Origin of the sequence: Pustulibacterium marinum (assembly GCF_900116665.1) — a bacterium.
GTDB lineage: Bacteria > Bacteroidota > Bacteroidia > Flavobacteriales > Flavobacteriaceae > Pustulibacterium > Pustulibacterium marinum.
Genome location: NZ_FPBK01000003.1, coordinates 146,977 through 262,319 on the forward strand (window position 1 = coordinate 146,977; position 115,343 = coordinate 262,319).

The following is a 115,343-nucleotide window of genomic DNA, read 5'->3' on the forward strand; positions in this document are numbered from 1 at the left end:
TCAATACCGCACCCTATGTATTGCCATTGTTTTTTCAGATTGGATTTGGATTATCGGCCTTTAATGCTGGTTTGTTATACATGGCTAGTATGGTAGGAAATTTGGCTATGAAACCTGCCACCATATGGATTACTCGTAAATTCAACTTTAAAGCAGTACTCATTGTAAACGGATTATTACTAGCCTTGGCAGTATTTTTACAATCGTTCTTACAACCAGATACTCCCTATTGGTTAATGGCAACTTTGTTGTTTTTTTCCGGTCTAACGCGTTCAATGCAATTTAGTAGTATGAATGCACTTGCCTATGCTGACATTGATGCGGAAGAAATGAGCAATGCTAATACACTAAACAGTACTTTACGACAAGTAGCTTTGGCAGCTGGAATTTCAATTGGTGCTTTACTTTTGCATCTTTCAGCTAATTACCACGGAAATGGCTCTAATTATCAAGTGGAAGACTTTCAGTTAACGCTACAAATTATTGCCATTATTGGTGTGCTCGCTATCTACGACTTCTTCACCATCAAAAAAACAGATGCACTAAATGTGCGCAACAAAAAAGCATAACATGAAAAACACCAAACATACCGCATTAATTGTTGGAGCAAACGGAATACAAAAGCAATTTAAAAAATGAAATTAGCAACTATTAGCTGGACGTTTGGTCTGGATGATTTAGACGAATTATTTAGTAAAGTAAAAGAAATTGGTTACACAGGATTACAGTTTTGTGGTGACTTTAAAAAATACAATGCCAAGGATGTAGTAGCAAAATCAAAAGCATATGGCATAGAATTAACCAGTTATGATCCGCTTAGTTGTAAACCTGATACCGATGAAGATGCTACTCTAAAAAACTCAGTAGCTTTCTATAAAAAAGTAATTGACTATGCTATTGAGTTGGACGTTCCTATGAGCACATTACAAGGTTTATCTTTCTGGACAAAAAATCAAGCTAGCTACGAGGCTGCCATGCAACAAATTGGCGAAGCTGTAAAACAGTTAAGTGAATATGCCAAAGGAAAGGATATTCTACTTTCTTACGAAGCTTGTTGCCATTACGAAGTACCACAAGGACAAACCGCTGCAGAACTTCTAGAAATTTATGAGGCTGCAGGAAGTCCTAGCAACGTAAAACTTGTCTTAGACAGTTTTCATATGAACATTACAGAGAAAGATTTGATATCGCCTATTCACAAAATTGGTGGTGATCTATTGTATAGTTACCACGTTTCAGATTCAGGAAGAGGCGGAATTGGTACTGGACATATTGATTATTTAGCTCAATTCAATGCACTAAAAGAAGTTGGTTTTGACGATTTATTGTGTTTTGAAATCGTAATTGCTGAATGTCGACCTTATAAATTACCCATGACAGATGCTCAAATGGAAGAATTTGTAAAACAATCCAAGTACAGCTTAAACATTTGGAAAACCATGATGAACGCATAACAAACTAAGAACAAATATGAACTCAAGAAGAAAATTTTTAACCAAATCGGCTTTGGCTTCTGCAGCCATTGCCGCCACTCCTTTAAGTGGATTTGCAAACGAGAAAGTTAGTTTTGAAACCAATACTCAACCACAAGGCTTGCCAAGAGCTGATGTAAAATTCCCATCAAAATATGGACTAGGAGGCGTTGCGCTAGGCAATGGTTTTCACGAAAATAGCAATGCTCGCATTACCGAAACTTTACAAGCCGCTTGGGATAGTAGTGTACGCTATTTTGATACATCTCCCTGGTACGGATTGGGATTAAGTGAACGTAGATTAGGACATTTTTTGTTTGAACAACCAAGAGACGAGTTTGTACTTTCTACTAAAGTGGGTCGTCTTATGGAACCCAATGATTCATTTACTCCAAATCCTGAATTGTTATGGAAAGGTCGTTTGAATTTCAAACATAAGTATGATTACACGGCATCGGGAGTTCGTAAATCGGTTGAAGACAGTTTACAGCGTATGGGACTTTCGTCTATTGATATTGTTTATGTACACGATTTATCTCCAGACAATGGCGACCTAGGTAAAAACTGGACAGAACAATTAGATATTGCCAAAAAAGGTGCTTTTCCTGAACTCACTAAAATGCGCGAAGAAGGCATTATCAAAGCTTGGGGAATGGGCGTAAATACTCCAGAGCCAATTTTAAAATGTTTAGAAGTTGCCGATCCCGATTTGATGTTAGTTGCTATTCAATATTCATTGGTTGAACATGAAAATGCAATGAACAAAGTGTTTCCGGCAATGGACAAAAACAATGTAAAAGCAGTTATCGGCGGACCATTAAATGCTGGATTTTTAGCAAACAGAGATCGTTTTAATTATGGAAATGATAAGCCTAAAAATCTTTTCAAAAAGCGCGAGCACATAAATGCTATTCTTAAAAACTACGACATAGATTTAGCTACAGTTGCCTTGAATTTCTGTGCGGCGCACCCAACAGTTGCTTCGGTAATTCCGGGAGCTAGCAAGGCTTCTCAGGTAACAGCGAATGTAAAATCATTCAATACAAAAGTTCCTGCAGATCTTTGGGATGAATTGAAAGAGGAGAAATTAATTGCTCCAAATGCGCCTGTACAATAATGGCTTTAACATCAGCTTAACGTTTCAACAATTGTAGGTACAACAATTGTTGTTACTTTTATTGCTTTAATTAGACAAAATGAAACCCAAACACCTTTTCCTATATCTTTTAGGTATTGCACTATTGCTTTTTGGCAACCGTGATCTGTGGGATGAACTGCAAGAATCATGGGAAAAAGAAAAAAAGCAAAAAGCACTAGCTGAAGCAAATAAAGATGTAGAGAAGCGATTTGAAACCCAGCGTTTGCAATACGATTCTATTTCCAAAACATGGAAAAATCCAACCTATTATTTTCAAATAGTGAATTTGGGCAACCTGAACTTCAAAGCACTTAAAAAGAAAGGGCATACTACTGTTGAAATTGATGATGACGAAAATGCCTCAGACAGCTTATAAACACTACATAGCACAAACTCGATTTTTATTTCACTGCCACATCAAAGTGAAAATACCGGCTACCTATCCGGAAGCTTTGTTAAACGATTGTTTTGCCATGCTAGAAGCTATCGATCTTCAGTACAATTCGTATCAAGAAGATTCACTTTTTCATCAAATTAATACCAACGCAGGTCAATGGGTTTCCGTAGATGAAGTGACTATTTCATTACTGAAACAAACTATAAAAATTTCAGAATTAACGCATGGTAGTTACGATATTACTGCCATGCCGTTGATTCGTTTGTGGGGATTTTATAAAGAAAATATAGCTCAAATACCAACTAAAGAAGCGATACAAAATTGCTTAACTCAGGTAGATTTCTCTAAGATTCAAATTGACGGAAATCGAGTTAAGATTGAAGAACATCAGGAATTGATTACAGGTTCTTTTATCAAAGCTTATGCAGTTGATCAGGTGATTGCAATGCTAAAAGCACAAGGAGTTACCGATGCTATCATCAACGCTGGTGGAAGTACTATTTATGCATTAACGGATGCTTTTCATGAAAAATGGAACATACATATTCCACATCCTAAAAAGGAAACGAATTTGGCTAAGATTCCACTTTCTAACCGTTGCTTTTCACTTTCGGCCTGTAAACATCAGTTTATAGCAATTGAAGGCAAAAAATACAGTCATATTCTTAATACGAATACAGGTTATCCTGCTGCCAATTTACAAGTGGGATTGTTATCGGATTCGGCCTGTTTGGGCGATATGTTGTCCACTGCCCTATTCGGAATTGAAGCTAAAAACTTTCAGGAAACCATCCAACGATTACAAAAAGTATTCAATTTTGAAGCGTATTTGATAGATGAAAATCAACATCTACATCAGCATAATTTTAAAAGCTTGTTGCCATGTTAATGCATATTCCGTCTTTAAAATCAAAAACTAAGAAAACTTCCATTACTACGTTGGAAGCTTCTCCGTTTTTGTATATGCCATTACAAGCTTATAAAACCCCTCTAAAACCACTAGTAAATGTGGGCGATTTGGTGTTGAAAAACGAAAAAATAGCCAAAAGTAACGGAGTGTTTGCTGGGAGTTTACACAGTCCGGTTTCTGGAAAAATTATAGCTATTGAAACCGAAAGTGAGTTTCCGCACATCAAAATTGAAAATGATTTTTTGGATACTTGTATTGAAATAAATTCAACTTCTGTTGAACATTTAACTGAAGAAGAAATCCTTGAAACCATCAAAAATTTCGGAATTGAAGGTAGTGGCGGCGCAAAATTCCCAACGCATACCAAATACAATACACAACAAAAAAACATATCACACTTCATAATCAACGGTGCTGAATGCGAACCTTATTTAAGCGCTGATTATGCTGTAATGCAACAAGAAACCGAAGCGCTTTTAAAAGCAATTCAGTTAGTTCAAAAAGTGATCAAAGCAGAAAAAATTACTTTTGGAATTGAAAAGCAACATAAAGAATTACAATCACATTTGTTGAAAAATGCGAAAAAGCTCAACATTTCAATTCAAATCAAACTTTTACCAAATACGTATCCACAAGGAGGCGAATTACAACTGATAAAAGCGGTAACTGGAAAAGAACTTCCCAAAGGAAGTATTCCGGCGGAACATGGAATTACAGTGAGCAACGTAGGGACACTTTGGGCTATTTATGAAGCTTTTTACAATGAGCAACCCTACATTGAGCGTATCATTACTATTTCTGGAGAAAAAGCTATCAATAGAGGAAATTTTAAAGTGGCAATTGGTACTCCAGTTTCTCATATTTTAGAAGAAATTGGTCTGCCATGGAATACTGAAAACCAAACTGTGATACTTGGTGGGCCTATGATGGGAAAAGCCATTTATCAACCTGAAACACCTATCAACAAAGGAAGCGGAGGTGTTTTAATACTTCCCAACCCAACAAACAAACGCTATAATTGTATTCAATGTGGGTATTGTACCGATGTTTGTCCCCAACATTTAATGCCCATGGAATTTGCGCGTTACAACACTGAAAAGAACATTCAAAAACTATACGAATTCAACCTCAACGATTGCATAGAATGTGGAGCTTGTGCATACATTTGCCCAAGTGATGTGCCACTCATGAAAAGTATTGTAGAAGGTAAAAATCTGTTACACAACGCATGAGTTTGAATCCATACATAAAACCAAAATTTGAAACCACAACTACCGTTATGGTAGATGTAATCATTGCATTGCTCCCGCTCAGCATACTTTCCTATATCGCATATGGAATGCAAGCCATACAATTACAGCTTTTAGCTATTGGAGTTGCTTTGGTCACAGAGTTAATTTCGGCTGTATTAGTTACCAAAAATTATCGAAGCATTTTGGATGGATCGGCAGTAGTTACTGCATTGCTAATGTGCTTTACGATTTCTCCAATTACGCCATGGTATATTGTGGCATTTGGAGCAGCTTCGGCAATTCTATTCGGAAAAATTGTCTGGGGAGGTTTGGGTAAAAACCGATTTAATCCTGCTTTGGTGGGACGTGAATTTATGGCTACTTTTTTTCCTGTAATTATGACTTCTGCAGGAATTTGGGCTACTACATCGTATATTCAAACTCCGGCAACCCATCTTTTTCCGGGTTTGACTAGTGACTATTTGAATAGTTACTTGAGTGGTTTGGTGTATAAAACCAGCGGTGCTATGGGCGAATATTCTATCGTTGCTATTGCTATTGGCGGATTGTATTTATTGATACGAAATAGAATTTCATGGCATATTCCGTTTGCATTGCTCGCTGTGTTTTTTGCCTGTTTTTGGTTTGTTCCAGATGGAGATGATCTTAAATTTTCTTTAGCTGGCGTACTTTTAGGTACTATTTTTATGGCTACAGATATGCCATCGAGCCCTACAAATACCAATGGTAAACTCTATTATGGTGGCATGATTGGTTTAGTCACTTTTCTGTTGCTTTTGGGAAAAGTGAGTTATGAATATATGTCCTTTTCAATTTTAATATTGAACGGATTCAGTAGATTTATATCACTAGTTTTCAAACCAAAAGTTTGGGGACAACCTCTAGATTGGCAATCACGTATAGAACAAATTTTTCTATTAACATTAGCCATCCTAGGTGTAACGTTGGCCGTTATTTCACTCGATTATTACCATATGATTCCGTACTTGGTGTACGTGTACATTGTTTACATCATATTCAAATTTAATTTTTCATTTTTAAAAAATATATCCAATCCTATATAATAGCAAATCCATGAAAAAAATATTCCTACTCATTACCACTGTTTTTATTTTTTCCTGTGAAGAAAAACCGGCAGAAAAGATAACCTATTCTGGAAATCACCGAGAAGCCATTATCAACAACATTCTTACACGAAGATCTATCCGAAAATATACAGACCAACAAGTGAGTAAATCACAATTAGATATTGTGATGAAAAGTGCTTTATTTGCGCCTAGCGCGTTGAACAAACAACCGTGGGAAGTACGCGTGATTCAGAATCAAGAATTGTTAACCGAAATCAACAATCGCTTTTTGAATTATGCAGAAGGAAAAGAATTTCAAGGAAGTGCAGCCCATTACCGCGAACCCGGATTTAGCATTTTTCACGGTGCGCCAACCCTTATTGTTATTGCCAGAGACAAAAGCAGTAACATTAGTTATTTAGATTGTGGTATCATTCTTCAGAATATTCTATTAAGTGCTCATGCGATTGATTTAGGAACTTGTCCGTTAGGAACTTTAGTACCTATTTTAAATCTGGAAGAAAACAAAGATATTATAGAACTGTTGAACATCCCGGAAGGATATGAAGTAGCTATTAATGTTGCCTTAGGTTACCCAGATGAACAACCTGTAGCGCCAAAACGCTATGCCGAAAAGATTAAAATTATAGAATAATTTACGGCATATAAAAACCCAATACTTCGAAATACATCGAACGTATTGGGTCGGCTTAAAACTTGATTGAAGTTATTTTACAAAGCTTCGAATAGCAGTTGTAAATCAGTCGTTATAACAATTTCTACATCTTCCACTGGAGCTTCTAATACTTTAAAATCTTTCTTTTTTAGTTTCGCTTTTTCACCATTCATTTTTGCCAACAAAGGTTTACAAACATTTTGTACACGCTCAGCAATAGGCATTATTTTCTGTAATGTTGGATTGGGTTGTAATGTTTTTAAATCATCATAAAGTGTTGCCCATTTTTGCAAATAGATTTTTACCGCTTTTCTATTTTCTTCATTATGTTTTTGGATAAAAGCAGCTACTGCATGCTTAAAGGCTACGGCATCACTCGCATCAACAACACAAGCATCTGCAAATAACGTATAGGGATTGTAGGTTTTATATTCTGTACCACCCATGTTACGTGTATAACCTTTCAAAGGTTCGCAAATGGCAGTCATATTTTGTAATGGCATTATATTTCTACCGTTAGCCATGTTACGTAAAATAACATCTCTATAGCTTAAATGTGTAATACCTAATAGTTCTAAATCTAGATTGAACTGAACCAATCTTTTTCTTAGATTATCATAATCGTTCACATCCTGTGAAGACCATAAACGCTCTGCAATGGCTGCTGTTCTTGGCCAAATTCTAGAATCTACTGTCAAAGGAGTAGCCAACTCTGCCCACATGGTAGCTTCGCCTCCTAAAATATTTTTAGCTTGCTGCGGTGTTAAAGGGTTGTCTTTTTCTAAAGGATCATTCAAATAATGTCCTTTCATCGAGTTGTTCAAATCGATATAGTAACCATTAGACAAAATAGTTTGTGAACCTTGTTGTGCCGATTGAATCATGGCTTCTTTTCCTCTCCAGGATTGGATTACTACATCTTTTGGTAATTCCGGTTGAAAAATCTCATCCCACCCCATCATGATCTTTCCGTATTTTTTGAGGATTTTTTGAAGTTTGATATTGAAATAACTTTGCAATTGATGCTTGTCTTTCAAATCATGTTCCTTCATGAATTTCTGGATATCTTCATTGGCAGCCCATTGTTTTCCTTCGTTTTCATCTCCCCCAATGTGGAAATAAGGATCTGGGAATAAAGGAGCCATTTCAGCTATTACTTTTTCTAAAACCTCGTATGTTTCATCAATGGTAGGATCTAAAGTAGGATCAAAAACACCAGCATAGCGTTCTATAGTGTAAACCGTATCCTTTTTACTAGAAATTTGAGGATACGCTACAGACATAGCCGTTGCGTGCCCTGGAACATCAATTTCTGGAATTACTCTAATTCCGCGTTCTACAGCATAAGCAACTACATCTTTTATTTGTTCTTGTGTAAACCAAAAACCATCGCTTCCTTTTTCCGTCAATTCCGGTAATGATTTTATTTCAACTCTCCATCCTTGGTCATCTGCTAAATGCCAATGAAATACGTTCATTTTAGCGGCAGCCAAAGCATCTATATTTCGTTTTACTACGTCAACAGGCATGAAATGGCGCGAAACGTCCATCATCAAACCTCTCCATGGAAAACGCGGTTCATCTTCAATTTTCACGGTTTGGAAAAAATATTCAGTCTCTGAAAAAGAAACCAGTTGTAATAAGGTTTCCAAACCTCTTAGCGCTCCAATATCCGTAGTACTTTTGAGTATGATTTTTCCTTCTGAAACATCTAAAGAATAAGACTCGTCTTCTCCCAATTTTACAACTCCCGGACGTTCTATGGAAATTTGCAAAATTGCATTTGGATACTCGTTCTTCTTTGTTGCAAAGCCCTGATCTATAAAAACTCCAGTTTTATCTGCCAATCTTCTTAAAAACCTAGATGCTCCACCATAAATTCTACTATGATAATCACCTTGAATATTTACTTTGAAATCTTCGTTCAAAATACAGGAACCCGTAACAGTTTTTACTTTTGCCGGCCACGGAATGATGTTGTAAACTTCATTTGCTTCTTGCGCATTTCCTATAAAAATTGCTGTTGTCACAAAAACTAAGGTGAGTATTTTTTTTAGCATCTTTTGGATAGTTTGAAAAAAAGTTAGTTTAAAATTAACTGGCTATGAACCATTTACTCAAAGAATATTGATGATTTCGTCATATTAATTTTGAACTAATATAACTACAGAATTTTTTTTTCTACTAAATTTTATCTGAATAACAACATTTTTCACATCAGTAACATCTACTACCCGACAAATGAAAAAACAGGATTTTTACTCAAAATTTTTTGTTGTTTTTTTAATAATTCCTCCTTAACATTGCTATGAAATCAACCTAGAAATTTTAATTCTCCGCGTCTGTTTTTCGGAATTTCTATCGAATTAAAATTTTATTTTTCAACCAAATAACTCTTAAAATACCATTATGAACCTCTCAACCTTAGACTACATTGTAATTTTTTCCTTTTTTGCATTAACACTGCTTGTAGGGTTTGCCGTTTCAAAACAATCCGGTAAAAATTCTTCGGAATATTTCCTATCTGGCCGAAGTATGCCATGGTGGCTTTTAGGTATTTCTATGGTAGCAACCACTTTTGCGGTAGACACTCCGTTACTAGTAACCGACTTTGTTAGAAACGTTGGAGTTTCCGGAAACTGGGGTTGGTGGGTTTTTCTTTTAACAGGAATGCTCACGGTGTTTGTTTATGCAAAATTATGGAGAAGATCTGATGTAGCTACTGATATTGAGTTTTATGAATTACGCTACTCCGGAAAAGCAGCTAAGTTCTTAAGAGCTTTTAGAGCGCTTTATTTAGGATTGATCTTTAACATTCTTGTGATGTCTGTTGTAACCTTGGCAGCCATCAAAATTGGAGAAGTAATGCTGGGCGTTCCAAAGTATGTAACCGTAGGTGTTGCTGGTTTGGTTACCTTGGTTTTTAGTTCTGTAGGAGGTTTTAAAGGGGTAATTTACACTGATTTTATTCTGTTTGTAATTTCCATGATTGGCGCAGTTTGGGCTGCCGTTTATATCGTAAATCTGGATCAAGTTGGTGGATTAACAGAATTGGTGACCAATCCGGCTGTTATAGAGAAGATGAGTATTTTACCAGATTTCAGCAATACGGAATTAATGATGACATTACTTGTAATTCCGCTGGCTGTTCAATGGTGGAGTGCTTGGTATCCTGGAGCAGAACCTGGTGGTGGAGGTTACGTAGCACAACGTATGTTGGCTGCTAAAAACGAAAGTCACGCAATTGGTGCTACTTTCCTTTTCAATATTTTACACTACGCTATGCGTCCTTGGCCATGGATTTTGGTTGCCTTGGCGTCTATTGTAGTTTTTCCAGACTTGCAAAGTTTACACACAGCTTTCCCCGCTATTTCACAAGATAAATTAGCACATGATTTAGCTTATCCTGCAATGTTAACATTTTTACCTTCCGGATTATTAGGCTTGGTTATGGCTTCTATGATTGCAGCCTATATGTCAACGGTTTCTACTCACTTAAACTGGGGATCATCGTACATCGTAAATGATTTCTATATTCAACATATCAATAAAGATGCAACGGAAAAAGAAAAAGTAAATGTAGGTAGATTAAGTGCCGTTGTTATGATGGTTTTTAGTTCCATCCTAGCTTTCTTTTTTACCAATGCTCAACAAGTTTTTAATGTGATAATCATGTTTGGTGCAGGAACCGGACTTATATTCATATTACGTTGGTTCTGGTGGAGAATTAATGCATGGAGTGAAATTGCTGCTATGTTTGTTTCTGGCTTTGTTTCTATCTTTTTCACCTTTGTTTACTTTCCGGATAGTATTCCTAGTTATTGGCAATTTCCTATTGTTGTTGCCATTACAACTTTAACTTGGATTGCCGTAACATTTTTAACGAAACCAGAAAAGAAAGAAACTTTATATAGCTTTTACAACCAAGTACAACCTGGTGGAAGTGGTTGGAAAAAAGTATTGGAAGATGCGGATAAAGATGGTGTTGAAATTGTTGGACGAAATAAAAAATCTAGTATTCCAAACGGAATATTAGCCATGATATTAGGCTGTTTATTGATTTACAGCTTGTTATTTAGTGTAGGAAATCTGGTGTATATGAATTTCACCACCGGACTTATCCTCCTAGGAGCATCAATAATCTTTGCGGTATTATTGATTCAGTTATGGAAACGAATTAAGAACGACGTTCTTTAATTCAGGTTTACTGTTATATGTTTGTTTTTTTATGAAGATTAGTTGAATTTCAACTAATCTTCATTGTTTTCAGAGGTTTCGTTTAATATTTTACTCTTCACATCGTTGATGTAACTTCTTCCTATGGTATAGCGAATTCCGGAAATCTCTACACTATTTCCTTCCACCGTTTCTACCTTATCCATATTTATGGTATAGGATCTGTGAATTCTTATGAATTTTTCAGAAGGTAATTCATCTGTAAAACTTCCTAGGGTTTGGTGTACTATATATTTATTGGCAGATGTAATGATTTTGATGTAATCTTTCAAGCTTTCAACTACCAAAATGTCATCTAAATATACTTTTACCATTTTCTTCTTATCTATCTTCACGAATAGAAATGGATTTTCGGAAGACGATGTGTTTCCACTTGAGACTGATGACGATACCGAACGTAAAGCTTTATTTACCGTCATTACAAACCTGTTAAACGGAACAGGTTTTACCAGATAATCTAGTACTTCAAGTTCATAACTTTCTACTGCATATTCTTCATGAGCCGTGGTTATGGCTACCATTGGCGGCTTGTCTAAGCTACGTAGAAAACTCAATCCGTCTAGTAAAGGCATATTTATATCTAGGAAAATAAGATCAACCTCATTACCTCTTAAAAAATTTAATGCTTCAATGGCATTATGAAATACCTGAACCAACTCTATACTATTTAGCTGCTCTATGTAACTTTTTAAAATATTGGCAGCGAGGGGTTCGTCGTCAATAATAATACTTTTTAGTGTACTCATGATACTTTTATTTTTAACTCTACAACATAGAGGTCGTTCTTTTTATAAATTTTTAAATCGTAATGCTGTTTTTCATATCCTAGTGCCAAACGTTTCTTTACATTTCGGATACCTATTCCCCCTTTATGCTTTACGATATGTGTATTTATAGGTTCTTTTGGTAATGTGTTGGTCACTTTAAAATAGAGAAAGTCATCAACCACGTTAAAGTCGATATTTATTTGAACATTTCCAACATTTTTATTAGCTCCATGCTTAAAACAATTTTCAATAAACGTTAAAAGCAGCATGGGCGAAATTTCTTTGTCTTGAATATCTCCTGAGATATTCATGTTAATATCCAAAGAATCTCCATATCGAATTCGTTCCAAATCTAAATAATTCTGAAGCGCCATGATTTCGTTGGTAAGTGTTTGTTTTGGTTGCTTTGTTTCGTACAACATATAGCGCATCAATTCAGATAATTTTAAAATAATCTGTGGAGCTTTGTCTGATTTTTCAATGGATAACGAATAGATATTATTCAATGTATTGAAGAAAAAATGCGGGGAAATTTGCGTTCGTAAAAAGCGAAGTTCCGTTTCCAATTGAGTCTGCTCCAAATTAGTCAATCGCTTACGCTCTCTTAACCAGTCAATTGTAATTTTTATAGAAGTCACAAAAGAAATCACATACACTTCTCCCAGCATGGTAGTCATAGCGTAGTTAAAAGTAAGAATAGTGGTTCCAGGACCTTCAGGCCAAACATTATGACTCACAAAAAAGTAGGTCATATAATATTTTGCGACCACTACAAAAAGTAAGGCTATCAAAACCCCGAAACAAAAAAGAAATATCTTTCTGGTATAAATAAATTTCGGAATCAAATAATAGATAATGAAATAACAAACTACAATGTGTAGTGGAAATTCAACAAAATTTCCCTTTAATGAAAATACTAAATCATTATAGTAACTTGCCCAACGTAATGTATTGAACATAAAATAACACAACCAAAACAGTACATGGTGTTTTACAGTGATTTGATAGGTTGGCTTTTCGTTTGTTTGAAATAATTCACGGATTCTTTTAGACTTTTCTTCAGGCATGTTTGGGGATAGTTGGGTTGTTGTTGTTTAGCTGTTCAGTAACGTTATTGGTCTAATATTGTTTTGATGATTCTCAAATTTATAAATATTTATAACATCACTATAACTTTAATTTAAGTTAATATTTGATTAATATGTAAATGATATGAAAAAAATATTCCTAACCACTACCCTTGCAGCCATTGCTAGCTTACAATCTTGTAAACACGAAACTCCTGAAACAAAAGATACTACTCCCGTTGCAGATGTAACAACATTTGTAGATCCACTAATTGGAACCGGCGGTCACGGACACACTTACCCTGGTGCAACTGTTCCTTTTGGAATGATTCAACTAAGTCCTGATAATGGTACTAACGGCTGGGATTGGTGTTCCGGTTACAATGTACACGATTCTATTGTGGTTGGTTTTAGTCATTTACACTTAAGTGGAACCGGCATTGGCGATTTGGCAGACATCCTTTTCATGCCTACCAATAAGAAAGTAGATCTTACTACAAAAATAAAAACAAGGGACGACTATCCATACAAGTCAAAATATACCCACGCTGAAGAAACTGCTACTCCGGGTTTTTACAGTTTGTATTTAGAAGATCCAAAGATCGAAGTAAAGCTTACCACATCCGATCGTGTGGGTTATCATCAATATACTTTTGCAGAAGGTAGCGAACAAAATGTAGTGGTAGATCTTGGTTTTGCTATCAACTGGGATGCTCCAGTTTCTACTAAAATTCAGATGGAAGATGCACACACCATTTCAGGATATCGTTTCTCAAAAGGTTGGGCTCCAAATCAAAAAGTATTTTTTGTAGCCAAGTTTTCAAAACCTATTACTTCTTATGATCTGTATAGCAATTTTGAACTCTTAAATGACACAAAAAGTACCGAGGGAGAAAAAACCTCAGCTGAGTTCTTTTTTGATGCACAAGATTCTCAAACATTAGAAGTCAAAGTAGCTGTTTCTTCAGTAAGTATAGAAAACGCTAAGAAAAATCTAGCTTCAGATGCAGATGGATTTAATTTTGATACGGTAAAAGATACGGCTCAAAAAACGTGGCAGGAAGCACTTTCAAGCATTCAAGTAGAAACTCCGGTAGATTCATTGAAAACTATTTTCTATACAGCTTTGTATCACACACAAGAAGCTCCCGTTACTTTTAGTGATGTCAATGGAGAATTTCGTTTGCAAAATGATAGCATTGCCAAAGGAGATTACACAGCTTATTCTTCTCTATCTCTTTGGGATACGTTCCGTGCGGAGAACCCACTTCTAACTATTTTAGAGCCGGAAAAAGTTTCGGACATTATCAATTCTTTACTAGCCTATTATGACGAAAATGGCACCTTACCTGTTTGGACGCTATACGGAAATGAAACGTATACCATGACAGGAAATCATGCTATTCCAGTAATTGCCGATGCTTTACTAAAAGGAATTGAAGGGTTTGATAAAGAACGTGCGTATGAAGCTATGACAACAACCATGAACTTAAATGAAACGAGTAGAGGTGTCAAATATTTCAACGAATATGGATATGTTCCTTACGATCTTTTAGATGAAAACGTAACCATTACCCTAGAGTTTTCATATGACGAATGGTGTATTGCTCAAGTAGCTAAAGCTCTAGGGAAAGATGCGGATTATAAAAAGTATTCTGAACTTTCTAAAGGATACGCTAAGATTTTTGATAAAGAAACCGGATTTATGAGAGGACTTTCCAAAGACGGAAAAACATTTCATGCTCCATTCGACCCAAAATTATCCATCCACAGAAAAGGAACTGATTATACCGAAGGAAATGCTTGGCAACATAGTTGGTTTGTACCTCATGACGTAGAAGGTCTTATTGCACTTCATGGTGGAAATGATGCTTTCAACACAAAATTAGAAGCTCTTTTTAATGAATCTTCAGAAATTAATGGAGAACATTCTTCGCCAGATATTTCAGGTTTAATTGGCCAATATGCTCATGGTAACGAACCTAGCCACCACATTGCATATATGTTTAACAAATCTGGTGAACCATGGAGAACACAATATTACGTACACAGAATTCTTTCTGAGCAATACGATACAACGTCGGCTGGTTTAAGTGGTAATGAAGACTGCGGACAAATGTCGGCATGGTATGTATTAAGCTCTATTGGTATTTACCCAATGAATCCTGCTTCTGGCGAGTATGAAATTGGAAGTCCGGTTTTTGAAAAATCAACCATTAATTTACCGAATGGAAAAGAATTTACTATTGAAGCCAAAAATGTTTCAAGTGATAATTTCTACATCCAATCGGCTACCTTGAACGGAAAGCCGTTAAATAAAACATCAATTTCTCATAAAACACTTACCGCTGGTGGTACTCTTGTATTAGAAATGGGTAACCAACCAAATAAAGAATGGGCTACGGCTAAATAAAAAATAAAGATAATCACCTAAGCAACCTAACTAATTCATGACCTTAGCCACTATAGACATTGCCATTATCATAGGTTACATCCTAGTCATTGTGCTTTTGGGATATCTTGTTTCAACCCGTAAAAATAAGGATATGGATTCTTATTTTCTTGGCGGAAAAACAATCCCTTGGTATATTCTTGGTGTTTCTAATGCCTCTGGAATGTTTGATATTACGGGTACCATGTGGATGGTTGCCATTGGTTTTATCTACGGATTAAAAAGTGTATGGATACCTTGGCTTTGGCCGGTATGGAATCAGATATTTTTAATGATCTTCTTAGCTGTCTGGCTAAGAAGATCTAATGTACTCACCGGTGCAGAATGGCTTAAAACACGATTTGGCGAAGGAAAAGGAGCCATTTTATCTCATTTAGTTGTGGTTATTTTTGCTATTGTAAGTGTGATTGGTTTCATCGCTTATGGCTTTGTAGGGATTGGCAAATTTGCAACTTCTTTCTTCCCCTGGGATCTTTCTTTTGCTATCGGATCTTCTGTAATTCCCTCTACGCACACGTATGCGATGGTAATTATGATACTTACTGCCATCTATGTTGTAAAAGGTGGAATGTATAGTGTGGTCATGACCGAAGTAATTCAGTTTATTGTAATGACCATTGCTTGTATTTTGGTAGGTTTTGTAGCATTGAACGCAGTAACTCCAGAACAAATAAGCCAATTTACACCCAGTGGTTGGGACGAATTATTTTTCGGTTGGAAGTTGGATTTAGACTGGAGTAATTACATTGTTGCAGTAAATGATAAAATATCAGCAGACGGTTACGAATACATGTCCATATTAATGATGCTAATGCTTTTCAAAGGAGTTCTAGTAAGTATTGCAGGCCCGCTGCCGAGTTATGACATGCAACGTATTTTGGCGGCAAAAACTCCGAAAGAAGCTGCTAAAATGAGTGGAATTGTTTCGTTGGTTTTATTCATTCCGCGCTATTTTATGATTTTCGGATTGGTCGTTTTGTCATTAGTCTATCTTTCAGATGATCTTAATAATACCAACGGGACCATCGATTTTGAAATGATCTTACCTTACACCGTCAATAATTTCATCCCGATTGGTTTAAAAGGTTTATTATTAGCAGGACTAATTTCAGCATTCATGTCTACATATGCTGCGAATGTAAATGCAGGCCCCGCATACATTGTAAATGATATTTATAAAAGATTCATTAATAAAAATGCTTCTCAGAAAAAATTAATGACTATGAGTTACCTTTCATCACTTTTTGTAGTGATTTTGGGTATCACTTTAGGCTTGTTTATTGGTTCTATAGATACCATTTTAAAGTGGATTACCGCCGCACTTTTTGGTGGTTATACCGCTGCGAATCTCCTTAAATGGATTTGGTGGCGTTTTAATGGTTATGGTTATTTCTACGGAATGATTACCGGTTTGGTAGTTTCTATGGGAATTCCGGTTTTCTTTCCAAATGCTTCGGCTATCAATACATTCCCAATTCTTTTTGTGCTTTCATTAGCAGCATCTGTCATTGCAAGTTTGGTGACTCCTGCTTGTAAAAAAGAAGTACTTATGGACTTCTATGAAAAAGTTCGTCCTTGGGGATTTTGGAAACCTGTTTATCAATGGCACAAAGAAATAAATCCAGATTTTAAATCAAATACTGACTTTTTAAGAGATATGTTGAACTGCGGCGTGGGTGCTATTTGGCAACTTTCGTTCATTCTCATTCCTATTTATTTGCTTATTGGTCAATACACTAATCTTGCTATTAGTATTATTGTCATGGTAGCAACCTCAGCAATTCTTAAATTTAACTGGCTAGACAAATTAAAAAATGAACCACAATAATATGCAACCCATTCCTTGGCAAGATAAACCGCAAAACTGTAACGACGTTATGTGGAGAAATGCTGCAAATCCAATTATAGACCGTTACGCAATTCCAACTTCCAACAGTATTTTCAATAGTGCTGTAGTTCCTTTTGAAGATGGTTTTGCAGGTGTTTTTAGGTGTGATAACAAAGCTGTGCAAATGAACATTTTTGCAGGGTTTAGTAAAGATGGCGTTCATTGGGATATTAACCATGAACCTATTTCATTTCTTGCCGGAAATACAGAAATGATAGATTCTGATTACAAATATGATCCGCGAGTAACTTTTATTGAAGACAGGTATTGGATTACTTGGTGTAACGGTTACCACGGACCAACTATTGGAATTGGATATACGTTTGATTTTAAAGAGTTTTTTCAGTGTGAAAATGCATTTCTTCCGTTTAACCGAAACGGGGTTTTATTCCCGGAAAAAATCAACGGAAAATATGCCATGTTAAGTCGTCCAAGCGATAATGGCCACACTCCTTTTGGAGACATTTATATTAGCTACAGTCCAGATATGAAATACTGGGGCGAACACAGATGTGTTATGAAAGTTGCTCCGTTTACCGATAGTGCTTGGCAATGTACCAAAATTGGTGCAGGCCCAATACCTATTGCTATTGACGAAGGTTGGCTGATGTTTTATCATGGCGTTATCAATACTTGTAATGGTTTTAGATATGCTATGGGAGCTGCCATTTTAGATAAAGAAAATCCAGATAAAGTTTTGTACCGTTCCCAACCTTATCTTTTGGGTCCGGCTGCGCCATATGAATTGGCTGGTGATGTTCCCAATGTAGTTTTCCCTTGTGCGGCGCTTCATGATGCCAAAGAAGATAAAGTTACCGTATATTATGGTGCGGCAGATACCGTGGTGGCCATGGCTCACGGAAAGCTAAGCGAAGTGATTGATTTTATAAAAACGAACAGCCTGTAATTCATGATATTTTCATTCAAAAATCTATTCAAAATTTCCATTCTATTCTGTGCTTCAATAGTTGCTGCACAAATTACGCCTGCACCAAAAAGCTACGTAGCGTACAAAACTTCTGCACCTATTTCCATTGATGGAAAAGCAAATGAGACAGATTGGAAAAATGCTTCTTTCACAGCTAATTTTACAGATATTGAAGGCGATAAAACTCCTAAATATCAAACCAACGTAAAAATATTATGGGATGATGAAAACCTGTATTTCTATGCTGAATTGAAAGAACCTCATGTTTGGGGAACCTTAAAACAACGAGATACGGTTATATTCCACAACAATGATTTTGAGATTTTCATAGATCCTGATGGTGATTCTCATAATTACATGGAGTTTGAAATAAACGCTTTAAACACTATTTGGGATTTGTTTTTGGTTAAACCCTACCGTGATGCTGCACCCGTTTTAGATGGTTGGGATATTCACGGAATTAAAACTGAGGTTTCCATTAACGGGACACTAAATAACCCAAAAGATACGGACGAAGGTTGGAGTGTAGAAATTGCAATGCCTTGGAAATCTATCTACGAAGCGGGAAATAAAAAAGTACCAGCAAACGATTTTTGGCGCATCAATTTTTCTCGTGTAAACTGGGATCATGTAATTATAAACGGAAAATACCAACGTAAAAAAGACAAAAACGGAAAACGCCTTCCAGAGTATAACTGGGTTTGGTCTCCGCAATATGTAATTGCTATGCACGAACCAGAAAAATGGGGTTATGTGTATTTTTCAGATCATAAAACTTCTGAACCTTTTCAGTTTGAAATTCCAAAAGATGAACAACTAAAATGGTTATTATTTGATTTGTACCGAGCGCAGAAAAGTTATCAGAATAAGAACAAAAAATGGGCTGCAAACATCTCAGAAATTGGTCAAAAATCGTATCAAATAGATGGAAAAATGGTAACTCCTGTTTTAGAAAATTACAACAGCGGTTGGACAATTTCAGTTAAAAGTCCGTTCACCAATGCAACCTACCAAATTAAAGAAGATAGTAAACTTACTACTATAAAATAAACCAACACCCCATGAAGAAAACCAAATATATTTATCTATTGTTGATTTTAATTCTTGCAAGTTGCCAAACGCAGGAAACAAAAAAAGAAACCTTAGAAGAAGCTCCTCAAAAAGAAAATAATGAGTTCAAATTTTGGGCTTGGACACATGCCAATAATGAACGAACCGACGAATCTTACATAGAAGAATACAAAAAATACAAGGATAATGGTATCGATGCCATTTTCATCAACACCAATGCGGACCCAAAACTCCTTTCTCGCTTGGCTCCTATTGCCAAAAAAGAAGGCCTAGAAGTTCACGCATGGATGTTCACCATGAATCGCCCCGGTGATACGGTTGCGCTTAAACATCCTGATTGGTACATGGTAAGCAGAAGCGGAAAATCTTGTTTTGATGCCAGACCGTATGTAGACTATTATCAGTGGCTTTCTCCTAGCCATCCAGATGCGCGCCAACACATTTGGAGTTTGGTAGAAGGCTTGGCAGAAGTAGAGGATGTTGCAAGTGTACATTTAGATTATATTCGCTATCCTGACGTTTACCTTCCTGTAGCATTGTTACCAAAATATGGCATTACACAAGATGAAGAATTGCCTGATTATGATTTCGATTATTCGGATGCTAGTGTGAATGCTTTCAAAGAAAAATTTGGAAGAGATCCTCGTGAAATGGAAAACCCTGCAATTGATATTGAATGGAAACAATTCCGTTTAAATGAAATACGAAATGTTGTAAATCATGCTTACAAAATTGCACATGAACACGGTAAGATTTTAACAGCAGCAGTGTTCCCTTATCCTGAAATGGCAGATCATATGGTGCGTCAGCGTTGGGACAAATGGAAAATAGATGTTGTAACCCCAATGATTTACAATAGCTTTTATAATGAAGGTGTTGACTGGGTTGGTTTTGCTACTGCCCAAGGCGTATCCGACCTTCAAGGAACTGGAACAGAATTACATACTGGAATTTATGTACCAGAACTTTCTCCTGAAGAATTAGAAAAAGCGATTCAAACCTCCAAAGACAATGGAGCAAAAGGAGTATCGTTCTTTGACGGCAACGCTCTGAACCCTGAAAAATTAACAATAGTTAAAAAAATGAAAGCAGCATTAAATTAATTCAAAATAAAAAAGCTTTCCTTATTTTTAGAACATACAATAAACAAACAAATTACCATGAAACGTAGAGATTTTATAAAGTCGAACTCATTAATGCTAGCAGGTGTTACTGTGGCACCTCATATTCTTAATGCTTCTATTTTAGGAGATAATTTCACTTCAAAAAGGCCACCTTTAAAAGAGCGTAATTTTACAAGTAAAGCAGTAGAAAGAACCATTAAAGAGGTGAAAAAAACGATTAAAAATCCTGAATTATCATGGTTATTCGAAAACTGTTTTCCAAATACATTAGACACTACTGTTGAGTACAAAGAGATCAATGGAAAACCAGATACTTTTGTCATTACAGGAGATATCCACGCCATGTGGTTACGTGACAGTAGTGCACAGGTTTGGCCTTATCTTTCATTGACAGATGAAGATGATGAATTAAAAGATCTTATTGCGGGTGTAATTAACAGACAAACTGAGTGTATTCTTATAGATCCGTATGCCAATGCTTTTAACGACGGCCCAACAGGAAGCGAATGGGAAAGTGACAACACAGACATGAAACCCGAATTGCATGAACGCAAATGGGAAATAGATTCGCTTTGTTACCCAATTCGTTTGGCATATCATTACTGGAAAACAACAGGAGATACATCCGTTTTTGATAGTAAGTGGCAAGAAGCCATGAAACTTGTTGTAAAAACATTTAAAGAGCAACAACGTAAAGAAGATAAAGGTCCGTATTCTTTCATGCGAAAAACAGAACATGATACCGATACTATGCCAGGTAGAGGTTACGGAAACCCAATAAAACCGGTAGGCTTAATTGCTTCTGGGTTTAGACCTTCAGACGATGCTTGTACCTTCTTATTCTTAATTCCATCTAACTTTTTTGCAGTTACATCATTAAACCAATTAGATGAAATTTTTACGGAAGTTGTAAAAGACCACACATTTGCTAAAGCATGTAAAGCATTAGCCGATGAAGTAAATGATGCATTGAAAGAATATGCAATTGTTTCGCATGGTAAATACGGAAATATTTTCCCTTTTGAAACTGATGGTTACGGAAACAATCTATTCATGGATGACGCTAATGTACCAAGTTTACTGGCTTTACCGTATTTGGGTGCTATGCCAGCCGACGATCCTATCTACAAAAACACTAGAGATTTTGTTTGGAGTTTAGATAATCCGTGGTTTTTTAAAGGAACCGCAGCCGAAGGTATTGGTGGTCCGCACAAAGGAGTAGACCTTATTTGGCCAATGAGTATTACCATGAAAGCTTTAACCAGTACGGACGATGCTGAAGTTAAAGATTGTATTGAAACCTTAATCGCTACACATGGCGGAACAGGATTTATGCATGAAGTATTTCATAAAGACGATCCGAAAATTTTTGAAAGACCATGGTTTGCTTGGGCAAATACATTATTCGGAGAATTGATTTTAAAAACGTATCAAGAAAGACCTCACATACTTAAAGAAATATAAATTCCATCTTAGAAACGATATCATGATCAACAGAAGAAAATTTATAGGAAAAGCAGCTTTAGGAACCATTGCCGTTGGAAGCACCTCCCTTCTAGCCTGTGAAACCTCAGCACAACCAACCGAAAAAACAACTAAAAGTACCAATAAAAAAGTAACAAAACCATCCATTATTTCTACTTGGAATCATGGATTAGCAGCCAACGAAGAAGCTTTAAAAATACTTGAAAAAGGTGGATACAGTTTAGACGCTGTGGAACAAGGAGTCCGTATTACAGAAGCAGACCCAAAAGTATCAAGCGTGGGTTACGGTGGCTGGCCAGATAGAGAAGGAAACGTTACCTTGGATGCTTGTATTATGGATCATAACAGCAGAGCTGGTTCGGTAGCATTTCTTCAAAATATTATGCACCCAATTTCTGTGGCACGTAAAGTGATGGAAGAAACACCGCACGTAATGTTGGTAGGTGCTGGAGCAAAACAATTCGCTTTGGAAAAAGGTTTTAAAGAACAAGATCTTCTTACTGACGATGCGAAAAAAGCCTATAAAGAATGGCTTGAAAAATCAGAATACAAACCTGTCATCAACATAGAAAATCACGACACCATAAGCATGATTGCCATGGATGAAGAAGGCCGACTTTCTGCTGCGTGTACCACAAGTGGGGCTGCCTGGAAAATACATGGCCGTGTAGGTGATTCCCCAATTATTGGTAGCGGATTATTTCTGGATAGTGATGTTGGCGCTGCCGCTGCAACGGGATTGGGAGAAGCTATTATTAGAACTTCCGGAAGCGCTATGGTGGTTGAGTTAATGCGTCAAGGAAGATCTCCACAAGAAGCTTGTAAAGAAATTGTAGAACGCATCTACGAAAAACACAGAAACCAACCAGAATTTGATTATTTACAAGTTGGTTTTATTGCCATGAATAAGTATGGTGAAACGGGTGGCTATTGTTTAAGAAAAGGATTTAACTACGCTACTTTTGATAAAGAAAACGGAAATAAACTCACGGATGCTGAATTCAAAATTTAATTTTTCTTCTATTGCTAAAGTTGCTTTAGGAATTACTCTTTTTGGCGCTTTTGCAGCATGTAAACAGGAAGCTCAACTTGATGCGAAACAGCTAACTTTTACGGTTCAGGACATCAATATTGTACCAAAACCTAATGCTGTAAAATTAAATGAAGGTGCTTTTTTGTTTACCGATAAAACACAAGTATACATTGCTGAAAAGGAATGGCTTCCACTTGCTGAAATTTTACAACAACCATTTCATTCCGCAGCTGGAATTACTATAAATACGGCTTCTTCCCTGTCGGAAGAAAACTATATTTCTATTAAAAAAGATACATCTTTGGCTCCAGAACATTACGAGCTTCAGGTAACTTCAAATCATATCAACATCAAAGCTTCCGATTACAATGGTGCTTTGTACGGTTTGGAAAGTATCTTGCAATTGTTACCTCCACAAATTGAAAGTACTTCGGTAGTTTCAAAAGTAACCTGGGCTATTCCAAACGTCCAAATCACAGATGGACCAAGATTTTCTTGGCGCGGTGTGATGTTAGACGTTTCTCGTCATTTCTTCAAAAAAGAATATGTAAAAGAAGTTATAGATGAACTGGCTTTTCATAAAATGAATACACTTCATTTACACTTGGTAGACGATCAAGGTTGGCGAATTGAAATTAAAAAATATCCAAAACTAACAGAAGTTGGTGCCTTTCGAGTAGATCAAGAAGGTGTAAATTGGCGCTCTCGGCGCACTCCAGAATTGGGAGAAAAAGCTACTTATGGTGGTTATTACACTCAAGAAGATCTCAAAGAAATTGTAGCTTACGCTCAGAAAAAAGGAATTGAAGTGATTCCTGAAATAGAAATGCCTGCGCATGTAATGAGTGCCATTGCCGCGTATCCAGAACTTTCTTGTACCGGAGAACCCATTATGGTTCCATCAGGAAGTATTTGGCCTATCACAGATATTTATTGCGCCGGCAAAGACAGTACGTTTGAATTTTTAGAAGATGTACTTGATGAAGTTATGACCATTTTCCCTTCGAAATATATTCATGTTGGTGGTGACGAAGCTACCAAAACCGAATGGAAAAAATGTCCGCATTGTCAAGAACGTATCAAAACTGAAAAACTTTCTGATGTTGACGAACTACAAAGTTATTTTATGAAACGTATTGAAAAATACATTGTTTCAAAAAATAAGCAAATGATTGGTTGGGATGAAATTCTAGAAGGCGGTCTTGCTCCTGAAGCCACAGTGATGAGCTGGCGCGGTTTCAAAGGTGGTTGGGAAGCTAGTGAACAAGGTCACGACGTGATTATGACACCTGTTTCGCACTGCTATTTTGATTACTATCAAGGTCCGCAAGATAGCGAACCAGAGGCTTTCAATGCCTACACTCCTTTGAGTCAAGTATATACTTTTGATCCGGTGGTAGACAGCATGAGCACCGAGCAAGCCAGTCACATTTTGGGCGGACAAGCAAATTTGTGGTCAGAATATATTCCAACAACAACTCATAGTGAATATATGTTGTATCCTAGACTTTCTGCAATGTCAGAAGCTTTATGGAGTGAAAAGGAGCAAAAGAATTGGCCTGATTTTTCCAGAAGAGTTCAGGTTCAAATGCAACGTTATGCTTTTGGAGACATCAATTATGCAAAAAGCGCCTACAGTATTATGGCAAACGACAGCGCTGCTATTGCTCAAAAAGCGATTGTTGTAAAGTTAACTACCGAATTTCCTAATGCAGATATTCGATATACGCTAGACGGAAGTGAAGTAGATAAGGCTGCTAAAAAATATACTGATAGCATTATGATTACCAAAAGTGGTACTCTAAAAGCTGCGGTTTTCAAAGACGGAGAACCCTACGGTGCTGAATTTAAAAAACACTATCAGTTGCACAAAGCTTTAGGAAAAAACATCACTTTTACAAAACAACCTTACCGAGCTTATCGCGGAAGCGGACCTTTTACTTTGGTAAATGGTTTGGGTGGAAGTCTCGATTTTCATGATGGAAAATGGCAAGCTTGGCTAGATAGTGATATGGAGGCCATCATTGATCTTGGCGAACAAACATTAATTCACAATGTACAGGTGAGCGCTTTGGAAAGTCAAGGTTCAGGAATCAATTTTCCGACTGCTGTAACGGTTTGGGTTTCCAAAGATGGTAAACATTTTACGGATGAAACACAGTTGAAACGTCCCTTTACAAAAAATGCAAACAGAAGCAAATATGTTTTTGATCTAGAACTGAAAAAACAAGAAGTTCAATACCTGAAAATTGTAGCCAATAATTATAAAACCGGTTTGGGTGGCGGATCGTTTATCTTCCTAGATGAAATTGTAGTGGAATAATTTAATATGTAAAGATCGTTTGCTATTATAAACAATTAGCAAACGATCTTTTTTATTATTCAACCTGAATGACCTCATAGCTCCATCCATTTTTTAATTTATAGGCCGGAATAATACTGGGACTAAAAGCAGCTGCAACAGTACTCAGAGCTCCGGGAAATAGTAAGGCTAAGTATGAGCTATCTTGCATAAACGCACTAAAAAATAAGCCAGTAAATAAAAAAGCGGCAGCGGAATAGTACAACGTACCGTCAATAATAATACTCAGTAATAAGGGATGCCGTTTAATCTTTTTTATCTTGCTAACAGGAATCACAACACCTTTAATTTTTAAAACATCTGCATCTTGAAAATGTAAACGTCCTGTATATTTATCACCGTCAATAGTTTTAAGTCTAACTCTTCTATTTTCTTTGATAATTTTTTCAGTACCATTTTTTAAATTAACAATCTTCAACGCATATTGTTGCGCGTTTCCAAGAGCTATTCCTCCTAAAAAAAGGAACATACATACCATTAATTTCATGAGTCCGTTTTATGATTTAGCTAAGAGATGCTGAATTTCTAAAAACGTTGCATTAATTAATTGTTAACTCATCTTCTAACGGTATTATTTCTATTATTGAAGGAGGCGGAGGTGGCAATACATCGCTATCCAACATTTGAAATACAAAATGGGTTTTGGTCTTAAGTTCTTTTATCTGATTATCATCTAACTCATTTAAGGATTTTTGAAAGATTTCTTGTGCCGCAGTATCACTGTAATGAATATATGCCTTCATCAATTCTATCAAAATATCTTGTTTTTCTTCAGATTTTAGATGATCCCACTTAATGGTAAATATGATATCTCCACGCTTTATCAGTTCATGATTATTCTTTAATTCAATTACAGTAGAATCAATCAACTCATCAAAATTCACCACTTGGTAATTGAGCAATATTTCATTTTTACTCTTACAATTAACCGTTATATCTATGGGAGGAAAACAGTTTGGTGGCAAATTGTACGAATGGTTAGGACATAAATGATCATACCACAGCATGAGATCTAAACTTTCATGATCTGTAAAATGGAATGCTGTTGAAATAATAGCTCTTCCACTACAGATATCCCTATCTACTTGCAGCGCTATACTCCGAAATTGTTCTTCTTGATCTAACGAAAAATCATAAGTAGCTTCCGCTGGCATATCTGATTGTAACAATTGCAATTCTTGTGCAGTAAAAGGTAATTTCTTCACAATTTCTTCCTCTTTCGGAGAAGTATTTTTACAACCAAAAAGAAATAGTAGCCCCACTAGTAATGGTAGTTTCATAAGTCCATTTTTATGCAACTACTGAAAACAATTATAATGCCGAAAAGTTTTACTTTGCAACAGGTTTATTTCATTTTAAAAATATTCTGACAATCATTTTATGGCAAAAATGAACACTCCAAACAGTAATGGTTCCGAAAATCCAACAACCTAGATAAATGGCTAAAACCGGTAAACCACAATTAATTCCATCAGGACTTGGTTCGGGTATGAGAAGTTTTGGTAACAAAAATAAATATCCTACCCAAAACAACAGCGGCACCAACCATAGCAGACGCTGCCATCCCATTTTACCAAGTAAAAGGTAAACTCCTGATTGCAAAACCGAAACAATTGCGATGATGAGTAGTAACATATTCTTGAAACAAATTATTTTCTAATTCTTAAGGCCAAATAAAAGCATCAATCTTCATTTGATATCCTGAATATTGATGAGCATCAACAATTTCTATAGCAGGAAGTTCTTGCTGAAGCTCTTCAAAACTTTGTTTACTTTCTTTTCTCACGGCATAAATAGGATGATCGAAAGTAGAGGTTGGTAATGGTATTATTTGATATTTCTTTCTTACTTCTTCACTCAACATATTAGAAGCATTCTGATCTTCATTTTTCAACCGAAATGTCACCTGATAATCATTAAATGCTAAATTCTTATTCTCTGAAATATGAATTTTGAAAAGTTCTTGAGATTGTAATTGTTTTGTTAGATTTTTAGCAGTCTCTTTGTCGTAGATAGCATAATGTTCATGAATCAATCGTTTAGATTTTTTGAACAAAGTTTCCCAGGCACTTTCAGAATAATTGAAGTAACTAATTTCTTCGCTTCTGGAAGATTTCATGAATTTGCTTTTAGTATTGATAAAAATTGTTTCCTCTAAACTATTCCCTTTGATAATCTGAAGAACATAATCAAATTGATTTTGAGTACCTTCACTTAAACCTTCATCTGTACATTTCCAGTTATCCTGAAGTTCCTGTAAAAGTGGTAAACTATCTATCAAATAAAAATTTGAATTCCGGTGTCCTGCATAATGCTCTTCATTAAGCGTTAATATATACGTTGGCATTTCAAAGTGTGTATCTATCTGTTCAGGCAAATAACCTGTTTCACCAGAAGGTGTTACAAAAATGTGATAACCTTCTTTTTCAAAATTAATTCCATTTAATACCAGATCTTGACTTTTCGCAGTTGGAATAACAAATAGAACAGCAGCCATAAGAAATAAAACTCTACTCATAATAACTAACTTATAGGTTTAAAAACTTAATATTACGAATTTTCATTTAATTAAAAGAAAAAACCTACAAAAAGAATTACCTAAATGATAGTTTACACCTAAAACGTTGTACCCTAGTAGTTCTATTATTTCCGAAATTCAAATATTTTTTTAAATCATAAATGGGCTCAAATACTATAGAAAAACAACAAAATAACATAGGACAAAACCTAAATTTAAAAGTACCTTTACGTCCAATTAACCAAGAAAGAATTCAACTAAAATGTTTAAAAAATTATGGATTGTAGCCCTTTTTACCGTATCGGCTACTTTTGCAAATCAACCTATTGAACAACCAACACCAAAACAAGGAGATGTATTTGTAATCAACGCTCCAGAACATTACGGAAATTACCAACACATTGATCTTCCTAGCTCAAGAACGCTTATAAAAAGAGCGCCGCAAACAGATTTTAAACGTTTGTACGGAGTAAAAGTTTTAGTAACTGAAGTGACTCAGGAAAACGGTGAAACTATTGTTACGCTACAAAGACAAGATGGTAAAAAGTTCTTTAACCTATACAAAACTATTACTGCAAACGCAACAGAAGCTTTAGCAAACGGAGAGCTGTCTATTGCAAAATAATCTTATAAAAAAGTCCTGAACGTGTTCAGGACTTTTTGTTTATAACTTCCCTCCTAACTCTCTTTTGATTTTTGAATATCTGCGTATTTTCATCCTTTCAAAAATTCAATATGAAAGTTTTCTTCTCAACCATTCTATTTTTTTGCTGCATTCTTATTGCTCAAGCCCAACTAAAAATTGCTAGTTGGAATATTGAAAATATGGGGAGAACAAAATCTACAGAAGAGATTGCATTTATGGCTGCTCAACTAAAAGATTTTGATGTGGTAGCCATTCAAGAAGTTGTAGCGGGTTATGGTGGTCCGCAAGCCATTGCAAAATTAAACGATGCCCTCAATAGAACCGGAAGTAAATGGAGCTATGTATTGAGTGATCCCACCAAAAGTGATCCGTATTCAAAAGAGCGTTATGCTTTTCTTTTTAAAACTGCTGCCGTAAAACTCGAAGGAAAACCACATTTAGATTCCTTTTATGCGGAAGAAATAGAGCGCGAACCTTTTATGGCTACGTTTTGTTATCAAGATGAAATGGTTACGCTGGTTTCTCTGCACGCTATTCCAAAAAGTAAACAACCAGAAACTGAATTAAAATACTTAAAATTCTTTCCGAAAAATTATCCTGATGATCGCCTTGTCTTTTTAGGTGACTTTAATTGTCCGCAATCGCATACGGTTTTTCGTCCTCTGAAAACCATGGGATTTCAACAAGCGTTGGTCAATCAAAAAACATCTTTAAAGCGCAAATGTACCACTACTTGTTTGGCGAATGAATATGATAACTTTTTCATTCAGAAAGATATTGTACTCAAATCTGTTGGTGTAATTCGTTTTTATGAATCTTTTACCGATTTTTCAGAAGCTCACTATATATCCGATCATATTCCCATTTGGATTGAAATTGAATTGTAAGCTTACTGTTTACCGTAACATTTTACAGCGATAATTTTTATCTTTACCAACTCTAAAAGTATTTCAGTTCATGACAGAAGCAATCATAGCATTGGTATCCACAGCTATTGGAGCCGTTATAGGTTTTCTTATCAGTAAAAATATTGCAAAGGCAAAAAGCGAATCGGAAAAGCAAGCATTGACATCAAAAATAGAAAATTTTGATGCACAACAATTGGCGCTAAAAGAACAGTGGAATTTGCAACTAGCACAGGTTCAAAAGCAGTTAGACATGGTGCAAGAAGAAGCGTATGAACTTCGTCATGAAAAAGAAGCTTTGGCCGTTCAGCTTTCTAAAAAAGAATCCGATTTTCAACATTTGCAAGAGCGTTCTTTAGAGCAAAAACAAGAGCTGGAAAAACTTCAGGAGAAATTCACCAAAGAATTTGAAAACCTAGCTAACAAAATTCTCGAAGAAAAAAGTTCAAAATTCACGGAACAGAATAAAGAAAATATCAAGAATATTTTAGGTCCGTTACAAGAGAAAATTCAACTTTTTGAAAAGAAAGTAGACTATTCTAACGAAGAAAATTTGAAACGTCATTATAGCATGACGGAGCAATTACGAAATTTAAAAGAACTGAATCAACAAATTACCAAAGAAGCATCGAACCTTACACGCGCCTTAAAAGGTGATACCAAAATGCAAGGTAATTGGGGCGAATTGGTGTTGGAACGCGTTTTGGAAAAATCTGGTTTAGAAAAAGGAAGTGAATACACAGTACAAAATAGTTTTACCACTGAAGAAGGAAAACGTGTTTTACCCGATGTAATTATTCATTTGCCAGACAATAAAAAAATGATTGTGGATTCAAAGGTTTCTTTAATAGCCTACGAACGTTATGTAAATGAGGAAGATGAAAATTTGCGTCCAGCACTTTTAAAAGAACATTTGAATTCTGTTCGCAAGCACGTAGAACAGTTGAGCGCCAAGAGTTATCATGAATTGTACAAAATAGAAAGTCCAGATTTTGTATTGCTATTCATTCCACTTGAACCGGCATTTGCCGCGGCTTCTCAATTAGATTCTAATTTATATAGTTGGGCTTTTGAAAAGAACATTGTCATTGTAACACCTTCTACTCTATTGGCTACGTTACGTACTATTGACAGTATGTGGCAAAATGAAAAACAACATAAAAATGCCATGGATATTGCTATTCAAGCAGGAAGATTGTATGACCAATTCAAGGGGTTATTGGATGATTTTGAAAAAGTTGGTAAGCAATTACAAACTGTTCAGAATAGTTATACAGGTGCGATGACCAAACTTACAGGACGTGGAAATTTACTAGGACGTGTTGAAAAATTGAAAAAACTGGGCGCCAAAGCAAGTAAACAAATAGATCAAAAATGGATCAACAGATCTGGAGATGAAGAAACTTTAGATCTTTAAAAAAACAAAAGCCGTTTCATACGAAACGGCTTTTGTTTTTTTATTTTCTTTTTCTTCCTATACTAATTACGCTGATTTAACTACTTTCTCAATTGGAGTGTCACCAGCACTTATTTCAATTACCTTTCTAATGGTATTCGGTTCTTTCAAACTATTTAAGATAACATCGGCAACATCTTCTCTAGAAATTTCTTTCTCTAAACTATCTACAATAGACTTTAATCCCACGGTACCCTCTCCAGGTTCATCCGTTAAGGTTACAGGACGTACAATTGTATATTGAAGCTTGCTATCCTTCAAAGTTTTATCGGCAAAATGCTTTGCAATATAATACGGTTTAATCCCCGTTGCATCCCATTTAGAGCGTTCATCGGCATAGGCAGCGCTTACCATTACGTAGCGTGTAATACCAGTTTTTTCTGCTGCAATCATAGTTTTTACAGCTCCATCCAAGTCTATTTCAAGCGTTTTATCATCTCCTGTTTTACCACCAGAACCGGCTGTAAAAACAATAGCATCGTAACCTTTGATATCTTTAGAAAGCGTCTCCACACTATCTTCCAAAGAAGCCACGACTGTAGGTATATTTAAATTTTCAAAAAATGGAATTTGTTCTGATTTTCTAATAAAAGCAGTGGGTTCGTATTCTGACGACTCACTCATTTTTTTAGAAACAATTTGCCCTATTTTACCATGAGCACCTATAATTAAAACTTTCATGTGAACTATTTTTTCTTGAAGTAACAAATTTTGAAATACTATAGCTGTTAACAATCCGTTAACCTGTTTCATTATTGAGAGTATGATGAAAAGTTATATAGTTTTTTGTAATTTCATCAAATCAAAAGAACCCGAACACCTAAAAACTATGCAAACAACTTTTAAAAAAGTTTCTGAAAGTGCTGTCACTTTTTCAGAACTAATGCTTCCTTCTTCTTCCAATTTCAACGGTAAAGTTCATGGAGGATATATTTTATCTTTAATGGACCAAATTGCATTTGCCTGCGCTAGTAAACACAGCGGCACATATTGCGTAACAGCATCCGTAGATACCGTGAATTTTTTAGCACCAATTGAGGTTGGTGAATTGGTTACCATGAAAGCCTGTGTAAACTTTGTGGGAACTACTAGCATGGTAGTAGGTATACGAGTAGATTCTGAAAACATTCAAACCGGAAAAGTGAAGCATTGTAACTCTTCTTATTTTACTATGGTAGCAAGAAGTGCTGACGGAAAAAGCGTGAATGTTCCCGGTCTTGTACTTACGACTAAAAATGATGTAAGGCGCTATACAAGATCTATGCAATTGAAAGAATTGTCAAAGCAGCATAAAGAAATTACAAAGAATTTTAAGTTTGATATGATTGAAGCAGTGGAGAAATTGAAAAATGAAAGAGTGAAAATTGATCTTCTGTAAATCATTTTTTTTCAGAAAACTACTTGCAAACATTTGATTTAAAAATAGAAGTATCCTATTTTTGATAATTAAACAAACCGCTATGAACCAAGAATTATATAAGAAACTGTTAGAATTGTCGCCAGACTATAAAATGAATTATTTACCGAGCATTTCGGTAGATTGTGTTGTTTTTGGATTTCATAAAGCAAGTTTAAAAGTTTTGTTGACCAGACTTAAAGGTTACGAAGATTGGATGTTACCGGGCGGATATTTGCAAAAAGATGAAGATCTTGAAAAAAGTGCCAGTAGAATTTTGGAAGAGCGTACCGGCGCCAAAGATATATTTTTAACCCAATTCAAATCGTTTGGAAAAGTAAACAGATCTGAAATGGCATTTGATGAGTGGCCAGATGATTTGTGGCATAAACAGCGTTTTCTATCCATAGCCTATTATGCACTTATAGATTTTGAACAAGTAACTCCATCTATTGATTTCTACTCAAATGCTTGTGAATGGAAAGATATTGATGAGCTTCCAGGTATGATCATGGATCATAGAGAGATTTTGGATAAAGCTTTATTACAATTAAGAAGAGACTTAAATTATAAACCAGTTGGTTTGAATTTACTTCCAGAAAAATTTACAATGCCAGAACTTCAAAAACTATATGAAGTAATTCTTGGAAAAGAACTAAACAGAGGTAATTTTTACCGAAAGATGAAGCGTTATGACATTCTCACAAAATTAGACGAAACCAGAAAAGGTGGAGCACACAAAGCACCCGATTTATATTCTTTCAACTTAGATACTTATAAAAAAGCCTTGGAAAGTGGTTTTCAGGAAAGCTGGTAACCACATTTATATAAAGAACATAATAAAAAAAAGGAACTCAGTTGAGTTCCTTTTTTTATTTGAATCACAAGGTTAAAATTGCACCAACGTTTATAGATGATTTTGTATTAAGAATTGTAAACGGAATTGCGTCTGCCTTATCAGGATTTATAAACCCGAAGAATTCTTGATAATCAATAAATAATGATACTTTTTCTGCAACTCTAAAACTATAACCAAGACCATAGTTAATACCAAAATCATTATTTGCTAATGCTTCTTTGATATCATATTCATTGCCATTGGTATCTTCATACACCGCATTAGTTAGAAATGCAATCGTTGTCCCAAAATTAAAATACCAATTATTTTTATTCCCAAAATGAAGTGAAGCATTCAATGGAATAGTTATGTATTGCAACTTATCTTTACCATCATAAGAGTCTTTCACTCCCATGTTTTCATACGTAATTCCAGATCTTGCACTCCATTTTTCACTAAAAAAATATTCGCCAATCACGCCAAAATTGGGTGCTAATCTTGATTTGTAAGAAACATCAGATTCAAATTCAAAATAGTTAGATAAATTAAGTCCAACCTTGGGAGCTAAGGTAAAATCTCCTTTGGAATTTTGTGCATATATTGAACTGGTAAATACACATAAAATAAAGAGAAAAGTAAGTTTTTTCATGATCAGATTGTTTATTTATGATCGGCAACAAATCTAACGTTATAAAATAAAAAAACCTCCTTTTCAGGAGGTTTTTTTATACTATATGAAAGTGTTCTTATTTACTTAAATACATTTTTCTACGAGAATATAAGTTATAAAACTCATCATCTTTTAAGCTATCAATAAATAAGATACTTTCTCCTGTACTCTTCATTTCTGGCCCTAAGTTTTTATTTACATTCGGGAATTTATTGAAAGAGAATACCGGTTGCTTAATTGCGTATCCTTCTAATTGTGGGTTAAAATCAAAGTCTTTCACTTTCTTCTCGCCAAGCATCACTTTAGTAGCAAAGTTTACATAAGGCTCTTTGTATGCTTTTGCAATAAATGGTACTGTACGAGATGCTCTTGGGTTTGCTTCAATAATATATACTACATCATCTTTCACTGCAAACTGAATATTGATTAAACCAACTGTATTTAATTCTAAAGCAATTTTACGTGTATGATCTTTGATCTGTTGTAAAACCAAATCTCCTAGATTAAATGGAGGTAATGTTGCATTTGAGTCTCCAGAGTGAACTCCACAAGGCTCAATATGCTCCATAATACCAATGATGTAAACATCTTCTCCGTCACAAATTGCATCTGCTTCTGCTTCAATAGCTCCATCTAAATAATGGTCTAGCAACAATTTGTTATTTGGAATTTTACGAAGTAAATCTACAACGTGCTCTTCCAATTCTTTCTTGTTGATCACAATTTTCATTCCCTGACCTCCTAATACATACGATGGCCTTACCAATAATGGGAAATCTAAATCGTCTGCCAAAGCCAAAGCTTCATCAGCCGTTTCTGCTACACCAAATTTTGGGTAAGGAATATTATTGTCAGCTAACAATTTTGAGAAACTACCTCTATCTTCCGCTAAATCTAACGCATCGAAGCTGGTTCCTAAAATCTTAATTCCGTATTTATCTAATTTTTCAGCAAGCTTTAATGCTGTTTGTCCACCTAACTGAACAATTACACCTTCTGGTTTTTCATGACGAATAATATCATAAATATGTTCCCAGAAAACTGGTTCAAAATATAATTTATCTGCCGTATCAAAATCAGTAGAAACGGTTTCAGGATTACAGTTGATCATGATAGTTTCGTAACCACACTCAGCAGCTGCTAAAACACCGTGTACACAACAATAATCAAACTCGATTCCTTGTCCAATTCGGTTTGGTCCAGAGCCTAAAACAACAATTTTTTTCTTATCGGTTACTACACTTTCGTTTGAAGTGTACGTATTTCCGTCTACATCTGTGATTTCACTTTCGAAAGTAGAGTAATAATATGGTGTCATAGCTTGGAACTCAGCCGCACACGTATCAACCAATTTATAAACTCTGTTGATGCCCATCTCATCACGCTTGCTGTATACTTGGCTTTCCAAACATCCTAGCATATGCGCAATTTGGCGGTCACCATAACCTTTTTGTTTTGCTTCAAGAAGTAACTCCTTTGGCAGTGAATCGATCTTAAATGTAGCAATCTCTTTTTGTAAATGATATAACTCTTCATATTGCTTTAAGAACCACATATCTATTTTTGTGATTTCGTGAATTCTACTCAATGGAATTCCTAATTGAATAGCATCATAAATCACAAATACGCGATCCCAACTTGCATATGTTAGTTTCTCTATAATTTGATCATAGTTGGTATAACCTTTACCATCTGCTCCTAAACCGTTACGCTTAATTTCTAACGACTGAGTTGCTTTGTGTAATGCCTCTTGGAAAGAACGACCAATTCCCATTACTTCACCAACAGATTTCATTTGAAGTCCTAAAGTTCTATCAGATCCTTCGAACTTATCAAAGTTCCATCTTGGTATTTTAACAATTACGTAGTCTAAAGTAGGCTCAAATAAAGCAGACGTAGATTTTGTAATTTGATTATCCAATTCATCTAAACTATAACCAATAGCTAATTTTGAAGCGATTTTTGCAATAGGATAACCTGTTGCTTTTGAAGCCAAAGCAGATGAACGAGATACACGTGGGTTAATTTCAATAGCGATAATATCTTCTTGATCATCTGGACTTACTGCAAACTGAACGTTACATCCACCAGCGAAATCACCAATACTACGCATCATTTTGATAGCCATGTCACGCATTTTCTGGAAAGTTTTATCAGAAAGTGTCATAGCTGGAGCCACTGTGATAGAATCTCCTGTGTGAATTCCCATTGGATCCATGTTTTCAATGGTACAAATAATAACTACGTTATCATTTTTATCACGCAACAATTCTAATTCATACTCCTTCCATCCCATCATGGCTTTATCAATCATTACCTCATGAATAGGAGAAATCTCCAATCCTCTAGATAATAATTCTTCAAAGTCATCTTCATTATATACAATCGCAGCACCAGCTCCACCTAAAGTAAAAGATGCTCTAATACATAATGGGAAACCAAATTTCTGTGCAATTTCTTTACCTTTTAAGAAAGAAGTTGCTGTAGCTTGAGGTGCCATAGCTACCCCAATTTTTTCCATCAATAAACGGAACTTATCTCTATCTTCAGTAATATTAATGGCATCGATATCAACACCAATGATTTCTACATTATTCTCTTCCCAAATACCTTTTTCGTCGGCTTCAATACAAAGGTTCAAGGCTGTTTGCCCACCCATTGTAGGTAAAACCGCATCAATATTAGGGTGCTTTTCAAGAATTTCTCTAATTGATTTGGTGGTAAGTGGCTTTAAATATACATGATCTGCCATAGAAGGGTCTGTCATGATAGTTGCCGGATTACTGTTGATAAGGATGGTTTCTATACCATCTTCTCTTAAAGAACGAAGTGCCTGAGAACCGGAATAGTCAAACTCACATGCTTGACCAATGATGATTGGGCCCGATCCTATTAGCAAAATAGATTTTAGATCTTTTCTCTTTGGCATTGTATTATAGTTGTGAAGGTTATATACTTACGAATTAAAAAGGTACAAAAAAAGGTGTTACTTCCATAAAGTAACACCTCATATATGATAGTAAAACTACATCATTATTTTTTATGTCTTGGCTCTGAAGAAACACTTAATTTCTTTCTCCCCTTAGCTCTTCTGCTGGCAAGCACTTTTCTACCATTGGCAGAAGCCATTCTTTCTCTAAAACCGTGCTTGTTTCTTCTTTTTCTTTTCGATGGTTGAAATGTTCTTTTCATCTTAAAATATCTTTAAATGCCTTATTCTCTATTAAATTAAAATGCTTACCTGCTTTTTCAAAAAGCTGGGCGCAAAGATACAAATAGTTTTAAGTTAAGCAAACCTATTTACAAAAATATTTTTGATTGTTTTTAGTATCTTTGCACTCCAAAATTAACACCTTATTATGTATAATAAAAATTTAAAGTTAATAATTGCAGCTTTAATTATTGCCTGGGCAGTTTTTGAATTCGTCAAAGGACATATAGGAAACGGAATTGCGCTCATTTTACTTTCATTAATATTTATATTTTTCTATTTCAGAAATGAGTTTATTCTTATGGCCTTTTTAAGAATGCGTAAGCAAGATTTTGAAGGAACCAGTAAATGGCTAAACAAGATAAAGAACCCAGAAACTGCTTTAATACCAAAGCAACAAGGATATTATAACTACTTACATGGTATCATGGCATCTCAGACAAATCTTACCGTTGCTGAGAAATATTTAAAGAAAGCCGTAAAACTAGGTTTAACCATGGATTATGATTTAGCCATGGCAAAACTAACCCTTGCAGGAATTTCTATGCAAAAAAGAAGAAAAAGAGAAGCACAAGCATTATTGAAAGAGGCAAAACAACTTGATAAGCAAAATATGATGGCTGATCAAATAAAAATGATGCAACAGCAGATGAAGAGAATTTAAACAAGTTTCTTTTTTCTTGTTAAATTATAAACATTCAGCAATACAAAATTATCAATAATTTAATACTAGAGTAATTTTACGTGTTTAATCACATTTTTACGTTTTTAAACTGATTTTTTTTCAAAACCAAGTGATTAAGCACTATTTTTGTCGTATATTTATTCTCTATGACAAAAAGAATTACTCTATTATTAATTTTATGTTCTTTAGCAATTCATGCTCAGACAACTAACAAAACGTTTTTGTCTGATGCTATTGTTAATAATGGACAAAAATATCTTGAGGAATGCGATAAAGCGATTCTCGAAAAAGATATGGACAGGGTTAAGTTTCTTTTTGACTCTATTACTTCAAAAGTTTTTAAAGGTGCCTACTTTGATAATTTTCAAGTGGAACAAATTGGAGGGCGATCTTTAAGAATTAATGATTTTGACAAACCCACGGTTATTATCACACTATCCTCTTGGTACATAACTACGGAAGGAGAAATAGCTGCTATCAATCAACTTGCTAAGAAATATAAGAAAAGTATTGATTTCGTGGTACTTTATTGGGGTAATAAAAAACAAACTAGAAAAGCTTCTAAAGATTTTTCTTCTGATGTAACTATAACATATTTTGATGAATTGGATAACAGAGGAGCTTATATTGTTGGTAAACTAAAACACTTCTTTGGTTTCCCTACTTGTTATTATTTAAATGAAGACAAAAGTATCATTTCAATTACGCGTGGTGCTATAAGTCAACCTTTTTATACAGATCAAGAAACTGTTAGAGAAGACAACTACAATTATCACTCAGCATATGTAAAAGAAATGCTTATCGAGAATAAAGCTTCTTCTGTTGCTACGAATTAGAAATCTATAATAAAGGCGCCATCAATCTTGTAAACGATTCTGCTAATTTATTAGAAAAAGATCTTTTCTCCCATTCTTCGAGAACCACTTCTCTACTCTCAGCCAAATCTATTTTGAAATGCGAAAGAGCTTCTGCAGAAATCTTTTCGTCATAAATTAAAGCATTGATTTCAAAATTGATATTAAAGCTTCTATAATCCATATTTGACGTACCAATAGTTGTAAACACATCATCCACTACCATTGTTTTTGCATGAACAAATCCTGGTTGGTAATAAAAAATACGAACTCCCGATTCCAGCATACGTTCAAAATAAGAAGCGCTGGCATGTTTTGCCATCCAAGAATCTGATTGCTCTGGAGTTATAATCTTAACATCCACTCCACTTTTTGCTGCTGCAGATAAAGCTGTAATCATCTCATCATTAGGAATAAAATATGGTGTGGTTATGTAAACATAATCTTCGGCTATATTTATAGCTGTGAAAATTGCTTCCATAATATTTGCCCAATCCGTATCTGGTCCACTAGCTGCAATTTGTAATGCAGTTCTATTAGACGTCTCACATTTTGGAAAATGAGCATTTACGATTTCATAGCTTTCTTCTGTTACAAAATCCCAGGTCATAAAGAAATGCATTTGTAAAGAACCAACAGCCTGCCCTACGATTCGTGTATGAGTATCTCTCCAGTACATATCATTTCTACCATTGAAATATGTATTAGAAATATTCACACCACCTACATAACCAATTTTTCCATCGATAATAGCAATTTTCCTATGGTCTCTATAATTTAATTTACTCGTAAACTTTGGAAAATAAACGGGCATAAAAGGATGAAATTCAACTCCAGCTACGCTAAGTCTTTCCATGGTAGCATTGGACAAACTGCTTCCTACATAATCGTAAATAAGCTTCACTTCTATTCCTTCTTGTGCTTTATTACAAAGAACATCCAGAATCATATTACCGGTTTCATCATCTCTAATAATGTAGTATTCTAAATGAATAAAAGATGTAGCTTTTTCTAGATCTTCAACAATTCTGGGAATGGTATTTTCTCCGTTTCTAATAATCTCTACTTCATTACATCGTGTTAACGGAGCATCTTCACTAGAATTGAGGAGTTTTATAAGTTTAACCTTACCATCAAGCAATTCTTCTTCTAGCTTCACCAATTCCTCTTCATCAACCGCTAATGCCTTTTGGTATTTCTTAATGGTAGATTGATTTAATACATTTTTACGATTAAAAATCTTTTGCTTACGATATTCTTGCCCAAAAAGATAGTATACGATCAACCCAAAAAATGGTAATACAATAAGTATTATAATATAAGAAAGCGTCTTGGTTGGATTGTTATTTTTAAAAAGTACCGTGAATAGCGCTACAACCACAAAAAGATAGTTAATGGCTAAAATTATCTGAATTGCGGTTAAAGATTCTATGTATGCTACCATTTAATTGTATTGAGGATAAATGCCTTTTTCTGGAATTTCTATAAAATACTCTTTTCTTGATCTATTGTTAAGAAAAGTATCTCTCAACCATGGATTATGTCTTTTTAAAACTTTATAGTTAATATGATAGTTTTTAGCAAATGCAACAAAATCTGAAACAGCAGTATCAACTTTTACTTCATAAACTGGATCATGAGCATATAAGTCTTCTTCCTGAAAATGAAATCCATATTTAAGTGGGTGGTTTAAAATTTCTTTTAGAGCCAAAATTCTAAAAACATAACGTCCCGTTTCTTGCCCAAGTAACAAGTCATAATAATTACTCACTTGTTGTCTTTCCAATTGCTTAGAAATACCAGCCTGACCAGCATTGTAGGAAGCTGCCGCAAGCGTCCAACTATCAAACTTCTCTCTTGATTTTAAAAGATATTTACAAGCCGCCTCAGTGGAAAGTTTTAAATTATAGCGTTCATCTACATTAGAATTCACTTCTAGTCCAAGTTCTTTCGCCGTAGGCTCCATTAATTGCCAAAATCCCGTTGCTCCTGCCGGTGATACTACATTTTGCAAACCACTTTCTATAAGTGCCAAATATTTAAAATCATCTGGAATGCCGTATTCTTTCAAAATAGGTTCTATTACAGGAAAATATTTATGAGCTCTTTTAAAAAGTAGCAAAGCATTAGACTGCCAATAATTATTTACGAGCAACTCTCTATCTATTCTTTCTAAAACTTCAGGATCATCATAAGGCATCATTTCCCCTGCAAATGACAAACTATCCGGAATTTTCAAAGCATAAACATTTGCCACACCTTCAGATTCGTTGTGTAAATCTTCTGATTCTTTTGGAGCGCTTTCGTTAGTATTACTTACCGCATTAATAAATATTCCAGCAGCAGCAAGCACTGCAACAGATAAAGCAATTTTTTTAATCAATCTCATGTTCCTCTAGGTGAATTTCCTTAAATATAGATACAAATTTAACTTTCCTCGGTTATTAAAAGTGGTAAAAATTCGTTAAACCATTTAAAACGATTCACAATCATTATATGCGTTCCTCCTTTCACTGCTATGAAATTCTGAATATTTATTACCGGAAAAACTTTATCCTTATCGCCTTGAATATGAATCAATTCAAGATTGGATTGAGTTTGCTTCCAATTAATTATTTGGTGTATTGCCCAACTTAGATATCTGGGATCTCTTACCGATAGGTACTTTTGATAAAGATCCATTCGGTTTACAACAGTTTCTCCGATCGCAAATTTGGCAAGCAGTTCTATATTTTTAACCAATTTGGTCGGAATCAATTTATAAACCCTTGTTACCCTTGCAAATTTGATTCTTCGAGGAAGTTCAGATTCGTGTTTTACACTTGAGATAATAATAAGCTTTCTAAGTTTGATAAACTTAGCCATTTCCTGCACAACAATCCCTCCAAAAGAAACACCTATCAAAACAGGATTTTCATGACGAATGTTTTCAGTTAATCGTTCTGCATAATGTTCCAAGCTTTCTTTAAACTCTGGTATCAACCATTCTAAAAAATAAACTTCAAAAGTATCTTCGGGTAATTTTATTCCGTCAAAAATTAAATGATTGGCTGCCATTCCCGGCATGAAATACACCGGAATTTTTGATTTTTTTGACATAATTCTGCTCTTAACTTACTAATTATAAGATTTTTTGTAAATTTGCACTGTAAATGTAACACACTCCCGGAAATTAATTAAGTCATTTTTAATAAAACAAACACAGATTCTCAGAAAGCTAAAAAGCATTCTGAAATTTGTTGATTTTGAGTTTGTTATAAATCCCTAATTAAAACGCTTCGAGAACAAAACATTTACTTACTGAATTTCAAGTAGTTATATTCATTATGATATAATTACACCAAAGTTCTTTTATTGATTGATCTTTTTTAAAAACACCATAATATGAGTTTAGAAATTAATGATAATGATTTTTTACGTCAGTTTGAAGTAAAAATAGATGGTAAGTTGGCTAAAATTGAATACGCACTTCAAGAGCGTAAAATTTTCTTAACCAAGCTTGTGATTCCAGAAAGTGTTTCAGATGATTCCTTTACAGATGAATTCATCCGTGGCGTACTTTCAAAAATCGGAGAAACGAACCGAAGAGTTGTTCCTACAAGTCCACAAATCGCTAAGTTTCTTAGAAAGCACAAAATGATTTACAAAGATCTTTTACCAGTAGGTATAAGAATCTGATGACCAAAAAAAAGAGGTTCCAATTTTGGAACCTCTTTTTTTATATCCCATACAAAAATCTATTTAAGCATAAATTTCTCTTCCAGAAAAATGGAAATTGCTTTCTATAGCAGCATTTTCATCACTATCGGAACCGTGAACTGCATTTTCACTTAAAGAAGTAGCAAATAATTTTCTAATGGTACCTTCTGCCGCTTCTTCAGGATTTGTAGCTCCAATTAAAGTTCTAAAGTCTTCTACAGCATTATCTTTTTCAAGAACAGCAGCAACAATTGGTCCGCGAGACATAAATGCTACCAACTCTCCATAAAATGGACGTTCTTTATGAACTTCGTAAAAAGCTTTTGCATCTGCTTCACTCAATTGTGTATATTTCATAGCCACAATTTTGAAACCAGCCGTTTGAATTTTTTCTATTATTGCGCCAATGTGTCCGTTTTCAACAGCATCAGGCTTAATCATTGTAAATGTTCTATTCGTTGCCATATGGTCATTTTTTTAACAAAAGTAGTCTTTTTAACATGAAATACAAGGTTGTTACAATTGTTTAATCTTTACCACAGAAAATCTGTATATTCGCATCGCTTATGAATACAATTGACACAAAAAAAGTTGAAGAACTTTTATCAACTCCACAAAAAATAGCAATCATACCTCATAAAAATCCCGATGGCGATGCTATTGGTTCCACTTTGGGGTTATACCACTATTTGAAATTAAAAGGACATGAACCTATTGTAGTTAGTCCCAACGACTTTCCTCATTTTCTGAAATGGCTTCCAGAAGAAGATACCATTATTAAATACGATACAAATCCAAAGGAAGGAATAAAAGTAATAGAAGAAGCTTCGCTCATTTTTACATTAGACTTTAATGACTTTTCCAGAGTGGATGTATTAAAACCATTTTTAGAGAAAGCCACCGCAGATTTCATAATGATAGATCACCACCAATCTCCAAGTGATTTTGCTGTGGTTACCTATTCCGATACTTCCATGAGTTCTACTTGTGAAATGGTTTATCATTTTATAGATGCTTTAGGTGATATTGAACTTGTAAATAGTGCAATTGCCAATTGTTTGTATACAGGAATTATGACAGACACTGGATCTTTTCGTTTCCCATCTACAACCAATATTACGCACAGAGTAGTAGCAGATCTTATAGAAAAAGGTGCAGATAACGCTAAAATTCATACAGCAGTTTATGACACAAATTCCCTGAGTAGATTACATCTTTTAGGCTGTGCTTTGAAGAATTTGACTGTTTTGGAAGACCTCAACACCGTTTATATTACTTTAAGTAAAAAAGAACTGAATGAGTTTAACTTTCAAAAAGGTGATACAGAAGGTTTTGTAAATTATGGCCTTTCCTTAAACGGAATAAAATTTGCAGTTATCTTTATAGAAAATACGAATTCTGATGAAGACTTCGTTAAAATATCATTACGCTCCAAAGGGGATTTTGATGTAAATTTATTTGCTAGAGCCCATTTCAATGGTGGAGGACATAAAAATGCAGCTGGCGGAAGAAGCGATCTTACTTTAGAGGAAACCGTTTCTTATTTTGAAAAAACTGTGGCAACACATAAATCTCAATTATCACATACATGAAAAAACTAATTTTCATCATTTGTATAACATTTTGCTTTGGTTCATGCTCTACCCCTGAACCAAGAAAACCTGTAACAAGTAGTTCTGGATCGTTTTACAGAGAATCTGCTGAACGTGCTAAAAAAATGTTAGCCAAGGAAGAAGCTATGTTTCAACAATTGATTGAAAATGATAGTGTCAATTCTTTTCAAGCTTCCAAAGATGGTTTTTGGTTTTCCTACATCAAACAGGATTCTACTGAAATTTACCTACCTAAAGAAGACGATATAGTTACATTAATGTACAATGTACAAGATGTAAACGGAAACATCATTTATTCAAAAGAAAGTATTGACACTATAAACTATTTGGTAGACAAACAAGAAAATATTTTCTTAGGAATGCGTAGAGCCGTAAAATTACTAGGAGAAAACGAAGAAGCTATTATCTATTTTCCATCTTCTCTAGCATATGGTTATGTTGGCGATAGAAAAAGAATAGGTAGAAATATGCCTTTAAAAGTACAATTAGAAATCATAGATATTCAACAACAAACACAAGATTCAATACCCAATTAATTATGAGAAAACTCTCAATGATGTCAGCATTTTTGCTGATGATGATCTCTATAGCAAGTTGTCAAAAGAGAAATTATAAAGACTTAGGAGACGGTTTATTTGCAGACATTCAAACCAACAAAGGTGATATGATCGTAAAATTATATTTTGATCAAACACCAGTAACTGTAGCAAACTTTGTTGCGCTTGCAGAAGGAACCCATGAAAGTGTTACCGATAGTTTAAAAGGTAAACCCTATTATGACGGAATTACTTTCCACAGAGTTATCGAAGATTTTATGATTCAAGGTGGTGATCCGCTAGGAACCGGTGCTGGTGATCCTGGTTATAAATTCAATGATGAATTTGTTGATAGTTTAAAACTAGACCGAAAAGGAATTTTAGCTATGGCAAACTCGGGTCCAAATACTAATGGTTCTCAATTTTTCATTACACAAAAAGAAACTCCATGGTTAACCGGTAAGCACACTGTTTTTGGAGAAGTTGTAAAAGGTTTGGAGGTGATTGACACTATTGCAAAAGTGAAAGTAAATCCAAGAAAAAAACCGATAGACCCTGTTATTATTAACCATGTAGAAATCATCAAAAACGGAAAAGAAGCTCGTAAATTTAAAGCTGAAAAAGTTTTTGCTGATTATGTTGCTGACAAGGAAAAAAGAGAAAAAGAAGCTGCTGAAAAACTTGCAAAAGCAAAAGCAAAAGTTTTGGACGCTGCTACAACTCAGAAAGAACAAGCAGTTACTACAGATTCTGGTTTACAAATTTACACTATTGAAGAAGGTACCGGAGAAATTCCTACTCAAGGGGATAAAGTATTGGTAAACTATGCTGGTTACTTAGCTGCAGACGGATCTTTGTTTGATTCTAACATTAAAGAAGTGGCAGAAGACTTTGGAAAATATGACCATAGAAGAGAACAAATGAAAGGATACGAACCAATTCCTATGGACTACAGCAACAACGCTAGTTTAATTCCAGGATTTAAAGAAGCTTTGTTAAGCATGAAAGTGGGTGACAAAGTACGTGTGTTCATCCCTTCTTTCTTAGGATATGGTGAGCGTGGTGCTGGTAGAGGTGTGATTCCACCAAATGCAGATCTTATTTTTGATTTAGAAATTGAAGGTATTTATACTCCAGAAGCTGCTCCAACCGCTCCTCAGAAATAAAAAAATAATATAGAATTTCATAAAAAAAGCTGCCAGTTGGCAGCTTTTTTACTTTTCACTTTCAACAGAAAGTTTTATTTCTTTGGAATGTTCTTTAGTATCTCTAACACAAACTTCCAATATTTTTGAGCTGAAGAAATAGAAGCTCTTTCATCTGGTGAATGCGCTCCTTTAATGGTTGGACCAAAACTGATCATATCCATATCTGGATAATTCTGACCTAAAATACCACATTCCAATCCAGCGTGGCAAGCCACAACTCCTGGTTTTTCATCAAATAATTCTTCGTACTTTGTCTCCAATACTTTTAAGATTGGAGAATTTACATTCGGTGTCCATCCTGGGTAACTTCCTGAAAATTCAACTTCGCAACCCGCCAATTCAAAGCTAGCACGCAATGCATTTGCTAAGTCTAATTTAGAAGACTCCACAGAAGAACGTGTCAAACAACTAATTTTCACCTTTCCATCTTTCACCACTACTCTGGCAATGTTGTTACTGGTTTCAACCAAATCGTCCATAGAAGCACTCATTCGGTAAACGCCATTATGAGCCGCATACAACGCACGCGTAATTCCTTCCTGAACTCCTAGTTCCATGACCGCTTCCGGAGCTTCAACACTCTCGGCTGTAATTACTAAATTAGGTTCTTTTACTTTTAGTTCTTTTTTAATTTCGTGCGCCAATTGATTAAACTCCAACGCAAATGCATCATGATGCACTTTATCTACCACAACGGTAGCAAAACTTTCACGCGGAATCGCATTACGCAATCCTCCTCCATTGATTTCTGAAATTCGTAACCCAAAATTTTCAAAACCATCAAACAACAAACGGTTCATTATTTTGTTAGCGTTTCCAAAACCACAGTGAATTTCCATTCCGCTATGACCTCCTTGCAAGCCTTTCACAGTAATCCTGTAGGCTACAGTTCCTTCCGGTACTTCTTCTTCTTCATACGTTCTGCGAGCCGTAACATCTACTCCACCAGCACATCCTATATCTATTTCATCATCTTCTTCGGTATCTAAATTCAATAGAATTTCACCGTCTAACAAACCACCTTCAAGTCCAATAGCTCCAGTCATTCCGGTTTCTTCATCAATGGTGAATAAAGCCTCTAAAGCTGGGTGTGGAATATCGGTACTTTCTAAAACTGCCATAATCGTAGCTACTCCCAAACCATTGTCGGCACCAAGCGTAGTTCCGTTTCCTTTTACCCAGTCACCGTCAATAATCATATCAATTCCCTGAGTGTCAAAATCAAAATCGGTATCAGCGTTTTTCTGACACACCATATCTAAATGCGATTGCATTACAATGGCTTTGCGATCTTCCATACCTGCCGTAGCCGGTTTTTTGATAATCACATTCCCAACTTTATCTTTCAGGGTTTCCAAGCCTAATTTTTCTCCAAACTCCATCATAAAAGCGATAACTTTCGCTTCTTTTTTAGATGGACGTGGAACTGAATTTAAATCTGCAAACTTGTTCCACAAAGGCTTCGGCTCCAGATTTCGTATTTCGGTACTCATATTTTTAATTTTAGGTTGGTACAAAAATAAGGATTCAAAAACACTGATACAGTATTTTAATTATTTTTGAGGCATGAGTAAGAAATTAAAGACTTTTTTAGCGCTTTCTATCTTTCCTCAAATTTTCATTGTAAAATGGCTAGGAAAATACCCGGAGTTCATAGAAACTTATTACAGTAACGGCTTTTATCAATTCACTTCTAAAATTTTTCGTTACGTTTTTGGATGGCTCCCATTTTCTGTTGGAGATATTTTCTATACGCTTTTGGGTATCTTAATTTTAAGATTTCTAATTCTAAAAGGAAAACTATTCATACAATCTACTCGAGAATTTTTCAGAGAAATTTTTATGGTTCTTTCCATTGCATACGCTGTTTTTCATATTTCATGGGCATTGAACTATTACCGATTACCGCTTCATAAAAGTCTGCATTTAGAAAACGAATACACTACCGAAGAATTAGAAGATTTTACAGAACGATTGATTGAAAAATCAAATACAATTCATTTTGAAATAACGCAAAACGATTCGGTGAAAGTAGACATGCCGTATACCAAAAGTGAAATTTTCAAAATGACTCAAAACGGATACGATCACCTGGCTGAAAAATACCCACAGTTTACCTATCATCCAAAAAGCATTAAAAAATCACTTTACAGTACCGGACTCACCTACATGGGCTACAGCGGTTATTTGAATCCGTTTACAGGAGAAGCACAGGTAAACGGACTTATTTACAACTTTAAATTCCCGACTACTTCTTGTCACGAAATTGCGCATCAATTAGGCTATTCTGCAGAAAATGAAGCCAATTTCATAGGTTATTTAGCGGCTGTACATAACGATGATATTTATTTTAAATATTCAGCCTACATATTTGTATTGCGCTATTGTTTAGGTGAAATGAAGCGTCGCTATCCTGAAAAATTTGAAGAATACAATATAAAAATCAACTACGGAATTTTATTGAATTATATGGAAGTGGCAGAGTTCTGGGCACAATATCAAAACAAAGCTGAACCAGTTTTCAAAAGCTCTTACAACACCTTTTTAAAAGCAAACAAACAGAAAGAAGGTATAAAAAGCTACAACTATGTGGTTTCACTCTTAGTGAATTACTACAAAAACAGAGCCTTATAATTTTTTAGTATCTTTAAACGTCTTACTAACCCATTTTATCCATGAAAAAACTACTCTTATGTTTGGCAGTTGTTGCTTCGCAATGGCTTTCCGCACAAGATTACTTCCCTAAGAACGACGGAGTAAAAACTCCAGAAAACGCCATCACAGCATTTACAAATGCTAAAATTTACGTAACCCCTACCGAAATTATTGAAAACGGTACTTTACTCATTCAAAAAGGAAAAGTAATTGGTGTTGGTAGCTTAACTATTCCCAAAAATGCTATTACCGTAGATTTGAACGGAAAATACATCTACCCATCTTTTATTGAAGTGTTTTCAGAATTTGGTGTAGAAAAACCGAAAAGCGCTGCTCGTGGTAGAACTTCACAATACGATGCTACGCGTGAAGGTTTTTACTGGAATGATCATATTCGTCCAGATCAAAAAACCATTGATGTTTTTAGCTTTAATGATAAAGATGCCGAAGAACTCATCAAATACGGTTTTGGTGTGGTAAATACTCATTTGAATGACGGAATTATTCAAGGAACTAGTGTTTTAGTAGCCTTGAACACCAAGCAAGACAACAATTACAGAATATTAGATCAAAACGCTTCACAGTTTTTGTCGTTCAGTAAAAGTTCACAATCCAATCAAAATTACCCAACTTCTTTGATGGGTGCCATGGCGTTGATTCGTCAGTTTTATTATGATGCAGATTGGTATGCAAAAGGCAATGCTGAAACCAAAGATTTGGCTATCGAAGCACAATTGGCTAATAAAACCTTGCCACAATTTTTTGATGCCAAAAGCAGAAAAAACAGTGTTAGAGCAGACAAAATTGCCAACGAATTTGGTATCAACTACATTTTAAAAGGTGGCGGAGATGAATATGCTCGAATCGATGAAGTCATCGCTGCCAATGCCAAGTATGTAATTCCGTTAGATTTTCCTGATGCGTATGATGTAACCGATCCGTACATGGCTTCAAAAGTAGCATTGTCAGACATGTTGTATTGGAATCAAGCTCCGACCAATGCAAAAGTATTGGCTGAAAACGGAGTAACATTTGCTTTGACTTCTTCAGAAAATAAAAAACTAAAAGATTTTCAAGAAAATTTATTGAAAGCTATTGAATACGGTTTAGACGAAACCAAAGCTTTGGAAGCCTTAACCACGATTCCGGCAAGTTTACTAGGAAAAACAGACATCGGAACTTTGAAAAAAGGAAGTTATGCTAACTTTTTAATCACTTCCGGACCTGTTTTTGACAAAGAAACTACGTTGTATGAAAACTGGGTACAAGGAAATAGAAACTTGCTAGAAAATATGCATACACAAGATATTCGTGGTACGTATGCAGTAAAAGTTGATGGTGAAATGTACACAATGGACATCAAAGGTAAAATTGAAAAACCATCAATCGAGTTCAAACAAGATTCTACCAAAATCAACTCAAAAATTAATTATGATAATGGTTGGGTTCATATTTTTTATAGCCCTGTTTCTGAAAGTGAAACTACAGAATTTGTTCGTTTATCAAGTTTAGTAAATGGCAACGATTTCAAAGGTTCTGGAACGTTAACTAACGGAAAAGAAATTTCTTGGACCGCTAGAAAAACTGAAGATTTTGAAGCAAAAGAGAAAAAAGATAAGGAAGAAAAAACACCAGAAGTATTACCTGTAAGTTTCCCTAATATGGCGTATGGTTTTGCTGAAATGCCAAAACAACAAACTATTTTATTCAAGAACGCAACGGTTTGGACCAACGAAGCTGATGGTGTTTTAGAAGAAACCGATGTTTTGGTAAAAGATGGAAAAATTGCTCAAATTGGGAAAAATCTTTCTGCTAAAGGAGCGACTGTTGTAGACGCTACCGGAAAACATTTAACTAGCGGTATCATAGACGAACATTCTCATATCGGTACAGATGCGGTTAATGAAGCCGGACAAAATTCTTCAGCAGAAGTTACTATTGAAGATGTAGTTGATCCTGCTGATATCAACCTATATAGAAACTTATCGGGTGGTGTTACTACTATTCAAATTTTGCACGGTTCAGCCAATCCAATCGGTGGTCGTTCTGCTTTAATCAAACTAAAATGGGGTGGTTCTGCAGATGATATGCTTATTGACAATGCTCCTAAATTCATCAAATTTGCTTTGGGTGAAAACGTAAAACAAAGCAATTGGGGCGGTGGTCGTTTTCCGCAAAGTCGTATGGGCGTTGAGCAAGTTTTTATTGATTATTTCCAAAGAGCAAAAGAATATAATGAAGCTTGGAATACCTATAACGGACTTTCAAAAAGAGAGAAAGCGAAAACAAATGCTCCTCGTTACGATATTGAACTAGAAACTATTTCAGAAATCATCAATCAAGAACGCTTTATTACATGTCACTCTTACGTTCAAAGCGAAATCAATATGTTGATGAAAGTTGCAGAACAATTCAATTTCAACATCAATACGTTTACACACATTTTAGAAGGTTATAAAGTTGCTGATAAAATGAAAGAACACGGTGTGGGCGGTTCTACCTTCTCTGATTGGTGGGCTTACAAATTTGAAGTAAACGATGCTATTCCGTACAACGCTGCCATTATGCACGATGCTGGAATTACAGTCGCTATAAATTCTGATGATGCTGAAATGTCTCGTAGATTGAATCAAGAAGCTGCAAAAACCGTTAAATATGGTGGCATGACCGAAGAAGAAGCTTGGAAAATGGTAACCTTGAATCCTGCTAAATTATTGCATTTAGATGATACAATAGGAAGTATAAAAACTGGAAAAGATGCCGATTTGGTATTGTGGAGCGATAATCCGTTATCTATCTACGCGATTGCCGAAAAAACAATGATTGAAGGTGTTGTGTATTACGATTACGAGCAAATGAAAGCTAAAAAAGTAGAAACTGCTGTTACCAAAAATAAATTGGTAAACATGATGATCGATGCTAAAAATAGCGGTATGAAAACTCAAGCTCCTAAGGCTAAAGAGAAAGAATTAATGCATTGTGACACCTTATAATTTACACAGAAAAATGAAAAAAATAGTATATACTTTTTTATGTATGCTGACAGGTTTAAGCGTGTTGCAAGCACAACAAACTCCAGCTGCTAAACAAACCAAAAGCATTCTTATTACTAACGCTACCGCACATATTGGAGACGGAAAAGTAATAGAAAATAGTTTTATTGGGTTCAAAGATGGTAAACTTACGTTGGTTGTAGATGCAACAATTTCTAGAATTGATATGACACAATTTGATGAAGTGATTGAAGCCAGCGGAAAACATGTTTATCCAGGCTTTATCGTAGTCAATTCAACCTTAGGTTTGGTAGAGATTGATGCGGTAAAAGCTTCTGATGATGAGCGCGAAATTGGGCAAATGAATCCAAACATTCGCAGTTTAATCGCTTACAATACCGAGTCTAAAGTAATAGAAACTATGAGACCTAACGGTGTTTTAGCAGGTCAAATTGTTCCGCAAGGCGGTACTATTGCTGGGACATCTTCAGTGGTGCAATTTGACGCGTGGAATTGGGAAGATGCGGCCATCAAAACAGATGATGCCATTCACATCAACTGGCCAAACAGTTTAAGTCGTGGTCGTTGGTGGATGGGCGAACCCAACACCATCAAAAAGAACGAGAAATACGCTGAAAATATCGAAACCTTAAAAACCTATTTTGCCGAGGCGAAAGCATACAATCAAGGCAAGGGTTCAGAAAGAAATCTTCCACTTGAAGCTATGAAAGGGGTATTTGATAGTTCTCAAAAACTATTTATCCATGCTGATGGACAACGAGAAATTGTAGATGCCATCACCTTTGCAGAAGCTATGGGTATCAAGGATATCATTATTGTTGGCGGTGCTGAAGCGACTCCTGTTGCAAACTTTTTAGTTGAGCATAACGTTCCTGTTGTGGTTACACGTCCGCACAGTTTACCAAGCATGGAAGACATCGATGTTAAGGGTCCGTACAAACTAGCAGCCGATTTGCATGCTAAAGGCGTAAAAGTAACCATTGATCCTGCTGGAGATATGGAACGTATGAGCAGTAGAAATTTACCTTTCTATGCAGGAACTGCCGCTGTATACGGAATTGATAAAGAAGAAGCTATAAGTTTAATAACTAAAAATCCTGCTGAAATTCTTGGTATTGATGATATCATGGGAACCCTGGAAAGCGGTAAAGATGCTACGCTGTTTATTTCTGAAGGAGATGCGTTGGATATGAGAACCAACATCATTAGTAAAGCCTTTATTCAAGGTAGAGATATCAGTCTTGAAACCCATCAAACAGAATTGTACCATAGGTATAATGAAAAGATTAATGGTCAACCCTAAAAAACAATATTTTTAGATATGAAAGCGAGCCTTAACAGCTCGCTTTTTTTAATTATTTTTGCCAAAAATCAAGTCTAGTGAAAGTTATTTCGAGTACTCAAAATCCGTTGATTAAAAACATACTGCAACTCAAAGAAAAGTCGCGTTTACGCAAAAAGACCAATACGTTTGTGTTAGAAGGGCAACGCGAAATTATGTTAGCATTGAAAGGTGGTTATACATTGGAAACACTCCTCTTCTACCCAGATATCTGCAGTGAAACAGAAGTACAAGACTTCATAGGAGATTACTCTTCCAGACCAGAAATTATTGAAGTTTCAAAAGACGTATATCAAAAAATTGCTTATCGTGAAACTACTGAAGGCATTGTGGCTATTGCCAAAACCAAATCACTTGATTTAGAAAATTTAGCTTTCAAAAGAGAAAACCCACTAATTCTTGTAGCAGAAGCTCCTGAAAAACCGGGAAATATTGGTGCTTTGTTACGTACTGCCGACGCTGCCAATTTAGATGCTGTGATTATCGCCAACCCAAAAACAGACATGTATAACCCAAACATCATTCGCTCTAGCGTGGGTTGTGTGTTTACCAACAATATTGCAACGGGTTCTACGTCGGAAATCATTGAATTTCTAAAATCGAAAAACATTGCTATCAATTGTGCTGCGTTAACCGCTTCAATTCCGTATCAAACCCAAGATTTCACGCAAGCTTCAGCAGTTGTGGTTGGTACCGAAGCTACTGGTTTAAGTGATGAATGGTTGAACAATTCCACACAAAACATCATCATTCCAATGCAAGGCGAAATCGATTCTATGAATGTTTCCGTTGCTGCTGCTATTGTTATTTTTGAAGCGAAAAGACAACGAGACTTTAATTAGTAGTGAATAATGATTGATTAATAATATTGAATGGAAAATCCGAAAGAAAATATCATCGTAACAAAAAGTTATCAATTTGCCATTCATATTGTAGAACTATGCAAAACACTTCAGGAAAATAAAGAGTATACGCTTTCCAAACAACTTTTAAAATCGGGGACATCCATTGGTGCAAATGTTGAAGAAGCAGTTGGTGGTATTTCTAAAAAAGATTTTAGAGCAAAAATGTCCATTGCCTATAAAGAAGCTAGAGAAAGCCATTATTGGTTACGAATTTTAAAAGATACAAGCTACATTTCAAAAGAAAAATTTGATGCGCTTGAAATCGAATTACTTCCCATTTTAAAAATATTATATCGTATTATTGAAACCAGTAAAAGTTAATGGAATTCATCAAACATGAACCATTATTAATCCTTCATTACTAATAATTAATTATTAATTACCAACTCCTAATTATTACAATTTGAACGCACAATTACTATTTTATATCATCATCGGACTTTTAGTGTTAGACTTTATTGTAGACGGAATTTTAGATTCGCTCAACGCTAAAAAATACGATGACCCAATTCCAGCTGAATTAAGCGATGTATATGACGAAGCTGAATACATAAAATCTCAAGAGTACAAAAAAACACGCCATAAATTCAGTTCCATCACAGGAAGTATTTCGTTTATAGCAACCTTATGTTTTTTCATTTTTGGTGGATTTGAATTTGTAGATCAACTAGCGAGAAGCATCTCAGATAATGAAATTATCATCGCCTTAATTTTCTTCGGAATCATTATGTTAGTAAGCGATATTTTATCTACTCCTTTCTCGTATTACAGCACTTTTGTAATCGAAGAAAAATTTGGTTTCAACAAATCAACCAAAAAGACTTTCTTTTTAGACAAACTCAAAGGTTGGTTGATGGGAGCTATTATAGGTGGCGGCATTTTGGCTTTGATTATTTGGTTTTATCAATTTACAGGCAGTAACTTTTGGTTATATGCTTGGGCTTTGGTAGCGGTTTTCAGTTTGTTTATGAATATGTTTTATTCCAAATTAATCGTTCCGCTTTTCAACAAACAAACACCTTTGGAAGAAGGCGAATTGAAACAAGCCATTACAGCTTACGCCACCAAAGTTGGATTTAAACTTGATGCCATTTATGTGATTGATGGTTCAAAACGTTCTACTAAAGCAAACGCGTATTTTTCAGGTTTTGGAGCTACCAAAAGAATTACCTTGTTCGATACCTTGATCAATGATTTAACCACCGAAGAAATTGTAGCAGTATTAGCTCATGAAGTAGGTCATTACAAGAAAAATCACATCATTTTCAATTTGATTACTTCAATTCTTTTGACGGGTTTCACCTTATATATTCTTTCATTATTCATTAACGAACCCATACTTTCCGAAGCTATGGGTGTATCTACACCAAGTTTTCATATTGGTTTAATTGCTTTTGGAATTTTGTACAGTCCAATTTCAGAAATCACTGGACTCATCATGAATATTTTTTCAAGAAAATTTGAATACCAAGCCGATAATTACGCTAAAGAAACGTATGCCGCAGCTCCATTAATTACATCACTTAAAAAGCTATCTAAAAATAGTTTAAGCAATTTAACCCCGCATAAAGCATACGTTTTTGTACACTATTCACACCCAACATTGTTGCAACGTTTTAAAAACTTGATGGCCTAAAAAATTTGCATGAACCAAAGTTTGTGCTAATTTTATAATAATACAGCCCTGAAAAACTCACTATGGCAATAATAGACACAGAACAGGAGAACAAGGCAATTGCCCGCGAGTACAAAGAACTACTTCGCATTAGTTATCAATTCCTTTCCGATGAAGATAAAAAACTCATTCGGTTAGCATTTGACACGGCCGTTGATGCCCACAAAGAACAGCGTAGAAAAAGTGGCGAAGCGTATATATTTCATCCAATTGGGGTAGCAAAAATTGTGGCTTCGGAAATTGGTTTAGATGCCACCGCTATTGCTGCTGCTTTACTGCATGATGTTGTTGAAGATACTCCGTATACGTTGGAAGATATGGAACGGATTTTTAATCCTACCATTGCACGCATTGTAGACGGATTGACCAAAATATCGAGTTTAAGTAAAGACAACGACGTATCGTTACAAGCAGAAAATTTTAGAAAAATGCTGCTAACCATGAACGATGACGTTAGAGTGATTCTGACAAAAATTGCCGACCGTTTGCACAACATGCAAACCATGGATTCTATGCCACCACATAAGCAAGAGAAAATTGCTTCGGAAACCTTGTATATTTACGCTCCGTTGGCACACAGAATTGGGTTGTATAACATAAAATCGGAGTTAGAAGATTTAGGTTTGAAATATACCGAACCTAAAATGTTCAACCAGATTTTAAGTAAAATTGAAGAAAGTAAAGAAGATCAAAAAGCCTATATTGAATCGTTTTCTAATGTAATCAAAGAAAGCCTTGATAAAGAAGGATTACACTATAACATTAAAGGACGATCAAAATCTATTTTCTCTATCCGAAGAAAAATGAAAGCCCAAAACGTATCTTACGAAGAGGTGTATGATAAGTTTGCTATTAGAATCATTTACAAATCGGATGCAGCGAATGAAAAATTCCTAGCTTGGAAAATTTACTCCATTGTTACAGATCACTTTCGCCCAAATCCGGTACGTTTACGCGATTGGATTTCTTCACCAAAATCAACGGGTTACGAAGCCTTACACATTACAGTAATGGGGCCAAAAGGTCGTTGGGTTGAAGTACAAATTCGTAGTGAACGCATGCACGAAATTGCCGAAAAAGGTTATGCTGCGCATTTTAAATACAAACACGGAGACCAGCAAGAACAAGGTTTAGACGTTTGGCTAAACCGTTTGCAAGATGCTTTGGAAGGCTCGGAAAGCAGTGCCATTGATTTTGTAGAGGAGTTTAAATTCAATTTATATTCTAAAGAAATTTTTGTGTTTACTCCAAACGGAGAATTAAAATCGTTACCAAAAGGAGCTACACCTTTAGATTTTGCATTTAGTATTCACACAGAAATTGGTGTACATACACGGGGCGCCAAGGTAAACGGAAAATTAGTTCCGCTAAGTCATAAACTAAAAAGTGGAGATCAGGTAGAAATTATCACTTCAGAATCTGCAAAACCAACAGTGACTTGGTTAGATTATGCCACTACTGCCCGGGCTCGTTCTCGTATTAAATCTTCTTTAAAAGAAGAGAAAAAAGTTATAGCTGAAGACGGTAAAGAAATCCTTCGTAGAAAATTAAAGCAACTCAAGATCACATTCAATGAAAACATTGTAAACGAGTTGGTTGTTTATTTTAAACTTAAAACAAGTTTAGATTTATTTTATCGCGTAGGTGTAGGTACTATTGACAACCAACAATTGAAAGAGTATGCCAATAGCCGCAGCAACATGTTTGTAAACTTCTTCAAAAATAAAATTAGAAGACCCAATCATCCTTCAGAAGATCTTCACAAGGAAGAAATCACCACTAAATACGACATGCTTGTCTTTGGTAAAGAAGAAGAAAAATTGGAATATAAACTTGCCAATTGCTGTAACCCGATACCTGGTGACAATGTTTTTGGATTTTTGACGATTAATGAAGGTATAAAGGTTCATAAAAAAACATGTCCAAATGCACTTTCGTTACAATCTAATTATGCTTACAGAATTTTACCAGCAAAATGGATAGATTCTACTCAGCAAGAACATACAGCAGTAATTAGACTTACAGGTATAGATCATCTTGGATTAGTGAGCGATGTTACAAAAGTCATTTCAGATAACATGCATGTGAATATGAAAAGCATCAGCTTTGATACCGATGATGGAATTTTTTCTGGAAAGATCACGCTCTCAGTAAAAAACAGAGCTATGCTAAAAAAATTAATAGAAAAATTAAAAGGAATAAATGGTATCGATAAAGTTACCAGAATGTAAAATATACTTTTCAGATACAAATAATAAACACTACTTTTGTAGTTTGGAATTTTGAGGCAAGTATCATGGCAAATGAAAAAAACCAAGAGATCGTAAAAAATGTTTTTACGAAGTATTTAGAAGAAAAAGGACATCGTAAAACTCCTGAGCGCTACGCGATTCTTCAGGAAATTTATGATAATGATGAGCATTTTGATATAGAATCACTCTACATCAAAATGAAAAATAAAAACTATCGTGTAAGTAGAGCAACGCTTTACAACACCATAGAACTTCTATTGGAATGTGGTTTGGTGCGTAAACACCAATTTGGGCAAAATCAAGCTCATTATGAAAAATCATACTTTGATAAGCAACACGACCACGTAATTTTGACAGATACTGGTGAGGTGATGGAATTTTGTGACCCAAGAATCCAGAGCATCAAAAAAACAATCGAAGAGGTTTTTAATATCAAAATTCACAACCATTCGCTATACTTCTACGGAACAAAAGAAGAAACTGAATCATAACACAACATATATTAAAATGGCAGTAGACTTACTACTTGGACTTCAATGGGGAGATGAGGGAAAAGGTAAAATTGTAGACGTTCTTACAAAAAACTATGATATTATCGCCCGCTTTCAGGGAGGTCCAAATGCAGGACATACGCTTGAATTTGACGGAATAAAGCACGTTCTTAGAACCATTCCTTCCGGAATTTTTCATGAACAATCAATCAACGTTATTGGTAACGGTGTAGTTGTTGATCCTGTTGTTTTTGTAAACGAATTAAAAGGATTAGAACAATTCAATATCGATTACAAGAAAAAGTTGATTTTATCTAGAAAAGCACATTTAATTTTACCAACACACCGTTTGCTTGATGCAGCTTCGGAAGCTTCAAAAGGTAAAGCGAAAATTGGATCTACTCTTAAAGGTATTGGACCAACTTATATGGACAAAACCGGACGTAATGGATTACGTGTTGGGGATCTTGAACTAGATGATTTCAAAGAAAGATACCGCGCTTTGGCAGACAAGCATGAAGAAATGATCAGCTTTTACAAAGTGGATATTGAGTATGATCTTGCAGAGTTAGAAACTGAATTCTTTGCTGCTGTTGAAACTTTAAAAGAACTTACTTTCATTGATAGCGAGGAGTTTTTAAACAAATCGCTTCGTGAAGAAAAAACTATATTGGCAGAAGGTGCTCAAGGATCTTTATTGGATATCGACTTTGGAACCTATCCTTTTGTAACCTCTTCAAACACTACTGCTGCTGGTGCTTGTACTGGTTTAGGTGTTGCTCCTAACAGAATTGGAGAAGTTTTTGGAATTTTCAAAGCTTATACAACTCGTGTTGGTAGTGGACCTTTCCCTACTGAACTTTTTGATGCTACAGGAGAAAAAATGGCTAAAATCGGGAACGAATTTGGAGCCGTTACTGGTCGACCAAGACGTTGTGGTTGGTTAGATCTTGTTGCATTGAGATATGCTGTTCAAGTAAACGGTGTAACCCAATTAATGATGATGAAAGGTGACGTTTTAAGTGGTTTTGAAACTTTAAAAGTATGTACTGCATACAAATATAAAGGAGAAACTATTGAGCATTTACCATACAACATTGAACCAGAAAACGTAACTCCAATCTACACAGAAATGAAAGGTTGGAACGCCGATCTTACCAAAATGACAAGTGTAGACGAATTTCCTGAAGAATTGGTAGCGTATATTGAATTCTTAGAAAAGGAATTGGAAACACCTATCAAAATTGTTTCTGTAGGTCCTGATAGAACACAAACGATTCACAGATAAAATTTGAACCTATCATAATTTTGTAAAAAGACCGTTTCATTTGATAACGGTCTTTTTTTATTATAGCTACTGGCATGCTTCTTGTTCATTAAAAATTGTATTTTTGACCAAATTTTTTCAGCATACATGAATCTAAAATTCTATTTTTCTTTATTCTTTATATGTTTTCTGGGAGCTTTTTCATCAAACGCTCAGCAGAAAAATACTTCCGAAGGAAAGAAAAAAATTCAAATAATTCAGGGACGAAATTTTCATAAAGATGAAGAAAAATTTCCTGGAGCTACAATTTTCAATGGCGATAAACAACAAGTTCAATTTCGACACGAAGGAATTGATGTTTGGTGTGATATTGCTGTGTATTATCAAGATGATAATTTCATAAAAGCATCCGGAAACGTATACTTGCAGCAAGGCGATTCAGTAAAAATGAATTGTGATTACATTGAATACAATGGAAATACAAAACTTGCCATTGCAGAAGACAATGTGGAGCTAAGAAATAATCAAATGAAGTTAGAGACTAATAAACTCTACTTCAACAGACTGCTACAGCAATGTTACTACAACACATCTGGAACAGTAACCGATCCTGAAAATACGCTCACCAGTCAAAGTGGAAAATACTTTATAGAAACAGAAAAGTTTCAATTCAACAGTAATGTGCATCTCGTAAACAAAGATTTCGATCTAAAATCGAATGAGCTGGATTATTACGAGCGTAGCAAACATGCTTATCTTTATGGTCCGTCAACAATCACTGGAAAAGATTATGTTCTTTATTGTGAACGTGGATATTATGATACTACAGTTGAAAAAGGCTACGGAATCAAAAACACCAGAATAGACTATAATCAGCGCATTATCAAAGGAGATAGTCTTTATTTTGAAAAGAAAAAAGAGTTTGCCGCAGCCACTAACAATATTCAAATTATTGATACTGTAAATAAAGGAATTGTAAAGGGACATTATGGTGAAGTTTGGAAAGCAAAAGACTCTATGTTTGTCACCAAACGTGCGGTAGCTATCAATTTGGTAGAAAATGATTCTATCTTTATTCATGGTGACACGTTGATGGTAACCGGTAAAGAGAACGAACGTATTTTAAGAGCTTTTAGAGATGCTAGAATCTACAAAACTGGAATGTCTGGTAAATGTGATTCTATTCATTCTAGTGAAATTACAGGAATTACTCAGTTAATTAGAAAAATTCCAAAAGGAACTAAGGAAAGAGATTTCTTAAAATACAATCCTATTCTTTGGAATGGCGAAAACCAATTAACCGGAGATAGCATACATCTTATTTCTAATGCAAAAACAGAAAAATTAGATTCATTAAAAGTATTGAATAATGCCTTTATTGCTGAAAAAGATTCTCTTGGAGATGGTTATAATCAAGTAAAAGGAAAAAACCTATACGGACTTTTTAATGACGCCAACCAGTTAAATGAAGTACACATTGTACAAAACACTGAGTCTATATTTTTTGCCTATGACGATTCAGAATTTGTTGGAATTGATAAAGCTATTTGTAGCCGTATCGAAATAGAATTAGCAGACAATCAAATTGTAAGTGTAACCAATTTTACAGATACGGAATCTACCATAAACAGAGAAGAAGATCTACCGGTAAATGCTAGGAAACTCCCTGGATTTTATTGGCGTGGTGATGAGCGTATAAAGACCAAAGACGATATTTTTAGCGAAGAAGATAATAATATTGAATTAGTTAAAATTCAGGGAATTGATGATCCACAAGCCATAGATATGGAAGAAATGGGTAGAGTTGCAACTCAACCAACCGATGGTACTGAAGCTTTTCCTACTTCTGAAACAAATAAAGAAGACGAATCCCCTACTACACCAAAAAAGGAATCTTCTCCTGCTTTAAAACCAAAACGGCCATTAATACAGGTAGATTCATTAAAGCTAAAACCGGTTTTAAAACCACAAACTAGCACGCATCCGTAATACTTTTTACAGAGAAAAATACAAGCAAAGAAACTTTTCATTACATTTAAGACAATGAAAACCGACTTTTTACAATATCAGGCACAAACGTCGCCTCATCCTTTGATGGTAGATGTTTCTCATGCCAAAGGAAGTTATATTTATGACACCGACGGAAAATCTTATTTAGATTTTGTTGCTGGTGTTTCTGCTTGCACCTTGGGTCACTGCCATCCAAAAGTGGTAAAAGCCGTGCAAGAACAAACAGAAAAATACATGCACGTAATGGTGTATGGAGAATACATACAATCGCCAGCTGTTCAACTTTCTAAGTTATTAGCAGAACATATGCCTGCGCCTTTAGATTGCACTTATCTAGTGAATTCTGGTACCGAAGCAATCGAAGGTTCTCTCAAACTAGCAAAACGAGCTACCGGAAGATCTCAGTTGATTTCAGCAGTAAATGCCTATCACGGAAACACACAAGGTTCCATGAGCGTAATGGGTGCCGAACATAGAAAACAAGCTTTTCGACCTTTATTACCAGATGTAGATTTTATTCGGTTTAATAACGAAGAAGATCTACAAAAAATTACACATAGAACTGCTGGTGTTTTATTAGAAACGATTCAGGGAAGCGCTGGTTTTTTACCTCCTCAAAACGATTATTTGGCTAAAGTTAAAAAACGTTGTGAAGAAGTTGGCGCATTACTTATTCTTGATGAAATTCAGCCTGGATTTGGAAGAACTGGAACTTTATTTGGTTTTGAACAATACAATGTTGTTCCAGATATTGTAGCCATGGGAAAAGGAATGGGTGGCGGAATGCCTGTTGGCGCATTTTCAGCATCTAAAAAATACATGCATTTACTTTCAGACGGACCAAAAATGGGACACATTACCACTTTTGGTGGACATCCTGTTATTGCCGCTGCCAGTTTAGCTACTTTGAAAGAAGTTCTTGAATCTGATTTAATGCAACAAGCTGTTGAAAAAGAAGCCTTATTCAAAAAACTTTTACAACATCCAAAAATTACAGACGTTAGAGGAAGAGGTCTTATGCTTGCGATGATGGTAGAAAGTGAAGATTTGGCAAATCATATCATTCTAAAATGTATGGAAAAAGGATTGATTTTATTTTGGTTAATGTTTGAACCAAAAGCTGTAAGAATCACTCCGCCTTTGACAATTTCCAAGGAGGAAATAGCAATTGGTTGTAAGTTAATTCTTGAATCAATTGAAGAATGGAAAGCATAACTGTTAACTAAATTGTTGATAACAAAACACAATTACTGTAAAACATAGCTTTTCGTATTATAAATTTAAGACTATAGAAATCTAAAAAAGTTTCGCCTATGCCATTTGGTTCTAACGAAGAATACAATTTACCGATTGCTAAGTTTGAATCGATGTTGAAAACAAATACAGTTTTCTTCTTTGACTCAACTGATTTTGAACACATCATCACCTATTATTTAGATGAAGGAAAAGTTGCGAAAGCAAAAAAAGCAACTCAAATTGGGTTAGAACAACATCCTACCTCTTCAGAATTGAAACTCCTTGAAGTAGAAATTTTAATTTTTGAGAACAAACTAGATAAAGCTGAGGCACTGCTAGAAGATTTGGAAGAAATTTGTGCTCATAATGTGGAACTCTATATTCAAAAGGCTAATATTTTCAGTAAAAAAGATATGCATCAAAAAGCCATTCAAACACTGAAACAAGCATTAGCAGTAAATGGCGAAGATCCCGCTGCAGATATTTTATCTATGATTGGTATGGAATTTCTATTTCTGGAGGATTATGCAAATGCAAAAGATTATTTTCTAGAAGCTTTAAAAGAAGACCATTTAGATTATGCAGCGCTTTACAATGTTGTTTTTTGTTATGAATATTTAGCGGATCATGATGGTTGTATCACTTTTTTAAATGATTTTCTAGAGGTAAATCCTTACTGCGAAGTAGCGTGGCATCAATTAGGAAAACAATATGCAGCTAAGAAACTTTATAAGGAATCACTTTCTGCCTTTGAATTTGCAATCATTTCAGACGATTCTTTTATTGGTGCTTATTTTGAAAAAGGAAAAATCCTTGAAAAACTCAAGCGCTATAATGAAGCTATTGATAATTATGAATACACGCTAGAACTTGATGACCCTACTTCTTTTGCCTATTTGAGAATAGGAAAATGTCATGAGAAACTAGGAAACTTGGATCTTGCAAAACAGAATTATTACAAGACAGTTCACGAAGATCCTTTACTTGACAAAGGTTGGCTGGCTATAACAGATTTTTATTACCGATTAGAAAATTTCCAAAAAGCCAAATACTACATTCAAAAAGCTATCAATATAGACGAAGACAATGTACTATATTGGAAACGATCTGCAGAAATACACAAGCAATTAAGCATGTTTGAAGAAGCTGATATTGCTTATAAGAAAACTATTGAATTAGGCAATTATGAACTGGACACATGGGTTTCATGGGCAGATATTCTCACCCATTTAGGAGAAAATGATACTGCTATAGTAACATTGCTTCAAGGATTAGAGTTTTATCCAGAGGATAGCGGCATTGAATATAGATTAGCTGCGCTTTATTATTTAATGCATGAAGACATCAAAGGTCAATATCATTTAACAAATGCATTAGAACATAACTATGATGGTCATGAACTGGCTTCAAAGCTATTTCCAGCAATTTTTGATAGACCAACTGTTAAGAATATTATAACAAAATTTAAAAAGGCTTCCTAACAAAAAAATCCTATTTTTGCTTGGTTTCAAGTATAAAATCCATGCAAAGATCATTTTTAGATTACCTTGTAATTTCGCTAAAAGGTATGGCTATGGGAGCAGCAGATATTGTCCCAGGCGTTTCCGGCGGAACCATTGCCTTTATTTCTGGAATTTACGAAGAGTTAATAACTTCTATCAACAATGTAAATCTGTCACTATTTAAAACTTTAAAGAACGAAGGTTTTAAAGCAGCATGGCATCAACTAAACGGTAATTTCTTATTAGCCCTTTTATTGGGTATAGCCATTAGCGTAGTTTCATTAGCAAAAGGAATTGGTTGGCTTCTTGAAAACCAACCTGTATTGCTATGGTCTTTCTTTTTTGGACTCGTTTTAGCAAGTATTTATTTCGTTGGAAAACAAATTCAAAAGTGGAACGTGGCTATTATCATTGCTGCGATACTTTCTGCAGCATTAGCCTATTACATTACTTCATTACCTCCTTTAAGTACCGAAGCAAGTCCTTGGTTTTTACTTTTGGCAGGTGCACTAGCGATATGCGCAATGATTCTTCCAGGAATTTCGGGCTCATTTATTCTAGTTTTGCTGGGAGCATACAGAACGATTTTAGAAGCGGTAGATAATAAAGACTTAAAAACAATTGCCATTGTTGGTGTTGGAGCTATCGTGGGATTACTCACGTTTTCTAGAGTTTTAAAATGGCTTTTCAGCAATCATAAGAACTTAATTTTAGCTATTCTTACTGGCTTTATTTTCGGTTCACTAAACAAGATTTGGCCTTGGAAAAAAGTATTAGAATCCATTACAATAAAAGATAAAGTAATTACTCTTAAAGAAATAAGCGTTTTACCATTTAATTATGATGGAGATCCAAAATTATTGTTCTCAATCATTTTAATGATTGTTGGTTTTGCTACCATCATCATCTTGGAAAAAGTGGCAACTACGCCAAATGAAAACTAAATGTACAATAGCCACAGAACATTTAAAGATAAGTTCTTTTTGGTGATCAAAGGACTTGCAATGGGAGCCGCAAATAAAGTTCCCGGAGTTTCAGGTGGTATTGTGGCATTTGTTGCCGGATTTTACGAAGAATTCATCGGTTCTTTAAGAAAAGTCAATGGAAAAGCCTTTAAACTACTTATTGGCGGAAGATTCAAAAGTTTTTACAGATATATAAATGGACGTTTCCTAGGCTTGCTTATTTTTGGAATGCTCGTAAGTTACTTCAGTATTTCCAAGCTTTTGGATTATTTTATTGAAAGAAAAGAACTCTACGTATGGTCTCTTTTCTTCGGAATGATTTTAGGTTCAATTTACTATATCAGTAAAGATTTTGATCATTGGAATAGAAAAACAATACTGAGTTTTTTAATTGGTATTTCTACCGGAATTTCCATCAGTTTTTTGAGTCCGGCTACGCAAAATGACAATCTTTTATTTGTTTTCTTTTGCGGAATGATCAGTGTTTCAGGAATGGCTTTACCAGGCTTATCGGGTTCTTTCATTTTAATTTTATTGGGTAATTACGTGCTTCTTTTAGTAGATTCTGTAAACGCTTTGTACGATACATTTGCAGAAATTATAAAAGCAGATTTTAGTTTTGTAGAAAATACGAAAAGGTTGGATACACTTAAGATTCTAGCAGTTTTCACAACAGGATCTCTCGTAGGTTTGGTGACACTTTCCCATCTTTTAAATTACGTTCTTAAACACTTCAAACATATTACAACTGCCGTAATTATAGGTTTTATAACGGGATCATTGGGCGTTGTATGGCCATGGAAAAAAACTATCTTCAAAACGGACGCTACCGGAGCTTATCTTCACGACTCAAACGGAGTAAGAATTATAGAAAACTACAAACGTTTTATTCCACATTTTAATCATTCAGAAACCTATATTGCCATTGTTTTTATTATTATTGGCATAGGAATTATTTTAGCACTTGACTGGTATGGACAAAAATCAAGAAAACACGTTTAAAAACTTATTCGGATTACTAGGAAGAAATATTTCGTACTCATTTTCTAGAGGATATTTTTCAGAAAAGTTTGAAAAAGAAGGTATACAAGATTCGTTTTACACAAACTTTGATATTCCTTCTATTGATAAATTCCCCGAAATCATTCAGCAAAATAAGAACCTAAAAGGAATGAATGTTACCATTCCTTACAAAGAAGACGTGATTCCGTATTTAGATGAATTGGATGAAACAGCAAAAATGATTGGCGCAGTAAATACAATTCAGTTTAAAAATAATAAACTAATAGGTCACAATACCGACTATTACGGTTTTTTAAAATCACTTGAACCATTTTTAAAACCTCAACATTCCAAAGCTCTTGTACTTGGAACTGGTGGAGCTGCAAAAGCTGTACTATATGTAATGAAGTTACTTGGAATAAATGCAAAATTGGTTTCTCGCAATCCAAAATTAAAGCAGTATTCCTACACTGACTTAAATAAAGAAATCATTCAAAATAATAAGCTAATTATTAATACAACTCCCTTAGGAACGCACCCAAACATTACAGACAAACCTTCAATTTCGTATCAGCATATCACTTCAGAACATTTACTTTTTGATCTGATTTACAACCCAGCTGAAACTGCTTTTCTACTTGAGGGTAAGAAGCGAGGAGCTACCATTGCAAACGGAGCAAGTATGCTACAACTACAGGCAGAAAAAGCATGGACTATTTGGAATTCATAAAAACAAGTAGGGAGTTAATCGATTTATCAGTTCATTTTTAGTTTTTTTTTTGTCATATAAATTAGTTGTTAGTATCTTTCAGTCAAAGAAACTAGTGCCAACCTTAAAACATTCCTGACAATGTTAGAAGAAAAAGATGATAACCTGTTAAACGCAGACGGACAAGAACCGATTCAAAACGAAGAACAAACCAGTGAATCTAAAGACGCAATTAAAGAGGAAGAAACTACTCCTGTAGTTGAAGAATCTGATGAAGTACACAAAGAGATTGACGACTCTAATGCAGAAGATGCAGAAGACGAAGACAACCATCAGCGTCATTCCATTCCAATGCCGGATTATCATGCTATGGACATGGATTTACTTAATTTGGAATTTGAAAAACTACTGAAGAATCATAAGGTTCAAGCTATAAAAGAGCACGTAGACAATATTCGTACAGAGTTTGAAGATAAATTCACCCATCTACTTGAAGAGAAAAAAGATGAATTTATAGCAAATGGTGGGAATGAAATTGATTTTAGTTACCACGTTCCTGCCAGAAGTACGTTTAATTCTTTATATGGAGAGTACAAGGATAAGCGAAATGCTTACTATAAAAACATAGAACTTACACTCAAAAATAATCTTGACAAAAGATTACAGATTATTGAAGAGTTGAAAGGTTTGTTAGATGTAGAAGAAAATATAAACACTACTTACAAGCACTTTAAAGATTTACAAGATCAATGGAGATCTGTTGGTCCGGTTCCAAGAGCAAGTTACAATGATGTTTATAGAAACTATTATTTCCATACGGAAAGATTCTATGACTTCTTAGATTTAAATAGAGATCTTCGAGATCTTGACTTTAAACACAATTTAGAAGAAAAATTAAAACTCATAGAAAAGGCTGAAGCCTTGGCTACAGAGGAAGACATTCCTAAAGCATTTAGAGAACTGCAACTTCTACACAAAGTTTGGAAGGAAGATATAGGTCCTGTAGAACGTGACCAAAGAGAAGAAATCTGGAATCGCTTTAGTGAAGCTACAAAAGTTGTTCATGACAAGCGCCAAGATTACTTTAAAAACATTGAACAGGTTTACGAGAAGAACTATGAAAAGAAGAAGTTAATCATTGCAGAGATTGAATCCATTGCAGGGAAACAAGTGAACTCACATAACCAATGGCAAAAACTCATGAAGGATATTGAATCTCTTAGAGAAGATTTCTTCAAAGCCGGTAGAGTTCCTGCTAAGGTAACCCAAGAATCATGGGGAAATTTTAAAGATGCTGTTCGATTGTTCAACAAGAACAAAAATGCTTTTTACAAGAATTTAAAAAAGGAACAACAAGATAATCTCAATAAAAAGCTTGAACTCATTGCGATAGCGGAGGCTAATAAAGACAATGAAGATTTTGAAGTAACTACTCCTTTGATGAAAAAGATTCAGCAAGATTGGAAACTAATTGGTCATGTTCCAAGAAAGCAATCTGATAAAATCTGGAAAGAATTCAAAAGTGCTTGTAACCATTACTTCAATAGATTGCATGCGCAAAGAAACGAATCTCAAAAGGTAGAATTTGAAGCTTTTGAAGAGAAAAAAGCATTCTTAGATGAGTTGAAAGATTATCAACTTTCCGGAGACAACAAGAAAGATCTTGCCTACATCAAAAAACTTATTTCCGAATGGAAAAACATGGGGCGTGTTCCTTACAACAAGAGAAACATTGAAAGCAAATTTAATAAGATCATTGATGCCTTATTCAAAAAATTGGATATGGATAAGCAGGAGGCTGAACTTATCAAATACGATAAAAAATTAGATCACTTAGCTAATGAAGATAACAATGAACGCCAGCTACAAAGCGAACATATTTTCATTAGACGTAAGATTGATGAAGTAAAAGCAGAGATCCGACAGTTAGAAAACAATATGCAATTCTTCACCAATGTAGACGAAAGTAACCCATTAGTGAGAGAAGTTATTAAAAACATTGACAAGCATAAGGAGTCTTTAGAGCTTTGGAAAGAAAAGCTAAAAAAGTTAAATACACTAGCTGACGACGAGGAAGATGAAGACTAGAATCTTTCTTTTTTTAAAGCTATGACTTTATAAAAAAAGCCGATGAATCAAAATTCATCGGCTTTTTATTTTCAGTAATGTATATTTTAAAGTAAACTTACTTTTTATCTACTGCTTTGGTAGTATGTAATTTTGATGACATTTCCATAGAAATGGCAGAAAGTTCAAATTTAAGTTTACCAGACATTGTTTCTATAACACAAGAATCTCCGGATAGTTGGTGAATTTTACCGTGTAATCCACTTTTTGTAATTACCTTATCTCCTACTTTAAGCCCTTCTCCAAACTTTTTTTCTTCTTTTTGTCTTTTCATTTGTGGGCGTATCATAAAAAAATACATCACTACAAAAAGTGCTAAAAAAGGTAAATATTTCATTAATCCTTCCATAAATATTCAATTAAATTCTGTTACGTTATCTTATTCTGCTGCTTTTGGTTCTACAAACGCTTTGATTGAAATACGCTCTTTCCCAGTCTCGGTATTTGCAGTAACTGTAATAGTTTTAGTTACTTGGTTTTTACCACTACCATTATAGGTTACTTGAATTTCACCTTTTTCACCTGGAGCAATAGGTCCATCTGGTTTTTTTGGTACTGTACAACCACAGGTACTTTTAACATTGGTCACTACTAATGGAACATCTCCTGTATTTGTAAAGCTAAATGTGTATGCTTGGCGCTCTCCTTGAGGAATGTTTCCAAAGTCATGAACTTTTTCTTCAAATTCCATTACAGCAAATTTTTCTGAATTTGCATCTCTTTCTGCTGCTGCTTCAACATTTTCTGCTTTTACTTTCTTAGAAGCATTTTCTTCGCAAGATGTAAAACTAATTGTAGCTGCTAAAGCTCCGATGATTAATAAACTTTTTTTCATGTTGTATTTAGTTTTATTTTGGAGGTTAAATGTACTAATTATATTATAAAAGCCCTCTACCTACCTTATTTAACTTCTGAGTAGTTTGGTAATCTTTAACCAACTTATCTAGAATTCCATTTACAAAAATGCTACTCTTTGGTGTAGAATACTCTTTTGCTATTTCTAAATATTCGTTGATGGTAACTTTTATAGGGATAGAAGGAAATTTCAAGAACTCACAAATTGCCATCTTAAGTAAAATGGTATCCATATCTGCAATTCTATCACTATCCCAATTTGGAGTTTTTCCGTTGATTTCTTCTTGCAACATTTCGTTATTAAGTACCGTTTTTCTTAACAACTCAATACCAAATTTTTTATCTTCCTCATCTTTGAATAAACTTGGAAGAAAATAAGTTTCAGGATGATTGTTACTTTTTAATTTTCTTATAGATTTCAAGAAAATTGTATTTACTGCCGGCAAATCATCAATCCAAGTGATTTTATGATCTTCTATATAATCATATAACTTTTCATTTGGTGCTATAATTTCTTTGAAAACGTCTACCAAAAACTCTTTATCTTCTTTAAATGTAGACAGCTTTTCCTTCATGTAATCTTTATAAATATCACTATTAAGGATATCGTTATAAATAATTTTTACATATTCCTCATCAAGGTACCAACTATTTAATTTTCTATCCTCAATAGCTTCTTGCAAAAGTTGATTGTTTACCAACATTTGCAAAACCTCATTATTTACGAATTTTTTATTTGGATTTTTGTCTTCGGCAGTTGCCAAATATTTTCCTTGAGATAGGGTTAATTGTGAAGCAGCTCTTTTTTGAATTTCAATTAACAAGCTTAGCACAGTTAAATATAAATTATACATGTTTTCCATACTCTGTAAAAGAAACTTTTCTTCCTTTTCCAGATTTACATTTTCTGCTTTTGTTAATGCATACATGGACTGCATTACCTTGACTCTGATATGTCTTCTTGTTAACATTTGATAAGAACTTACTTTAAATAATTACAGACGAAGATTTTGTTTTTCTTCGACGGCAAAAATATAACTTATTTTAATAATCAATATGATTATATTGTTATTTTAATTTTTGACAAAAACCCTCGCTGTTTATGACACAATTAAAAGCTAATCATCTACTCACATTTCATAATACTTCAAACTTTAACAATATTTAAAAATTTATATGCTTAGCCGAATTTAAAAGCGTTCTATTTATTTTACCTAAACCTGTATCTTTGCCTTTCTTGTTTGTGAAATTTTTCAAACTACAAACTTGCAAATAACCAAGATAAACTTCAGATAGAAGTACCACCTATGAAAGAACTAAAACATCTAAATAAATATTTTTACAAATACCGATTTAAGCTATTGCTAGGGCTATTAATTACAATTATTGCTCGTGTATTTAGTTTGGTAATGCCTACATATGTGAAAAAGACGCTAGATGCTGTAGAAGATACCGTTAAATCAGATTTACCTTTGGATCATATCAAGGGCGAATTAATCACCTATATTGCTATAATCATTGGCTCCAGTGCGCTGTATGCTTTGTTCACATTTTTAATGAGACAAACCATCATCAATATTTCCAGATATATTGAATTTGATTTAAAAAATGAAGTGTTTGAGCAATACGAAAGATTATCTATCAATTTTTACAAAAAAAATAGAACAGGTGATTTAATGAACCGAATTAGTGAAGATGTAGGAAAGGTTCGTATGTATGCTGGACCAGCAATTATGTACAGCATACAAACATTAACGCTTTTTGTGTGCATCATTCCTTTAATGATCAACTCATCGCCTACGTTAACGCTATACACGGTAATTCCGTTACCAATTCTTTCTATATTAATTTATTACATCAGTAAAACTATTCACAAGCGAACAACGGTTGTTCAGCAGTTTTTATCAAAGCTTTCCACGTTTTCTCAGGAAACTTTTTCTGGGGTAAGCGTAATCAAAGCTTACGGAATTGAAAACCGTATTAATGAAGAATTACACGAACTTGCAATAGAAGGAAAAGAAAAAAGTATGAATCTCGCAAAAGTTCAAGCTTGGTTTTTTCCACTTATGCTACTACTCATTGGTGTGAGCACTATTGCGGTTATCTATGTTGGAGGAATGCTTTATATTGATGGAAAAATTGAGAGCATAGGAGTCATTGCTGAATTTTTAATTTATGTTCTTATGCTTACGTGGCCAGTGGCTACCGTTGGTTGGGTTAGTTCTATAATTCAACAAGCAGATGCTTCTCAGAAAAGAATTAATGAATTTCTGAAAGAAGAACCACAGATTAAAAATTTACAACCAAACGAAACTCCTATTAAAGGAAATATAGAATTTAAAAATGTTTCCTTCACGTATGAAGACACTAATATTCAAGCCTTGAAAGACGTTTCTTTCCAAGTGAAGAATGGAGAAACCCTTGCTATAATAGGAAAAACGGGATCGGGAAAATCTACTATTTTAGATTTGATCGCACGTTTATATGACGTTTCATCTGGTCAAATTTTGATTGATGGTATGCCTATACAGGAAAAAAATATTTACAATTTAAGAAACGCGATTGGAGCGGTGCCGCAAGATGCTTTCTTATTCTCTACTTCTATTAAAGAAAACATCAAGTTTGGTAAATTTGATGCAACTGAAGAAGAAATTATTCAAGCTGCAAAACAGGCTTCTGTTCATAAAAATATTGAAAAATTCAGTAATAAGTATGACACTGTTTTAGGCGAAAGAGGTATAACACTGAGTGGTGGACAAAAACAGCGAGTTTCTATCGCTAGAGCATTGATAAAAGATGCTCAAATCTATTTATTTGACGATTGTCTTTCTGCAGTGGACACAGAAACCGAGGAAAAGATATTGAATAACTTACTTAAAATAGCAAAAGAAAAAACTACCATCATTGTGAGCCACCGTATTTCATCGGCTAAAAATGCTGATAGAATACTCATTATTGATGACGGAAAAATTGTACAGCAAGGAACTCATAATCAACTTATAATAACGGAAGGATATTATAAAGAATTGTATTTAAATCAGCTTCACGAAAAAGAAAGTCATTAAATTTTTGCTATATTATGATTTTTTTCACATTTTTGAAACAAAATACTATTCAACTAAACAGTTAGAGGGAATTATGAATGACAAAGACTTACTAGAGAAAGATGAGATTTTCTCAAAAGTACTTAGAGCCGGTAGAAGAACATATTTCTTTGACGTTAGAGCTACGAAAGCCGGAGATTATTATCTCACCATTACCGAAAGTAAAAAATTCACTCACGACGACGGATCGTTCCACTACAAAAAACACAAGATCTATTTATACAAAGAAGATTTTGCTGCATTTAAGGACATCCTGGGTGAAATGACCGATTTTGTTATAGACTCGAAAGGAGAAGAAGTGATTTCTGAACGTCACCAAAAGGATTTTAAGAAGGAATCTTATTTTGATTCAGAGGACGAAGAAGTAGCTCCTACAGAAAAATTTACTGATATTAGTTTTGAAGATATTTAAAAACTAATGAACCAACCAAAAATCAGTATATAGTAAAAGCCGTTATTTTTCAATAACGGCTTTTAGTTTTTAATCATTAAACGTAAATAAGTATTATTCGCTTACAATTTTAAGTTTTTCTACCATTTCACGTGATATACTATCAGAATATGCTCCGTATGCATCTACCAACAAACCTTTTTGTCCGGTACTTGTCTCAATTGCATACAAAACAGAACTATCATCTGGATTGGTTTGACCTTCGAACCTGTGAACTTCAACAACATTCAGATTTTTTGCTTCGATCAATTGTTTCTTCGCTTTGTTCTCTACACCATTTTCAATAAGGTTAAAATCTTCCTTAAATCCTTTCTTTTTTAAGCCTTCAATAGCCGAAGACAGGGTTTCATAAGCTGTTTTCATAGCACTAAATTTTTTTAATTCTTTCTTTTTGTTTCCGTTTTCTTTTTCATCAAAAAGACAATAGTTTTTCATTCTTAAATATTGTCTTTAATTTTACATTTAAAGATACTATTCTTACTAAAATTTCTATCTTAAGTGAATCTTATATACTCTTAAATCAATCATAAATTATGGCAAGAACTCCCAGCAACATGCTTCCTCTAGGAACCGAAGCTCCAGACTTTTCTCTTCTAAATACAGTAGACCAAAACACACTTTCCTTAACCGATATTAAAGGAGAAAAAGGAACTGTAATCATGTTTATCTGTAATCATTGCCCATTTGTAAAACATGTAGATGACGGAATGATTTCATTAGCGAATGACTATGTACCAAAAGGAATTTCATTTGCAGCTATTTCTAGTAATGATGTGGAAAACTATCCTGATGACTCACCTGAACTCATGAAAAAGACAGCAGAAGAATTGGGCTATCCTTTCCCCTATCTATATGACGAAACGCAAGAAGTGGCCAAGGCGTACGATGCGGCTTGCACTCCAGATTTCTACATTTTTGATAAAGATTTGAAATTGGTTTATCGTGGGCAATTGGATGGTTCTAGACCACAAAATGGAATTCCTGTTACTGGCGAAGATATGAGAACGGCTTTGGATGCGCTTCTATCTGGAAATGAAATTCTGACATTGCAAAAACCTAGTTTGGGTTGTAACATCAAATGGAAAAATTAACGCAATTTTAAAGCAAAAACATTTTTTAATCTATTTAATCTACTAACTTTGTAGAATAATGTAAAATAAAAAAATTATGGCTACTATAAGATTAGGAGATACAGCACCAGATTTTACGGCGCAAACCACAGAAGGAAAAATCAATTTATATGACTACTTAGGTGATGGTTGGGGAGTTTTATTCTCTCACCCTTCAGACTATACCCCGGTTTGTACTACAGAATTGGGAACAGTTGCAAAATACAAAGATGAGTTTGCAAAACGTAATACCAAAGTTCTTGCTTTGAGTGTTGACGGCTTAGAATCGCACAAAGGTTGGATCAATGATATCAACGAAACTCAAAATGTAAATGTAGATTATCCTATTATTGCTGATGAAGATAAAAAAATCGCAGAAGCATATGATATGATTCATCCGAATGCAGATGCTACCTTCACTGTACGTTCTGTGTATGTTATTGGACCAGATAAAAAAATCAAATTGATTATCACTTATCCTGCTTCTACCGGAAGAAACTTTGACGAGCTTTTACGTGTTATTGATTCTTTACAGCTTACAGCATACCATAAAGTTGCTACACCAGCGAACTGGAAACATGGTGACGAAGTGGTAATTAGCCCAGCTGTTTCTAATGAAGATGCTAAAAACATTTTCACAAAAGGATTTAAGGAAGTTAAGCCATATTTACGTTTAACGCCTCAACCTAATTTGGACTAAAATATCGTTTAGATAAAAATTGTTATGAAAAAAGAAAAACCTGCAGTTGCAGGTTTTTCTTTTTTATATCCAATCATTTCGCTTTGCTAAATGTTCTATATGTGCATAATGATGATTGCCATGCCAAGCATACATTCCTGTAACCCTTCGAAGATCCATTTCCTTTCCCGTTTCCGGATGAATGAATGATTTATTAAATTCTTCAGGTTTCATTACTTTTAATAAAACTGTCCATTTAAGATGTAGCGCTTTTAACATCACAATGGAAACCTCTGGTGGAACTTCATAATCGGGAAGCTCTGCCCATTTTGCTTCATCATATGCCTTTATTATTGGTTTCTCTTCCGTTAGCGCCCATTTATATCTTACATAACTATTCACATGACTATCTACCAAATGGTGTATTACTTGTTGAACCGTCCAACCGCCGGGTCTATACTGAGTTTGAAATTGCTCTTCAGTAAAATGTTCTATCAATTTTTCTAGCTTCGCAGGAAGGTCTTCTATTTGGCGAATCCATTCTTGCAATTGCTCATCACTCACTTCTTCATTCGCCCATACGAATGTTCCTATGGGATATTTCAATAATTCTAATTGTGCTTCTGTCATACTTAAAATTAAAAAAAGCCCCTATAAAAGGAGCTTTTCTTCTGTTAAGTATTTTGTAAATTATTTTACAGAAACTAATTCCGTATCAAAAACCAAAGTTGCATTTGGAGGAATAACTCCTCCTGCACCTTGAGCTCCGTATCCTAAATGTGGAGGAATTACAAAACGAGCTTTATCACCTACGTTTAGTAGTGCAATACCTTCATCCCATCCTGCAATTACTTGTCCAATTCCTAATGTAAAATCAATTGGTTGATTTCTTTTGTATGAAGAATCAAAAACACCACCTTCCACAAACATTCCTTTGTAGTGTACAGAAACTGTTTTTCCTTTTTCTGCTTTTGGTCCGTTTCCTTTTTGAATGATTTTATAACGAAGTCCGCTATCTGTTTTATCAAAACCAGCAGCTACTTTATCTAATGCTTCTTCAGCTCTTCTTTTTTCTTCTGCTAAACGCTCTTCACGAGAACCTTCAAATTTTCTAAAGGCTTCAATAGCATTCCATTTTTCAGCTTCCTCCCCTACTCTTAAGATCTCTAAGCTTTCAATAACATCGTTTTGAGCAATTGAATCTACCACATCTTGACCTTCTTCAACAAAACCAAAAACTGTGTGTTTTTGGTCTAACCAAGGAGTTTCAACATGAGTAATAAAAAACTGAGAACCGTTTGTTCCTGGTCCTGCATTTGCCATAGAAAGTACTCCTGGTCCCGCATGTTTTAAATCTGGGTGAAATTCATCATCAAACTGGTATCCTGGCCCACCAACTCCGGTACCTTGAGGACAACCACCTTGAATCATAAAATCTGGAATTACTCTATGAAATTTTAAACCGTCGTAATAAGGATTTCCTTGTTTCTTAACATCGTTTTCTAACTGACCTTCTGCTAAACCAACAAAGTTACCAACCGTACCCGGTGTTTTATCGTGTGTTAGTTTTACTAAAATTACTCCTTTAGAAGTATTAAATTTTGCGTAAATACCGTCTTTCATTATTCTTTTTTTAAATGAGGTACAAAGATAAAAAATGTTTGCAGCTTTAATAGCTCAGCTTTAAGCTTTTGTAAAATAAACAGACGATAGAAACTCTATGCTGGTATATCACTGCTTTTTAAAATGAAATGATTAACTTCGTAACCGCTTTTAATAGAATAAATTCAGACATTAAATTATAACATATGAGTAAGTACGATGTTATCGTTTTAGGAAGTGGACCAGGTGGTTATGTTACCGCTATTCGCGCTTCACAATTAGGTTTTAAAACTGCCGTAGTTGAAAAAGAAAACTTAGGTGGTGTTTGCCTTAACTGGGGATGTATACCAACCAAAGCTTTGTTAAAAAGTGCTCAGGTTTTTGAATATTTAAAACATGCTTCTGACTACGGACTTTCTGTAGGAGAATATGATAAAGATTTTGAAGCAGTAGTAAAAAGAAGTAGAGGCGTTGCCGAAGGAATGAGCAAAGGTGTTCAGTTCTTAATGAAGAAAAACAAAATAGATGTTATTGAAGGTTTTGGTAAACTTCAAAAAGGTAAAAAAGTCTTAGTTACTGCTAAAGATGGTAGTACTACAGAATATAGCGCAGATAATATTATTATTGCTACAGGTGCTCGTTCTAGAGAATTGCCTAGTTTACCACAAGATGGTAAAAAAGTAATTGGTTACCGCGAGGCTATGACCTTACCAGAACAACCAAAGAAAATGATTGTTGTTGGTAGTGGCGCTATCGGTATCGAATTCGCTTACTTCTACAACTCTATGGGAACTGAAGTTACTGTAGTAGAATATTTACCAAATATTGTTCCGGTTGAAGACGAAGAAGTTTCTAAACAATTAGAGCGTAGCTTCAAAAAATCTGGAATTAAAGTAATGACCTCTGCTGAAGTAACAAAAGTAGATACTGCTGGTGAAGGTGTGAAAGCTACTGTAAAAACTGCTAAAGGAGAACAAGTTCTTGAAGCAGACATAATTCTTTCTGCTGTTGGTATTAAAACCAATATTGAAGGTATCGGTTTAGAAGACGTTGGTATTGCTACTGATAGAGATAAAATTTTAGTAAACGATTTCTACGAAACTAACATTCCTGGTTACTACGCTATTGGAGATGTTACTCCAGGACAAGCATTAGCACACGTTGCTTCTGCAGAAGGTATTCTTTGTGTTGAAAAAATCAAAGGAATGCATGTAGAAGCTCTTGATTACGGAAACATTCCAGGTTGTACATACTGTACCCCAGAGATTGCTTCTGTTGGTTTAACAGAGAAAAAAGCAATCGAAGCTGGTTACGAAATTAAAGTGGGTAAATTCCCGTTCTCTGCCTCTGGTAAAGCGAAAGCTTCTGGTAACGCAGATGGTTTTGTAAAAGTTATTTTTGATGCTAAATACGGTGAATGGTTAGGTTGCCACATGATTGGTGCCGGAGTTACCGATATGATTGCAGAAGCAGTTGTAGCAAGAAAGTTAGAAACTACTGGTCATGAAGTTTTAAAAGCAGTTCACCCTCACCCAACTATGAGTGAAGCGGTTATGGAAGCTGTTGCTGCTGCTTATGACGAAGTGATTCACTTATAAGAAATACATATTTTCAATAAAAAAATCCTCAACGATTGTTGAGGATTTTTTTATTTCATACCGTCTCAAAGTTAATTCCAATCTACACGCACTCCAAAATTCAACATATTTAAATCTACAGGATTGTTTTCAAAAACTGATGGAACACTGTATTTTGTAAATAGACTGATACTTTTATAACCTACATATACACTGGGTCCAAAATTCCAATTTGTAGAATTTAATCTCCCTTGAATACCTTCTCTAATGGTATTTCCGTTTTCTTTATATTTAACTCCTGCACCAGAACTCATTCTTAATCCAATGAATCCACCTAATCCAAAACGCCATGACTGCTGAGAATTTACGTAATGTTTTTTGGTATCTACACTGTATTTTGGTTTAGAAAAATCGAGTTCTAAATGTATTGGAATTTGTAAAAATCCTCTACTAAAAGTACTTTTCTTATAATTTATATCACTGTAAACCCAATTAGTCTCCTCTTCCATAACCTCAAGTTTGTAATGATTATTTTCAGTTTTTATAGCCTCCGAACTCAAAGAAACCCCAAATTTCAAGTTCCAAAGTGGTGATTCTTCCATAAGTCTATATTTAAAATCTATCCCTATTTCAGAATATCCAACACTTTCAAAATCTGTTGGATAGTAACCACCGCTTTCCTTTATAGCTCTAGTTCCGCCAAGCATCAAAACAAATTGATTGGTAAGTCTTTTTTCTCCTTTCAGATTATCAGCATCTTCAGTTTTCTTTTTATTCAGATAGTTGATAATCTCTTGTGGACTCTCCGCATCGTTTATGGTAGGTTTCAATTGTCCATTCGCTCTTTTTTGTACCAATTCTTTCAACTTTTGCTCTTGTTCGGCTATTTGTTCATTGATTTTGTTTGCCTGCAATTGAGCCAACCGCTTTTTCTCTTTATCCGCTTCAAAAGCCGTTAGCTCTTTATCTTTTAATTTTTGATCAATTGCCTTGATCTCTTCTTTTAAAGACTCTTTACCTGCTGTAGTAATGGAGTCAATTTTTGTAGCAATTTGTAATGCTTCTTCGGTGAATACAGCATCTTGGGCATTTACGCCAACGCAAATACAAAAAAATAATAGTGATAACAGTCCGTTTTTCATGATGATTGATTTTAAATTTAAGTACTACATTCCTACCTCAACTATTTGAATAGTAAGGGTTAAAAAAAATATTTATTGTGATTATTATTTATAATTCCTATTAGCCACGTTAGTTTTTAACTTCTTCAATCCCTTACCTATACGATGAAAAATAGCTCCATTTTCATCTTCAAAAAGTTCTTTTTCAGAATCGATTAACAAACTATCGCTTGACACATAAATAGTATTCTCATTTTCAAAATTAAACAATGAATCCTTCGATTTTTGACCACCTACCCAAGCTAATAAATCAGCTGCCTTAACATATTCTTTCATTGCAGAGTTTGGAGCATCTATCAAATAAACAGTATCAGCTTCCATAACCACTTCATTCCCAAGTATACCTTCTGCATCATTAACTTCTGGTAACTTCTTAATCACTGGAAACTCTATTTTTGATATAAACATCTCTTTTAACATAACTTGTGGACTATCCAGAACGACGGAAACAACCTTTTCTTCCTTGGATAACTGCTGAATTTGTCCTCTCTCAGTATTCTTTTTTACTTCTTTCTCTGGAGTTTGTACAAAAGCACCCTCATCTGTTGCACCTGAGTACTTGGTCTTTAAAATAGAAATACTGACCATTAAAAAAATCAAAATAGCCGCTGCAGACCACCATATTTTTTTATTACGCTTTCCACGCTCTTCATCCTTATCTAGGAGACTATTTAATCTAGTACGAGTTTCTAGTGATGGTGTTGCCTCTTTTTTCTGCTGAATCTCCTGGATTCTTTTTTCCCAATTATCTAGTTCCATTTTCATTTTCATTTATATGAGACAATTTACATTTCAACAACTTCTTTGCATGTGCCAATTGCGATTTTGAAGTTCCTACACTAACCTTTAACAAAACAGCTATTTCTTTATGTGAATAGCCTTCTACCACAAACAAATTAAAAACGGTTTTACAACCAACCGGCAATGCATTGATAGCTTGTTGTACTTCATCTTCTTCATTTGCAATAGTTATAAATTCATTTTGAAACGTATATTCTTCCAGCTCCACCACATCAAATTTGTTCTTTTGAACCCGCAAATACGAAATACACTCCCGTATCATAATTCTTCGTAACCAACCTTCAAAACTTCCGTACGGATCGTATTTTTTAAGGTTTGAAAGTGCTTTATGAAAAGCCACCAACATGGTATCTTCTGCAAAATGCTTGTCTCTGATGTATTGCTGACAAACACCTAACATTTTAGACGCATACATGTCATACAAAGCTAGCTGCGCTTTCCTGTCGGATTTCTTAGCCAGCTCAACCAATCTGTTGACATTCTGTGTCATAAAAATGCGTTTTGCCATAAAACTTCTTGCTTCTATCTATAAAAACGCTTTAAATTATAAAAAGGTTGGATGGGATTCGATTTTTTTTCTGAATTTAATTTGAAGCCATAAAAAAAGCGCGACTCGTAAGTCGCGCTTTTTGAAATATAATTTGAGCTAAGTATTATTTTACTTCTTCAAAATCTACATCTTGAACATCATCTCCTTGATTTGCATCGGCACCTGCTCCTGCTCCTCCAGTTGGGTCTTGACCAGCTCCGCCTGCAGCTCCCTGAGCTTCAGCTTGCGCTTTGTAGATTTCTTCTGATGCTGCTTTCCAAGCTTCGTTGATTTTATCTAAAGCTGGTTGAACAGTATCAACATCTTTAGTTTCGTAAGCTTTTTTCAACTCTTCTAAAGCACCTTCGATAGCTGATTTGTTACCTGCTGATAATTTATCTCCGAACTCGCTTAATTGCTTTTCAGTTTGGAAAATCATTCCATCAGCTTCGTTTAGCTTATCAATTTTTTCTTTCGCTTTTTTATCTGCTTCAGCATTTGCTTCCGCCTCTGCTTTCATTTTTTGGATTTCTTCTTCAGTCAATCCAGATGAAGCTTCGATACGAATGTTTTGCTCTTTGTTGGTTCCTTTATCTTTAGCAGAAACGTTGATGATACCGTTTGCATCAATATCAAAAGTTACTTCAATTTGAGGAACTCCTCTTGGTGCTGGCGGAATACCATCTAAGTGGAATCTACCAATAGTTTTATTATCTGCTGCCATTGGACGCTCACCTTGAATTACGTGAATTTCCACAGATGGCTGATTGTCTGCTGCTGTAGAGAATACCTGAGATTTCTTAGTAGGAATGGTAGTATTCGCTTCAATCAACTTAGTTAAAACACCTCCCATAGTTTCAATACCTAAAGAAAGTGGAGTAACGTCTAATAACAATACATCTTTAACATCTCCGGTTAATACACCACCTTGGATTCCTGCTCCAATAGCAACAACCTCATCAGGGTTTACTCCTTTACTTGGCGCTTTTCCGAAGAATTTTTCAACTGCCGCCTGAACTGCCGGGATACGAGTAGAACCACCAACTAAGATGATTTCATCGATATCGCTAGTTGATAAACCTGCGTTCTGTAATGCTTTTTTACAAGGAGCAATAGTTCTTTCTACTAAATCAGCAATTAACTGCTCAAATTTAGCTCTAGAAAGTGAACGTACTAAGTGTTTTGGTCCACTAGCTGTAGCGGTAATATATGGCAAGTTGATTTCTGTTTGGCTAGAAGAAGACAACTCAATTTTAGCTTTTTCAGCAGCTTCTTTTAAACGTTGCAATGCCATAGGATCTTTACGTAAATCCATATTTTCTTCAGCATTGAACTCATCTGCTAACCAGTTGATGATTTTCTCATCTACATCATCACCACCTAAGTGAGTATCACCATCTGTAGCCAATACTTCAAAAACTCCGTCACCTAATTCAAGGATAGAAACATCGTGCGTACCACCACCAAAGTCAAATACTACAATATTGTGATCTGATGCTTTTTTATCTAAACCATAAGCCAATGCTGCTGCAGTAGGCTCGTTAATGATACGCTGTACTTTAAGACCTGCAATTTCACCAGCTTCTTTAGTTGCCTGACGTTGCGCATCGTTAAAGTAAGCAGGAACTGTAATTACAGCTTCTGAAACCGTATCACCTAAATAATCTTCAGCTGTTTTCTTCATTTTTTGAAGAATCATAGCTGATAATTCTTGTGGAGTATACAAACGACCATCAATATCTACACGTGGTGTATCATTATCTCCTTTTACTACTTTATAAGGTACTCTATCTACTTCTTTTTGAGACTCAGAGAACTTGTCTCCCATAAAACGCTTGATAGAATAAATTGTTTTATGAGGATTGGTTACAGCCTGACGTTTTGCAGGATCACCTACTTTAATTTCACCACCTTCTACGAATGCAATTACAGATGGTGTTGTTCTTTTACCTTCTGCGTTAGGAATTACTACTGGCTCGTTACCTTCCATCACGGAAACACAAGAGTTTGTAGTACCTAAATCGATTCCAATTATCTTACCCATAATATTTGATATATTCTTTTGTGTTTGAAAATTCTTTTTTAAACTCGACAACAAATAGTCAATCTTTATGCCAACAGAATTTTACTGACAAGCTGTCACCGATGTGACATTCAGCATGTACAAACCGTCATTATATTTGCTACTTAGCGTCGTTTAAAAGCTTAAACACTGCCGAAAAATCTTCATCTGCCATACCTTTCTGCTTAGCCATTGCATACACTTCTTTGGCGGTATGCTTTTCCCTAGAAATTTCAATTTTATTCTATTGAAACAATGATGCAGAAATCTCAAATAAAACAGTATTCTAATTTAACAACTAAAAAATATCTTTATTTTTACGCACTTAAATTTTATCCCTCAGAAAATCACTTTACAACATCTAAAAATGATCATTACTAAGCTCTCTATTCTGATACCTGCATTTAATGAAGAAACCACAATTTTTGAGCTTTTAGAAAAAGTGATTCAAATTGAATTAAACAACAATATTCAAAAGGAAATTATTATAGTTGATGATTGTTCTACAGACAATACAAAAACAGCTATAGATCAATTTTGCCTAAAATATCCAAATGCAGATTGCCATTACTTTAAGCACGAGAAGAATATGGGGAAAGGAGCTGCGATCAGTACCGCTATTGCCAATACTTCCGGAGAATATTGCATTATACAAGATGCTGATCTTGAGTACGATCCTGAGGAATATAATGATATGCTAAAACCTGTTATTGCTGGTGTTGCAGATGTGGTATACGGATCTCGATTTAAAGGAAATAATCCTCATAGAATTCTATTTTTTTGGCATACTGTAGGAAATAAATTTTTGACTTTTCTTTCTAATATGTTTACAAATCTAAATTTAAGTGACATGGAGACTTGTTATAAAATGTTTAGAACTGATTTAATCAAAAACATAGATCTGAAAGAAAAAAGGTTTGGTCTGGAACCTGAAATAACTGCCAAAATTTCTAGAATCCCAAACGTTAGAATTTATGAAGTAGGTATTTCTTATTACGGAAGAACTTATGATGAAGGTAAAAAGATAAACTGGAAAGACGGAGTAAGAGCTATTTTTTGCATTTTAAAATATGGGGCATTGAAAAGGAACTAATCATGAAGCTAAAATCTATTTTACCACATTTAATTATTCTTTTAGCCGCTTTTGTCTACACATTCGTGATGTCCTCTTTTGGTGTTGGTATTTTTGCAGATTCAGTTTTCTTCTACCAAGCAGCAGACAATATTTTAAAACATAACGGAATTGTTGACTACGCCGGAAACTTAATTAATCACTGGCCACCATTATATGCCATTGTTTTAGCTTTAATCAAAAAGATAACGGGAGCCAACCTTAGCAATGCCGCATTTTACTTAAACATTATTTCCATAATAGGCAATGGATATTTATTTTGGCTAGTTTTAAAAACTCTTAAATTAAAAGAAAACACAATAATTCTAAGCCTATTCTCTTTACTTTTCTCTATTCCTTTTAGCACAACCTACACAATGTTTTTGAGCGAAACATTGTTTATCCCTTTATTTTTAGCAACGATGCTTTTCTTTTTAAAATGGATCAATGAGAAAAAACTCAAATTTCTAATCATAGCAGGTTGTTTTAGTGGTTTGTGCTTTTTAACCAGATATGCAACAGCAGGAATTGTTGCAGGAATAATGATTTATATTCTATTTTCTAAGCCACGAAAAAAATTACAAACGCTTTTCAACCTTGCATTCTATACAATTCCAATTATACTCTGTTACATGGTTTGGAACCTATATTGTTACAGTAAAATGGAAACGGGTAACGACAGAGATTTGGTTTTTCACATAATCGATTCACATAAAATATTTACAACCGTCAAAACCATCATCGCTTGGGGTATTGGAAGTTCCTATCAATTCGTTCTCATAGGTGTCATTGCCTTTGCCACATTGATAACTTTGAGTTTGCGAATTATTTATAAAACTAAAAATCAATTCGGAAATTATATTTCTTTCCATGAAAAGCATCTAAAATTTCTACTTACAAGCATTGTGGTATATTATAGTTTCATTGTTGGGGTTATCTGCTTGATTGATGCTTCAACCCCAATAGATCAACGTATTTTAATGCCTATGTATCTTTTTTCGGTACTAGTATTTGCTATCATCCTAAACTATGTTTTGAAAAAACATCATAGAACAAACTTTATAATCCCAATCTGCATCATCGCAATATCAATATTGTCTGGAGCTCCCAAACTTTTAAAATATTATCGGGAAGGATATGGATATACCGGAAAAACTTATGAAGGAATAACAATCCCTGATAATATCGATTTTAAAAATAAAGAAGTATACACAAACGATGTTGCATTTCTTATCTTTTCCAAAAGAATAATGCCTAAGCAAATTCCTATGAAAAGAGACCTTTACAACCTAACCGTAAACATGCTTTACAACCAACAATTAGACTCTATTCAGAATGAAATCAACAATAAAAAATCTGTAATTCTATTTTTTGACACACGCGAAGAATTGACGCCTCTATTTCCTACAAAAACAGAATTACAAGAATTATTCAATTCAGAACAAATAGAAAACAATCAGAATACTTTCGTTATCCAATAGAAACTACAGACTTATTTGCCTTGCAATAATTTAAACACTGCCGAAAAATCTTCGTCTGCCATACCATTTTGCTTAGCCATTGCATACACTTCTTTGGCGGTATTGGTCAATGGCGTTGCTTTATCCTGTTCAAAAGCGGTATCGGTAAATAGTTGTAAATCTTTTTGAAGATGCTTTAAAGGAAAGTTAGGCTCAAAATTTTCTTCTTCTATTCTACTACGGAAGGCTGTAAGAATTGGAGCCGAAACTGCTGAATTCAACAATACATCCATGGCTTTTGATTTTTCAATCCCTAATGACATTCCTAAAGAGAGTGATTCACAAAATGCCAACATACTTTGCCCCAGCATTTGGTTGATCATAATTTTCATGGCTGAACCTTTGCTATGTTCTCCTACATGAATGGTTTTACTTCCCATTTCATCTAAAAGCGGTTGCACTTTTGCTAAAGTTTCTTCTTTTCCACCCACAAGAAAAATGAGTTCACCTTTCTCTGCTGGAACTTTGGAGCCTGAAACTGGTGCATCTAAAAATTCAATTCCGCGAAGCGTAGCCAATTCGCTCAACATTTTACTAAACGAAGGATTCACGGTACTACAGTCTATCCAAATAGTTCCTTTTTTCATGTGGTGCATGAAACCATCTCTACCAACAGCTAATTTTTCAACTACAACCGGTTTTTCTAGCATTGTGATCACCACATCTACTTGCTGAACCAACTCATTTGGGTCGGCAATAAAAACAGCACCATTGGTAATTAAATCTGCTGCTTTACTTTCAGTTCTGTTATACACAAAAAGAGTATATCCTGCTTTTTGAAGGTTTGCAGCCATACGGCTACCCATTATTCCAAGTCCTATAAATCCAATTTTCATAACATCAAAAAATTTTGCTTGAAGTTACAAAAGGATTTTTGGCAATGTTGTGAAACTGACGTTAAGATGTTATTCTTTTTTCTGACTCTTTAACCACTCCATAAAAGCGTTGAACTCTTCTTGATGATTGGTAAACCATTCTTTTTCCTCATCATTTTTTGTATAGGATATAAAATGACAGAAAAATTCAAAGTGTTCAGAATCTTTCAACTTCTTGAAAAACGGCACATAATAATTCCAATAAACACCTGAATTCTCATCCTTTCTTAACTCAGATAAAACACTAAAAAAGGTATCAGTATTCTTCTGAAATTTTTCAATATCTGAAAGATCTTCATATTCTTCTGTATAGTTGGCAGCAACGGATAAACTCAATGTCATTTCCGCAGCCGAAAAGCTATTCACGTCATCCTTATCGTCTCCAAGGAATAAATTGATATTAATATTATTATCGTCCTTCTTACTTACATTTCCTTCCAACATTCGCATGAGAGACTTATATGCATTTTGTGAACGTTGAGAATCTGGTTCTAACATCAAAAAATAATAATAAGCCAAAAGCGCAGGAACCTTCTTCCCATTATTCTCGTTAATAATTCCTAGTAAATAGTGACTACTCCCATGAAAAGAATTTGAATTAATCGCATTAATAAAATTTTCTTCTGCCTTTTCTGTTTCAGATAATTTATAATAATCTATTGCCAGATTGAAATACAACAAATAATTACCTCCAGTTTCCTCGATCCCCTTCTCAAATACTTTGATAGACTTCTTGGTTTTTCCAAGCATATCCAAAGATGATCCTTTAATTACATATGAACTCAAATGATTATCCGTAGCATCAGACTTTAAAACAATATCGGTATGTTCAATTGCTTTATCATAATCTTTCATTTCAAAATAAGTCAATGCCATTTCATAATGCGCCGTTGGATTGTACTTATTAATATTCAATGCTTGTTCGTACTTCTGAATAGCCAATTCGTATTCTCCTTCGTCATGATATTTTATTCCTTGTTGAATTAATTGATTTGAATTTGTTTGTGAAAACCCTATTTGAAGCAGTAAAAATGTAATGAAGAAGAACCGTATATTTTTCATTTTTATGTATTTGATTGATCATAATGATTAAATATAAGAAAAAATAAACGCATAAAAACAAAACAGTTAGGAATAATAAAAAAAGAGCATCCGTTTTGGATGCTCTTTTTTTTAATATATATGAAGAAATCTTATTTTCTCTTGCTTTGCTGCTGTTGAGCTTCTTCCATCATGTTTTTAAGACGCTGTTGAAACTTGCTTTCCTTCTTAGGTTTCTTCTTGTTTTCCTGAATTTTAGCATGAATCTTTTCATCATCTACAATAAACTTCTTAATAGCCAACATGATAAAAATAGTAATTGTGTTTGATACAAAATAATACAAACTCAATCCACTTGCATATTTATTGAAGAACACCAACATCATTAATGGTGATAGATACAATATGAATTTCATATTTGGCATTCCTGGCTGTTGCTGTTGTTGCATGCTCTGTGCTGAAGTCATTTGCATATAAATGAAAATAGCAATAGAAGCTAATATTGGGAACAAACTCACGTGGCTACCATAGAAAGGAACATCAAACGGAAGTTTTAAGATCATATCATAGGATGATAAATCGTCTGCCCATAAGAAACTTTTTTGACGCAACACAAACGCTGTTGGGAAGAAAGTAAACAATGCATAGAACACTGGCATTTGCAAGAACGCAGGCAAACATCCGCTCATTGGGTTTACACCCGCTTTACGGTAAAGTGCCATAGTTTCTTGTTGCTTTTTCATTGGCTGATCTGCATACTTTTCATTGATTTCGTTCATTTCAGGACGTAGCACTTTCATTTTAGCCTGATTCATGTATTGTTTATACTGAACTGGAGAAAGTACTAATTTCACTAAAATTGTCAATGCGATAATAGCAAAACCAGCAGGTAAAAAGCTCATTAAAAAATTAAACACAGGAATAAACAACCACTTGTTTAACCAACCAAAAATACCCCAACCAAGTGGCATAGATTCGTCAATTCCAAAGTCTGAATATTCTTTTAAAACTTTATAATCTGTAGGCCCGTAATACATATGCATGTTATAATTCAACTCACCACCTTGCATTTTCAATGGCATAGTCGCAGCATATGATTTGGTGAATTTTACATCATCTCCTTCTTCTTTAGCTAAATTTACTGAAGAAATATTCGCTTTTTCAAAAGGAGTGTCAGTAACTAGTATAGAACTGAAAAAGTGTTGACGGAAAGATAACCAATCTACATTATTCACAGTTTCTTCATCATCACCAGATGGACTCAATTTTGAGATTTCATCATCTTCATGTTCGTAGGTTAAACGCGTATAACGGTTTTCATACGTAACACTCTTTGCATGACGCAATCCTTTTAAACTCCAATCTAAATTGATAGGAGAAGAAGAGATAATTGCCCCATTTAAACCTTGTGAACGAACTGTGAAGCTTACCATATAATCATTTGGCTTCAACTCATAACGGAATTCTAAATATTTATTAGCATCCGATTTCAACTTCATTGAAACTACATTGGCCTCTCCATTTTGAGTTTTTGAAGGTTCAAAATAAAGATCTTTTGTATTAAGTGTTCTATTATCTGAAGTAGTGAAATCAATACCAAAATTTGCATTTCCTTCTTTAATCAAATAAACAGGAACAGAATCAAATGTGTGAAATTCTTTTAAACGAGCTTCCACTATTTGACCACCTTTGTTGCTTATTTTTAAGTACAATTTTTGGTTTTCGATAACCGTGAAATCTTCTTTAGCAGAAGGTAATGTTGCTGAATAGGCAAATACTCCCAGTTTACTTTGATATGCTGCCATGGTAGTAGAATCGGCCAAATTCAAGGTTGTTTCTTCCTCTGGCTTTTCTACCTCTTTGGTAGCCGCATTTTCATCTACCAACTGCTCTTGTTGTCCCTTCTCGCCATCAATTTCATCTGGTCCCGGCTTGTTCATCCATAGCATCCATATAATGATACCAAAGATCAAAATAAACCCGATAATGGAGTTTTTGTCTAACTTCTTTTGTTCTTCCATTAGTTTGTTTTACTAAAAAATTATTACTAGTTCGGCTGTAAGTGAATTTTCGGCAGCTTACAGTCGCAAAAAAAGCACTTCATCAGTGCTTTTCCTATTTTACAAAAACATATCCAACTTGGATAATTATGCCAAACTGGCATCTGCTTTTAAAAGTTTATACGTCAAAGCTGCTTTTACAAATGCCACAAATAACGGATGTGGATTGGCAACTGTACTCTTATATTCTGGATGATATTGAACTCCAACAAACCAAGGATGTTCTGGATTTTCAACAATCTCTACCAAGCCAGTATCTGGATTAATACCCGTAGCTACTAAGCCAGCTTCCTCTAATTGTGTTTTAAAATCACTGTTGAATTCATATCTGTGACGGTGACGCTCTGAAATTTGAGATGTTCCGTACACTTCTTTAACAATGCTACCATCTTTCAAATCACATTTCCATGCTCCTAAACGCATGGTTCCGCCCATTTCTTCAAGATTCTTCTGATCTTCCATAATGCTAATCACAGGATATTTTGCATTAGGATTCATCTCGGTAGAGCTCGCTCCTTTTAGTCCAACAACATTTCTTGCAAATTCAATAACAGCCATTTGCATTCCTAAACAAATTCCGAAGAAAGGAATACTATGTTCTCTTGCGTATTGTACGGCTGCTATTTTTCCTTCAATTCCGCGCTCACCAAAACCTGGAGCTACAAGAATGGCATCTAAATGAGCTATTTTATCGTTGATGCATTCTTCAGTAATAAATTCTGAATGAATTGATTCTATGTTTACTTTCACTTCGTTGGCTGCGCCTGCATGAATGAAAGCTTCTAAAATAGATTTATACGAATCTTGTAACTCAACATATTTACCTACCAAACCGATAGTTACCGTATTCTTTGGATTCTTATGACGATCTAAGAATTGATTCCATTGCGTAAGATTTGGTTCTGCTTTGTCTGAAAGGTCTAATTTTTTCAACGCAACGGTGTCTAAACCTTCTTTCAACATTAAGTTTGGAACATCGTAAATAGTAGATGCATCAATAGATTGAATTACGGCTTCACGCTTTACGTTACAGAACAATGCTAGTTTATCTCTTAGATCATCTGAAAGTTCATGCTCTGTTCTACAAACCAAAATATCAGCCTTAATACCACTCTCCATTAAGGTTTTTACACTGTGTTGTGTAGGCTTTGTTTTCAATTCCCCTGCGGCAGCTAAAAATGGTACAAGTGTCAAGTGAATTACAATAGCGTTGTCTTCTCCTAATTCCCATAACAACTGACGAACAGATTCTATATAAGGTAATGATTCTATATCACCAACGGTACCTCCAATTTCGGTAATTACAATATCATAGTCTCCCGTTTTACCAAGCAACTGCATACGCTCTTTGATCTCATTAGTAATATGAGGAACTACCTGAACTGTTTTCCCTAGAAATTCTCCTTTTCTTTCTTTTTCTATAACACTTTGATATACTCTACCAGTAGTTACATTGTTTGCTTGAGAAGTATTTACATTTAAAAAACGTTCATAATGACCCAAATCCAAATCGGTTTCTGCACCATCATCGGTTACATAACATTCTCCATGCTCGTATGGATTCAATGTACCTGGATCCACATTGATATAAGGATCAAATTTTTGAATTGTTGCTTTATAACCGCGTGCCTGAAGTAGTTTTGCTAAAGATGCTGCAATGATTCCTTTTCCTAAAGAAGACGTTACACCACCGGTAACAAAGATGTATTTGGTTGCTGCCATTTACGATAAAAATATTTTGTTGTGTTGTTGAAAAAGTCGCGCCAAAAGTACAACTATCATCATCAAAAAACAATATTAAAATCTGAATTTATGGAAGGTTCTTTTAGAAATATAATCAACTGATTATAAATAATTTTGTAATTATTTAGAAGGCTTTGGGTAATTATCTTTTATTTTTCTTACGAGTGATTCTAACTCATTTAATTTTATCTCATACATGCTTTGCATTTGCATTCCCAATTTGCCCGTGGGAAAACCTTTTTGTTTGAACCAAACGTAATAGGGTTCGGGAATATCTACCAAATAATAATCTTTGTACTTACCAAATGGCATTTTTGCATGAGCAAGCTCCAACAACGCATTAGGATCTAACTGCATTTTCTATTTATAAGAGTTTAATTGAAGAAGTTCTTTGTTAATTTTCTTTTGCCAAGAAAGTTGTGCCTTTTTATTCATTGAGTAATTTGCACTTGCATCATATGCAGTTTGTAAACTATCTAAAGATTTATTCATTTGATTGTAAATGGTTTTTACCTCAGCTTTTACATTTTTACTAAACTTAGTCTCAGCAATTCGCTTTCTGAATTTACGCGCCATTAATTCCGTAATATCAAAATGTAATTGCTCATGTGCTAAAATGTGGTCATCAGCAAATTCTGGTTTAAACCAAGATTCTGTAGGATAAAAGAAAGCAGAAACTTTACAATTTACTACCACAATTTCATTCTTGGAAATAGATGCTGATAAATCGTAAGACAAACCGGAGGCAGTTACAGCAGCGGCATCAGTAGACAGGTCTGGAACTCCTTGAAAATCTTTCCAACTAAGACGTTGATATCCGTTCCAAACTATGGCTTCTTCCCTACGACTATCTTTGGTCGTGAAAGCCAGTAACAAAAAACAACTAATGTAAAATACTAACTTTAATTTCAAATTGACACTACATTTTTATGGAGCCTCAACAATCTCCATATCCTTATACATCACAACATATACGGCATTATTAAAATAATTACCATACGGTTGTTTAATATAGTGAAATTTATTTTCAATGTAAGCTGTTTCGCCTATAAATAATGTGTTTTTTGATAGTGGTTCGCCCTGAGCCAAACGCAATGCAGTATCCATGGTAAGGTCAAAACCTCTCACAGCAAATTTACTTGGGTACTTTTGATATTGTTCATAATAAGATTTAGCAAAAGGCAAATTCAAAGAGGAAGGTTTGTCTATTGTTGGGTATAAAAAATGAAGCTTGTTTAAATATTCATTTCTTACAGCATCTGAATCAAATGCATCGGTTTTGTTAGTTGTAGCCAATTGTACATGAAGAGATTCCGTCGCAAGCGTATTTAGAATATTAGTAATATTTGTTAATGTAGGTACATGATTTGTTTCAGCAAAGACCAAATTTCTTTGTGTTTTCGAAAGTAGAGCGTCAATACCTTTTACAGTAAAGGTTTCCTTGGAAGCAACTGTAGCATTTGGAAAAAGTGCTTTTAGTTTATTTTTAGACACTGTATGCTCCTCATCAGCAAAAATAATTACATGATAATTAGATTCACGCTTCTTTACATAAGATAGTAACGCATCAGACAAATCATTATCGTTTGGAACTGTTGAAAAGATATTACTATAATCCTTCAGATTTTTGTTAGACAAAGGAGCAAATAACGGAATACTATCAAACATGACATTAGAAGCCAATTTATTGAAGTTTTTGGTATACAAAGGGCCTATAATTGCTTGCACACCATTGAACTCTCCTTTTGACGTTAATTGATCTATAACGTACTCATCTCCCTGACTATCTAACACTTTCAAATGCACATTCACTCCTAAATTCTTGAGAGAATCAACAGCTTTTAGCACACCAGAATATATATCTAAAGAAATATTTAAGACTTTGTCTGATCTTAATTTTTTAACCAATTGCGGAACAGAATCAACAGTCAATTCTCCTGCTTTAAAAGGTAAAACTAGTGCCATGCTTACATCGTGTAAACGAATGCTATCTACCAAATTTGTGTGCGATGCTTTAATGAAGTTATGAAAGAATGGTAGCGAATCTGTCTTTTTTCTTGGTAACTTTAAAACCATTCCTGGTTTTAAGCCTGTTAATTTTACTTCAGGATTTAAACGCTCAATCACTTCTTGTGTGTATCCTGAATTTTTCTCTATACTGAAAAAACCTTCTGCTGGTTTTACCGTGTAAAAATCATATTCATTCGCTATAACCTCTTGCTCAGCTTCTACAACCGGAACCCATAAAGTATCTCCCAACTGTAGCGATGCTTTCATATTTGGATTAAGCTCTTTTAAAGCTTCTACAGTAATACCATGATTGGTAGCAACTCTAAAAAGCCCTTCTGATTTTTGAACTACGTAAGGCTTTAATTTTTGAGTTTTGGAAGAATCTATCTTTTTGATTGGAGTTTCTTGAACAGGTTTGTTTTTAATGATTGGAATTTTGATTTTTTCTCCTTTATCCAATTCTCTGCTATATAATTCTGGATTGTATTTTTTAATATCCTCAATAGCAACTTTATATTCTTGAGAAATACCAAATAATGTTTCTTTTCTCTTTACCTTATGCTCAACAAAGGTAACGGACTCTGAATCAGAACCCGTTGCCTTAGGTTGTATAGATTTTGAAGGAATAATGAGTACTGAATTCTCATGAATACCTTTTTGTGCTCCCGGGTTAAACTTATAAATATCATAAGGTTCTATATTGTATTTTTTGGCAATACTTTCTATAGTTTCACCTTTTTGAACCGTATGACTTTTATATCCCTGAGCATTTACTGAAATTACAGTAAACAAAAAAATACCAAGAAAAGAAGCAATAATCTTATTCATTAAAAACTTTTATTTGTTATTCCCACTCAATTGTGGCTGGCGGTTTAGAACTAATGTCGTACACTACTCTATTAACGCCTTTTACTTTATTTATTATCTCGTTAGAGGTTTTTTGTAGAAATTCATACGGAAGATTTACCCAATCGGCTGTCATTCCATCTGTACTTTCTACAGCTCTCAACGCAACACATTTTTCATAGGTACGTTCATCACCCATTACTCCAACACTGTTCACAGGTAATAATATAGCTCCTGCTTGCCAAACTTTATCATACAATCCCCATTCTTTCAAATTATGAATAAAGATATGATCTACTTCTTGAAGAATAGCTACCTTTTCACGAGTAATATCTCCTAAAATACGAATAGCCAATCCTGGACCAGGGAAAGGGTGACGACCTAGTAACTCAGGATTCATTCCTAAACTAGCGCCCACTCTACGTACTTCGTCTTTAAACAACATACGTAATGGCTCTACCACTTTCAATTTCATAAAATCTGGCAAACCACCTACGTTATGGTGACTCTTAATAGTTGCTGAAGGACCATTTACTGATATTGATTCAATAACATCAGGATAAATGGTTCCTTGACCTAACCATTTTGCATCTTCAATTTTGTGTGCTTCATCATCAAAAACTTCAATGAATACACGACCAATTGCTTTACGCTTAGCTTCCGGATCTTCTAATCCTTCTAAAGCATCCATAAAACGGTCTGTAGCATCTACGCCTTTTACGTTTAGCCCCATTCCTTCGTATTGCTGTAAAACAGATTCAAACTCATATTTACGCAACAATCCGTTGTTTACAAAAATACAGTGAAGATTATCACCAATAGCTTTGTTTAACAATACCGCTGCTACAGAAGAATCCACTCCTCCAGAGAGTCCTAAAACAACTTTTTCTGTTCCAACTTGTTTTTTCAAGTCTTCAACAGTCATTTCTACAAAGTTGAACGGTGTCCAGTCTTGTTTTACACCAGCAATTTTCACTAGGAAATTTTCTAGTAAAAGTTTACCGTCTGTTGAGTGATACACTTCTGGGTGAAACTGAATTGCATACGTTTCTTCTCCTTCAATTTTGTAAGCAGCATTTTCAACATCGTGTGTACTTGCAAGTTTCACACCATTTGTTGGCAATTGCTTAATAGTGTCACTATGACTCATCCAAACTTGGCTACCTTCTTCTATTCCTTCAAAGAAAACTTCGTTCTCTTTAATAAAAGAAAGGTTGGCTCTACCATATTCTCGGGTATTGGACGGTTCTACGCTTCCACCTTTAAAATGCGCTAAATATTGCGCACCATAGCAAACCGCTAATAAAGGAACTTTTCCTTTGATTTCAGAAAGATCAGGATGCGGTGCATCTTCTGAACGAACTGAAAACGGTGAGCCAGATAGAATAACCGCTTTAAAATCCGAAACTGTTTCCGGTAAATTGTTGTAAGGATGAATTTCGCAGTAGATATTTAACTCTCTAACGCGACGAGCTATTAATTGGGTATACTGCGAGCCGAAATCTAAAATTAAAACATTGTGTTGCATGCGCAAAAATAGCATTAAATGAAGAATCTAAAAATGAAGTATTCGATTTTTTAACAAAAGTTATCAAGAAGACAATTATTTACAATATGATAATTAGAATGATTTATTTTATATTTTTATCAAAAATCAATTTTAAAATTTATCAAACAAACAAATTAAACGCTTTTAACTCATGAAAAACACAATACTCGTTGCGCTTTTGTTCTTCTCAAGTATAATGATAGGTCAAAATATGAAAGACGGTTGGACGATTTCTACCCAGAAAACTGTTGATAACTACACTGGAATTGTTGCTGCCAACGGCCGAATTGGTATTTTACCTTCGCAAAAACTTTTTGAAATTGAATCTGTGATTTTGAATAATGTATTTGAAAAGGAATCAGAACTTGGCGTAAGTAAGATTTTGAAAGGGATGAATTTCGGAAACTTAAAAATTGAAATCAATGGAGAAAAAGTTTCTAATGATAATGTTTCCGACTGGAAACAGACGCTTAACATGAAAACTGCCGCGTTTACCACGTCTTGCACTTTTAAAAATATAGCTACCATAGAATATACCATTTATGCATTGCGAAATGTTCAATACGCCGGATATATTGATGTTACTATTACTCCAAAAAAGAACTGTGACATTAAAGTTACAGGTCAAATTTTAACTGATAATAGCTATAAAAAACCACTGAGCACTTACCGAGTTCTGCGAGACAATGAAACTACAATGCCCATTTTACAAACTGTTGCGAAAAGTCAGTTTGAAAAACATACTGTAGCTACTACTGCTACTTTTGTTTGGCCAAATATCAATTCGGGTAGAGCTGAACAACGTCCGGAACTGACACATGAAAAAATTTCAGACTTTCAAAACACGCTATCCTTCTCCAAAACATTGAAAAAGAACGAATCCTACAATTTTGTTTGGACTGCTGCAGAATGTACAACGCAAGATTTTGATGATCCTCAAACAGAATCAGAGCGTTTTGTAATATTCAATCTGTTAACTCCGAAAAAAGATTTACTTGCACAACACAAAAAATTATGGGAGACACTTTGGGAGGGCGACATTATTATTGAAGGAGATTTGCAATCTCAATTAGATGTTCGTTTGGCGCTATATCATTTGTATGCATTTTCTAGAGGAGATTCAAACTTAAGTATTTCTCCAATGGGCCTTTCGTCTCAAGGTTACAATGGACATATTTTTTGGGATACCGAACTTTGGATGTATCCACCTTTATTATTACTTAACCAAGATATCGCAAAATCATTGGTGAATTATAGATCAGACAGAATTGAAAAAGCGAAAGAAAAAGCAATTAACTTTGGTTATAAAGGAGCCATGTTTCCTTGGGAAAGTGATGATACAGGAGAAGAAGCTACACCGGCTTGGGCATTAACCGGAACTTTTGAACATCATATCACAGCAGATATTGCTATTGCATTTTGGAATTATTACCGCGTAACGAAAGACAAAAAATGGCTTGAAGAGCGTGGCTATCCTATGTTGAAAGAAATTGCAGCGTATTGGGTAAGTCGTGCTACAAAAAATTCAGACGGAAGTTATTCTATTAAAAATGTGGTTGGCGCAAATGAGTTTGCACCAAATGTTGATGATAATGCTTTTACCAATGGAGCTGCCATAACTGCTTTGGAATTTGCAACTAAAGCCGCCAAAGAATTAGAAAAAGAACCTGTACAAATTTGGGATGAAGTAGCAAAAAACATCAAACTACATTACTTTCCTGATGGTATTACCATGGAACATGCTCAATACAAGGGTGAAATAATTAAACAGGCCGATGTAAATCTATTGTCATATCCACTTCATATTGTAACAGATAAAGAACACATTGTGAAAGATCTAAAATATTATGAGCCAAAATTGGCTGAAGAAGGACCAGCAATGGCACAATCGGTTTTCGCAATTTTATATGCCAGACTTGGCGATAGTAAAGAAGCATTCCGACTTTTTAAAAGAAGTTATGAACCCAACAAGCGACAACCATTTGGAGCTTTAGCTGAAGCAGCTACGAGTAACAACCCTTATTTTGCTACCGGAGCTGGCGGCATGTTGCAGATTGTTTTATTTGGTTTTGGAGGACTTGATATTACGGACGAAGGAATAATTCAAAAGAATCCTATCCTCCCTAAAGAATGGAAGTCTTTAATAATCAAAGGAATTGGACCTGATAAGAAAACTTACACAATTACTCATTAGAAAAAGTTTAAAAAAATGTAATAAAAACACTTGGCAAATTACATAGAATCGTTTTATATTTGCACTGCTTTTGCGGGAGTAGCTCAGTTGGTAGAGCGTCAGCCTTCCAAGCTGAATGTCGCGAGTTCGAACCTCGTCTCCCGCTCTTTTCTTTCTGAAATTTTTCCCCTTTATTTTTTTTAGAATATAGAATACCCGGTTTTGGTGGTTAACCTCTCCAAAACCTCCATACCCATATATGAGTTTCCTTTTTCATTTAATCTTGGACTCCAAACAGCTACACTGTATTGACCAGGATGAACGGCAACAATACCACCTCCAACACCACTTTTTCCAGGTAGCCCCACTCTAAAAGCAAATTCTCCTGACTCATCATAAAACCCACAAGTTTGCATTATTGCATTTACACGTTTCGCCTGTCTAGATTCTATAAAAACTTCTTCGGTTTCTACTAACCTCCCTTTATTCGCAAAAATTAAAAATGCTTTTGACAGATCTTTGCAAGACATTTCCAAACTACATTGATAAAAGTAGAAATCTAAAATATCATTTACTTCATTTTGAATGTTACCAAAAGATTTCATCAAATTAGCCAAAGCAGCATTTCTATATCCATGAGATTTTTCAGAAAGCGCAACCTTTTCATTATAATCTATAGAAGGATTTCCTGAAATTTTTCTAACGAAATTGAGTAATGCTTCTTTTGGATTTTGATAATGAGACATTAAAATATCTGCTACAACAATAGCTCCTGAGTTTATAAATGGATTTCTAGGAATTCCATTCTCATACTCCAGTAATGTTAATGAATTAAAAGGATCTCCAGAAGGTTCTACATCGACTCTTTTCCAAATGTCCTTATCAAGGACTTTGTAAGCTAAAATCAATGAGAATACTTTGGAAATACTTTGAATAGAAAATTTTTCTTCAGCATCACCAAAACTATATCCTTTATTATCCACACTATGTAAATGCATACCTAGTTTTCCCGGATCTACATTGGTAAGTTCAGGGATGTAATTTGCTACTAACCCTTCATTTTCCAGTAAAGAAACTTCTTCTTTTATTTCGTTTAAAATGAGTTGATAATCCATTAATTAAAATTGATTTCAGAATTGGTTTCTAATTCATACGGCTCTTTTCCTTGTTCAAAAATACGTGCAGAAAGTGTTCCTTTTAGATAAATCACATCGTCCTTTACGTGTAACCAACTTCCTTCTCGAATTCCCACAACAGGCTGAGTATTGATAGTATGAAATTCTTTAATGCGAGTTTCTCTAGTTTCTCCCATGTGCTTACTACCTTCAATAGGGTCTTGATAATGAGGATTGATGTTAAAAGGAACCAGACCAAATGTTTTAAAACTTGGCGGATAAACGATTGGCATATCATTGGTAGTTTGCATAGTAAGACCTGTAATATTACTTCCAGCACTTGATCCCATGTACAAAGTTCCATTTATAACCGCTTTACGAATAGGTTCCAAAACTTGTTGCTTGTAAAGCTGCGTAACCAGTAAAAATGTATTTCCACCACCTACAAAAATAGCTTCTGCATCTTCAACAGCTTTCACAGGATTTTCAAATGTATGAAGTCCCACAACTTTTTTTCCTATCGTTGCTAAACCTTTTGCAGCAATAGCAGTGTAGTCATCATGCGAAATTCCTCCCGGACGTGCATATGGCACAAATAAAATAGTAGAAATACCCTTAAAAAATTCTTCTAATTCTGGCAATATATACGACAAGTATGTTCCTCCATGAACGGTTGAAGTACTTGCAATGATCATATTTTTCATAGCTCTCAAAAATTTGGAGTAAATTTAAGGAAGAAGAAATACAATTAACAAAAGTTTATCGGACGGATTCTTTCAATTTTGAAAAAGTTGTAATTTCTTTACTATAATATTGTAGCATTATGAATAGAAACTTTACATATTACACTTTTTACATTCTTATATTCTTCACAACGTTGGTTTTTAGTCAAACAGAAGAAAGGGTACCATTAAGAGGACAAGTAATTTATAAAAACATCAATATTTCGGACGAAAGCGTTATCAACGTAACGAATGAAACTGTAGTAATGACAGATAGCGGCGGACAATTTGTTATTGATGTGAAACCGGGCGATATACTAGCCTTTACATCCCTAAACTACGAATTAGCTTCTGTAGAAGTCACACAGGACATCATAGATAATGGCAGGTTGATTGTTGAAGTAGACGAGAAAATTAATGAGTTGGACGAAGTGGTAATTACTCCAGAGAATACCGAAAAGTTTTTGAATGCCAAGAGTGAACAACTTAGTTCGTACGGTGAATATAGTTACGAGAGAGACGACGCTACAGAGATTAAACTAGAAGACAACGAAGCCTTGCCTATACAAGTAAGAGGATTGCAAAATGGACTTAACTTTACCAATATTGCTCGTGTACTCTTCAAAGGAAATAAAGAAACTAGTGAAACTTCTGCTGCACCAAAATTAAATTTGAGCGAAATAGTACTACAACTTTATGACAAAGAATTTTTTGTAGTGGATTTAAAAATACCTAAAGATAAAATAAAAGATTTCACCTACTATTTAGATGATCAATCTTTCTCTAGAGATTTATTGCAAAAAGATAACGAGTTTCAATTTGTAGATTATCTAATCAATCAAAGCAAAGAATACAGAAAAACACTTTCTGAGGAATAGCTATGTGTTTTGTTTCATTTCGCTAAACACAATTTACAGCAAAACCATTTCGTTTTATTAAAAAAATGAGACATTTGTGTTTATGAAATTTATCAAAACATTCATTCTACTCATCTCATTTGTGTCTTTAAGTGCATTTACAATGCATAAATTCTATGTGAGCACAACCCAAGTAAATTATTCTGAAAAAGACAAATCACTTCAAATCACGTCCAGATTATTTATAGATGATTTTCAGCAAACTTTGAATGACCGATATGCTATTGATTCCAAATTAGCTACAGAAAAGGAATTAAAAAATATTGATCTATACATAGAAAAATATTTCATTCAAAAATTGAAGATTTCCATTAATGGAAACAAAACACAATTCAATTATATAGGGCACGAATACGAAGACGATGTAATAAAAGTATATACCGAAATTCCTGAAATTGATAAATCTAATCTCCAATCTATTCAAATTGAAAACATCCTTCTAATGGATGAATTTTCAGATCAACAGAATATTATACACTTCAAAATAGGAGATTTCCGTAGAAGTTTCAATCTAATAAACGGAAATGATAAAGCTATGTTAAAAATTTAACATAAAGCTAACATTTTCAATTTTTTAGTTATTTTTCGATTCTAATTAAACTCCAATATAAAACCCAACTTTCATGAACAAGTTTGCTTTCAGGTTCTTTGCGGTTTTTTTTGCTTTTTCACTCATAGCTACTGCCCAGGAAAAAGAGGAAAAAACAGAAAAAGAAAAAGGACACAGTAACACCAATCGTTTCAAACAACTTTATGAGGAATTCTCCACTCCAAACATGTTTAGAACTGCCTCTGGAGCTCCTGGACCAAATTATTATCAGCAGCAAGCCGATTACAATATGGATATTGAGCTTGACGATAAAAACCAGAAACTATATGGTGAAGAAACCATTACATATACCAATAACTCTCCAGATGTTTTAGAGTTTCTATGGATGCAGCTTGACCAAAATGTACGTAGCAAAGATTCTAAAAGTCCACTTATAGAAAGTGAAGCTTTAAGACCGGCTACACAACCACAATCTTTTGCTCAAAATTACATGGAAGAACCATTTGACGGCGGATTCAATATAGAATCAGTAACCGATGAAGATGGTAAACCTCTAAAATACACTATCAACCAAACTATGATGCGTATAGATATTCCAACTCCTTTAAAACCGGGAGGTAAAGTATCTTTCAATGTTAAATGGTGGTACAATGTTAATAACCACGTAGTAAATAGAGCTCGTTCTGGTTATGAACATTTTGACAAAGATGGAAACAACCTGTATATCATTGCTCAATTCTACCCAAGAATGTGTGTGTATAGTGATGTAGAAGGTTGGCAAAATATCCAATTCTGGGGAAGAGGAGAATTTGCGCTTCCTTTTGGAAATTTCAACGTAAATATTACTGCTCCTGCAGACCATATTTTGGACGGAACAGGAGTTTTGGAAAACAGAAAGAAAGTATTCAGTAATAAAGAATATAAGAGATGGGAAGAAGCTCAAGAAAGTTATGATAAACCAGTAGTTATTGTAACACAAGAAGAAGCTGAAGCCAAAGAGAAAGAATTCTCTAAGAAGAAAAAAACATGGAATTTCGTAGCAACAAACGTTCGTGATTTTGCATTTGCTTCCTCTAGAAAATTCATCTATGATGCCATGGCTGTTGATATCAACGGCAAAAAAGTAATGGCTATTTCTTTGTATCCAAAAGAAGGAAATCCACTTTGGGGAGATTACTCTACAAAAGCAGTTTCGGCAACTTTAAGAAGCTATTCTAAATACACATTTGATTACCCTTACCATAAAGCAATTTCAGTTCATTCTAAAAATCAAGGAATGGAATATCCTATGATTTGTTGGAACTATGGTAGACCAAATGAAGACGGAAGCTATTCTGATCGTGTAAAATATGGTATGATAAGCGTTATCATCCATGAAGTTGGTCACAATTTCTTCCCAATGATTGTAAATTCTGATGAGCGTCAATGGACGTGGATGGATGAAGGTTTGAATACTTTTATGCAATACTTAGCTGAACAAAATTTCCAAAAAGAATATTTACCAGATTTAGATGCATATCCATCAAGAAGAGGACCAGCTAGTAAAATAGTACCTTACATGAATGGTGATCAAAGTCACATTTCTCCAATCATGTCAAACTCAGAAAACATCTATCAATTTGGTTCTAATGCGTATGCAAAACCAGCAACAGCTTTAAACATTTTGAGAGAAACTGTTATGGGTCCGGAATTATTTGATCATGCATTTATGACCTATGCACAGCGTTGGAAATTTAAGCATCCAACTCCAGAAGATTTTTTCCGTACTATGGAAGATGCTTCTGCAGTTGATCTTGATTGGTTCTGGAGAGGTTGGTTCTACACTACAGAATACGTAGACATGGGCGTTACAGACGTTAAAAGATATTATGTAAGTAGCGAACCTAACCAAGAAGTGAAAGAATTAGCTGCACAACGTGGTATGAGTCTTTCAGATTTACCTCCATTAGTTTACATGATTCCAGAAGATAGTGAAGATTATAAAGATGCCTTGAAAAATGGTTCTATATTAGATAATTCAACATCTTTAAATGAGTTTATAATGGATAACTTTTCTGCGTCAGAAAGAAGTAAATTAAAAACTCCAAAATACTTTTATCAAGTAACCTTTGAAAAACCAGGAGAAATTCCAATGCCACTTATCGTTGAATATACGTATGCTGATGGAAGCAGTGAAATTGTAAAATATCCTGCTCAAGTTTGGAGAAAGAATGATCTTGAAGTGAAAAAAGTTATTGCTTCAGATAAAGAATTGATAAGTGTTACTGTAGATCCAAAAGAAGAAACAGCCGATGTTGATGTAACCAACAACATGTGGCCAAAACAAGAAGTTGAGTCTGATTTTGACAAGTTCAAAGACAGCAAAAAATAATAGTTTTCTATATTAATTTTCAAAAGCCGACCTAAATAGTCGGCTTTTTTGTTTTTATTAAAATAACTGCTAGCCCTATTTCATAAAATTCTTGTTACTTTTGCATTGATTATGATGCAACAACAACTTACAATTGCTGTAGACTTTGACGGAACAATCGTAGAAGATGCTTATCCCGGGATTGGCTCTCCTATGCTTTTTGCGTTTGACACCCTGAAAAAAATTCAGGAAGAAGGTCATATTTTAATTTTGTGGACTTACAGAAGCGGAAAAAAGCTAGATGAAGCTGTTAACTTTTGTAAAGAAAACGGAATTGAATTTTATGCAGTAAATAAAAGTTATCCTGAAGAGGTATATACCGAAGAAATCAGTAGAAAAATCAATGCAGATATTTTTATTGATGATAGAAATTTTGGTGGTATGGTAAGTTGGGGACGTATTTATCAAGAATTATTTCAAACACAACCGGAAAAGCCTCAGAAAAAAAGAGGGCTTTTTTCCTTTATAAGAAAATAACAAGAATTATGATTATCACTAAAACACCGGAAGAAATTGAATTAATGCGGGAAAGTGCTCTTATTGTTTCTAAAACTTTAGGAATGTTGGCCAAAGAGCTTAAACCTGGTGTTACAACAAATCAACTAGATAAAAAAGCCGAAGAATTCATTAGAGACCACGGTGCAGAACCTGGATTTTTAGGTCTTTACGGTTGCCCTTCTACGCTACTTACATCTGTAAACGAAGCGGTGGTTCACGGTTTACCAACTGACAAACCTTTGGAAGAAGGTGATGTTGTAGCCATTGATTGCGGTGCTTTAAAAAACGGATTTTACGGAGATCATGCATACACGTTTGAACTAGGTGAAGTAAACCCTGAAACCAAAAAATTATTAGACATTACCAAAGAATCTCTTTATGTTGGAATTCGTGAGTTCAAACATGGTAATAGAGTTGGTGATGTAGGTTTCGCTATTCAAAACTTCTGTGAAAAAGAGGGATACGGTGTTGTAAGAGAATTGGTTGGTCATGGATTAGGTAAAAAAATGCATGAAGATCCAGAAATGCCAAATTATGGCAAAAGAGGCCGAGGTAAGAAATTTGTAGAAGGAATGGTTGTTGCCATTGAACCGATGATTAATTTAGGTACGCACCGCATAAAACAGCTTCAAGATGGTTGGACTATAGTTACCAGAGATGGAAAACCATCGGCTCACTTTGAACATGATGTAGCTTTGGTAAATGGTAAACCAGAAATCTTATCCACTTTCGCATACATTTACGAAGCACTTGGTATACAATCTGACGAAGAAAAAGAATTCAGACAAAACGAATTAGTTTTATAAAGATTGAAAAAGCTCTTTAAACTTGTTTTAAACACGGTTCCCAGACCGCTATTGATTCGTTTAAGTTACGTAGCAAGACCTGCATTAGCTTTAGCCTTAAAAGGTTCTCGATTTACTGATCCTATTGACGGAAAAAGTTTTCGAGAATTTTTACCTTATGGCTATGGCAAACAGCGCAGCAATGTACTTTCTCCTTCAACACTTTCATTGGAAAGACATCGTCTTCTTTGGTTATACCTAAAGAGTGAAACAGATTTCTTCACTGGAACTCACAAAGTTTTACATTTTGCTCCGGAACAGGCGTTTTACAAACGTTTCAGAAAACTGAAAAACCTAGAGTATACAACTACAGATTTAAATTCTCCATTAGCTGATGTGAAGGCTGATATTTGTAATCTTCCGTTTGACGATAATAGCTACGATATCATTTTATGCAACCATGTATTGGAACATATCCCAGATGACACAAAAGCTATGCACGAATTGTTTAGAGTTTTAAAACCAAGTGGTTTTGCTATTTTACAGATTCCACAGGATTACAATAGAGAAACTACTTTTGAAGATAATACGATTACTGATCCAAAGAAAAGAGCAGAAATTTTTGGGCAGTATGATCATGTTCGTGTTTACGGGCTTGATTATTTTGATAAGCTACGCTCCATTGGTTTTAAAGTTGACGAAGTAGATTACACCAATAAAATAACACACGAACTCGTAGAAAAATATTGTTTAGCTCCGGGAGAAATTATTCCGGTTTGCTACAAGCCATAAAATAAAAAAAGCTGCATACTGCAGCTTTTTTTTATTTATTCTACAACTAACTTTTTGAAGTTTTCCGTTTGATAGAATTGTTCTTCGTTCGCTTCATCCATATAAATGAAATAAGCATAAATATCTTGATGAGAAGCTAGAAATTCAATGCTTTTTTCTACATCCATGACCATAAAAGCAGTAGCTAAACCATCAGCACGCATGGTCGTTGGCGCCAAAATGGTTGCGCTAAGCAGTTTACCTTTTTGTGGTTTTCCCGTTTTAGGATTCATGGTATGCACATATTTTTCACCGGTAATAGAGTCAATTTTCACTTTTCTATAGTTACCCGAAGTTGCCATACCCAAATTCTTCAATTTTATCTTAGCTATAAGCGTACGCTCTCCGTTAGGATCTTGAAGAGGATCATCTATTCCTACAATCCATTCTTTTTGTTTTGCCTCGTTTACTCCAATAGCAGCTAATTCACCTCCAACTTCAACAATAGCGTTTTGTACACCTTTCGATTTTAAAAAATCTATCAAAACATCTACTGAATATCCTTGGGCAATAGAATTAAAATCCAAATAACTTTCTGGATACATTTTAGCTATGGTACTATCTTCATTAACTGCAATTTTCTGTAGTCCTACATATTGCAACACGCTGTCTAATTGTTCTTGATTAAGACGCAATGTTTGCTTTTTAGGGCCAAAACCATATATATCCATCAATATACCTACTGTGGGATCAAAAAGACTATCAGATTCCCTAAAAATAACTTTAGAGGCGTTTAAAACTTTTATAAAATGATCATCAACAACTACTGAGTTATCACCTTCATTCAATCGACTAATCATGGAGGTCGGCAAATAGGTTGACATCGATTCATCAATCACTTGAAAAATGGAATCCAAAGATTCTTTAGTAACTACATTATCAGTAGAAAAATATTTTACTGCATAAGTACTCCCTTGGGCTCTGCCATTAATCACATATTCTTGAACTTCGTTTTTCTCTTCATTACAACCAACAAAGAGCAAACAAATGGTAAAAATAATTCCTATCGTTTTCATTAAATTTCAATTATTCCATTATAATTAACCACGTAATCTTCTTCAGAAGAAATTGGTTTTTCATAGTCAATTGCATTAGCTAAACCTACTCCAGCATAATATGTGGCCGCATTGAATTTGCTCGCATGTTGTTTTATAGTTTCCATAAAAACATAGTCAATCTCATGAGGGTTTTCAGGATATGAAATTGCCCTTACAACAACAAAATGCTTCTTTCTTTTGGAATCTACACAAACAAATTGAGGATCTCTCTTTGGCTGACTATTCACCGCCAGAAATTCCCATCCCTTTGCTTCCAACTCCTTTCCTACGATATTCATAGCTAAATTATGAAGTTCCTGTTCATCTAATATTTTCATGCTACAAATCTATGTCTTGAAATGATATAAATAAAAAAAACCGACATGTAATTATGTCGGTTTTTTTTATTTATATATGCTAGAATTTAATTATCCTCCGAAGTCATCAAAACGAACATTCTCTTTTGGAACACCCCAGTCTTCACACATGTTAACAACTGCCTTGTTCATCATTGGTGGACCACAGAAATAGAATTCAATATCTTCAGGAGCATCATGATGCGATAAATAATTATCTATCACTGCCTGGTGTACAAATCCTATAAATCCGTCTCCTTCGCTTTCAATATTCTCTTTTACTTTCCAATTGTCTTCAGGAAGAGGTTCAGAAAGTACTAAATAGAATTTGAAGTTAGGGAACTCTTTTTCTAATTCGTAGAAATGATCTAAATAGAACAATTCACGCTTAGAACGACCTCCATACCAATAAGAAACTTTTCTTCCGGTTTTTAAGGTTTTGAATAGGTGATATAAATGCGAACGCATTGGCGCCATACCAGCTCCACCACCTACATATAACATCTCTGCATCACTATCATGGTTAATGAAGAATTCACCATAAGGACCAGAAATAGTTACTTTATCACCTTGCTTTCTAGAAAATATGTACGAAGACGCTACACCAGGATTTACATCCATCCATCCACCTTTTGCTCTATCGAAAGGTGGCGTTGCAATACGCACATTCAACATAATATCTCTTCCTTCTGCAGGGTAAGAAGCCATTGAGTAAGCTCTTTCAACGGTCTCAGCATTTTTCATTACTAAAGGCCATAACTTGAACTTATCCCACTCCATTTGGAATTTATCAGGAGTTTCATGCTCTTCTGGGTGAGCAGTGATATCAATATCAGAATATTTTACTTCACATGGTGGAATTTCAATCTGAATATATCCTCCTGCTTCGTAATCCATATCCTCAGGAATACGCACAACGAATTCTTTAATAAAAGACGCCACGTTATAATTACGTACAACTTCAGCTTCCCATTTTTTAATACCGAAGATCTCTTCTGGAACCTCGATTACCATGTCTTGTTTTACCTTAACCTGACAACCTAATCTCCAACCTTCTTTTAATTCTTTTCTAGTGAAGTGAGGAGTCTCAGTAGGTAATGCTTCTCCACCACCTTCTTTAACTTTACACTTACACTGAATACAAGTACCACCTCCACCACACGCAGATGGTAAGAAGATTTTACTATTACCTAAAGTACCTAGTAAAGAACCTCCTGATGATACTTCTAAATCTCTTTCTCCATTAATTTTCAACGTAACAGGACCAGAAGGAACCAACTTTGATTTCGCTCCTAAAAGGATAGCTACTAATAAAAGAATTAATGCTAAGAAAACTATTAAACTTGCTACAATTACCATAATAATTTCTCTCTGTTACTAATTATATTTTAATACCCATAAAGCTCATAAATCCAATTGCCATTAATCCGGTAATGATAAATGTAATACCAAGACCTCTTAATGGAGCAGGAACATTTGAGTATGTGATTTTTTCTCTAATTGCTGCAATTGCTAAAATTGCTAAGAACCATCCAATACCAGAACCTAGTCCGTATGTTGCAGCCATTCCCACATTAGGAAAATCCTTCTGCTGCATGAATAACGATCCTCCAAGAATTGCACAGTTTACAGCGATAAGTGGCAAGAATATACCTAACGAACCGTATAAAGCAGGTGCAAATTTTTCAACAATCATTTCTACCAATTGTACCATAGATGCTACAACAGCTATAAACATAATGAAACTCAAGAAACTTAAATCGATAGTGGCATATTCTGGTCCTAACCAACTTAAAGCTCCTGATTTCAATAAATAATTATCTAACAAGTAGTTTACAGGAACAGTAACTGTTAATACAAAGATTACAGCAGCCCCTAAACCTACAGCTGTTTTCACGTTTTTGGAAACAGCCAAATAAGAACACATCCCCAAGAAATATGCAAAAATCATATTATCTATAAAGATACTCCTTACAAAAAGACTAAAATACTCAACCATTTTTATAAATATTTTTGGTTTTACAACCGATTAGTGAGTTTCAATTAATTTTCTGTTCTTCATTCTCTGGAACCAGATAATGATACCAACTACGATCAATGCCATTGGTGATAACAACATTAAACCGTTGTTTTCATATCCTAAAGCATATAATCCTGTTGATTCTGCTACTGTAACTCCTTTATGACCTAAAACTTCAAAACCAAATAATTTTCCAGAACCTAAAAGCTCTCTGAAAAATGCAACGATTATAAGAATCACACCATAACCAAGTGAGTTACCAATACCATCTAAAACAGATTTCCAAGGACCATTACCAAGTGCAAATGCTTCCAAACGCCCCATTACGATACAGTTGGTAATAATCAAACCAACGAATACCGAAAGCTGCTTACTTACATCGTAGGCAAATGCTTTAAGAACCTGGTCAACCAAAATTACCAATGCAGCTACAATTACAAGCTGAACGATGATACGAATACGGTTTGGAATTAAGTTTCTTAATAATGAAACGATCAAGTTACTAAAAACAACTACCGCCATTACCGCCAAAGCCATAACTATTGCTGGCCTTAACTGAACTGTAATTGCCAATGCCGAACAAATACCCAAAACCTGAACAGAAATAGGGTTATTATCGTTCAACGGATCGGTCATTAATTTTCTGTTTGCTTTAGAAAAAAGAGGTTCTTTTTCCTTTGCTACAAAAAGAACTACGGGAGCTTTTTTGCTGTTGTTATTTGCTTTATTCTCCATACCTAATTAATTTAAAGCCACTTTAGACTGTTCCTTTTTAAAGTAGTTCAAGTAGTGCTCTAATCTTTCTTTGATCATGTTTTCTACACCTCTACTTGTAATGGTTGCTCCAGAAATTGCATCAATTGCATTGTCATTTCCTTGACTTCCACCTTTCATCACAGTAATCCCAACAAAATTTCCATTTTCGTCTTCAATTTTCTTATCTGAAAATCGTTCTTGAAAATAGGTTTGTGTGATTTCTGCTCCTAAACCTGGAGTTTCCCCTTTGTGATCAAATACAACACCTTTAATTGTGTTCATATCATCATCAAGAGCTACATAACCCCAAATAGCATCCCAAAGACCAGCACCACGTAATGGAATTACATAATATTCGCTCCCTTCTTTTTCAGCAATGAATAGAGGAAAACGTTGCTCATCTACAGGTTTTTTAATTTCACTTGTCAAATTAATATTGAAAGCATCTACAGATTCATCAACATCACCATCTTTTGTCAAAGACAATTGATTTTCTTTTTTGAAATATTGATTGAAAGCTGCTTCAGCTTCTGGACGCTCAACCTTAATACCAATAGTGGCTAAGATATTTTGCATTTTTTCTTTTCTGATATTATCATCTTGCATTGGTTTTAGCGACACTGCTGTAAATGCTAGTGCAGATGCTACAACTACAACCATTATAATTGCAAAAATGAAAGTATATGCATTACTATCTCTATTCATGATTACGTAGTTTTTAATTTAGCAGCCAATCTTTTCTTTCTTTTCTTCACACTACCTTCAATCACATAATGATCAATTGTTGGTGCAAAAACATTCATTAAAAGAATTGCCATCATTACTCCTTCTGGGTACGCTGGGTTGAAAATTCTAATCAACAAACAGAACATACCTACAAGAATTCCGTAGATCCATTTTCCTTTCGTAGTTTGTGCTGCAGAAACAGGATCTGTAGCCATAAATACTAAGCCGAAAGCAAATCCACCAACTACCAAATGGTTATACCATGGAAAAGCCATAAGATCATTAGCACTAACTGCGTTGAAAATTAATCCCATACCAATAGCACCAATTAATCCTCCAGCCATAATTCTCCAACTACCAACTCCGGTAATGATAAGAATTAACGCTCCTACTAAAATCCAAAGGGTAGAAGTTTCACCAATAGAACCAGGAATAGCTCCAGAAAACATATCCATTGTACTATATGCAACTTCTTTACCACCTGCTAATTTACCAAGAATAGTTTCTCCTGAAATAGCATCGATATTGGTTGCTTCTGAAACCCAAACTTTGGTACCAGACATATAAGTGGGATATGCAAAAAATGCAAAAGCTCTGGCAGTTAACGCAGGATTCAAAATATTCATCCCTGTTCCTCCAAAAGCTTCTTTACCTATTATTACTGCAAATACCACTGAGATTGCAACCATCCAAAGAGGAATATCAACTGGCATAATTAAAGGAATAAGTAAACCTGTTACTAAATATCCTTCGTTAACCTCGTGACCTCTATAAATTGCGAAAGCAAATTCTATAGCAAGACCAACACCATATGATACCACAACCATTGGAAGTACTTTCCAAAGACCGTACATAAAACAGCTCAAGAACGATAAATCTGATCCTGAAATCTGAGAGAAATGTTGGTAACCTGTATTATACATACCGTAAATTAAAGCTGGTAACAATGCTAAAACAACCGTAATCATGGTTCTTTTAAGATCTACACCATCTCTAATATGCGCTCCTTTTTTAGTAGTATGATTAGGCACATAAAGAAAAGTGTCTAATGCATTAATGGCAGGAGCCCATTTTTCTAATTTTTCACCTTTACCAAAAGGTTTCTTTAGTTCGTCTATTTTATCTCTTAAACTCATACCTACTATATTAGCCTACTTCTTTAATCATTATATCTAAGCCTTCACGAATAATTTCCTGAGCTTCGATTTTAGAAGTACATACATAATCTACTAAAGCGAAATCTTCAGGAGCAACCTCGTAAATACCAAGATTTTCCATTTTTTCAAGATCACCGGCCAAACAAGCTTTGATAAGTTGCATAGGATACACATCCATAGGCATTACTTTCTCCATTTCTCCGGTAACTACTAAAGCTCTTTCTTCACCATTTAAATTGGTAGTAGCTTCGTATTTTTTATTTGGAAACAACCATGCAAAAGAAGTTCTTGCAGTACTGTGAATATAATTATCTTTAAATGGCATCCATCCAAACATACGGTAATTATTTCCTTCTGGAATTACTGTAAGTTCATTATCATAAAAACCAAGATAACCATCAGCAGCAACCTTATCTCCTGTTAACACGTCTCCAGAAATAATTCTAGACTCTGCAGGATTAGTCCCAATGATATCTGCTACAGCAGCACCAATTTTAGCTGAATAATATTGTGGTTTTTCAATAGATGATCCTGCTAAAGAAACTACACGAGTTGCATCAAATTTACCAGTTTCAAATAAGGTTCCAATGATTGCAACATCTTCAGGATTCACAACCCATACTTTTTCACCAGCATTGATAGGATCTACATGATGAATTTGTACTCCAACATTTCCTGCCGGGTGTGGCCCAGAAACATTATGAAGTTGAACACCTTGAATATCTTTTAGCAATGATGAAGCTTTCGCAACACTTACGTGCACTTTTCCTTCCGTAAGCTTTGCCAATGCATTAACACCAGTTTGAAAAGCCTGCTTCTTCTCTTTTAAAACAAAATCAATATCTGCTGCTAACGGAGCCGTGTTTACTGCAGAAATAAAAATTGCTTTTGGAGCATCTGAAGGGTTTGCAATTATATCGTAAGGACGTTGTTTAATGAATGGCCAACAACCGCTGTCAAGCAAAAACTGCCTCACCTCATCACCAGACATAGAGGCTGGAGATTTAGCACCGTGCTCAACATAAGTATCTGTTGCATCCGCTTCAATTAATACATCTAAAATAACGCGCTTGGCACCTCTTCTAATCTCCTTAATTTTTCCACTTACAGGTGCAACGAACTTAATAGAAGGACTATATTTTGAGAAAAATATAGTTTCTCCAGCCTTAACGTCATCACCATCTCTCTTAACCAATTTAGGGGTAACAGTATGAAAATCTGCAGGTTTAATAGAAAAGACTTTTGACCTTGGCGCTTCGGAAAGAACATGTTCTGCCTCTCCTTTCAGCTTGATATCTAAGCCTTTCTTAATACGAATGTCGTTTGACATATTTACTTGATTTGATATATAAATTTGTATAAAAATCAGCGCAAATTTACTGAATTAGAGTTATTTTTTTAAGGCTTCCATCGTTTGATTATTTATTTATATCAATTCTAAATAAATTGAACATTGTTAAATTTGAATTTTTAACTTTAACCCAATATTTTGATTATATTTATCAAAATTTTGAAGTATAAAAATGCATAGATTATACATTTTATTCAGTATATTAACTATTTCATTAAAAGGGTTTTGCCAAGAAAAATATGAAATAATCCCTCCAGAAAACATTAAAACCATCCTCTTTAATGGACCTACGGATGACCAGTTTCCTGTGATAACCCTCAGCGAAACTTTAACACTTGAATTCGATGATTTATATGCTGATGAAGCCGATTATTACTACAAAATAATACACTGTAATAATGATTGGACACCATCGAATTTAAATAAACAACAATACTTAAAGGGTGTTGATGACGTACGAATTACTACTTACGAAAATTCATTTACAACTCTTCAACCGTACTCTCATTACACCCTAGAAATACCAAATAGAAATACTAAATTGGCAATTACAGGAAACTACATGATTGAAATTTATGATAGTTACGATGAAATTGTTTTTTCGAGAAAATTTATGGTCTACAAAAACAGTTTACCTGTTGAAGTAACTTTGAAAAGATCTAGAGATTTAAACTATGCTAACACCAAACAGGTAGTGCAATTTGCCATTAGCAACACTAGTCAGGTTCTAAACCCACAGCAACAATTAAAGGTTGTTCTGCTTCAAAATTACCAGTGGCATAATGCTAAGTTTGACATTGCTCCGCAGTACACACTAGGAGATGAAATTATTTATAAATACGATCAAGAAACAGCGTTTTGGGCGGGAAATGAATATTTAAATTTCGAGAACAAAAATGTTAGAGTATCTGGAACCGGAGTGAGAAAGATAGATTTGAAAGATCTATATCACAACTATTTATATGTGAATGAGCGTAGAAGTGATAAAATTTACACCTACAATCCAGATATAAACGGAGATTTTGAAATCACTACAGATAACGGCAGAAATACGGAAACCGAAGCCGAATATGCGTATGTTCATTTTGCATTGCAATATGATCCTGCTATAGGTTTTAACGATGTCTACATCTACGGAAAATTTAATAATTACGAATTACTTCCAGAAAACAAATTGGAGAAGAATAGCGAAACCGGTTTGTTGGAAGCTACAGTTCTTTTAAAACAAGGATTTTACAATTATAAATACGTTGTCTTTTCAGACAAAGAGCAAACCATAGATTACAATGCTATTTGTGGCAATTTTCATCAAACTGAAAACAGCTATATGGTATTGGTCTATTATCGTGGTTACGGAGATTTATATGATAGTTTAATTGGTATTGGATACGGAAATAGTGAAAATTTAACCAACTAAATACTTTTTAGTGGATGTTAAAACTAAAAAAGTTTAATCGAAAAAAGCTAAAACACAGAGGAACGGTTTGTTTAAACTGTCAACATCCTTTAGACTTGAGTGATAGATACTGTCCGCGTTGCTCACAAGTCAACTCTACAAAGCGCATTACATTTTCAGATTTATTTGTTCAATTTTTCGATACCATTTTCTCGTATGATTCAAAATTCCGAAAAACCATTTGGATTCTTCTATACAAACCCGGATTAATTACTAAAGAATACAGCGAAGGAAAACGTCTTAGCTACACCAATCCATTTAGGTTTTTTTTGAGTTTATTGTTTACCTATATAATTCTGGTAAATTTAACCTTTGACACGAGAGATCTTGACGACAAAGCAAAGAAATCATTCAATGAAACTTCAGAAGCTTTCAACTCATTTCCAAAAGATTCTATAGCGCAATATTTAAAAGAAATTGACTCGGTTGAAATAAGCGATAATGAAAAAGCCGCCTATATTTTAAAGACATTTGAAAATAGTAAAAACAAAGAGGATGTTTCGAAAAAAGATCTGCTCGAAAAAACAGAAGACTCTTTACATTATTATAGCGCTACTTCATATTTTGATTCTATAAACACTCATGTCCCCTATTTAAAAGGGATTAATTTAAAACGAAAAGTTTTTCAATACGGCATAGAAAATACAAATCAAATTGCATATACAAATTTGCTTTCAGACATGAAAGTTGAAAATTCTTGGACGAATAGATTCAGCTATAAATTTGCTTTCAACAGCTATAATGTTAAAGAACAACCAAGTTTATACATTACATTTCTTGTAAATAAGCTCCCATTTGCTATCTTTTTTTCCGTACCAATACTAGCATTTTTTATCTGGTTGGTTTATAGTAAAAAAAGATTTTATTTTATGGAACACATGGTATTTTGTTATCAAACTTTAACCGTTTTGGTATTATCTTACCTTACCTATACCATAATTTCAATATTGACAGACAGCACTATATATTCTAGAACTATACTATTATCAAAATTTACAATTCTTTTCATTCTTACCATAGGTAACTTATTCTATCTATACAAAGCCATGCGAACCTTCTATGGGC

Annotated in this window: 104 protein-coding genes and 1 tRNA gene (2 of these 105 only partly in view); 61 read left to right on the forward strand and 44 right to left on the reverse strand. The window is 34.6% G+C overall.

What is annotated here, in order from left to right:
* From BM383_RS06725 to BM383_RS06760, 8 genes are all read left to right on the forward strand, one after another.
* Positions 1 to 569, forward strand: partial view of a DHA2 family efflux MFS transporter permease subunit gene (locus tag BM383_RS06725; protein ID WP_093024334.1) — the final stretch only. It extends 823 nt beyond the left edge of the window; only the last 569 of its 1,392 coding nucleotides appear in the window; the start codon falls outside the window, past its left edge; the stop codon is at positions 567 to 569.
* 66 nt (positions 570 to 635) lie between these two features.
* Positions 636 to 1,454, forward strand: coding sequence for a sugar phosphate isomerase/epimerase family protein (locus BM383_RS06730; protein ID WP_093024336.1), 819 nt, complete (start codon positions 636 to 638; stop codon positions 1,452 to 1,454).
* Between the two features lie 16 nt (positions 1,455 to 1,470).
* The gene (locus tag BM383_RS06735) at positions 1,471 to 2,589 is read left to right on the forward strand and encodes an aldo/keto reductase (protein WP_093024338.1); all 1,119 of its coding nucleotides are present in this window, start codon (positions 1,471 to 1,473) and stop codon (positions 2,587 to 2,589) included.
* A 79-nt stretch (positions 2,590 to 2,668) separates the two neighbouring features.
* Positions 2,669 to 2,986, forward strand: a complete 318-nt coding sequence (locus tag BM383_RS06740) for a hypothetical protein (RefSeq protein ID WP_093024340.1) — start codon at positions 2,669 to 2,671, stop codon at positions 2,984 to 2,986.
* Entirely contained in the window at positions 2,967 to 3,896 is a 930-nt protein-coding gene (locus BM383_RS06745) for an FAD:protein FMN transferase (protein ID WP_177229081.1), read from the forward strand. Before BM383_RS06740 ends, BM383_RS06745 begins: the two co-directional genes overlap by 20 nt.
* Complete coding sequence (gene rsxC, locus BM383_RS06750; protein ID WP_093024344.1) at positions 3,890 to 5,149, forward strand: electron transport complex subunit RsxC; 1,260 nt, start codon at positions 3,890 to 3,892, stop codon at positions 5,147 to 5,149. Before BM383_RS06745 ends, rsxC begins: the two co-directional genes overlap by 7 nt.
* Complete coding sequence (locus BM383_RS06755) at positions 5,146 to 6,234, forward strand: RnfABCDGE type electron transport complex subunit D (RefSeq protein ID WP_093024346.1); 1,089 nt, start codon at positions 5,146 to 5,148, stop codon at positions 6,232 to 6,234. Before rsxC ends, BM383_RS06755 begins: the two co-directional genes overlap by 4 nt.
* 10 nt (positions 6,235 to 6,244) lie before the next feature.
* Positions 6,245 to 6,892, forward strand: coding sequence for a nitroreductase family protein (locus tag BM383_RS06760; protein ID WP_093024348.1), 648 nt, complete (start codon positions 6,245 to 6,247; stop codon positions 6,890 to 6,892).
* Positions 6,893 to 6,969: 77 nt separating this feature from the next.
* Here the strand turns inward: BM383_RS06760 and BM383_RS06765 are convergent, their stop codons facing one another.
* Complete coding sequence (locus tag BM383_RS06765) at positions 6,970 to 8,973, reverse strand: beta-N-acetylhexosaminidase (RefSeq protein ID WP_093024350.1); 2,004 nt, start codon at positions 8,971 to 8,973, stop codon at positions 6,970 to 6,972.
* Between the two features lie 349 nt (positions 8,974 to 9,322).
* On the opposite strand from BM383_RS06765, the gene BM383_RS06770 reads away from it, so the two are divergent.
* The gene (locus BM383_RS06770; protein ID WP_093024352.1) at positions 9,323 to 11,110 is read left to right on the forward strand and encodes a sodium:solute symporter family protein; all 1,788 of its coding nucleotides are present in this window, start codon (positions 9,323 to 9,325) and stop codon (positions 11,108 to 11,110) included.
* 53 nt (positions 11,111 to 11,163) lie between these two features.
* On the opposite strand, the gene BM383_RS06775 is transcribed toward BM383_RS06770, so the two are convergent.
* Together BM383_RS06775 and BM383_RS06780 are read right to left on the reverse strand one after the other, a co-directional pair.
* Positions 11,164 to 11,895, reverse strand: coding sequence for a LytR/AlgR family response regulator transcription factor (locus BM383_RS06775; RefSeq protein ID WP_093024354.1), 732 nt, complete (start codon positions 11,893 to 11,895; stop codon positions 11,164 to 11,166).
* Positions 11,892 to 12,983 (reverse strand): sensor histidine kinase, encoded by a 1,092-nt coding sequence (locus tag BM383_RS06780; RefSeq protein ID WP_093024356.1) that lies wholly within the window; start codon positions 12,981 to 12,983, stop codon positions 11,892 to 11,894. The genes BM383_RS06775 and BM383_RS06780 overlap by 4 nt, the downstream gene beginning before the upstream one ends.
* A gap of 145 nt (positions 12,984 to 13,128) precedes the next feature.
* Here BM383_RS06780 and BM383_RS06785 point away from each other — a divergent pair, with 145 nt between their 5' ends.
* The 8 genes from BM383_RS06785 to BM383_RS06820 are packed head-to-tail and all read left to right on the forward strand — an operon-like array spanning position 13,129 to position 25,287.
* Complete coding sequence (locus BM383_RS06785; protein ID WP_093024358.1) at positions 13,129 to 15,396, forward strand: GH92 family glycosyl hydrolase; 2,268 nt, start codon at positions 13,129 to 13,131, stop codon at positions 15,394 to 15,396.
* Positions 15,397 to 15,433: 37 nt separating this feature from the next.
* Positions 15,434 to 17,263, forward strand: coding sequence for a sodium:solute symporter family protein (locus BM383_RS06790; RefSeq protein ID WP_093024360.1), 1,830 nt, complete (start codon positions 15,434 to 15,436; stop codon positions 17,261 to 17,263).
* A 1-nt stretch (position 17,264) separates the two neighbouring features.
* Positions 17,265 to 18,230, forward strand: coding sequence for a glycoside hydrolase family 130 protein (locus tag BM383_RS06795; protein ID WP_093024466.1), 966 nt, complete (start codon positions 17,265 to 17,267; stop codon positions 18,228 to 18,230).
* Positions 18,231 to 18,233: 3 nt separating this feature from the next.
* Positions 18,234 to 19,301, forward strand: coding sequence for a carbohydrate-binding family 9-like protein (locus BM383_RS06800; protein WP_093024362.1), 1,068 nt, complete (start codon positions 18,234 to 18,236; stop codon positions 19,299 to 19,301).
* A gap of 11 nt (positions 19,302 to 19,312) precedes the next feature.
* Positions 19,313 to 20,425: a family 10 glycosylhydrolase gene (locus BM383_RS06805; protein WP_093024364.1), complete on the forward strand. Its 1,113-nt coding sequence runs from the start codon at positions 19,313 to 19,315 to the stop codon at positions 20,423 to 20,425.
* Positions 20,426 to 20,482: 57 nt separating this feature from the next.
* A complete protein-coding gene (locus BM383_RS06810) occupies positions 20,483 to 21,910 on the forward strand; it encodes a glycoside hydrolase family 125 protein (protein ID WP_093024365.1) in 1,428 nt (475 codons plus the stop codon).
* Between the two features lie 22 nt (positions 21,911 to 21,932).
* The gene (locus BM383_RS06815) at positions 21,933 to 22,943 is read left to right on the forward strand and encodes a glycosylasparaginase (protein ID WP_093024367.1); all 1,011 of its coding nucleotides are present in this window, start codon (positions 21,933 to 21,935) and stop codon (positions 22,941 to 22,943) included.
* Positions 22,924 to 25,287 (forward strand): beta-N-acetylhexosaminidase, encoded by a 2,364-nt coding sequence (locus BM383_RS06820; RefSeq protein ID WP_093024368.1) that lies wholly within the window; start codon positions 22,924 to 22,926, stop codon positions 25,285 to 25,287. The genes BM383_RS06815 and BM383_RS06820 overlap by 20 nt, the downstream gene beginning before the upstream one ends.
* 55 nt (positions 25,288 to 25,342) lie before the next feature.
* Here BM383_RS06820 and BM383_RS06825 read toward each other — a convergent pair whose 3' ends face one another.
* The 4 genes from BM383_RS06825 to BM383_RS06840 form a co-directional block, all read right to left on the reverse strand.
* Positions 25,343 to 25,813, reverse strand: a complete 471-nt coding sequence (locus BM383_RS06825; protein WP_093024370.1) for a hypothetical protein — start codon at positions 25,811 to 25,813, stop codon at positions 25,343 to 25,345.
* A gap of 52 nt (positions 25,814 to 25,865) precedes the next feature.
* Entirely contained in the window at positions 25,866 to 26,606 is a 741-nt protein-coding gene (locus BM383_RS06830) for a hypothetical protein (protein WP_093024372.1), read from the reverse strand.
* A gap of 70 nt (positions 26,607 to 26,676) precedes the next feature.
* Complete coding sequence (locus BM383_RS06835) at positions 26,677 to 26,961, reverse strand: hypothetical protein (RefSeq protein ID WP_093024374.1); 285 nt, start codon at positions 26,959 to 26,961, stop codon at positions 26,677 to 26,679.
* 28 nt (positions 26,962 to 26,989) lie between these two features.
* Positions 26,990 to 27,844 (reverse strand): hypothetical protein, encoded by an 855-nt coding sequence (locus tag BM383_RS06840; RefSeq protein WP_143106356.1) that lies wholly within the window; start codon positions 27,842 to 27,844, stop codon positions 26,990 to 26,992.
* A 262-nt stretch (positions 27,845 to 28,106) separates the two neighbouring features.
* Here BM383_RS06840 and BM383_RS06845 point away from each other — a divergent pair, with 262 nt between their 5' ends.
* The 3 genes from BM383_RS06845 to rmuC all read left to right on the forward strand — a co-directional run bounded on the left by BM383_RS06845 (position 28,107) and on the right by rmuC (position 30,812).
* Positions 28,107 to 28,469 carry a hypothetical protein gene (locus BM383_RS06845; protein ID WP_093024377.1) on the forward strand — a complete coding sequence of 121 codons (363 nt, stop codon included), beginning with the start codon at positions 28,107 to 28,109 and terminating at the stop codon, positions 28,467 to 28,469.
* A 110-nt stretch (positions 28,470 to 28,579) separates the two neighbouring features.
* A complete protein-coding gene (locus BM383_RS06850; RefSeq protein ID WP_093024378.1) occupies positions 28,580 to 29,377 on the forward strand; it encodes an endonuclease/exonuclease/phosphatase family protein in 798 nt (265 codons plus the stop codon).
* A gap of 70 nt (positions 29,378 to 29,447) precedes the next feature.
* The gene (gene rmuC, locus BM383_RS06855) at positions 29,448 to 30,812 is read left to right on the forward strand and encodes a DNA recombination protein RmuC (protein WP_093024379.1); all 1,365 of its coding nucleotides are present in this window, start codon (positions 29,448 to 29,450) and stop codon (positions 30,810 to 30,812) included.
* Between the two features lie 66 nt (positions 30,813 to 30,878).
* Here rmuC and BM383_RS06860 read toward each other — a convergent pair whose 3' ends face one another.
* The gene (locus BM383_RS06860) at positions 30,879 to 31,532 is read right to left on the reverse strand and encodes an SDR family oxidoreductase (protein ID WP_093024467.1); all 654 of its coding nucleotides are present in this window, start codon (positions 31,530 to 31,532) and stop codon (positions 30,879 to 30,881) included.
* 148 nt (positions 31,533 to 31,680) lie between these two features.
* Here BM383_RS06860 and BM383_RS06865 point away from each other — a divergent pair, with 148 nt between their 5' ends.
* On the forward strand, positions 31,681 to 32,229 hold the full coding sequence (locus BM383_RS06865) for an acyl-CoA thioesterase (RefSeq protein WP_093024468.1): 549 nt from the start codon (positions 31,681 to 31,683) through the stop codon (positions 32,227 to 32,229).
* Positions 32,230 to 32,311: 82 nt separating this feature from the next.
* On the forward strand, positions 32,312 to 33,064 hold the full coding sequence (locus BM383_RS06870; protein ID WP_093024380.1) for an NUDIX hydrolase: 753 nt from the start codon (positions 32,312 to 32,314) through the stop codon (positions 33,062 to 33,064).
* A gap of 64 nt (positions 33,065 to 33,128) precedes the next feature.
* Here BM383_RS06870 and BM383_RS06875 read toward each other — a convergent pair whose 3' ends face one another.
* The 3 genes from BM383_RS06875 to rpmH form a co-directional block, all read right to left on the reverse strand.
* Positions 33,129 to 33,734 carry a porin family protein gene (locus BM383_RS06875; protein ID WP_093024381.1) on the reverse strand — a complete coding sequence of 202 codons (606 nt, stop codon included), beginning with the start codon at positions 33,732 to 33,734 and terminating at the stop codon, positions 33,129 to 33,131.
* A 97-nt stretch (positions 33,735 to 33,831) separates the two neighbouring features.
* Positions 33,832 to 36,684 (reverse strand): carbamoyl-phosphate synthase large subunit, encoded by a 2,853-nt coding sequence (carB, locus tag BM383_RS06880; RefSeq protein WP_093024382.1) that lies wholly within the window; start codon positions 36,682 to 36,684, stop codon positions 33,832 to 33,834.
* 104 nt (positions 36,685 to 36,788) lie between these two features.
* Entirely contained in the window at positions 36,789 to 36,947 is a 159-nt protein-coding gene (gene rpmH, locus BM383_RS06885; RefSeq protein ID WP_093024383.1) for a 50S ribosomal protein L34, read from the reverse strand.
* Positions 36,948 to 37,114: 167 nt separating this feature from the next.
* Here rpmH and BM383_RS06890 point away from each other — a divergent pair, with 167 nt between their 5' ends.
* Together BM383_RS06890 and BM383_RS06895 are read left to right on the forward strand one after the other, a co-directional pair.
* Positions 37,115 to 37,630, forward strand: coding sequence for a hypothetical protein (locus BM383_RS06890; protein ID WP_093024384.1), 516 nt, complete (start codon positions 37,115 to 37,117; stop codon positions 37,628 to 37,630).
* Positions 37,631 to 37,797: 167 nt separating this feature from the next.
* Complete coding sequence (locus BM383_RS06895; protein WP_093024385.1) at positions 37,798 to 38,487, forward strand: hypothetical protein; 690 nt, start codon at positions 37,798 to 37,800, stop codon at positions 38,485 to 38,487.
* Positions 38,488 to 38,491: 4 nt separating this feature from the next.
* Here the strand turns inward: BM383_RS06895 and cls are convergent, their stop codons facing one another.
* Genes cls through BM383_RS06910 form a run of 3 tightly spaced genes read right to left on the reverse strand, consistent with a single transcriptional unit; the run spans position 38,492 to position 41,604 of the window.
* On the reverse strand, positions 38,492 to 39,949 hold the full coding sequence (gene cls / locus BM383_RS06900; RefSeq protein ID WP_093024386.1) for a cardiolipin synthase: 1,458 nt from the start codon (positions 39,947 to 39,949) through the stop codon (positions 38,492 to 38,494).
* Positions 39,950 to 40,894 carry a lytic transglycosylase domain-containing protein gene (locus BM383_RS06905; RefSeq protein ID WP_093024387.1) on the reverse strand — a complete coding sequence of 315 codons (945 nt, stop codon included), beginning with the start codon at positions 40,892 to 40,894 and terminating at the stop codon, positions 39,950 to 39,952.
* Between the two features lie 38 nt (positions 40,895 to 40,932).
* The gene (locus BM383_RS06910) at positions 40,933 to 41,604 is read right to left on the reverse strand and encodes an alpha/beta fold hydrolase (protein ID WP_093024388.1); all 672 of its coding nucleotides are present in this window, start codon (positions 41,602 to 41,604) and stop codon (positions 40,933 to 40,935) included.
* 285 nt (positions 41,605 to 41,889) lie between these two features.
* Between BM383_RS06910 and BM383_RS06915 the strand changes: the two genes are divergently transcribed.
* A complete protein-coding gene (locus tag BM383_RS06915; protein ID WP_093024389.1) occupies positions 41,890 to 42,183 on the forward strand; it encodes a GNAT family N-acetyltransferase in 294 nt (97 codons plus the stop codon).
* A 63-nt stretch (positions 42,184 to 42,246) separates the two neighbouring features.
* Here BM383_RS06915 and BM383_RS06920 read toward each other — a convergent pair whose 3' ends face one another.
* Positions 42,247 to 42,669, reverse strand: coding sequence for a nucleoside-diphosphate kinase (locus BM383_RS06920; RefSeq protein ID WP_093024390.1), 423 nt, complete (start codon positions 42,667 to 42,669; stop codon positions 42,247 to 42,249).
* A 101-nt stretch (positions 42,670 to 42,770) separates the two neighbouring features.
* Here BM383_RS06920 and BM383_RS06925 point away from each other — a divergent pair, with 101 nt between their 5' ends.
* From BM383_RS06925 to BM383_RS06935, 3 genes are read left to right on the forward strand one after another with little or no spacing between them, the layout of a single operon-like run.
* Positions 42,771 to 43,796 (forward strand): DHH family phosphoesterase, encoded by a 1,026-nt coding sequence (locus BM383_RS06925; RefSeq protein WP_093024391.1) that lies wholly within the window; start codon positions 42,771 to 42,773, stop codon positions 43,794 to 43,796.
* Complete coding sequence (gene gldI / locus BM383_RS06930) at positions 43,793 to 44,353, forward strand: gliding motility-associated peptidyl-prolyl isomerase GldI (RefSeq protein WP_093024392.1); 561 nt, start codon at positions 43,793 to 43,795, stop codon at positions 44,351 to 44,353. Before BM383_RS06925 ends, gldI begins: the two co-directional genes overlap by 4 nt.
* 2 nt (positions 44,354 to 44,355) lie before the next feature.
* Positions 44,356 to 45,519 carry a peptidylprolyl isomerase gene (locus BM383_RS06935; protein WP_093024393.1) on the forward strand — a complete coding sequence of 388 codons (1,164 nt, stop codon included), beginning with the start codon at positions 44,356 to 44,358 and terminating at the stop codon, positions 45,517 to 45,519.
* A gap of 74 nt (positions 45,520 to 45,593) precedes the next feature.
* Here the strand turns inward: BM383_RS06935 and BM383_RS06940 are convergent, their stop codons facing one another.
* Positions 45,594 to 47,054, reverse strand: coding sequence for an aminoacyl-histidine dipeptidase (locus tag BM383_RS06940; protein ID WP_093024394.1), 1,461 nt, complete (start codon positions 47,052 to 47,054; stop codon positions 45,594 to 45,596).
* A gap of 73 nt (positions 47,055 to 47,127) precedes the next feature.
* Here BM383_RS06940 and BM383_RS06945 point away from each other — a divergent pair, with 73 nt between their 5' ends.
* The 16 genes from BM383_RS06945 to BM383_RS07020 all read left to right on the forward strand — a co-directional run bounded on the left by BM383_RS06945 (position 47,128) and on the right by BM383_RS07020 (position 68,674).
* On the forward strand, positions 47,128 to 48,195 hold the full coding sequence (locus BM383_RS06945; RefSeq protein WP_093024395.1) for a DUF3810 domain-containing protein: 1,068 nt from the start codon (positions 47,128 to 47,130) through the stop codon (positions 48,193 to 48,195).
* Positions 48,196 to 48,236: 41 nt separating this feature from the next.
* Positions 48,237 to 51,209, forward strand: a complete 2,973-nt coding sequence (locus BM383_RS06950; RefSeq protein WP_093024396.1) for an amidohydrolase family protein — start codon at positions 48,237 to 48,239, stop codon at positions 51,207 to 51,209.
* 13 nt (positions 51,210 to 51,222) lie between these two features.
* Positions 51,223 to 52,533 (forward strand): amidohydrolase family protein, encoded by a 1,311-nt coding sequence (locus BM383_RS06955; protein WP_093024397.1) that lies wholly within the window; start codon positions 51,223 to 51,225, stop codon positions 52,531 to 52,533.
* A 77-nt stretch (positions 52,534 to 52,610) separates the two neighbouring features.
* Positions 52,611 to 53,414, forward strand: a complete 804-nt coding sequence (locus tag BM383_RS06960) for a TrmH family RNA methyltransferase (RefSeq protein WP_093024398.1) — start codon at positions 52,611 to 52,613, stop codon at positions 53,412 to 53,414.
* Between the two features lie 30 nt (positions 53,415 to 53,444).
* Positions 53,445 to 53,798: a four helix bundle protein gene (locus tag BM383_RS06965; RefSeq protein WP_093024399.1), complete on the forward strand. Its 354-nt coding sequence runs from the start codon at positions 53,445 to 53,447 to the stop codon at positions 53,796 to 53,798.
* An 82-nt stretch (positions 53,799 to 53,880) separates the two neighbouring features.
* Positions 53,881 to 55,113, forward strand: a complete 1,233-nt coding sequence (locus tag BM383_RS06970; RefSeq protein ID WP_093024400.1) for a M48 family metallopeptidase — start codon at positions 53,881 to 53,883, stop codon at positions 55,111 to 55,113.
* A gap of 62 nt (positions 55,114 to 55,175) precedes the next feature.
* On the forward strand, positions 55,176 to 57,383 hold the full coding sequence (locus BM383_RS06975; RefSeq protein WP_093024401.1) for a RelA/SpoT family protein: 2,208 nt from the start codon (positions 55,176 to 55,178) through the stop codon (positions 57,381 to 57,383).
* A gap of 65 nt (positions 57,384 to 57,448) precedes the next feature.
* Complete coding sequence (locus tag BM383_RS06980; protein ID WP_093024402.1) at positions 57,449 to 57,895, forward strand: Fur family transcriptional regulator; 447 nt, start codon at positions 57,449 to 57,451, stop codon at positions 57,893 to 57,895.
* Positions 57,896 to 57,911: 16 nt separating this feature from the next.
* Positions 57,912 to 59,183: an adenylosuccinate synthase gene (locus tag BM383_RS06985; protein ID WP_093024403.1), complete on the forward strand. Its 1,272-nt coding sequence runs from the start codon at positions 57,912 to 57,914 to the stop codon at positions 59,181 to 59,183.
* A 126-nt stretch (positions 59,184 to 59,309) separates the two neighbouring features.
* A complete protein-coding gene (locus tag BM383_RS06990) occupies positions 59,310 to 61,151 on the forward strand; it encodes an OstA-like protein (RefSeq protein WP_093024404.1) in 1,842 nt (613 codons plus the stop codon).
* A gap of 54 nt (positions 61,152 to 61,205) precedes the next feature.
* Positions 61,206 to 62,387, forward strand: a complete 1,182-nt coding sequence (locus BM383_RS06995) for an aspartate aminotransferase family protein (RefSeq protein ID WP_093024405.1) — start codon at positions 61,206 to 61,208, stop codon at positions 62,385 to 62,387.
* Between the two features lie 98 nt (positions 62,388 to 62,485).
* Positions 62,486 to 63,889 (forward strand): tetratricopeptide repeat protein, encoded by a 1,404-nt coding sequence (locus BM383_RS07000; RefSeq protein WP_093024406.1) that lies wholly within the window; start codon positions 62,486 to 62,488, stop codon positions 63,887 to 63,889.
* Positions 63,890 to 63,930: 41 nt separating this feature from the next.
* Positions 63,931 to 64,854, forward strand: a complete 924-nt coding sequence (locus BM383_RS07005; protein WP_093024407.1) for a polyprenyl-phosphate transporter — start codon at positions 63,931 to 63,933, stop codon at positions 64,852 to 64,854.
* Positions 64,855 to 65,877: a DUF368 domain-containing protein gene (locus tag BM383_RS07010; protein WP_093024408.1), complete on the forward strand. Its 1,023-nt coding sequence runs from the start codon at positions 64,855 to 64,857 to the stop codon at positions 65,875 to 65,877. It abuts the gene before it with no gap.
* Positions 65,849 to 66,607 carry a shikimate dehydrogenase family protein gene (locus BM383_RS07015; protein ID WP_093024409.1) on the forward strand — a complete coding sequence of 253 codons (759 nt, stop codon included), beginning with the start codon at positions 65,849 to 65,851 and terminating at the stop codon, positions 66,605 to 66,607. The genes BM383_RS07010 and BM383_RS07015 overlap by 29 nt, the downstream gene beginning before the upstream one ends.
* Positions 66,608 to 66,727: 120 nt before the next feature.
* On the forward strand, positions 66,728 to 68,674 hold the full coding sequence (locus BM383_RS07020; protein ID WP_093024410.1) for a DUF349 domain-containing protein: 1,947 nt from the start codon (positions 66,728 to 66,730) through the stop codon (positions 68,672 to 68,674).
* Between the two features lie 97 nt (positions 68,675 to 68,771).
* Here BM383_RS07020 and yajC read toward each other — a convergent pair whose 3' ends face one another.
* The 3 genes from yajC to nusB are packed head-to-tail and all read right to left on the reverse strand — an operon-like array spanning position 68,772 to position 70,539.
* Positions 68,772 to 69,062, reverse strand: coding sequence for a preprotein translocase subunit YajC (yajC, locus tag BM383_RS07025; protein ID WP_093024411.1), 291 nt, complete (start codon positions 69,060 to 69,062; stop codon positions 68,772 to 68,774).
* Between the two features lie 30 nt (positions 69,063 to 69,092).
* Positions 69,093 to 69,548 carry a DUF1573 domain-containing protein gene (locus BM383_RS07030; RefSeq protein ID WP_093024412.1) on the reverse strand — a complete coding sequence of 152 codons (456 nt, stop codon included), beginning with the start codon at positions 69,546 to 69,548 and terminating at the stop codon, positions 69,093 to 69,095.
* A gap of 43 nt (positions 69,549 to 69,591) precedes the next feature.
* Positions 69,592 to 70,539 (reverse strand): transcription antitermination factor NusB, encoded by a 948-nt coding sequence (gene nusB / locus BM383_RS07035; protein WP_245766544.1) that lies wholly within the window; start codon positions 70,537 to 70,539, stop codon positions 69,592 to 69,594.
* A gap of 336 nt (positions 70,540 to 70,875) precedes the next feature.
* On the opposite strand from nusB, the gene BM383_RS07040 reads away from it, so the two are divergent.
* Positions 70,876 to 72,633: an ABC transporter ATP-binding protein gene (locus tag BM383_RS07040; protein ID WP_093024413.1), complete on the forward strand. Its 1,758-nt coding sequence runs from the start codon at positions 70,876 to 70,878 to the stop codon at positions 72,631 to 72,633.
* 73 nt (positions 72,634 to 72,706) lie between these two features.
* Positions 72,707 to 73,084, forward strand: a complete 378-nt coding sequence (locus tag BM383_RS07045; RefSeq protein WP_093024470.1) for a PUR family DNA/RNA-binding protein — start codon at positions 72,707 to 72,709, stop codon at positions 73,082 to 73,084.
* 93 nt (positions 73,085 to 73,177) lie between these two features.
* Here BM383_RS07045 and BM383_RS07050 read toward each other — a convergent pair whose 3' ends face one another.
* Positions 73,178 to 73,558 carry a phosphoribosylpyrophosphate synthetase gene (locus tag BM383_RS07050; RefSeq protein WP_317040063.1) on the reverse strand — a complete coding sequence of 127 codons (381 nt, stop codon included), beginning with the start codon at positions 73,556 to 73,558 and terminating at the stop codon, positions 73,178 to 73,180.
* Between the two features lie 98 nt (positions 73,559 to 73,656).
* Here BM383_RS07050 and BM383_RS07055 point away from each other — a divergent pair, with 98 nt between their 5' ends.
* Together BM383_RS07055 and BM383_RS07060 are read left to right on the forward strand one after the other, a co-directional pair.
* Entirely contained in the window at positions 73,657 to 74,214 is a 558-nt protein-coding gene (locus BM383_RS07055) for a thioredoxin family protein (protein WP_093024414.1), read from the forward strand.
* A 76-nt stretch (positions 74,215 to 74,290) separates the two neighbouring features.
* Complete coding sequence (locus BM383_RS07060; protein WP_093024415.1) at positions 74,291 to 74,932, forward strand: peroxiredoxin; 642 nt, start codon at positions 74,291 to 74,293, stop codon at positions 74,930 to 74,932.
* Between the two features lie 63 nt (positions 74,933 to 74,995).
* On the opposite strand, the gene BM383_RS07065 is transcribed toward BM383_RS07060, so the two are convergent.
* Both BM383_RS07065 and BM383_RS07070 read right to left on the reverse strand, forming a co-directional pair.
* Positions 74,996 to 75,541 (reverse strand): YfiT family bacillithiol transferase, encoded by a 546-nt coding sequence (locus tag BM383_RS07065; RefSeq protein WP_093024416.1) that lies wholly within the window; start codon positions 75,539 to 75,541, stop codon positions 74,996 to 74,998.
* 60 nt (positions 75,542 to 75,601) lie between these two features.
* Positions 75,602 to 76,534, reverse strand: coding sequence for a peptidylprolyl isomerase (locus BM383_RS07070; RefSeq protein ID WP_093024417.1), 933 nt, complete (start codon positions 76,532 to 76,534; stop codon positions 75,602 to 75,604).
* 185 nt (positions 76,535 to 76,719) lie between these two features.
* On the opposite strand from BM383_RS07070, the gene lpdA reads away from it, so the two are divergent.
* Complete coding sequence (gene lpdA, locus BM383_RS07075; protein ID WP_093024418.1) at positions 76,720 to 78,111, forward strand: dihydrolipoyl dehydrogenase; 1,392 nt, start codon at positions 76,720 to 76,722, stop codon at positions 78,109 to 78,111.
* A 71-nt stretch (positions 78,112 to 78,182) separates the two neighbouring features.
* Here the strand turns inward: lpdA and BM383_RS07080 are convergent, their stop codons facing one another.
* The 4 genes from BM383_RS07080 to dnaK form a co-directional block, all read right to left on the reverse strand.
* Positions 78,183 to 79,232, reverse strand: coding sequence for a hypothetical protein (locus BM383_RS07080; protein WP_093024419.1), 1,050 nt, complete (start codon positions 79,230 to 79,232; stop codon positions 78,183 to 78,185).
* A gap of 84 nt (positions 79,233 to 79,316) precedes the next feature.
* Complete coding sequence (locus BM383_RS07085) at positions 79,317 to 80,030, reverse strand: hypothetical protein (RefSeq protein ID WP_143106357.1); 714 nt, start codon at positions 80,028 to 80,030, stop codon at positions 79,317 to 79,319.
* A complete protein-coding gene (locus BM383_RS07090) occupies positions 80,017 to 80,562 on the reverse strand; it encodes an RNA polymerase sigma factor (protein WP_093024472.1) in 546 nt (181 codons plus the stop codon). Before BM383_RS07090 ends, BM383_RS07085 begins: the two co-directional genes overlap by 14 nt.
* Before the next feature lie 163 nt (positions 80,563 to 80,725).
* Positions 80,726 to 82,645 (reverse strand): molecular chaperone DnaK, encoded by a 1,920-nt coding sequence (gene dnaK / locus BM383_RS07095; RefSeq protein ID WP_093024421.1) that lies wholly within the window; start codon positions 82,643 to 82,645, stop codon positions 80,726 to 80,728.
* A 385-nt stretch (positions 82,646 to 83,030) separates the two neighbouring features.
* On the opposite strand from dnaK, the gene BM383_RS07100 reads away from it, so the two are divergent.
* Together BM383_RS07100 and BM383_RS07105 are read left to right on the forward strand one after the other, a co-directional pair.
* Entirely contained in the window at positions 83,031 to 83,756 is a 726-nt protein-coding gene (locus BM383_RS07100; RefSeq protein ID WP_093024422.1) for a glycosyltransferase family 2 protein, read from the forward strand.
* A gap of 2 nt (positions 83,757 to 83,758) precedes the next feature.
* Positions 83,759 to 85,255, forward strand: a complete 1,497-nt coding sequence (locus tag BM383_RS07105) for a glycosyltransferase family 39 protein (RefSeq protein ID WP_093024423.1) — start codon at positions 83,759 to 83,761, stop codon at positions 85,253 to 85,255.
* 11 nt (positions 85,256 to 85,266) lie between these two features.
* Here BM383_RS07105 and BM383_RS07110 read toward each other — a convergent pair whose 3' ends face one another.
* The 8 genes from BM383_RS07110 to guaA all read right to left on the reverse strand — a co-directional run bounded on the left by BM383_RS07110 (position 85,267) and on the right by guaA (position 95,397).
* The gene (locus tag BM383_RS07110) at positions 85,267 to 86,130 is read right to left on the reverse strand and encodes an NAD(P)-dependent oxidoreductase (protein ID WP_093024424.1); all 864 of its coding nucleotides are present in this window, start codon (positions 86,128 to 86,130) and stop codon (positions 85,267 to 85,269) included.
* Positions 86,131 to 86,199: 69 nt separating this feature from the next.
* A complete protein-coding gene (locus BM383_RS07115; RefSeq protein WP_093024425.1) occupies positions 86,200 to 87,231 on the reverse strand; it encodes a tetratricopeptide repeat protein in 1,032 nt (343 codons plus the stop codon).
* A gap of 131 nt (positions 87,232 to 87,362) precedes the next feature.
* A complete protein-coding gene (gene yidC / locus BM383_RS07120; protein ID WP_093024426.1) occupies positions 87,363 to 89,231 on the reverse strand; it encodes a membrane protein insertase YidC in 1,869 nt (622 codons plus the stop codon).
* Between the two features lie 126 nt (positions 89,232 to 89,357).
* Positions 89,358 to 90,992, reverse strand: a complete 1,635-nt coding sequence (locus BM383_RS07125; RefSeq protein WP_093024427.1) for a CTP synthase — start codon at positions 90,990 to 90,992, stop codon at positions 89,358 to 89,360.
* A gap of 141 nt (positions 90,993 to 91,133) precedes the next feature.
* A complete protein-coding gene (locus BM383_RS07130) occupies positions 91,134 to 91,370 on the reverse strand; it encodes a DUF3820 family protein (protein WP_093024428.1) in 237 nt (78 codons plus the stop codon).
* Positions 91,371 to 91,373: 3 nt separating this feature from the next.
* Entirely contained in the window at positions 91,374 to 91,925 is a 552-nt protein-coding gene (locus BM383_RS07135) for a DUF922 domain-containing protein (RefSeq protein ID WP_245766545.1), read from the reverse strand.
* Between the two features lie 15 nt (positions 91,926 to 91,940).
* Positions 91,941 to 93,851, reverse strand: coding sequence for an amino acid ABC transporter substrate-binding protein (locus tag BM383_RS07140; protein WP_093024429.1), 1,911 nt, complete (start codon positions 93,849 to 93,851; stop codon positions 91,941 to 91,943).
* Between the two features lie 16 nt (positions 93,852 to 93,867).
* Positions 93,868 to 95,397, reverse strand: coding sequence for a glutamine-hydrolyzing GMP synthase (gene guaA, locus BM383_RS07145; RefSeq protein ID WP_093024430.1), 1,530 nt, complete (start codon positions 95,395 to 95,397; stop codon positions 93,868 to 93,870).
* A gap of 172 nt (positions 95,398 to 95,569) precedes the next feature.
* Here guaA and BM383_RS07150 point away from each other — a divergent pair, with 172 nt between their 5' ends.
* Together BM383_RS07150 and BM383_RS07155 are read left to right on the forward strand one after the other, a co-directional pair.
* The gene (locus BM383_RS07150; protein ID WP_093024431.1) at positions 95,570 to 97,612 is read left to right on the forward strand and encodes a kojibiose hydrolase; all 2,043 of its coding nucleotides are present in this window, start codon (positions 95,570 to 95,572) and stop codon (positions 97,610 to 97,612) included.
* A 72-nt stretch (positions 97,613 to 97,684) separates the two neighbouring features.
* A tRNA-Gly gene (locus tag BM383_RS07155) sits at positions 97,685 to 97,757 on the forward strand.
* Positions 97,758 to 97,791: 34 nt separating this feature from the next.
* Here the strand turns inward: BM383_RS07155 and BM383_RS07160 are convergent.
* Both BM383_RS07160 and pepE read right to left on the reverse strand, forming a co-directional pair.
* A complete protein-coding gene (locus BM383_RS07160; RefSeq protein WP_093024432.1) occupies positions 97,792 to 98,706 on the reverse strand; it encodes a glutaminase in 915 nt (304 codons plus the stop codon).
* The gene (gene pepE / locus BM383_RS07165) at positions 98,706 to 99,410 is read right to left on the reverse strand and encodes a dipeptidase PepE (protein WP_093024433.1); all 705 of its coding nucleotides are present in this window, start codon (positions 99,408 to 99,410) and stop codon (positions 98,706 to 98,708) included. Before pepE ends, BM383_RS07160 begins: the two co-directional genes overlap by 1 nt.
* A gap of 119 nt (positions 99,411 to 99,529) precedes the next feature.
* On the opposite strand from pepE, the gene BM383_RS07170 reads away from it, so the two are divergent.
* The 6 genes from BM383_RS07170 (at position 99,530) to BM383_RS07195 (ending at position 105,380) form a co-directional block, all read left to right on the forward strand.
* The gene (locus BM383_RS07170; protein WP_093024434.1) at positions 99,530 to 100,306 is read left to right on the forward strand and encodes a hypothetical protein; all 777 of its coding nucleotides are present in this window, start codon (positions 99,530 to 99,532) and stop codon (positions 100,304 to 100,306) included.
* Positions 100,307 to 100,388: 82 nt separating this feature from the next.
* Positions 100,389 to 100,895, forward strand: a complete 507-nt coding sequence (locus BM383_RS07175; protein ID WP_093024435.1) for a DUF6702 family protein — start codon at positions 100,389 to 100,391, stop codon at positions 100,893 to 100,895.
* Positions 100,896 to 100,968: 73 nt separating this feature from the next.
* Positions 100,969 to 103,266 (forward strand): M1 family metallopeptidase, encoded by a 2,298-nt coding sequence (locus tag BM383_RS07180; protein ID WP_093024436.1) that lies wholly within the window; start codon positions 100,969 to 100,971, stop codon positions 103,264 to 103,266.
* A 114-nt stretch (positions 103,267 to 103,380) separates the two neighbouring features.
* On the forward strand, positions 103,381 to 103,782 hold the full coding sequence (locus BM383_RS07185; protein WP_093024474.1) for a BT0820 family HAD-type phosphatase: 402 nt from the start codon (positions 103,381 to 103,383) through the stop codon (positions 103,780 to 103,782).
* An 8-nt stretch (positions 103,783 to 103,790) separates the two neighbouring features.
* The gene (map, locus tag BM383_RS07190; RefSeq protein WP_093024437.1) at positions 103,791 to 104,609 is read left to right on the forward strand and encodes a type I methionyl aminopeptidase; all 819 of its coding nucleotides are present in this window, start codon (positions 103,791 to 103,793) and stop codon (positions 104,607 to 104,609) included.
* Between the two features lie 3 nt (positions 104,610 to 104,612).
* Positions 104,613 to 105,380: a class I SAM-dependent methyltransferase gene (locus BM383_RS07195; RefSeq protein ID WP_093024438.1), complete on the forward strand. Its 768-nt coding sequence runs from the start codon at positions 104,613 to 104,615 to the stop codon at positions 105,378 to 105,380.
* 35 nt (positions 105,381 to 105,415) lie between these two features.
* Here the strand turns inward: BM383_RS07195 and BM383_RS07200 are convergent, their stop codons facing one another.
* The 8 genes from BM383_RS07200 to BM383_RS07235 form a co-directional block, all read right to left on the reverse strand.
* The gene (locus BM383_RS07200; RefSeq protein WP_093024439.1) at positions 105,416 to 106,435 is read right to left on the reverse strand and encodes an FAD:protein FMN transferase; all 1,020 of its coding nucleotides are present in this window, start codon (positions 106,433 to 106,435) and stop codon (positions 105,416 to 105,418) included.
* Entirely contained in the window at positions 106,435 to 106,794 is a 360-nt protein-coding gene (locus tag BM383_RS07205; RefSeq protein ID WP_093024440.1) for a Na(+)-translocating NADH-quinone reductase subunit F, read from the reverse strand. Before BM383_RS07205 ends, BM383_RS07200 begins: the two co-directional genes overlap by 1 nt.
* A 90-nt stretch (positions 106,795 to 106,884) precedes the next feature.
* On the reverse strand, positions 106,885 to 108,171 hold the full coding sequence (gene nqrF / locus BM383_RS07210; protein WP_093024441.1) for an NADH:ubiquinone reductase (Na(+)-transporting) subunit F: 1,287 nt from the start codon (positions 108,169 to 108,171) through the stop codon (positions 106,885 to 106,887).
* Between the two features lie 22 nt (positions 108,172 to 108,193).
* Positions 108,194 to 108,811 carry an NADH:ubiquinone reductase (Na(+)-transporting) subunit E gene (gene nqrE / locus BM383_RS07215; protein ID WP_093024442.1) on the reverse strand — a complete coding sequence of 206 codons (618 nt, stop codon included), beginning with the start codon at positions 108,809 to 108,811 and terminating at the stop codon, positions 108,194 to 108,196.
* A gap of 30 nt (positions 108,812 to 108,841) precedes the next feature.
* Entirely contained in the window at positions 108,842 to 109,567 is a 726-nt protein-coding gene (locus tag BM383_RS07220; RefSeq protein ID WP_093024443.1) for an NADH:ubiquinone reductase (Na(+)-transporting) subunit D, read from the reverse strand.
* 6 nt (positions 109,568 to 109,573) lie between these two features.
* Positions 109,574 to 110,293 (reverse strand): NADH:ubiquinone reductase (Na(+)-transporting) subunit C, encoded by a 720-nt coding sequence (gene nqrC, locus BM383_RS07225; protein ID WP_093024444.1) that lies wholly within the window; start codon positions 110,291 to 110,293, stop codon positions 109,574 to 109,576.
* A 2-nt stretch (positions 110,294 to 110,295) separates the two neighbouring features.
* On the reverse strand, positions 110,296 to 111,450 hold the full coding sequence (locus BM383_RS07230; protein WP_093024445.1) for an NADH:ubiquinone reductase (Na(+)-transporting) subunit B: 1,155 nt from the start codon (positions 111,448 to 111,450) through the stop codon (positions 110,296 to 110,298).
* Positions 111,451 to 111,460: 10 nt separating this feature from the next.
* Positions 111,461 to 112,801: a Na(+)-translocating NADH-quinone reductase subunit A gene (locus BM383_RS07235; protein ID WP_093024446.1), complete on the reverse strand. Its 1,341-nt coding sequence runs from the start codon at positions 112,799 to 112,801 to the stop codon at positions 111,461 to 111,463.
* 193 nt (positions 112,802 to 112,994) lie between these two features.
* Between BM383_RS07235 and BM383_RS07240 the strand changes: the two genes are divergently transcribed.
* Together BM383_RS07240 and BM383_RS07245 are read left to right on the forward strand one after the other, a co-directional pair.
* Entirely contained in the window at positions 112,995 to 114,239 is a 1,245-nt protein-coding gene (locus BM383_RS07240) for a type IX secretion system plug protein (RefSeq protein WP_093024447.1), read from the forward strand.
* A gap of 14 nt (positions 114,240 to 114,253) precedes the next feature.
* Positions 114,254 to 115,343 carry the 5' portion of a DUF3667 domain-containing protein gene (locus BM383_RS07245; RefSeq protein WP_093024448.1) on the forward strand. Its footprint extends 110 nt past the window's final position, so the window shows 1,090 of its 1,200 coding nt (coding positions 1–1,090); it begins with the start codon at positions 114,254 to 114,256; its stop codon lies beyond the right edge, outside the window.

Coding starts and splice junctions, on each gene's coding strand:
- BM383_RS07050 (WP_317040063.1), bottom strand. CDS start 73,558: ATGAAAAACTATTGTCTTTTTGATGAAAAAGAAAACGGAAACAAAAAG.
- BM383_RS07115 (WP_093024425.1), bottom strand. CDS start 87,231: ATGAAAAATATACGGTTCTTCTTCATTACATTTTTACTGCTTCAAATA.
- nqrF (WP_093024441.1), bottom strand. CDS start 108,171: ATGGTAATTGTAGCAAGTTTAATAGTTTTCTTAGCATTAATTCTTTTA.
- BM383_RS07110 (WP_093024424.1), bottom strand. CDS start 86,130: ATGAAAATTGGATTTATAGGACTTGGAATAATGGGTAGCCGTATGGCT.
- BM383_RS06740 (WP_093024340.1), top strand. CDS start 2,669: ATGAAACCCAAACACCTTTTCCTATATCTTTTAGGTATTGCACTATTG.
- BM383_RS06865 (WP_093024468.1), top strand. CDS start 31,681: ATGCAAACAACTTTTAAAAAAGTTTCTGAAAGTGCTGTCACTTTTTCA.
- BM383_RS06800 (WP_093024362.1), top strand. CDS start 18,234: ATGATATTTTCATTCAAAAATCTATTCAAAATTTCCATTCTATTCTGT.
- BM383_RS06815 (WP_093024367.1), top strand. CDS start 21,933: ATGATCAACAGAAGAAAATTTATAGGAAAAGCAGCTTTAGGAACCATT.
- BM383_RS06810 (WP_093024365.1), top strand. CDS start 20,483: ATGAAACGTAGAGATTTTATAAAGTCGAACTCATTAATGCTAGCAGGT.
- BM383_RS06950 (WP_093024396.1), top strand. CDS start 48,237: ATGAAAAAACTACTCTTATGTTTGGCAGTTGTTGCTTCGCAATGGCTT.
- BM383_RS06830 (WP_093024372.1), bottom strand. CDS start 26,606: ATGAAACTACCATTACTAGTGGGGCTACTATTTCTTTTTGGTTGTAAA.
- rmuC (WP_093024379.1), top strand. CDS start 29,448: ATGACAGAAGCAATCATAGCATTGGTATCCACAGCTATTGGAGCCGTT.
- BM383_RS06990 (WP_093024404.1), top strand. CDS start 59,310: ATGAATCTAAAATTCTATTTTTCTTTATTCTTTATATGTTTTCTGGGA.
- BM383_RS07105 (WP_093024423.1), top strand. CDS start 83,759: ATGAAGCTAAAATCTATTTTACCACATTTAATTATTCTTTTAGCCGCT.
- BM383_RS06760 (WP_093024348.1), top strand. CDS start 6,245: ATGAAAAAAATATTCCTACTCATTACCACTGTTTTTATTTTTTCCTGT.
- BM383_RS07005 (WP_093024407.1), top strand. CDS start 63,931: ATGCAAAGATCATTTTTAGATTACCTTGTAATTTCGCTAAAAGGTATG.
- BM383_RS07070 (WP_093024417.1), bottom strand. CDS start 76,534: ATGAAAGACGGTATTTACGCAAAATTTAATACTTCTAAAGGAGTAATT.
- map (WP_093024437.1), top strand. CDS start 103,791: ATGATTATCACTAAAACACCGGAAGAAATTGAATTAATGCGGGAAAGT.
- BM383_RS06835 (WP_093024374.1), bottom strand. CDS start 26,961: ATGTTACTACTCATCATCGCAATTGTTTCGGTTTTGCAATCAGGAGTT.
- nusB (WP_245766544.1), bottom strand. CDS start 70,539: ATGTTAACAAGAAGACATATCAGAGTCAAGGTAATGCAGTCCATGTAT.
- BM383_RS07060 (WP_093024415.1), top strand. CDS start 74,291: ATGGCTACTATAAGATTAGGAGATACAGCACCAGATTTTACGGCGCAA.
- lpdA (WP_093024418.1), top strand. CDS start 76,720: ATGAGTAAGTACGATGTTATCGTTTTAGGAAGTGGACCAGGTGGTTAT.
- dnaK (WP_093024421.1), bottom strand. CDS start 82,645: ATGGGTAAGATAATTGGAATCGATTTAGGTACTACAAACTCTTGTGTT.
- BM383_RS07000 (WP_093024406.1), top strand. CDS start 62,486: ATGCCATTTGGTTCTAACGAAGAATACAATTTACCGATTGCTAAGTTT.
- BM383_RS07020 (WP_093024410.1), top strand. CDS start 66,728: ATGTTAGAAGAAAAAGATGATAACCTGTTAAACGCAGACGGACAAGAA.
- BM383_RS06935 (WP_093024393.1), top strand. CDS start 44,356: ATGAGAAAACTCTCAATGATGTCAGCATTTTTGCTGATGATGATCTCT.
- BM383_RS07180 (WP_093024436.1), top strand. CDS start 100,969: ATGAACAAGTTTGCTTTCAGGTTCTTTGCGGTTTTTTTTGCTTTTTCA.
- BM383_RS07185 (WP_093024474.1), top strand. CDS start 103,381: ATGCAACAACAACTTACAATTGCTGTAGACTTTGACGGAACAATCGTA.
- BM383_RS07235 (WP_093024446.1), bottom strand. CDS start 112,801: ATGTCAAACGACATTCGTATTAAGAAAGGCTTAGATATCAAGCTGAAA.
- BM383_RS06795 (WP_093024466.1), top strand. CDS start 17,265: ATGCAACCCATTCCTTGGCAAGATAAACCGCAAAACTGTAACGACGTT.
- BM383_RS06940 (WP_093024394.1), bottom strand. CDS start 47,054: ATGAGTACCGAAATACGAAATCTGGAGCCGAAGCCTTTGTGGAACAAG.
- cls (WP_093024386.1), bottom strand. CDS start 39,949: ATGGTAGCATACATAGAATCTTTAACCGCAATTCAGATAATTTTAGCC.
- BM383_RS06775 (WP_093024354.1), bottom strand. CDS start 11,895: ATGAGTACACTAAAAAGTATTATTATTGACGACGAACCCCTCGCTGCC.
- BM383_RS06780 (WP_093024356.1), bottom strand. CDS start 12,983: ATGCCTGAAGAAAAGTCTAAAAGAATCCGTGAATTATTTCAAACAAAC.
- BM383_RS06860 (WP_093024467.1), bottom strand. CDS start 31,532: ATGAAAGTTTTAATTATAGGTGCTCATGGTAAAATAGGGCAAATTGTT.
- carB (WP_093024382.1), bottom strand. CDS start 36,684: ATGCCAAAGAGAAAAGATCTAAAATCTATTTTGCTAATAGGATCGGGC.
- BM383_RS07205 (WP_093024440.1), bottom strand. CDS start 106,794: ATGAAAATATTAGATGAACAGGAACTTCATAATTTAGCTATGAATATC.
- yidC (WP_093024426.1), bottom strand. CDS start 89,231: ATGGAAGAACAAAAGAAGTTAGACAAAAACTCCATTATCGGGTTTATT.
- BM383_RS07045 (WP_093024470.1), top strand. CDS start 72,707: ATGAATGACAAAGACTTACTAGAGAAAGATGAGATTTTCTCAAAAGTA.
- BM383_RS06910 (WP_093024388.1), bottom strand. CDS start 41,604: ATGTCAAAAAAATCAAAAATTCCGGTGTATTTCATGCCGGGAATGGCA.
- BM383_RS07240 (WP_093024447.1), top strand. CDS start 112,995: ATGCATAGATTATACATTTTATTCAGTATATTAACTATTTCATTAAAA.
- BM383_RS06765 (WP_093024350.1), bottom strand. CDS start 8,973: ATGCTAAAAAAAATACTCACCTTAGTTTTTGTGACAACAGCAATTTTT.
- BM383_RS07065 (WP_093024416.1), bottom strand. CDS start 75,541: ATGACAGAAGCACAATTAGAATTATTGAAATATCCCATAGGAACATTC.
- BM383_RS06920 (WP_093024390.1), bottom strand. CDS start 42,669: ATGGCAACGAATAGAACATTTACAATGATTAAGCCTGATGCTGTTGAA.
- rsxC (WP_093024344.1), top strand. CDS start 3,890: ATGTTAATGCATATTCCGTCTTTAAAATCAAAAACTAAGAAAACTTCC.
- BM383_RS06965 (WP_093024399.1), top strand. CDS start 53,445: ATGGAAAATCCGAAAGAAAATATCATCGTAACAAAAAGTTATCAATTT.
- nqrC (WP_093024444.1), bottom strand. CDS start 110,293: ATGAATAGAGATAGTAATGCATATACTTTCATTTTTGCAATTATAATG.
- BM383_RS07100 (WP_093024422.1), top strand. CDS start 83,031: ATGATCATTACTAAGCTCTCTATTCTGATACCTGCATTTAATGAAGAA.
- BM383_RS06770 (WP_093024352.1), top strand. CDS start 9,323: ATGAACCTCTCAACCTTAGACTACATTGTAATTTTTTCCTTTTTTGCA.
- pepE (WP_093024433.1), bottom strand. CDS start 99,410: ATGAAAAATATGATCATTGCAAGTACTTCAACCGTTCATGGAGGAACA.
- BM383_RS06915 (WP_093024389.1), top strand. CDS start 41,890: ATGAGTTTAGAAATTAATGATAATGATTTTTTACGTCAGTTTGAAGTA.
- BM383_RS07200 (WP_093024439.1), bottom strand. CDS start 106,435: ATGAAAACGATAGGAATTATTTTTACCATTTGTTTGCTCTTTGTTGGT.
- BM383_RS06755 (WP_093024346.1), top strand. CDS start 5,146: ATGAGTTTGAATCCATACATAAAACCAAAATTTGAAACCACAACTACC.
- BM383_RS07015 (WP_093024409.1), top strand. CDS start 65,849: ATGGACAAAAATCAAGAAAACACGTTTAAAAACTTATTCGGATTACTA.
- BM383_RS06895 (WP_093024385.1), top strand. CDS start 37,798: ATGACAAAAAGAATTACTCTATTATTAATTTTATGTTCTTTAGCAATT.
- BM383_RS07040 (WP_093024413.1), top strand. CDS start 70,876: ATGAAAGAACTAAAACATCTAAATAAATATTTTTACAAATACCGATTT.
- rpmH (WP_093024383.1), bottom strand. CDS start 36,947: ATGAAAAGAACATTTCAACCATCGAAAAGAAAAAGAAGAAACAAGCAC.
- BM383_RS06985 (WP_093024403.1), top strand. CDS start 57,912: ATGGCAGTAGACTTACTACTTGGACTTCAATGGGGAGATGAGGGAAAA.
- BM383_RS06785 (WP_093024358.1), top strand. CDS start 13,129: ATGAAAAAAATATTCCTAACCACTACCCTTGCAGCCATTGCTAGCTTA.
- BM383_RS06805 (WP_093024364.1), top strand. CDS start 19,313: ATGAAGAAAACCAAATATATTTATCTATTGTTGATTTTAATTCTTGCA.
- BM383_RS06890 (WP_093024384.1), top strand. CDS start 37,115: ATGTATAATAAAAATTTAAAGTTAATAATTGCAGCTTTAATTATTGCC.
- BM383_RS06945 (WP_093024395.1), top strand. CDS start 47,128: ATGAGTAAGAAATTAAAGACTTTTTTAGCGCTTTCTATCTTTCCTCAA.
- BM383_RS06870 (WP_093024380.1), top strand. CDS start 32,312: ATGAACCAAGAATTATATAAGAAACTGTTAGAATTGTCGCCAGACTAT.
- BM383_RS06995 (WP_093024405.1), top strand. CDS start 61,206: ATGAAAACCGACTTTTTACAATATCAGGCACAAACGTCGCCTCATCCT.
- nqrE (WP_093024442.1), bottom strand. CDS start 108,811: ATGGTTGAGTATTTTAGTCTTTTTGTAAGGAGTATCTTTATAGATAAT.
- BM383_RS07170 (WP_093024434.1), top strand. CDS start 99,530: ATGAATAGAAACTTTACATATTACACTTTTTACATTCTTATATTCTTC.
- BM383_RS06925 (WP_093024391.1), top strand. CDS start 42,771: ATGAATACAATTGACACAAAAAAAGTTGAAGAACTTTTATCAACTCCA.
- yajC (WP_093024411.1), bottom strand. CDS start 69,062: ATGGAAGGATTAATGAAATATTTACCTTTTTTAGCACTTTTTGTAGTG.
- BM383_RS06735 (WP_093024338.1), top strand. CDS start 1,471: ATGAACTCAAGAAGAAAATTTTTAACCAAATCGGCTTTGGCTTCTGCA.
- BM383_RS06845 (WP_093024377.1), top strand. CDS start 28,107: ATGTTTAAAAAATTATGGATTGTAGCCCTTTTTACCGTATCGGCTACT.
- BM383_RS06955 (WP_093024397.1), top strand. CDS start 51,223: ATGAAAAAAATAGTATATACTTTTTTATGTATGCTGACAGGTTTAAGC.
- BM383_RS07055 (WP_093024414.1), top strand. CDS start 73,657: ATGGCAAGAACTCCCAGCAACATGCTTCCTCTAGGAACCGAAGCTCCA.
- BM383_RS06820 (WP_093024368.1), top strand. CDS start 22,924: ATGCTGAATTCAAAATTTAATTTTTCTTCTATTGCTAAAGTTGCTTTA.
- BM383_RS06980 (WP_093024402.1), top strand. CDS start 57,449: ATGGCAAATGAAAAAAACCAAGAGATCGTAAAAAATGTTTTTACGAAG.
- BM383_RS06745 (WP_177229081.1), top strand. CDS start 2,967: ATGCCTCAGACAGCTTATAAACACTACATAGCACAAACTCGATTTTTA.
- gldI (WP_093024392.1), top strand. CDS start 43,793: ATGAAAAAACTAATTTTCATCATTTGTATAACATTTTGCTTTGGTTCA.
- BM383_RS07085 (WP_143106357.1), bottom strand. CDS start 80,030: ATGGAACTAGATAATTGGGAAAAAAGAATCCAGGAGATTCAGCAGAAA.
- BM383_RS07220 (WP_093024443.1), bottom strand. CDS start 109,567: ATGGAGAATAAAGCAAATAACAACAGCAAAAAAGCTCCCGTAGTTCTT.
- BM383_RS07230 (WP_093024445.1), bottom strand. CDS start 111,450: ATGAGTTTAAGAGATAAAATAGACGAACTAAAGAAACCTTTTGGTAAA.
- BM383_RS06790 (WP_093024360.1), top strand. CDS start 15,434: ATGACCTTAGCCACTATAGACATTGCCATTATCATAGGTTACATCCTA.
- BM383_RS06975 (WP_093024401.1), top strand. CDS start 55,176: ATGGCAATAATAGACACAGAACAGGAGAACAAGGCAATTGCCCGCGAG.
- BM383_RS07030 (WP_093024412.1), bottom strand. CDS start 69,548: ATGAAAAAAAGTTTATTAATCATCGGAGCTTTAGCAGCTACAATTAGT.
- BM383_RS06825 (WP_093024370.1), bottom strand. CDS start 25,813: ATGAAATTAATGGTATGTATGTTCCTTTTTTTAGGAGGAATAGCTCTT.
- BM383_RS06730 (WP_093024336.1), top strand. CDS start 636: ATGAAATTAGCAACTATTAGCTGGACGTTTGGTCTGGATGATTTAGAC.
- BM383_RS06905 (WP_093024387.1), bottom strand. CDS start 40,894: ATGAGATTGATTAAAAAAATTGCTTTATCTGTTGCAGTGCTTGCTGCT.
- BM383_RS07090 (WP_093024472.1), bottom strand. CDS start 80,562: ATGACACAGAATGTCAACAGATTGGTTGAGCTGGCTAAGAAATCCGAC.
- BM383_RS07175 (WP_093024435.1), top strand. CDS start 100,389: ATGAAATTTATCAAAACATTCATTCTACTCATCTCATTTGTGTCTTTA.
- BM383_RS07140 (WP_093024429.1), bottom strand. CDS start 93,851: ATGAATAAGATTATTGCTTCTTTTCTTGGTATTTTTTTGTTTACTGTA.
- BM383_RS06875 (WP_093024381.1), bottom strand. CDS start 33,734: ATGAAAAAACTTACTTTTCTCTTTATTTTATGTGTATTTACCAGTTCA.
- BM383_RS07130 (WP_093024428.1), bottom strand. CDS start 91,370: ATGCAGTTAGATCCTAATGCGTTGTTGGAGCTTGCTCATGCAAAAATG.
- BM383_RS07150 (WP_093024431.1), top strand. CDS start 95,570: ATGAAAAACACAATACTCGTTGCGCTTTTGTTCTTCTCAAGTATAATG.
- BM383_RS07125 (WP_093024427.1), bottom strand. CDS start 90,992: ATGGCAGCAACCAAATACATCTTTGTTACCGGTGGTGTAACGTCTTCT.
- BM383_RS06840 (WP_143106356.1), bottom strand. CDS start 27,844: ATGAGTAGAGTTTTATTTCTTATGGCTGCTGTTCTATTTGTTATTCCA.
- BM383_RS07080 (WP_093024419.1), bottom strand. CDS start 79,232: ATGAAAAACGGACTGTTATCACTATTATTTTTTTGTATTTGCGTTGGC.
- BM383_RS06850 (WP_093024378.1), top strand. CDS start 28,580: ATGAAAGTTTTCTTCTCAACCATTCTATTTTTTTGCTGCATTCTTATT.
- BM383_RS07010 (WP_093024408.1), top strand. CDS start 64,855: ATGTACAATAGCCACAGAACATTTAAAGATAAGTTCTTTTTGGTGATC.
- BM383_RS07160 (WP_093024432.1), bottom strand. CDS start 98,706: ATGGATTATCAACTCATTTTAAACGAAATAAAAGAAGAAGTTTCTTTA.
- guaA (WP_093024430.1), bottom strand. CDS start 95,397: ATGCAACACAATGTTTTAATTTTAGATTTCGGCTCGCAGTATACCCAA.